Origin of the sequence: Maritimibacter sp. HL-12 (assembly GCF_900177545.1) — a bacterium.
Lineage (GTDB): Bacteria > Pseudomonadota > Alphaproteobacteria > Rhodobacterales > Rhodobacteraceae > Sinisalibacter.
Window position 1 is genome coordinate 610,226 of sequence record NZ_FXBQ01000001.1, and the last position, 107,292, is coordinate 717,517.

Annotated in this window: 124 protein-coding genes (2 of these 124 only partly in view); 30 read left to right on the top strand and 94 right to left on the bottom strand. The window is 65.7% G+C overall.

From position 1 onward, the window contains the following. Positions 1-172, top strand: the 3' portion of a protein-coding gene (locus B9Y97_RS03090; protein ID WP_085525380.1) for an ion transporter. Its footprint begins 698 nt before the window's first position; only the last 172 of its 870 coding nucleotides appear in the window; its start codon lies off the left edge, out of view; its stop codon occupies positions 170-172. Positions 173-238: 66 nt separating this feature from the next. Here the strand turns inward: B9Y97_RS03090 and B9Y97_RS03095 are convergent, their stop codons facing one another. Then, entirely contained in the window at positions 239-466 is a 228-nt protein-coding gene (locus B9Y97_RS03095; RefSeq protein ID WP_085525381.1) for a DUF1150 family protein, read from the bottom strand. Between the two features lie 41 nt (positions 467-507). Next, entirely contained in the window at positions 508-921 is a 414-nt protein-coding gene (locus B9Y97_RS03100; protein WP_085525382.1) for an Hsp20 family protein, read from the bottom strand. A gap of 166 nt (positions 922-1,087) precedes the next feature. On the opposite strand from B9Y97_RS03100, the gene B9Y97_RS03105 reads away from it, so the two are divergent. The 3 genes from B9Y97_RS03105 to B9Y97_RS03115 are packed head-to-tail and all read left to right on the top strand — an operon-like array spanning position 1,088 to position 2,930. Next, entirely contained in the window at positions 1,088-1,306 is a 219-nt protein-coding gene (locus tag B9Y97_RS03105) for a YdcH family protein (protein ID WP_085525383.1), read from the top strand. A 57-nt stretch (positions 1,307-1,363) separates the two neighbouring features. After that, positions 1,364-1,852, top strand: a complete 489-nt coding sequence (gene purE / locus B9Y97_RS03110) for a 5-(carboxyamino)imidazole ribonucleotide mutase (protein WP_085525384.1) — start codon at positions 1,364-1,366, stop codon at positions 1,850-1,852. Next, on the top strand, positions 1,845-2,930 hold the full coding sequence (locus B9Y97_RS03115) for a 5-(carboxyamino)imidazole ribonucleotide synthase (RefSeq protein ID WP_085525385.1): 1,086 nt from the start codon (positions 1,845-1,847) through the stop codon (positions 2,928-2,930). The genes purE and B9Y97_RS03115 overlap by 8 nt, the downstream gene beginning before the upstream one ends. Here the strand turns inward: B9Y97_RS03115 and B9Y97_RS03120 are convergent. The 52 genes from B9Y97_RS03120 to B9Y97_RS03375 all read right to left on the bottom strand — a co-directional run bounded on the left by B9Y97_RS03120 (position 2,921) and on the right by B9Y97_RS03375 (position 40,051). Next, a complete protein-coding gene (locus B9Y97_RS03120) occupies positions 2,921-3,694 on the bottom strand; it encodes a lipase family protein (protein ID WP_085525386.1) in 774 nt (257 codons plus the stop codon). The genes B9Y97_RS03115 and B9Y97_RS03120 overlap by 10 nt on opposite strands. Positions 3,695-3,765: 71 nt before the next feature. Beyond that, on the bottom strand, positions 3,766-4,896 hold the full coding sequence (locus B9Y97_RS03125; protein ID WP_085525387.1) for a DUF8173 domain-containing protein: 1,131 nt from the start codon (positions 4,894-4,896) through the stop codon (positions 3,766-3,768). 179 nt (positions 4,897-5,075) lie between these two features. Further along, the gene (gene groL / locus B9Y97_RS03130) at positions 5,076-6,719 is read right to left on the bottom strand and encodes a chaperonin GroEL (RefSeq protein ID WP_085525388.1); all 1,644 of its coding nucleotides are present in this window, start codon (positions 6,717-6,719) and stop codon (positions 5,076-5,078) included. A gap of 45 nt (positions 6,720-6,764) precedes the next feature. Continuing rightward, positions 6,765-7,052, bottom strand: coding sequence for a co-chaperone GroES (locus B9Y97_RS03135; protein ID WP_085525389.1), 288 nt, complete (start codon positions 7,050-7,052; stop codon positions 6,765-6,767). A 210-nt stretch (positions 7,053-7,262) separates the two neighbouring features. Then, positions 7,263-8,393: a three-Cys-motif partner protein TcmP gene (gene tcmP / locus B9Y97_RS03140; RefSeq protein ID WP_085525390.1), complete on the bottom strand. Its 1,131-nt coding sequence runs from the start codon at positions 8,391-8,393 to the stop codon at positions 7,263-7,265. Positions 8,394-8,466: 73 nt separating this feature from the next. Continuing rightward, positions 8,467-9,225 carry a DUF5131 family protein gene (locus tag B9Y97_RS03145; protein ID WP_085525391.1) on the bottom strand — a complete coding sequence of 253 codons (759 nt, stop codon included), beginning with the start codon at positions 9,223-9,225 and terminating at the stop codon, positions 8,467-8,469. A 13-nt stretch (positions 9,226-9,238) separates the two neighbouring features. Continuing rightward, positions 9,239-10,072, bottom strand: coding sequence for a DNA adenine methylase (locus B9Y97_RS03150; RefSeq protein ID WP_085525392.1), 834 nt, complete (start codon positions 10,070-10,072; stop codon positions 9,239-9,241). A gap of 133 nt (positions 10,073-10,205) precedes the next feature. Continuing rightward, entirely contained in the window at positions 10,206-10,694 is a 489-nt protein-coding gene (locus B9Y97_RS03155) for a hypothetical protein (RefSeq protein WP_085525393.1), read from the bottom strand. Next, on the bottom strand, positions 10,691-11,656 hold the full coding sequence (locus B9Y97_RS03160) for a phage late control D family protein (RefSeq protein ID WP_085525394.1): 966 nt from the start codon (positions 11,654-11,656) through the stop codon (positions 10,691-10,693). The genes B9Y97_RS03155 and B9Y97_RS03160 overlap by 4 nt, the downstream gene beginning before the upstream one ends. Beyond that, positions 11,656-11,865, bottom strand: a complete 210-nt coding sequence (locus tag B9Y97_RS03165; protein ID WP_085525395.1) for a tail protein X — start codon at positions 11,863-11,865, stop codon at positions 11,656-11,658. Before B9Y97_RS03165 ends, B9Y97_RS03160 begins: the two co-directional genes overlap by 1 nt. Beyond that, the gene (locus B9Y97_RS03170) at positions 11,862-12,260 is read right to left on the bottom strand and encodes a phage tail protein (protein WP_085525396.1); all 399 of its coding nucleotides are present in this window, start codon (positions 12,258-12,260) and stop codon (positions 11,862-11,864) included. The genes B9Y97_RS03165 and B9Y97_RS03170 overlap by 4 nt, the downstream gene beginning before the upstream one ends. Next, positions 12,250-14,409, bottom strand: a complete 2,160-nt coding sequence (locus tag B9Y97_RS03175; RefSeq protein WP_085525397.1) for a tape measure protein — start codon at positions 14,407-14,409, stop codon at positions 12,250-12,252. The genes B9Y97_RS03170 and B9Y97_RS03175 overlap by 11 nt, the downstream gene beginning before the upstream one ends. Beyond that, positions 14,402-14,530, bottom strand: coding sequence for a GpE family phage tail protein (locus tag B9Y97_RS03180; RefSeq protein ID WP_085525398.1), 129 nt, complete (start codon positions 14,528-14,530; stop codon positions 14,402-14,404). The genes B9Y97_RS03175 and B9Y97_RS03180 overlap by 8 nt, the downstream gene beginning before the upstream one ends. 20 nt (positions 14,531-14,550) lie before the next feature. After that, complete coding sequence (locus tag B9Y97_RS03185) at positions 14,551-14,856, bottom strand: phage tail assembly protein (protein ID WP_085525399.1); 306 nt, start codon at positions 14,854-14,856, stop codon at positions 14,551-14,553. A gap of 12 nt (positions 14,857-14,868) precedes the next feature. Beyond that, positions 14,869-15,369, bottom strand: a complete 501-nt coding sequence (locus B9Y97_RS03190) for a phage major tail tube protein (protein ID WP_085525400.1) — start codon at positions 15,367-15,369, stop codon at positions 14,869-14,871. Between the two features lie 14 nt (positions 15,370-15,383). Further along, entirely contained in the window at positions 15,384-16,568 is a 1,185-nt protein-coding gene (locus B9Y97_RS03195; RefSeq protein ID WP_085525401.1) for a phage tail sheath C-terminal domain-containing protein, read from the bottom strand. 49 nt (positions 16,569-16,617) lie between these two features. Beyond that, positions 16,618-17,004, bottom strand: coding sequence for a hypothetical protein (locus tag B9Y97_RS03200; protein WP_139828211.1), 387 nt, complete (start codon positions 17,002-17,004; stop codon positions 16,618-16,620). Positions 17,005-17,060: 56 nt separating this feature from the next. Then, positions 17,061-17,861: a hypothetical protein gene (locus tag B9Y97_RS03205; protein WP_085525403.1), complete on the bottom strand. Its 801-nt coding sequence runs from the start codon at positions 17,859-17,861 to the stop codon at positions 17,061-17,063. Beyond that, positions 17,854-18,549, bottom strand: coding sequence for a phage tail protein I (locus B9Y97_RS03210; RefSeq protein ID WP_176224278.1), 696 nt, complete (start codon positions 18,547-18,549; stop codon positions 17,854-17,856). The genes B9Y97_RS03205 and B9Y97_RS03210 overlap by 8 nt, the downstream gene beginning before the upstream one ends. A gap of 2 nt (positions 18,550-18,551) precedes the next feature. After that, a complete protein-coding gene (locus B9Y97_RS03215) occupies positions 18,552-19,400 on the bottom strand; it encodes a baseplate assembly protein (protein WP_085525405.1) in 849 nt (282 codons plus the stop codon). Then, a complete protein-coding gene (locus B9Y97_RS03220) occupies positions 19,397-19,729 on the bottom strand; it encodes a GPW/gp25 family protein (RefSeq protein WP_085528072.1) in 333 nt (110 codons plus the stop codon). Before B9Y97_RS03220 ends, B9Y97_RS03215 begins: the two co-directional genes overlap by 4 nt. A 5-nt stretch (positions 19,730-19,734) precedes the next feature. Beyond that, positions 19,735-19,956 carry a hypothetical protein gene (locus tag B9Y97_RS03225; protein WP_085525406.1) on the bottom strand — a complete coding sequence of 74 codons (222 nt, stop codon included), beginning with the start codon at positions 19,954-19,956 and terminating at the stop codon, positions 19,735-19,737. Further along, positions 19,956-20,384, bottom strand: coding sequence for a phage baseplate assembly protein V (locus B9Y97_RS03230; RefSeq protein ID WP_085525407.1), 429 nt, complete (start codon positions 20,382-20,384; stop codon positions 19,956-19,958). Before B9Y97_RS03230 ends, B9Y97_RS03225 begins: the two co-directional genes overlap by 1 nt. Continuing rightward, entirely contained in the window at positions 20,381-20,899 is a 519-nt protein-coding gene (locus tag B9Y97_RS03235; protein WP_085525408.1) for a hypothetical protein, read from the bottom strand. The genes B9Y97_RS03230 and B9Y97_RS03235 overlap by 4 nt, the downstream gene beginning before the upstream one ends. Next, positions 20,896-21,339, bottom strand: a complete 444-nt coding sequence (locus tag B9Y97_RS03240; protein WP_085525409.1) for a phage virion morphogenesis protein — start codon at positions 21,337-21,339, stop codon at positions 20,896-20,898. Before B9Y97_RS03240 ends, B9Y97_RS03235 begins: the two co-directional genes overlap by 4 nt. Further along, positions 21,339-21,779, bottom strand: coding sequence for a gp436 family protein (locus tag B9Y97_RS03245; protein ID WP_085525410.1), 441 nt, complete (start codon positions 21,777-21,779; stop codon positions 21,339-21,341). Before B9Y97_RS03245 ends, B9Y97_RS03240 begins: the two co-directional genes overlap by 1 nt. 186 nt (positions 21,780-21,965) lie before the next feature. After that, positions 21,966-22,349, bottom strand: a complete 384-nt coding sequence (locus B9Y97_RS03250) for a hypothetical protein (protein WP_085525411.1) — start codon at positions 22,347-22,349, stop codon at positions 21,966-21,968. Next, positions 22,349-23,263 (bottom strand): Mu-like prophage major head subunit gpT family protein, encoded by a 915-nt coding sequence (locus B9Y97_RS03255; protein ID WP_085525412.1) that lies wholly within the window; start codon positions 23,261-23,263, stop codon positions 22,349-22,351. The genes B9Y97_RS03250 and B9Y97_RS03255 overlap by 1 nt, the downstream gene beginning before the upstream one ends. Then, positions 23,260-24,228 carry a phage protease gene (locus tag B9Y97_RS03260; RefSeq protein WP_085525413.1) on the bottom strand — a complete coding sequence of 323 codons (969 nt, stop codon included), beginning with the start codon at positions 24,226-24,228 and terminating at the stop codon, positions 23,260-23,262. Before B9Y97_RS03260 ends, B9Y97_RS03255 begins: the two co-directional genes overlap by 4 nt. A gap of 331 nt (positions 24,229-24,559) precedes the next feature. Then, a complete protein-coding gene (locus B9Y97_RS03265; protein ID WP_217809431.1) occupies positions 24,560-25,756 on the bottom strand; it encodes a phage head morphogenesis protein in 1,197 nt (398 codons plus the stop codon). Between the two features lie 181 nt (positions 25,757-25,937). Then, entirely contained in the window at positions 25,938-27,482 is a 1,545-nt protein-coding gene (locus B9Y97_RS03270; RefSeq protein ID WP_139828212.1) for a DUF935 domain-containing protein, read from the bottom strand. After that, positions 27,482-28,924, bottom strand: coding sequence for a terminase large subunit domain-containing protein (locus B9Y97_RS03275; protein ID WP_085525415.1), 1,443 nt, complete (start codon positions 28,922-28,924; stop codon positions 27,482-27,484). Before B9Y97_RS03275 ends, B9Y97_RS03270 begins: the two co-directional genes overlap by 1 nt. After that, positions 28,924-29,121: a hypothetical protein gene (locus tag B9Y97_RS03280; protein WP_085525416.1), complete on the bottom strand. Its 198-nt coding sequence runs from the start codon at positions 29,119-29,121 to the stop codon at positions 28,924-28,926. The genes B9Y97_RS03275 and B9Y97_RS03280 overlap by 1 nt, the downstream gene beginning before the upstream one ends. After that, positions 29,118-29,693, bottom strand: coding sequence for a phage protein Gp27 family protein (locus tag B9Y97_RS03285; protein ID WP_085525417.1), 576 nt, complete (start codon positions 29,691-29,693; stop codon positions 29,118-29,120). The genes B9Y97_RS03280 and B9Y97_RS03285 overlap by 4 nt, the downstream gene beginning before the upstream one ends. Positions 29,694-29,695: 2 nt before the next feature. Then, the gene (locus B9Y97_RS03290) at positions 29,696-29,995 is read right to left on the bottom strand and encodes a VpaChn25_0724 family phage protein (RefSeq protein ID WP_085525418.1); all 300 of its coding nucleotides are present in this window, start codon (positions 29,993-29,995) and stop codon (positions 29,696-29,698) included. After that, positions 29,992-30,459 (bottom strand): DUF2730 family protein, encoded by a 468-nt coding sequence (locus B9Y97_RS03295; RefSeq protein WP_254900837.1) that lies wholly within the window; start codon positions 30,457-30,459, stop codon positions 29,992-29,994. The genes B9Y97_RS03290 and B9Y97_RS03295 overlap by 4 nt, the downstream gene beginning before the upstream one ends. After that, positions 30,456-30,968: a hypothetical protein gene (locus tag B9Y97_RS03300; RefSeq protein ID WP_085525419.1), complete on the bottom strand. Its 513-nt coding sequence runs from the start codon at positions 30,966-30,968 to the stop codon at positions 30,456-30,458. The genes B9Y97_RS03295 and B9Y97_RS03300 overlap by 4 nt, the downstream gene beginning before the upstream one ends. Further along, positions 30,969-31,883: a glycoside hydrolase family protein gene (locus B9Y97_RS03305; protein WP_085525420.1), complete on the bottom strand. Its 915-nt coding sequence runs from the start codon at positions 31,881-31,883 to the stop codon at positions 30,969-30,971. 127 nt (positions 31,884-32,010) lie between these two features. Continuing rightward, a complete protein-coding gene (locus B9Y97_RS03310; protein WP_085525421.1) occupies positions 32,011-32,394 on the bottom strand; it encodes a hypothetical protein in 384 nt (127 codons plus the stop codon). Beyond that, complete coding sequence (locus tag B9Y97_RS03315; protein WP_085525422.1) at positions 32,387-32,647, bottom strand: hypothetical protein; 261 nt, start codon at positions 32,645-32,647, stop codon at positions 32,387-32,389. The genes B9Y97_RS03310 and B9Y97_RS03315 overlap by 8 nt, the downstream gene beginning before the upstream one ends. Continuing rightward, entirely contained in the window at positions 32,644-33,075 is a 432-nt protein-coding gene (locus B9Y97_RS03320; RefSeq protein WP_085525423.1) for a regulatory protein GemA, read from the bottom strand. The genes B9Y97_RS03315 and B9Y97_RS03320 overlap by 4 nt, the downstream gene beginning before the upstream one ends. Beyond that, entirely contained in the window at positions 33,072-33,572 is a 501-nt protein-coding gene (locus B9Y97_RS03325) for a helix-turn-helix domain-containing protein (protein WP_085525424.1), read from the bottom strand. Before B9Y97_RS03325 ends, B9Y97_RS03320 begins: the two co-directional genes overlap by 4 nt. 9 nt (positions 33,573-33,581) lie before the next feature. Further along, the gene (locus tag B9Y97_RS03330) at positions 33,582-34,232 is read right to left on the bottom strand and encodes a DUF3164 family protein (RefSeq protein WP_085525425.1); all 651 of its coding nucleotides are present in this window, start codon (positions 34,230-34,232) and stop codon (positions 33,582-33,584) included. Then, positions 34,229-34,513, bottom strand: coding sequence for a hypothetical protein (locus B9Y97_RS03335; protein WP_139828213.1), 285 nt, complete (start codon positions 34,511-34,513; stop codon positions 34,229-34,231). The genes B9Y97_RS03330 and B9Y97_RS03335 overlap by 4 nt, the downstream gene beginning before the upstream one ends. Before the next feature lie 13 nt (positions 34,514-34,526). Further along, positions 34,527-34,775, bottom strand: a complete 249-nt coding sequence (locus B9Y97_RS03340) for a hypothetical protein (protein ID WP_085525427.1) — start codon at positions 34,773-34,775, stop codon at positions 34,527-34,529. Further along, entirely contained in the window at positions 34,772-35,158 is a 387-nt protein-coding gene (locus B9Y97_RS03345; protein WP_085525428.1) for a hypothetical protein, read from the bottom strand. The genes B9Y97_RS03340 and B9Y97_RS03345 overlap by 4 nt, the downstream gene beginning before the upstream one ends. Then, on the bottom strand, positions 35,155-35,730 hold the full coding sequence (locus B9Y97_RS03350) for a helix-turn-helix domain-containing protein (RefSeq protein ID WP_085525429.1): 576 nt from the start codon (positions 35,728-35,730) through the stop codon (positions 35,155-35,157). The genes B9Y97_RS03345 and B9Y97_RS03350 overlap by 4 nt, the downstream gene beginning before the upstream one ends. Further along, positions 35,727-36,476, bottom strand: coding sequence for an AAA family ATPase (locus B9Y97_RS03355; RefSeq protein WP_085525430.1), 750 nt, complete (start codon positions 36,474-36,476; stop codon positions 35,727-35,729). Before B9Y97_RS03355 ends, B9Y97_RS03350 begins: the two co-directional genes overlap by 4 nt. 57 nt (positions 36,477-36,533) lie before the next feature. Next, complete coding sequence (locus B9Y97_RS03360) at positions 36,534-38,663, bottom strand: transposase domain-containing protein (RefSeq protein ID WP_085525431.1); 2,130 nt, start codon at positions 38,661-38,663, stop codon at positions 36,534-36,536. Further along, complete coding sequence (locus tag B9Y97_RS03365; protein WP_217809432.1) at positions 38,660-39,517, bottom strand: ParB N-terminal domain-containing protein; 858 nt, start codon at positions 39,515-39,517, stop codon at positions 38,660-38,662. The genes B9Y97_RS03360 and B9Y97_RS03365 overlap by 4 nt, the downstream gene beginning before the upstream one ends. Beyond that, a complete protein-coding gene (locus tag B9Y97_RS03370; RefSeq protein ID WP_176224280.1) occupies positions 39,510-39,749 on the bottom strand; it encodes a hypothetical protein in 240 nt (79 codons plus the stop codon). Before B9Y97_RS03370 ends, B9Y97_RS03365 begins: the two co-directional genes overlap by 8 nt. Then, entirely contained in the window at positions 39,746-40,051 is a 306-nt protein-coding gene (locus tag B9Y97_RS03375) for a hypothetical protein (RefSeq protein ID WP_085525434.1), read from the bottom strand. The genes B9Y97_RS03370 and B9Y97_RS03375 overlap by 4 nt, the downstream gene beginning before the upstream one ends. 249 nt (positions 40,052-40,300) lie before the next feature. Between B9Y97_RS03375 and B9Y97_RS03380 the strand changes: the two genes are divergently transcribed. Beyond that, positions 40,301-40,555 (top strand): hypothetical protein, encoded by a 255-nt coding sequence (locus B9Y97_RS03380; protein WP_085525435.1) that lies wholly within the window; start codon positions 40,301-40,303, stop codon positions 40,553-40,555. 53 nt (positions 40,556-40,608) lie between these two features. On the opposite strand, the gene B9Y97_RS03385 is transcribed toward B9Y97_RS03380, so the two are convergent. Together B9Y97_RS03385 and B9Y97_RS03390 are read right to left on the bottom strand one after the other, a co-directional pair. Continuing rightward, positions 40,609-41,118, bottom strand: a complete 510-nt coding sequence (locus tag B9Y97_RS03385) for a hypothetical protein (RefSeq protein ID WP_085525436.1) — start codon at positions 41,116-41,118, stop codon at positions 40,609-40,611. Further along, complete coding sequence (locus B9Y97_RS03390) at positions 41,118-41,393, bottom strand: hypothetical protein (protein ID WP_085525437.1); 276 nt, start codon at positions 41,391-41,393, stop codon at positions 41,118-41,120. Before B9Y97_RS03390 ends, B9Y97_RS03385 begins: the two co-directional genes overlap by 1 nt. Positions 41,394-41,429: 36 nt before the next feature. Here B9Y97_RS03390 and B9Y97_RS17875 point away from each other — a divergent pair, with 36 nt between their 5' ends. Together B9Y97_RS17875 and B9Y97_RS03405 are read left to right on the top strand one after the other, a co-directional pair. Next, the gene (locus B9Y97_RS17875; protein WP_176224281.1) at positions 41,430-42,200 is read left to right on the top strand and encodes an XRE family transcriptional regulator; all 771 of its coding nucleotides are present in this window, start codon (positions 41,430-41,432) and stop codon (positions 42,198-42,200) included. Between the two features lie 98 nt (positions 42,201-42,298). Beyond that, positions 42,299-42,742 carry a hypothetical protein gene (locus tag B9Y97_RS03405; RefSeq protein ID WP_139828215.1) on the top strand — a complete coding sequence of 148 codons (444 nt, stop codon included), beginning with the start codon at positions 42,299-42,301 and terminating at the stop codon, positions 42,740-42,742. 452 nt (positions 42,743-43,194) lie between these two features. Here the strand turns inward: B9Y97_RS03405 and B9Y97_RS03410 are convergent, their stop codons facing one another. From B9Y97_RS03410 to B9Y97_RS03420, 3 genes are all read right to left on the bottom strand, one after another. Beyond that, a complete protein-coding gene (locus B9Y97_RS03410; protein WP_085525439.1) occupies positions 43,195-44,322 on the bottom strand; it encodes a cytochrome-c peroxidase in 1,128 nt (375 codons plus the stop codon). 147 nt (positions 44,323-44,469) lie between these two features. Continuing rightward, the gene (locus B9Y97_RS03415) at positions 44,470-44,649 is read right to left on the bottom strand and encodes a hypothetical protein (RefSeq protein ID WP_085525440.1); all 180 of its coding nucleotides are present in this window, start codon (positions 44,647-44,649) and stop codon (positions 44,470-44,472) included. Positions 44,650-44,859: 210 nt separating this feature from the next. After that, positions 44,860-45,510 (bottom strand): DUF2161 domain-containing phosphodiesterase, encoded by a 651-nt coding sequence (locus B9Y97_RS03420; protein ID WP_176224282.1) that lies wholly within the window; start codon positions 45,508-45,510, stop codon positions 44,860-44,862. A 144-nt stretch (positions 45,511-45,654) separates the two neighbouring features. Here B9Y97_RS03420 and B9Y97_RS03425 point away from each other — a divergent pair, with 144 nt between their 5' ends. Continuing rightward, positions 45,655-46,575, top strand: coding sequence for a manganese-dependent inorganic pyrophosphatase (locus B9Y97_RS03425; RefSeq protein WP_085525441.1), 921 nt, complete (start codon positions 45,655-45,657; stop codon positions 46,573-46,575). 69 nt (positions 46,576-46,644) lie between these two features. Here the strand turns inward: B9Y97_RS03425 and B9Y97_RS03430 are convergent, their stop codons facing one another. Together B9Y97_RS03430 and B9Y97_RS03435 are read right to left on the bottom strand one after the other, a co-directional pair. Then, a complete protein-coding gene (locus tag B9Y97_RS03430) occupies positions 46,645-47,010 on the bottom strand; it encodes a rhodanese-like domain-containing protein (protein ID WP_176224283.1) in 366 nt (121 codons plus the stop codon). Between the two features lie 127 nt (positions 47,011-47,137). Next, positions 47,138-47,563 (bottom strand): rhodanese-like domain-containing protein, encoded by a 426-nt coding sequence (locus B9Y97_RS03435; protein ID WP_085525443.1) that lies wholly within the window; start codon positions 47,561-47,563, stop codon positions 47,138-47,140. Positions 47,564-47,701: 138 nt separating this feature from the next. Between B9Y97_RS03435 and B9Y97_RS03440 the strand changes: the two genes are divergently transcribed. The 5 genes from B9Y97_RS03440 to B9Y97_RS03460 all read left to right on the top strand — a co-directional run bounded on the left by B9Y97_RS03440 (position 47,702) and on the right by B9Y97_RS03460 (position 51,736). Further along, on the top strand, positions 47,702-48,574 hold the full coding sequence (locus B9Y97_RS03440; protein ID WP_085525444.1) for a TIGR01459 family HAD-type hydrolase: 873 nt from the start codon (positions 47,702-47,704) through the stop codon (positions 48,572-48,574). Positions 48,575-48,666: 92 nt separating this feature from the next. After that, entirely contained in the window at positions 48,667-49,110 is a 444-nt protein-coding gene (locus B9Y97_RS03445) for a MaoC family dehydratase (RefSeq protein ID WP_085525445.1), read from the top strand. Positions 49,111-49,177: 67 nt separating this feature from the next. Beyond that, on the top strand, positions 49,178-50,116 hold the full coding sequence (locus B9Y97_RS03450) for a bifunctional riboflavin kinase/FAD synthetase (protein WP_085525446.1): 939 nt from the start codon (positions 49,178-49,180) through the stop codon (positions 50,114-50,116). A 122-nt stretch (positions 50,117-50,238) separates the two neighbouring features. Next, positions 50,239-50,688, top strand: a complete 450-nt coding sequence (locus B9Y97_RS03455) for a YcgN family cysteine cluster protein (RefSeq protein ID WP_085525447.1) — start codon at positions 50,239-50,241, stop codon at positions 50,686-50,688. 1 nt (position 50,689) lies between these two features. After that, positions 50,690-51,736, top strand: coding sequence for a threonine aldolase family protein (locus tag B9Y97_RS03460; RefSeq protein ID WP_085525448.1), 1,047 nt, complete (start codon positions 50,690-50,692; stop codon positions 51,734-51,736). On the opposite strand, the gene B9Y97_RS03465 is transcribed toward B9Y97_RS03460, so the two are convergent. Next, positions 51,737-52,552: an alpha/beta fold hydrolase gene (locus B9Y97_RS03465; RefSeq protein ID WP_254900838.1), complete on the bottom strand. Its 816-nt coding sequence runs from the start codon at positions 52,550-52,552 to the stop codon at positions 51,737-51,739. It lies immediately after the preceding gene. Beyond that, complete coding sequence (locus tag B9Y97_RS03470; RefSeq protein ID WP_085525449.1) at positions 52,549-53,148, bottom strand: 2-hydroxychromene-2-carboxylate isomerase; 600 nt, start codon at positions 53,146-53,148, stop codon at positions 52,549-52,551. The genes B9Y97_RS03465 and B9Y97_RS03470 overlap by 4 nt, the downstream gene beginning before the upstream one ends. Positions 53,149-53,263: 115 nt before the next feature. On the opposite strand from B9Y97_RS03470, the gene B9Y97_RS03475 reads away from it, so the two are divergent. Continuing rightward, positions 53,264-54,289, top strand: coding sequence for a ribose-phosphate pyrophosphokinase (locus B9Y97_RS03475; RefSeq protein WP_085525450.1), 1,026 nt, complete (start codon positions 53,264-53,266; stop codon positions 54,287-54,289). A gap of 6 nt (positions 54,290-54,295) precedes the next feature. Here B9Y97_RS03475 and B9Y97_RS03480 read toward each other — a convergent pair whose 3' ends face one another. The 3 genes from B9Y97_RS03480 to B9Y97_RS03490 all read right to left on the bottom strand — a co-directional run bounded on the left by B9Y97_RS03480 (position 54,296) and on the right by B9Y97_RS03490 (position 56,654). Continuing rightward, positions 54,296-54,961, bottom strand: coding sequence for a hypothetical protein (locus B9Y97_RS03480; RefSeq protein WP_085525451.1), 666 nt, complete (start codon positions 54,959-54,961; stop codon positions 54,296-54,298). 102 nt (positions 54,962-55,063) lie between these two features. Further along, positions 55,064-55,531 carry a DsrE family protein gene (locus B9Y97_RS03485; protein WP_085525452.1) on the bottom strand — a complete coding sequence of 156 codons (468 nt, stop codon included), beginning with the start codon at positions 55,529-55,531 and terminating at the stop codon, positions 55,064-55,066. A gap of 136 nt (positions 55,532-55,667) precedes the next feature. Further along, positions 55,668-56,654, bottom strand: a complete 987-nt coding sequence (locus tag B9Y97_RS03490) for a 2-hydroxyacid dehydrogenase (protein ID WP_085525453.1) — start codon at positions 56,652-56,654, stop codon at positions 55,668-55,670. Positions 56,655-56,773: 119 nt separating this feature from the next. Here B9Y97_RS03490 and B9Y97_RS03495 point away from each other — a divergent pair, with 119 nt between their 5' ends. The 3 genes from B9Y97_RS03495 to B9Y97_RS03505 all read left to right on the top strand — a co-directional run bounded on the left by B9Y97_RS03495 (position 56,774) and on the right by B9Y97_RS03505 (position 59,254). Next, positions 56,774-57,283, top strand: a complete 510-nt coding sequence (locus B9Y97_RS03495; protein WP_085528078.1) for an SH3 domain-containing protein — start codon at positions 56,774-56,776, stop codon at positions 57,281-57,283. Beyond that, positions 57,229-58,281, top strand: coding sequence for a capsular polysaccharide export protein, LipB/KpsS family (locus B9Y97_RS03500; protein ID WP_139828216.1), 1,053 nt, complete (start codon positions 57,229-57,231; stop codon positions 58,279-58,281). Before B9Y97_RS03495 ends, B9Y97_RS03500 begins: the two co-directional genes overlap by 55 nt. A gap of 67 nt (positions 58,282-58,348) precedes the next feature. Next, on the top strand, positions 58,349-59,254 hold the full coding sequence (locus B9Y97_RS03505) for a cation diffusion facilitator family transporter (RefSeq protein ID WP_085525455.1): 906 nt from the start codon (positions 58,349-58,351) through the stop codon (positions 59,252-59,254). A 72-nt stretch (positions 59,255-59,326) separates the two neighbouring features. Here B9Y97_RS03505 and B9Y97_RS03510 read toward each other — a convergent pair whose 3' ends face one another. From B9Y97_RS03510 to B9Y97_RS03555, 10 genes are all read right to left on the bottom strand, one after another. After that, positions 59,327-60,919: an acyl-CoA dehydrogenase family protein gene (locus tag B9Y97_RS03510; RefSeq protein WP_085525456.1), complete on the bottom strand. Its 1,593-nt coding sequence runs from the start codon at positions 60,917-60,919 to the stop codon at positions 59,327-59,329. Position 60,920: 1 nt separating this feature from the next. Beyond that, on the bottom strand, positions 60,921-61,796 hold the full coding sequence (locus tag B9Y97_RS03515; RefSeq protein ID WP_085525457.1) for an amidohydrolase family protein: 876 nt from the start codon (positions 61,794-61,796) through the stop codon (positions 60,921-60,923). Next, positions 61,793-62,986, bottom strand: a complete 1,194-nt coding sequence (locus B9Y97_RS03520; protein WP_085525458.1) for a thiolase family protein — start codon at positions 62,984-62,986, stop codon at positions 61,793-61,795. The genes B9Y97_RS03515 and B9Y97_RS03520 overlap by 4 nt, the downstream gene beginning before the upstream one ends. Before the next feature lie 9 nt (positions 62,987-62,995). Then, positions 62,996-64,813, bottom strand: coding sequence for a feruloyl-CoA synthase (locus B9Y97_RS03525; protein WP_085525459.1), 1,818 nt, complete (start codon positions 64,811-64,813; stop codon positions 62,996-62,998). Continuing rightward, positions 64,813-65,295 carry a MarR family winged helix-turn-helix transcriptional regulator gene (locus B9Y97_RS03530; RefSeq protein WP_085525460.1) on the bottom strand — a complete coding sequence of 161 codons (483 nt, stop codon included), beginning with the start codon at positions 65,293-65,295 and terminating at the stop codon, positions 64,813-64,815. Before B9Y97_RS03530 ends, B9Y97_RS03525 begins: the two co-directional genes overlap by 1 nt. An 11-nt stretch (positions 65,296-65,306) precedes the next feature. Further along, positions 65,307-66,077, bottom strand: a complete 771-nt coding sequence (locus B9Y97_RS03535) for a crotonase/enoyl-CoA hydratase family protein (RefSeq protein WP_085525461.1) — start codon at positions 66,075-66,077, stop codon at positions 65,307-65,309. 98 nt (positions 66,078-66,175) lie between these two features. Continuing rightward, positions 66,176-67,672 (bottom strand): TRAP transporter large permease, encoded by a 1,497-nt coding sequence (locus tag B9Y97_RS03540; RefSeq protein WP_085525462.1) that lies wholly within the window; start codon positions 67,670-67,672, stop codon positions 66,176-66,178. Beyond that, positions 67,669-68,247: a TRAP transporter small permease gene (locus B9Y97_RS03545; protein WP_254900839.1), complete on the bottom strand. Its 579-nt coding sequence runs from the start codon at positions 68,245-68,247 to the stop codon at positions 67,669-67,671. The genes B9Y97_RS03540 and B9Y97_RS03545 overlap by 4 nt, the downstream gene beginning before the upstream one ends. Positions 68,248-68,362: 115 nt before the next feature. Then, entirely contained in the window at positions 68,363-69,430 is a 1,068-nt protein-coding gene (locus tag B9Y97_RS03550; protein WP_085525463.1) for a TRAP transporter substrate-binding protein, read from the bottom strand. A gap of 304 nt (positions 69,431-69,734) precedes the next feature. Continuing rightward, positions 69,735-70,115, bottom strand: coding sequence for a PI-PLC domain-containing protein (locus B9Y97_RS03555; RefSeq protein WP_085525464.1), 381 nt, complete (start codon positions 70,113-70,115; stop codon positions 69,735-69,737). A 364-nt stretch (positions 70,116-70,479) separates the two neighbouring features. On the opposite strand from B9Y97_RS03555, the gene B9Y97_RS03560 reads away from it, so the two are divergent. Further along, a complete protein-coding gene (locus B9Y97_RS03560) occupies positions 70,480-71,253 on the top strand; it encodes a polysaccharide deacetylase family protein (protein ID WP_085525465.1) in 774 nt (257 codons plus the stop codon). A gap of 10 nt (positions 71,254-71,263) precedes the next feature. Here the strand turns inward: B9Y97_RS03560 and B9Y97_RS03565 are convergent, their stop codons facing one another. After that, positions 71,264-73,795 carry a DUF3131 domain-containing protein gene (locus B9Y97_RS03565; RefSeq protein WP_139828217.1) on the bottom strand — a complete coding sequence of 844 codons (2,532 nt, stop codon included), beginning with the start codon at positions 73,793-73,795 and terminating at the stop codon, positions 71,264-71,266. 82 nt (positions 73,796-73,877) lie between these two features. Beyond that, positions 73,878-77,132: a glycosyltransferase gene (locus B9Y97_RS03570; RefSeq protein WP_176224284.1), complete on the bottom strand. Its 3,255-nt coding sequence runs from the start codon at positions 77,130-77,132 to the stop codon at positions 73,878-73,880. Positions 77,133-77,885: 753 nt separating this feature from the next. On the opposite strand from B9Y97_RS03570, the gene B9Y97_RS03575 reads away from it, so the two are divergent. Continuing rightward, complete coding sequence (locus B9Y97_RS03575; protein ID WP_139828219.1) at positions 77,886-78,464, top strand: hypothetical protein; 579 nt, start codon at positions 77,886-77,888, stop codon at positions 78,462-78,464. 168 nt (positions 78,465-78,632) lie between these two features. On the opposite strand, the gene B9Y97_RS03580 is transcribed toward B9Y97_RS03575, so the two are convergent. The 3 genes from B9Y97_RS03580 to B9Y97_RS03590 are packed head-to-tail and all read right to left on the bottom strand — an operon-like array spanning position 78,633 to position 83,472. Beyond that, a complete protein-coding gene (locus B9Y97_RS03580; protein ID WP_085525469.1) occupies positions 78,633-81,743 on the bottom strand; it encodes an efflux RND transporter permease subunit in 3,111 nt (1,036 codons plus the stop codon). Next, entirely contained in the window at positions 81,740-82,993 is a 1,254-nt protein-coding gene (locus B9Y97_RS03585; RefSeq protein WP_085525470.1) for an efflux RND transporter periplasmic adaptor subunit, read from the bottom strand. The genes B9Y97_RS03580 and B9Y97_RS03585 overlap by 4 nt, the downstream gene beginning before the upstream one ends. Beyond that, entirely contained in the window at positions 82,990-83,472 is a 483-nt protein-coding gene (locus B9Y97_RS03590) for a GbsR/MarR family transcriptional regulator (protein WP_085528080.1), read from the bottom strand. The genes B9Y97_RS03585 and B9Y97_RS03590 overlap by 4 nt, the downstream gene beginning before the upstream one ends. A gap of 147 nt (positions 83,473-83,619) precedes the next feature. Here B9Y97_RS03590 and selD point away from each other — a divergent pair, with 147 nt between their 5' ends. Further along, positions 83,620-85,809: a selenide, water dikinase SelD gene (selD, locus tag B9Y97_RS03595; protein WP_085525471.1), complete on the top strand. Its 2,190-nt coding sequence runs from the start codon at positions 83,620-83,622 to the stop codon at positions 85,807-85,809. Between the two features lie 72 nt (positions 85,810-85,881). On the opposite strand, the gene B9Y97_RS03600 is transcribed toward selD, so the two are convergent. Further along, positions 85,882-86,520 carry a 50S ribosomal protein L25/general stress protein Ctc gene (locus tag B9Y97_RS03600; RefSeq protein WP_085525472.1) on the bottom strand — a complete coding sequence of 213 codons (639 nt, stop codon included), beginning with the start codon at positions 86,518-86,520 and terminating at the stop codon, positions 85,882-85,884. Positions 86,521-86,715: 195 nt separating this feature from the next. Here B9Y97_RS03600 and B9Y97_RS03605 point away from each other — a divergent pair, with 195 nt between their 5' ends. After that, positions 86,716-87,861, top strand: coding sequence for an MFS transporter (locus tag B9Y97_RS03605; protein ID WP_139828220.1), 1,146 nt, complete (start codon positions 86,716-86,718; stop codon positions 87,859-87,861). Positions 87,862-87,873: 12 nt separating this feature from the next. Here B9Y97_RS03605 and B9Y97_RS03610 read toward each other — a convergent pair whose 3' ends face one another. Then, complete coding sequence (locus B9Y97_RS03610) at positions 87,874-88,494, bottom strand: sulfotransferase family 2 domain-containing protein (RefSeq protein WP_176224285.1); 621 nt, start codon at positions 88,492-88,494, stop codon at positions 87,874-87,876. Between the two features lie 8 nt (positions 88,495-88,502). Further along, positions 88,503-89,666 carry an alpha-hydroxy acid oxidase gene (locus B9Y97_RS03615; RefSeq protein ID WP_085525475.1) on the bottom strand — a complete coding sequence of 388 codons (1,164 nt, stop codon included), beginning with the start codon at positions 89,664-89,666 and terminating at the stop codon, positions 88,503-88,505. A gap of 103 nt (positions 89,667-89,769) precedes the next feature. Here B9Y97_RS03615 and B9Y97_RS03620 point away from each other — a divergent pair, with 103 nt between their 5' ends. Together B9Y97_RS03620 and B9Y97_RS03625 are read left to right on the top strand one after the other, a co-directional pair. Further along, a complete protein-coding gene (locus B9Y97_RS03620; protein ID WP_254900840.1) occupies positions 89,770-90,546 on the top strand; it encodes a ZIP family metal transporter in 777 nt (258 codons plus the stop codon). Further along, complete coding sequence (locus B9Y97_RS03625) at positions 90,543-90,989, top strand: MaoC family dehydratase (RefSeq protein WP_085525476.1); 447 nt, start codon at positions 90,543-90,545, stop codon at positions 90,987-90,989. Before B9Y97_RS03620 ends, B9Y97_RS03625 begins: the two co-directional genes overlap by 4 nt. An 8-nt stretch (positions 90,990-90,997) precedes the next feature. Here the strand turns inward: B9Y97_RS03625 and trpA are convergent, their stop codons facing one another. Continuing rightward, positions 90,998-91,789: a tryptophan synthase subunit alpha gene (gene trpA, locus B9Y97_RS03630; protein WP_085528082.1), complete on the bottom strand. Its 792-nt coding sequence runs from the start codon at positions 91,787-91,789 to the stop codon at positions 90,998-91,000. A gap of 72 nt (positions 91,790-91,861) precedes the next feature. Further along, a complete protein-coding gene (locus tag B9Y97_RS03635; RefSeq protein WP_085525477.1) occupies positions 91,862-92,278 on the bottom strand; it encodes a VOC family protein in 417 nt (138 codons plus the stop codon). A 91-nt stretch (positions 92,279-92,369) separates the two neighbouring features. On the opposite strand from B9Y97_RS03635, the gene ychF reads away from it, so the two are divergent. Next, positions 92,370-93,467: a redox-regulated ATPase YchF gene (ychF, locus tag B9Y97_RS03640; protein WP_085525478.1), complete on the top strand. Its 1,098-nt coding sequence runs from the start codon at positions 92,370-92,372 to the stop codon at positions 93,465-93,467. A gap of 57 nt (positions 93,468-93,524) precedes the next feature. On the opposite strand, the gene B9Y97_RS03645 is transcribed toward ychF, so the two are convergent. Beyond that, on the bottom strand, positions 93,525-94,865 hold the full coding sequence (locus B9Y97_RS03645; RefSeq protein ID WP_176224286.1) for a polysaccharide biosynthesis/export family protein: 1,341 nt from the start codon (positions 94,863-94,865) through the stop codon (positions 93,525-93,527). A gap of 330 nt (positions 94,866-95,195) precedes the next feature. Between B9Y97_RS03645 and B9Y97_RS03650 the strand changes: the two genes are divergently transcribed. Together B9Y97_RS03650 and B9Y97_RS03655 are read left to right on the top strand one after the other, a co-directional pair. Beyond that, positions 95,196-95,855, top strand: a complete 660-nt coding sequence (locus B9Y97_RS03650; protein WP_085525479.1) for a DUF1007 family protein — start codon at positions 95,196-95,198, stop codon at positions 95,853-95,855. Continuing rightward, on the top strand, positions 95,843-96,706 hold the full coding sequence (locus B9Y97_RS03655) for a nickel/cobalt transporter (protein ID WP_085525480.1): 864 nt from the start codon (positions 95,843-95,845) through the stop codon (positions 96,704-96,706). Before B9Y97_RS03650 ends, B9Y97_RS03655 begins: the two co-directional genes overlap by 13 nt. A gap of 67 nt (positions 96,707-96,773) precedes the next feature. Here B9Y97_RS03655 and B9Y97_RS03660 read toward each other — a convergent pair whose 3' ends face one another. After that, a complete protein-coding gene (locus tag B9Y97_RS03660) occupies positions 96,774-97,187 on the bottom strand; it encodes an Hsp20/alpha crystallin family protein (protein ID WP_085525481.1) in 414 nt (137 codons plus the stop codon). A 137-nt stretch (positions 97,188-97,324) separates the two neighbouring features. Between B9Y97_RS03660 and B9Y97_RS03665 the strand changes: the two genes are divergently transcribed. Then, the gene (locus B9Y97_RS03665) at positions 97,325-98,227 is read left to right on the top strand and encodes a carbohydrate kinase family protein (RefSeq protein WP_085525482.1); all 903 of its coding nucleotides are present in this window, start codon (positions 97,325-97,327) and stop codon (positions 98,225-98,227) included. Next, positions 98,224-98,661: a D-aminoacyl-tRNA deacylase gene (gene dtd / locus B9Y97_RS03670; RefSeq protein ID WP_085525483.1), complete on the top strand. Its 438-nt coding sequence runs from the start codon at positions 98,224-98,226 to the stop codon at positions 98,659-98,661. Before B9Y97_RS03665 ends, dtd begins: the two co-directional genes overlap by 4 nt. Positions 98,662-98,774: 113 nt before the next feature. Here the strand turns inward: dtd and hisG are convergent, their stop codons facing one another. The 4 genes from hisG to B9Y97_RS03690 all read right to left on the bottom strand — a co-directional run bounded on the left by hisG (position 98,775) and on the right by B9Y97_RS03690 (position 102,470). Next, entirely contained in the window at positions 98,775-99,473 is a 699-nt protein-coding gene (gene hisG / locus B9Y97_RS03675) for an ATP phosphoribosyltransferase (protein ID WP_085525484.1), read from the bottom strand. Beyond that, a complete protein-coding gene (locus B9Y97_RS03680; RefSeq protein ID WP_085525485.1) occupies positions 99,470-100,558 on the bottom strand; it encodes an ATP phosphoribosyltransferase regulatory subunit in 1,089 nt (362 codons plus the stop codon). The genes hisG and B9Y97_RS03680 overlap by 4 nt, the downstream gene beginning before the upstream one ends. Continuing rightward, positions 100,551-102,098 carry a histidine--tRNA ligase gene (hisS, locus tag B9Y97_RS03685; RefSeq protein WP_085525486.1) on the bottom strand — a complete coding sequence of 516 codons (1,548 nt, stop codon included), beginning with the start codon at positions 102,096-102,098 and terminating at the stop codon, positions 100,551-100,553. Before hisS ends, B9Y97_RS03680 begins: the two co-directional genes overlap by 8 nt. Positions 102,099-102,161: 63 nt before the next feature. Then, positions 102,162-102,470 carry a hypothetical protein gene (locus B9Y97_RS03690; protein ID WP_085525487.1) on the bottom strand — a complete coding sequence of 103 codons (309 nt, stop codon included), beginning with the start codon at positions 102,468-102,470 and terminating at the stop codon, positions 102,162-102,164. A 75-nt stretch (positions 102,471-102,545) separates the two neighbouring features. Between B9Y97_RS03690 and B9Y97_RS03695 the strand changes: the two genes are divergently transcribed. Both B9Y97_RS03695 and B9Y97_RS03700 read left to right on the top strand, forming a co-directional pair. Beyond that, entirely contained in the window at positions 102,546-102,752 is a 207-nt protein-coding gene (locus tag B9Y97_RS03695) for a SlyX family protein (RefSeq protein WP_085525488.1), read from the top strand. 69 nt (positions 102,753-102,821) lie between these two features. Then, positions 102,822-103,247, top strand: a complete 426-nt coding sequence (locus tag B9Y97_RS03700; protein WP_085525489.1) for a hypothetical protein — start codon at positions 102,822-102,824, stop codon at positions 103,245-103,247. A gap of 15 nt (positions 103,248-103,262) precedes the next feature. On the opposite strand, the gene dnaE is transcribed toward B9Y97_RS03700, so the two are convergent. After that, positions 103,263-106,775 carry a DNA polymerase III subunit alpha gene (gene dnaE, locus B9Y97_RS03705; RefSeq protein ID WP_085525490.1) on the bottom strand — a complete coding sequence of 1,171 codons (3,513 nt, stop codon included), beginning with the start codon at positions 106,773-106,775 and terminating at the stop codon, positions 103,263-103,265. Between the two features lie 53 nt (positions 106,776-106,828). Further along, positions 106,829-107,292: the 3' portion of a DUF6544 family protein gene (locus tag B9Y97_RS03710; protein ID WP_085525491.1), read on the bottom strand. It continues 349 nt past the right edge of the window; only the last 464 of its 813 coding nucleotides appear in the window; the start codon falls outside the window, past its right edge; it ends in the stop codon at positions 106,829-106,831.

Genomic DNA, 107,292 nt, shown 5'->3' on the forward strand with positions numbered 1-107,292 from the left:
GCTCAACCTGTTCATCGGGATCGTGGTCGATGCGATGCAGCGCCAGCACGCGGTCGAGGATGCCGAGAATACCCCCGAAGCCGCCTCGGCCGACGCCCAGGCAGAGATCCTTGCGGAACTCGCGGCGCTGCGCCGCGAAATCGGCCAACTCAGGCACGCAAAGGGGGATTGAGACAAGTAGAAAACCGCCCGTGGCCCGGCCCGCGCTCTGCGCCGGGCCAACGTGGCAAGATGATCTTCAGTGCACCGTGACCGGCGCAAAATCGTTCTGGCGTGCCAGCACGAAAGCCATTTCGCGGTCGCGCACCAGCGCCAGCCGCTCGCCTTCGGCCGAATGCACGGCGTAGAGCTTCTTGAGGCCGCCGACTTCGCGACGCACCTCTTCGGGCAGATCCTCAACCGCCACTTCGCGGACGTAGACGATCCGGTCTTCGCTCTCCGGCAAAGCCTTGTATTTCACATCCATAACGCTCTCCTTCCTCACTTGGGCGGGCGTCCCCGATGGGCTCACCCTTTGCGGATCTGGATCGACTTCACGATCTTTTCCGGCTCGGCGCGCTCAAGGTCGATGTGCAGCAAACCGTTCTCGGTCGCGGCCCCCTTGACCTCGACACCATCGGCCAGAACGAAGCTCTTCATGAACTGGCGCGCCGCGATACCACGGTGCAGGAACACGCGGCTCTCATCCGTCTTCGGACTGCGCCCGCGCACCACGAGCTTGCGATCTTCCACCGTGAGCGAGAGATCGTCCTGTGCGAACCCGGCCACCGCGAGGGTGATCCGGTAGGCACGTTCACTCACCTGTTCGATGTTGAAAGGCGGGTAGCCTTCCGTTCCGGATTTTTCGGCCTGTTCGAGCATCCGCTCGAGCTGGTCGAACCCGAGCAGGAACGGGTGTGTGCCCAGCGTCAGTTTCGTCATGTCCACGTCCTTGTCATAAGCGACCTGTCGTGTGCGCCCCGCTTTCGGCGGCCCACACCGAAAATATGGGGAGAGGGCCTTCCGGCTGCAAGGGGCGCAAAAGGCTTGGTGGTTCGAGAGCGCGGCGCTAAGTTATTGCAACTGTGCAGAAAGCGACTCAGGTTCGATGTCCAATGCCGAAGAAATGAAAACCGAGGATGTCTTGCGGGTGGAGCTTGAAGTGCTCAAACGCGAGCATCGCGATCTCGACGAAGCGATCGTCGCATTGCAAGACCGCGCAACCGCCGACCAGCTCACGATCCAGCGCCTGAAAAAGCAGAAACTCGCGCTGAAAGACAAGATCGCCCGGATCGAAGACAAGCTCACCCCCGATATCATTGCGTGACCACGGGTTTGCGCGTAAAACGCCGCTTCCAAGCACCGGCCCGACAGCGAGGCGCCTATGTCAGACGTGAAAGTGGGGATCATCATGGGCAGCCAGTCAGACTGGCCCACGATGAAGGAAGCCGCCGGCATTCTTGACGAGCTTGGCGTTGCCTACGAGGCGCGCATTGTCTCCGCCCATCGCACCCCCGACCGGCTCTGGGACTATGGCAAGACGGCTGCCGGCCGGGGCCTGCATGTCATCATCGCCGGTGCGGGCGGCGCGGCGCATCTGCCCGGCATGATGGCCTCGAAGACCCGCGTTCCGGTGATCGGAGTGCCGGTGCAGACGAAGGCGCTTTCGGGCGTCGACAGTCTTTATTCCATAGTGCAGATGCCCAAGGGCTTCCCGGTCGCCACCATGGCGATCGGCGCGGCGGGTGCAGCCAATGCCGGGCTGATGGCGGCTGGCATCCTTGCGCTTGGCGATCCCGCGCTGGCCGAACGCCTCGACGCGTGGCGCGCGGCGCTCTCGGCCTCGATTCCCAACGAGCCGCAAGATGACTGATCCCCTCGCCCCCGGTGCCACCATCGGCATCCTTGGCGGCGGCCAGCTTGGCCGCATGCTCTCGGTTGCAGCGTCGCGGCTTGGTCTGAAAACCCATATCTTCGAGCCCGGTGCCAACCCGCCGGCGGGCCATGTCGCCGACCGTGTTACCACCGCGCCCTATGATGACGAAGCCGCACTCAGGGCCTTCGGCGAGAGCGTCGATGTCATCACCTACGAGTTTGAGAACATCCCGACCGATGCGCTCGACATCCTTGAAAAACTTGCCCCGATCCGCCCCAACCGCGAGGCGCTGCGGATCAGCCAGGATCGGTTGACCGAGAAAGGTTTCATCGAAAGCTGCGGTCTCACCGTCGCCCCCCATGCGCCGGTCGACAGCGCACCAGATCTGTTGGCGGCCCTCACAGCCATAGGCGCCCCCGCGATCCTGAAAACCCGCAGGCTCGGTTACGACGGCAAGGGCCAGGCCCGGCTCGGCACCGGCGATGATGCCGCCGAGGCGCTGAAAACCATCGGCGAGGCACCCGCGATTCTCGAAGGCTTCATCGACTTCGAGCGCGAGGTGAGCGTGATCGTGGCGCGCGGGCTCGACGGCGCGGTGGCCTGTTTCGATCCCGGCGAGAACGTGCACAAGGGCGGCATCCTCGCGACAACCACGGTGCCGGCCGCGGTCGACGATGCCCGCGCGAAAGCCGCGATGCAGGCAGCGCAAACCATCGCCGAAAAGCTCGATTACGTTGGCGTCATGGGTGTGGAATTCTTTGTCACCGCCGCGGGGCTTGTGGTCAACGAAATCGCACCAAGGGTCCACAATTCGGGCCACTGGACCCAGAACGGCTGCGTGATCGACCAGTTCGAGCAGCACATCCGGGCAGTCGCGGGCTGGCCGCTCGGCGATGGCAGGCGCCATGCGAACGTCGTGATGGAAAACCTGATCGGCGACGACATGGCGCGCGTGCCCGCGCTCGCCGCCGACCCGGCCAATGCCCTGCATCTCTACGGCAAGGCCGAGGCCAAGCCGGGCCGCAAGATGGGCCACGTCAACCGGATCACCGGCCCGGCGCTGGATCACTCGTAACCGGCTTCCTTGCGGATCCTGTCGAGCACGTCGCCGTAGTCGAGATTTTCATCGAAACGCCCGGTTTCGAGAAAGGTCACCACCTGCGCGATCACCAGCGGGCTGACCATGGTGAAGGTATGCGTGACCGGCAGCACGATATGGTCGGCCATGCCGGCAACCTTGGTGCTCTCGACCGAAACCTTGCCATCGTCCTCGCCTTCGATCAGGGCCGAGAACACCGGGTTCATCGACTGGTTTCCCGCGATCACCCCAAGTTCGAAGGCCGGCAGACCGGCGGTGCGCGGAACCGAATCCGGGTCCGTGCCCAGTTCCAGCCCTGCCGGGCCGTTGAGCCACTCAAAGGGCCCGAAATCGCCGAGTTGGTATTCGCTGAAAGCATCGACAAGTTCCGACCCCTGGTTGGGCGGCGCAAGCATCACCACGCGGCCCATGTTGGGCGGGCGAAAATCGCGCAACCAGACACGGGCGAGAATACCCCCCATCGAATGGGTGACGAAATGCGTGGTCTTTCCGCCGCATTTCTGCACTGCGCCGGGCACGGCAAGGTCAACAAGCTCCTCGACCGTCGCTTCCGTCGAAGGGTAGCCCTCGTTCACCACTTCGTAGCCAAGCTGCACCAGTGCCTCTTCCATCACCCGCATCGACGCCGCGGTGCGGGCGAGCCCGTGCAGAAGCACCACGCATTCCCCCTCCCGGGCCTGAGCGGGGAGCGGGGCGAGAACCGGGAGCGCGAGAAGGAGAACGGCAGCGAGGCGGGTCATGCGTGACAGATAGACGTGGTGGCAGGCAAGGGAACGGGCGCGCGCAAAGGGTCGGCGCGCGCCCGCCAAACTCATACCGACGGCTCAACCCCGAAGGCCGGGCGGGTGATCCGCACCACCACAGCCCCGGCACCGACGAGGAAGATCGCCATCACAGCGAGCCAGCCAAGCCACGGGATCAGGCCGATCAGCGCACCGATCGCCGCACCGGAAAAGGCCGCAAGCGCCCGGTCTCCGGTCGATTTCGGCATCGGTCGGCCGGCCACGGCGGTAACCCAGACACCAAGCGAATAGGTGCCGACCACGTAACCGCCGATCCCCAGCAGGACCGCCGCAATCAGTGCGAAGGGGATCACCACGATGCCGATCCCGGTCATGGCGAGGAAGACGACGGAACCGACCAGCGCCGACAGCCCGGCAAAGCCGAGAAGCCCGGTGCGCCATGGACGGTCGAGCACGCGCTCGCGCAGGGCGGCGAGCTGTTTCGGCGCGATCGCCGCGAACAGCGTGCCAAGAAGACCCACCGCGAGAATCCCGCCGAGCCAGCCCCGCAGCCGGGTCAGGAAACCGGGGCGTTCGTCCTGTGCATCGCCGTCGTCCGAATCGAAGGCGCGTGCCGGGTGGAAGGTGACACGATCCGCCGAGGCCACCCGCTCGGGCACCTCGATGCTGTCGGGGTCGTCGGTGTAGACATGCACCTCGCCCGCCACCGTCGCGGCCTCGCCCCAGCTCACATCCGGGGTGGCCAGCGCGAGATCACCCATGATCGAGGCGCTCACGTCCACCGTCTCGCCCGCGATCAGCGCATTGCCGGCCACCGGGGCAGTGAGCCGGACACGCGATCCGGTGGCCCGCAGGTTGCCCGATACCGGCTCGGCAACCGTCAACCGCTGGCCCATGATGGTGACGTTCCCGGCAACCGGGGCCTCGATATCGACTTCCATCCCGGCACCGTAGAAATTCTCGCCAACCCGGCTGGTGAGCGTGACGTAGCGCCCGGCCATGTGGGCCGAGCCTTCGACTTCCGAGCTCGATGTCACCTTGTCGCCCGCCGCGAAAAGATCGCCCACCGCATCACCCGAAAGGGTCACGCTGCGCCCGGCAAGGAAGGCATCGCCGCCGAACCGCCAATCGGCCACATCCTGAGCGAAGACGGGCGTGGCGAGCGCTATGAAAAGAAAGGGAATGATTGCACGCAGCATGGGTCTACCCCCGAATTAATGTTACTCACGTTAACATAGGCGTTTGCCATGTCATTTGTAAGACGGATGGGCAAAAATGTTTTCGCCCGAAAAACAGGGAAAAGGGGCCGCGTGCTGGCGGCCCCTTCCCGGTCTTGCATTTGAGCGAAGGCCCGGCAGGCAAAGCCCGCCGGAGGCGCTTACATCATGCCGCCCATGCCGCCCATGTCGCCCATGCCGCCGCCGGCGCCACCGGCACCTTCCTTGGCGGGAAGGTCGGCAACCATCGCTTCGGTGGTGATCAGCAGACCGGCGATCGAGGCCGCGTCTTCCAGCGCGGTGCGGGTCACCTTGGCCGGGTCGATCACGCCGAACTTGAACATGTCGCCATATTCTTCGGTCTGGGCGTTGAAGCCGAAGCTGAGATCGTCCGACTCGCGGATCTTGCCCGCGACCACGGCACCATCGACACCGGCGTTATCGGCGATCTGGCGCAGCGGGGCTTCCAGAGCGCGGCGCACGATGGCGACCCCGGCGGCCTGGTCGGAGTTGTCGCCCGCCAGACCTTCGAGCTTCTTGGCGGCCTGCACCAGTGCCACGCCACCGCCGACGACGATGCCTTCCTGAACCGCCGCACGGGTTGCGTTGAGCGCGTCGTCAACACGGTCCTTGCGCTCTTTCACCTCGACCTCGGTCATCCCGCCAACACGGATCACGGCGACACCGCCGGCGAGCTTGGCAACCCGCTCCTGCAGCTTTTCCTTGTCGTAATCGGAGGTGGTTTCCTCGATCTGGGTGCGGATCTGGGCGACGCGCGCCTCGATCTCGGCCTTGTCGCCGTGGCCATCGACGATCGTTGTCTCTTCCTTCGAGATGGTGATCGACTTGGCGGTACCGAGCATGTCCATGGTGACGCTCTCGAGCTTCATGCCGAGATCTTCCGAGATCACCTGGCCGCCGGTCAGGATCGCGATGTCCTGCAGCATGGCCTTGCGGCGGTCACCGAAGCCAGGCGCCTTGACGGCAGCGATCTTCAGGCCGCCACGCAGCTTGTTGACCACGAGCGTGGCCAGCGCCTCGCCTTCCACGTCCTCGGCAATGATGAGGAGCGGTTTCTGGCTCTGGATCACCTGTTCGAGCAGCGGCACCATCGGCTGCAGCGACGAGAGTTTCTTCTCGTGCAGCAGGATGTAGCAATCCTCGAGCTCGGCGAGCATCTTGTCGGGGTTGGTCACGAAGTAGGGCGAAAGGTAACCGCGGTCGAACTGCATGCCTTCGACGACTTCGACCTCGGTTTCCATGCCGCGGTTTTCTTCTACGGTGATCACGCCCTCGTTGCCGACTTTCTGCATCGCATCGGCAATGAAGCGGCCGATGTTGGCCTCGCCGTTCGCCGAAATCGTGCCAACCTGCGCAACTTCGTCGGAATCGGTCACGTCACGCGCCGCCGCCTTGATCGCTTCCACGACGCGGCTGGTGGCAAGGTCGATGCCGCGCTTGAGGTCCATCGGGTTCATGCCGGCGGCAACGGCCTTCAGGCCTTCCTTCACGATCGCCTGGGCAAGCACGGTGGCGGTGGTGGTGCCATCGCCGGCTTCGTCGTTGGTGCGGGAAGCGACTTCCTTCACCATCTGGGCGCCCATGTTCTCGAACTTGTCTTCAAGCTCGATTTCCTTGGCAACCGTCACACCGTCCTTGGTGATGCGCGGCGAGCCGAAGGACTTGTCGAGGACCACGTTGCGGCCTTTGGGGCCGAGGGTCACTTTCACCGCATCGGCGAGGACGTTCACGCCGCGCAGCATCTTGGTGCGGGCATCGTTGCCGAACTTGACTTCTTTCGCCATGTTCCTAGCTCCTGTGTTCTATTGGTTTGAAATCCGGTCCGACAATCAGGCGATGATGCCCATGATGTCGGATTCCTTCATGATCAGCATCTCGGTGCCGTCAACGGTCACCTCGGTGCCCGACCACTTGCCGAAAAGGATCTTGTCGCCTTCCTTCACATCCATCGGGATGCGGTCGCCGTCGTCGTCGCGCGCGCCAGCGCCCACGGCCACGATAATGCCCTCGGCGGGCTTTTCCTTGGCAGTGTCGGGGATGATCAGGCCGCCAGCGGTTTTCTCTTCGCCTTCGAGGCGACGAACGAGCACACGATCATGCAGGGGAGTAAATGCCATTTCTGAGGCTCCTCAACTCGGTTATCCTGGGTCTTGGCACTCACCGGAGGCGAGTGCTAACGACGCTTAGCTAGGCAGACGCGCCGGGGCTGTCAACAGCGCAGGCCGGGAAAAATTTCTGGACTGGAGTGTAGCTCGCCAAAAGGTTTTGCAGTGATTGACACGAGAAGTTGCAGCAAGTGATTTTTGGCAATCGACTAGATGGTGCTGTCAACCAGAGCGTCGGCGCATCAGGTCATCATCGATCGGCCGCTTCCCCCCTCGAGTTTTCCACGTTGGCTCAACGAGCCCTTCCGCAGCGAGTGCTATGACTGCGTCGCCAATTTCTTTTCCGCGCAGAAAAAGCTGTTCTTGAATACCAGCCCGCAAGGTTGAGAACTTGAGATTGTGCGACGAATGATCAAGCCGTTCCAGTATCGCCGAGCGAAGACCCTTCAGGTGCTGTCGACGTTCACGCAGATAAGGTCCTTCAACATCGACTAACCCGGCAAGGAAGTCGGGCTGCTGGGGGTCTTGGGCCTTGTTAAAGCGACTCTGGTCGTGTTGGGATAGCGCCTTGAACTCCGCCTGGCGCATCACTTCCATCCCGGCAGGATGATGCGTGCCGTAGAACATCTGAAAATGGATCTGATTGCGATCCGGGTTGTGGATTGGCGAACTGGCAGCAAAACGAAAACCCAAATCTTCCTTCAGAACCCGTGTCAGCTCCTCCTCGATCTCTGTGATCGGGATGCGTTTGCCAGCAAGGCGCTGGGATCTCTCTGCACCTAGCAGTTCCCTGAGACGATCAGCTTGTTCCGGAACCGGCGGGCATAGAAAGCGTTCAACGAAGCTCCGCATGAAGTTGATCATGATTTCGGAGTTTCGCTGACCCGATAGAGCCTTCAGTGCATCCGGGGAAAACCCGCTCCACCCCGTCGGATCAACGAACAAGAGCATGAATTTGTTCGTCGCCAGCCTTTTGATCTTCGCCACATTGTCCTCGAAAACCCCGTTTAGGGTGTGGATTTCAAGGAGGGGATATTTATCCCGTGCCGAATCGATGAACGCCTCCAACCTGGCAAAAGACTGCTTGTTCTTTTCGTTAAAGATACACCGAATGGCCGTCTTTCTGTCGCCCGGCAAGGTCTCAGCCACGCTCTGCAAATTCGATAGAGCGATGGCGATTGATGTATCGCTTAGGCCTTCGGCATCGCGCTCTTCCCAGGGGCCACAAAACGCGTCGACATAGTCAATACTGCCATATGTCCGGACCACCTTGTGTGCGAAGTTTTCGAGGTACCTCCTGAGTAGTGCATGCTTCGCTTCGGTCTGCTCCCGATCCCTGTAAAAATCGCCCATCTACCTCCCCCGCGACTGAATTAGAGGCAAGTAGAACAACCGGTCGTTGATTCGGCAATCCTCGGTACAGAGTTCAAGAGCGGAGGGCATCGAGGATCGGTTCGGGAACAATATGCGTCGGGAACCCGTTCCACTCCTCACCGTCGAGCAGGCGCCCGCCCGATTTCGGCCGTGCCCCCCCCCACTGTTTGAAGAAAAAGGCGACGTCATCGCGCTGGCATATGTCGCGGATCTCAGTAGCCCACGATGGGTGCATCGGGCGCGCCCGCGGTCCGCTCTCGCCCCCAACAATTGCCCAAGCCACCCCAGCCAGGTCAACGTCGCCGATCGGCCCGAGGAGTGGCTCAAAGGAGATGAAACGTGCCCGGGAGTTGATGCGGCGCAGGTGCTCGATACGACTGCGGTGGGCTCGATCTTCAACCGAAACCCCAAGCCAAATATGGTCGGGCACCCCTCCACCCGCGTAGCGTTTTTCGACATAGTCGAGCATGAGAGAGCTTCGCTTCGTAAGCACTTGGTAGACATGCCAGTCAGCGCTCTCCATCACGGCAAAAACCCGATCAATATAGCTCCGGTCAATCTCTTTGTGAAATAGATCGCTCATCGAATTTACGAAGATCATCCGCGGCTTTTTCCACTGAGCGGGTTGAGCAAGACGGTTTGGCCAAAGGGTCAGATCAAACCCTTGTTCGTAGGGGTGGCCGGGAACGCCGCGCCAACGTTCGGCAAACCTCTCGGCGTAGCAATTGTCACAGCCAGGACCGATCTTGGTGCAACCCGTGACCGGGTTCCAGGTCGCATCGGTCCATTCAATCGTAGAATTTTGGGCCATATCGAACTCCCCTTCAACGGGTCATTGAATCAGATATCGAAGGGCTTGTCACCAACAGCTCCCCCACCTTCCCCCGGCTCCCGCTCTTTCCGCTCACCGTGTAGCTCGTCTGCACCTCGGCCAGCTCGAACCGGCCGAACAGCTCACGCACCTCCGGGAGGTCGTTGATCGACATGAGGAACCGCCCTTCGATCGCGGCGAGCTGCTGGGCGAGGCGTGCGAAATCCTCCCTTCCGAACATGTCCTTGCCGTAGTCGTTCTCGTTCCCCCAATAGGGCGGATCGAGGTAGAACAGCGTTCCCGGGCCGTCATAGCGGGCAATGAATTCGGCGTAGCCGAGGCACTCGATCACCACGCCGGAGAGGCGCGTGTGCAGGTCTTCGAGGTCAGGCTCCAGCGTGGTGAGGTTGAACCGCGCGGGGCGGTCTTTCGAAACACCGAAGTTCCGCCCGGAAACCTTTCCGCCGAAGGCCGTCCGCTGGAGGTAGAGGAACCGGGCGGCGCGCTCCAGATCGGTCAGCGTGTCCGGGTTGGTGTCGACCAGTCGGTTGAACTCCGTTCGGGTCGTCAGCTGAAAACGAAGCGTGTCGAGGAACTGCGGGTAGTGGCGCTGCAGGATGCGAAACAGGTTTGCCACGTCGCGGCTGTAGTCGTTGATGACTTCGGAACGCGGACGCGATGTCCGCCGCAGAAACACACCGCCCATTCCGAGGAACGGCTCGGCGTAGACCTGGTGGGGAATGCCATCGAGGATCTTCACGATCCTCTTGGCCAGGTTGCGTTTGCCGCCGAGCCAGGGCGCGACGGGTTTCACCGGGGTGACCGGGGTCAGGGGGGAGCTTTCCATAATGCTCGAATCGCCTCAATCTGCCCCTCCCTCGCGAGGGAGGGAGCGGCCTTGAAGCACTGTGGGTCGGCGGGGTCGTGGGTGGAACTTCGGCCCCGTGTCGGGGGGTGTTGGTGCACCCCCTGGCCTCCCGTTAACCGGAGGCTTGAAGGCCCCGTTTAAAGGCCATGTTCAATTCGGAGGCCCGCAAGGCGAGATCGCCAGGGGCGAGGGTGTAAGGCGCGGCGAGACCAAGCGCGTGGGCGCAAAGCTCGGAGCAGAACCACCGATCGGGGATCTGGCGGCGGGCTCTGAATACCTGGCTGAACACGATACCCGGCAGATCGTATCCTGCGCCCAGTTCGGCCCGCGCAATCGAGAAGGCAGCGGGCGGATACCAAGGAGAAAGCGGCATCATGGCCCATCGGTTCGAGTGAAAAATAATCCGCTTTTCGCGCACGCCGCCATCGCGCCAGGAGGCCGAGATCGCCCTTCCCTGCCGGTGAAGCCCGCAATCGGATTTCTCGATCGTTCCCCAGTCCACCAGCTCGACATGGCTGTAGGGCGACCGCGTCGAACTGCGAACCAGCCGGTCCGTCAACTTTCCGGTGCCGCAATAGAAGGCTAGGCCCACGCGGCTCATGCCGGCACCCCCTTCTTGAGCTCAAGTTCGGTCACCAGCGGTGGCATGCGGTGGGTGACGCGCTTGATGTACCACTCGCCCTCGAACCCGGGCTTGAGGCGGGCGATGATGGCCGTCCCCCCGGCGAAAGCGGCGGGATTGAAGTAGGCCAGCGTCACGTTGAGCGTCACCGCCTCGCGCTGTGCGCGCTTCAGCTCGGCCTCGGCCGCCCTCGCCGCCTCGGCCTCGGTGGCATAGACGTGGCGAAGCCGTTTCACCGGCTTCTCGTCACCAGCGGTGACCTTGCGGGTCTCTCCCGCCTCGATGTCGCGCCACTCTGCCTCCACGGTGCCGTAGTTGCCCCGTTCCTCGAGCTGCCAGGTCCAGTCCGAAATCCCTACCGGGACCACACGGATCGGCACAATCGGCTCGCCCTCGGCATTGATCCCTTCGTTCTTGGGCACCACTACCAGCTTCTGCGCAGCGGGTTTGACAATGGCGTCAAGTTCCGCCGCGAGGCGGGTCAGGAAATGAAGATCGCTCTCGGCGGTCTGCGCGAGAAACGGGTAGAAGGTCGCGCCGATCCCGGCTTCAACCGTCGGAGACAGCCCGGCCTCGCTCGCGATCTGGCCAACGATGTCGGACAGGGTTTTCTCCTCCCACGCGCGCGACTTCGGCGCGCGCAGCGGACCGGCCATATCGGCGGCGGTGCCGGTAATCGTCATCGTGCGCACCGGGCCTTCGCCGCTCACCCCGTCGAGCGCAAAACTGCCCAGCCAGGTGAGCCCGGTTTCGCGGTAGCCGAGCGAGACGTCGATCATTGCGCCGCGTTCGGGGATCTCCAGCACACCGCCTGCATCGTCGAGCGTGATCTCCACGCGGTCGGCCCCGTCGCCGTCGTCGTCCGTCACCTCTACCATCAGGAGCCGCGCGGCGGCGGCAAAGGCGTTGCCGTCGATCGTGATCTTGTGTTTGGGATGCATCAGCCGCGCCCCCAGAGCCGCAAGACGCCGGTGTCAACCGGTTCCTCCACCTCCGGCAGGACGATAATCTGCCCGGGCTCGTAGATCGGCCCCAGAGCCGCAAGACCAGGGTTTGCAGCGAGCACGGCGGGAACATGGTGCTGCGAACCAAGTTCGGCCTTGCAGATTGCATCCAGCATGTCGCCCTGGCGTGTGCGGTAGGTCTTCATCCGTGATAGGCCCTAAGCGTGATGGTGAACTCGATCTTTCGCGGCGCGCCGTCGGCCATGAGGAAGCTCTTGGTCTCCTCGATGTTCTGGATCACCCACAGGCCCCAGACCCAGCCCCCGCCGTCGACCAGCATCATCGGTGTCGGCACTGCAGCTCCGGCCATGGCCCGCATCCGGTCGACCTGCCGCAGACCACCGGAAAAATGCGGGTAGATGACCCCTTCGAGGGTGATGATATCCTCACCGGGGCCGAGGTACTGCAGGCCCTCGGGCACCCCCAGGCGTGGCACCGGTTCCCAGCGCCATGACGAGCTCCGCCGCGCAATCTGATGGCTCGGGGCCGATGCCCCGAACCGAAACAGCCCGAGCGCCATCATCACCAGATCACCGAGCATAGGCCCCTCCGTCGTGCAGCGCGAAACCTGCGGCGCGGGCCTTCTTCTCGATCCGCCGCATCACCGAGCGCGCGATCTCTTCGGCCGACTGGCCCGGAGTAGCGTGGATGTGGATGTCGCCGATGCTGAAGCTGCCCCCGCCCGCCGCGCCGCCCGCCCGCAAGGTGCGGGCCGATACCACCCGTCCGTCGGTCGCGGGCTCGAAAAACTCCTGGCCCTCCTCGTTGATCGCATAGAGGAACCCGGCCCGCACGGGGCCACCAAGCGCGCGCTGCCCGCCCGGCGTGATCGGCTCGCCTGCATAATGGGGGCTGTAGGGATAGTCGGTGGCCTGGCGGCTCATCCCGGCCGTCATGGCGGCACTCTGTGCGGGCGACATCCCGACCGGATCGAAGGTGGCCGCCGTCTTGAGGGCGGCAACCACCGGCGCGACAATCCCGCCAAGCCGCGAGAACATCGCACCGATGGCGTCGAGGATCGGCCCGAGCGCCGCGCGCGCAACTTCCCAGGCGGCGGCGATCGGGTTGGTTGCGATCAGCAGGTCGATCACCGGTTTGATCGAGGTGTCCCAGTTGTCGGAAAAGAAACCCCCGATCGCCGAGAGCACGGTGTCGAACGTGTTCTTCAACGCCTCCCATCCCCGCTCGATCGCGTCGGTGACCCCGAGCTTGTCCATCACCGGCTTGATCACACCCTCCCAGACCAGCCGGAGCGGAAACGAGATCAGCCCGTAGTACTTGAGCATGGCATTCTTCAGCCCGCCCCAGCTGCGCTTCACGCCTTCAACGGCAAGGTCGCTGTCGCGCTGAAACACGCCGGTGAGGAACGTGCCAAAGCCACCGAAGGTGTCCTCGACATCGGCCCAGAGATCGCGAAACCAGGCGGTGATGCCATCCCAGTTCGAATAGATCAGCCAGGCCCCCCCGGCGATGGCGGCGATGGTCAATCCGATCGGGGTGAAAAGCGCCGCGCGGCCGAGCCAGAGGAGTGCGCGGCCCACCATCCTCAGCGCGAACGCGCTGAGGCGCGCGGCACCAGTCAGTTTGAAAAGGCCTTTGCCAACGAGCAAGAGGCCGAGGCCCAGCTTTGCAAAGCCAAGCACGAGCCCGAGCACCACCTTCCCCATCAGCAGCGCCGCCGCGAACCAGGCGAGGTTCTCCCACCCGCCGAGCAGCGCCGCCGTTGCCTCCAGCCAGGGATAGAGCTCCTGCCACACCTCCCATGCCCCGACACCGAACGCCTTGATGCCGCGAAGCACCGCCAGGATGTGATCGCCGACCACCTCGGCCATCGCCTGCAGCCGCCCGTCGGCCGCCATCTCGTCGAGCAGATCGAGGAGCGCGCGCAGCTCGCCCTTGAGAAACTCGAACGCGCCGCTCGCCATGATCATCCGCTGGAACTTGGCCCAGTGGTCGGCAACGTTGGAGAGCATGCCGTCGAAGGTGTTCGACAGGTTCTCCATGGAGCCTGCGAACTTCGCGTCGAAGATTTCCGTGAGCGTTGCCTCGATCGCCGCCCGGTCGCTCGCCAGGGCGCGCATGGTTTTCGACTGTCCGTCGAGCGTGTAGGCGTATTCGATGTAATCGCCCACCTTCGCTGCCTTGATCCCGAACTCCTTGAGCCGCTCGTTCTCCCCGGTCACCGCGTCGGCCACCGCCTCCACCGCCTGGATCAGCGGCTTTCCCATCGCCGCAGAGGTGTCGCCGAGGGTCTGAAGGAGCCCGTTGGTCGGATCCAGCCCGTAGGCGCGCAGCTTCACGAAGGCGTCCATGACCCCATCGAGCTCGTAGGGCGTCTTGACCGCGAACTCCTCGACCCAGCCCATCGCGGCCTTCGCCGCCTCGGCGGAGCCCTCGGTGGTCGTGAGGATCGTCTGGAATTTCTCGAACTGTCGTGACGGCCCGAGCAGGGCAAGGCCCAGCGCGGTGACCGCGCCGGTATAGGCCACCATCATCGTGCTGCCCCGCCTCGCCGCGGTACCGACATCCCCGAGACCGGACTTCATCATCCGCGCGCCACGGGTGACGGTCTGGGCATGCCGCATCATGCCCTGCCCCCCGATACGCTCGATCGCCTGCATCGCCTTGCGCGCCGGGGCCGTCGCCTTGTCGACGAGCTTCAGGATCAGTTCGATGTTCAGATCACTCATCGGGTCCGTCCGTTTTCGGCGCGCGGTCAAGTGCCAGTTCGTGCCAGCGGCTCAGCTCTTCGAGGCTCATGTCGACCATCTCCGAAGGCGGCCAGTGGAAGACGACGGCGATGTTCGCCATCGCCTCCTCCACATCCTCGACTAGTTGAGGCGCAGCTCCGCCTCCGCCTCGGCCTTCGCTTCCGGGGTCATAAAAAAACCGACCACCCGCGCCGCGAGGGTCATGAAGTCGGCCGGGTCCAGCCCGGCGACCTCGTCCGGCAGCAGAGCGGGTTGGGAAATACGCGGCAGAAGGACGCTCAGCGCGTTCACGTCCATCTGCAACACGTTGGTGAGCTTCAACCCGCGAAGCGCCCCCACGGACGGAATTCGGATCGCCACTTCGCGGATCTCCTCATCGCCCCGCTTGATTGGCTGAAGCAGCCGCACAGTGCCTTCATCGTGCATTTCAAGCCCTCCTTAAATGCCCATTGCGCGGCGGATCTCGGCGAGTTGGTCAACACCGCCGACCTTGCGGATCCCGGCGGCAAGATCGATCTCCCAGATCTCATCGCCGTTGATCTCCAGCCGGTAATAGCGGACGTCCATAGCGAGCTTGAGGTTGGATCCCTCACCCGGCTTGAGCGTACCGACTTCCGGCGCGGTGATCAGACCGCTCACAGTCGCGATGATGGTATCGGCGTCGCCGCCGCCTTCGGCCGAGGCGGCGGCGGGCCGGAACACGAAGCGCTGGACGGTACCGAGCATCTTCATCACATCGACCGGCCACTCGGCGAAGGTCAGATCGGCGGTCATGCCCTCGGTGCCCATGTCGATGCCGACAGGACCGTCCTGGCCTGCACCACGGTGCGCCTCGGTCTGGATCTTGACCTGCGGAAGAGTGCCCTCGGTGAGCCGACCAAAGTAGCTCACGCCATCGACGAAGGCGTTGAAGTTTCGGATCTTGCGGGGGTAGGCCATCTGTCAGGTCCTCCTTAGGCGGTTGCCACGACCTCCGCGACCAGTTCCTCGTAGTAGGAACCCTCGCGGTGGGCGCGGAAGGTGAGGTGTTCGAGCGGAGCGGGCGGCTCGATGTCGAAGTCGATGGTGAGCTTGCCGGCCTTCAGATCGGCTTCGGTGTTGAGCTCGGGGTCGATCCAGACCTTGCCGCCCAGGAGGGCACCGCGGGCAACGAGCTGGTTGATGTAGGCCTGCACGCTGTCGCGGATATCGAGGAGCAGCTGCACCGAGAACGGCCGGTCCATCGCCCAGCGGTGGGCGCTCTCGACACTCTCATAGACCATGTCGGCCGTGCGCCGGACGGCGTAGAACGCCCAGAGGGGATCGTCCGAGGTGGACCGGTTGCCCCAGGCGCGGAACCCCTCGTCGCGTACGAAGGTGATGATGCCGTGCTCGGTGAGGCGATTGGCCTCGGTGTTCGGATCGCTGAGCTTGTAGCCGATCGGACGCGACGTGCCTGCGATACCCTTTGCAAGCTGGTTAGACGCGCCCCACCAGAACCCCCGCTCGCCATCGACGCGCGACTGGATCCCGGCAACCACGGCAGACCCGGGACGGCTGACATAATCGGCCAGAGTGGTGTCGTAGACGAGCACATGGGGGTCGACGATCGCGAGCCGCTGGCTGCCGAAAAGCCCCTCGTAGGCGATCGCGTCGGCTTCGTTGGTGTTCGGGCTCTCGATGTAACCAAAGGCCATGAGCTGATCGACGATGCTCGTCAACGCCACCGCCACGGGGTTCTTCACCGCCGGGTCGGTCGGTTTCGTATGCCCGGGCGCGGCCAGCAGCTTCGGCGTCTGGCCGGTGAGAGCCTGCGCGGTCAGCAGCGCCCAGCAGCCGGTTTGCAGCGTTTCGTCGCCGACCACGTTGGCTTCGGTCGCAGCGGCGTCTAGGCCTTCCTCGACGCGGATGACGATCACTGCCGCAGCCTGTTCGCGATAGGCGGCAGTATAGGCGTCTTTCAGGGTGCCGCCGGCGCCCAGCGAGGCGGCCATGCGCGGGCCGGTAATCAGAACCGGCGTGTCCGCAGGGAACACGGCCTCATCGGCGTCCGGGGCCGTGCCTACGAACCCGATGATCGAGGACTTCACCGTGCGGATCGGGCGCAGGCCGTCATCGACCTCCGTGACCTCGCAGCCGTGCAGGAAATAGTCAGGCATTGGAGCCTCCTTGGTTGAAGATGGTCGATAGCAACATCAGCGTTCTCCTTCAGAACATCGCCGCCACGGCAGCGGCCTCGGGGGGCACCGGGGGCCAGGACGCATCGGCGGTGATATCGGCGTCGGGGTTTTCGGCGAGCGCGGCGGCGGTGGCCCGCATCGCCGCGACCCATTCGAGCGCGGCGGTGACGCCCGCGAGCAGGGACACCTGGTCCGGGCTGCGGTCGGGCTCGGGCACGCCGGACGCAATCGCCGCCGCCGTCGCCATGTTCATTTGCGCCTCGGCGGATGCATGCGCGTAGATGCGCGCGCGGCATTCGGCTTTGGCCGCGCTCAGGCGCAGATCATCACTTTTGGGTAATACCTGATCGAGTTCGTCGGCGCTCAAAATCCGATCACTTGTCACCAGCTTGATTGAGCCGTCGGCAAGGATCACACTGTCCTCTCCGAAGGTGGCCCGAACCACGTCGTGCACATTTTGGAAATGGTCCATCACAGATCCCTTACTTTGAAGCCGTAAGCAGTTATTGTTCGCAATTCCGCGATGCCAGCGGAGTCGTTTCGAGCGGTCTGTAAATTCACGTCGTGCCCGTCGATGATCATAGACCCGGTTTGGGAGAGGCTGGGCGAGAAGACTTCGTATCCCGCGGAGGCAGATACATTGCTGGCGCCGTCCGACCGCGATAGTCGCGCCTGAGCGGCAACAGTCCCGGTAACACCGGCCGAGACAGTCACGATCCATAGTCCGCTAGACAGGCCATCAAAGGTCTGGGCGGTCGCCCAACTGTTGCTCGAGTGTGACGCCGAGTTGACCACTCCTGTAAAGCTATCCCCCGCGCTCATGGGGGCAATGTCCGGGGTGATCTTGGTCCATTCCGTCCAAGTTGGCACCGCGTCCGTGCGCAACCGCGAATAAACCCAACCATCATCCGACACGCAGAGCTGGCGCGCCTTGCCGCCCGTGCCCTCGGTGTGGACCAGCGCGCCTGCGTAACCCGGTGCCGGGTTGCCGGTGGCCGCCGAGGTGATCTCGACCATGCCAGTCGCATCCAGCGCGTCGATATCCGCCGAAGAATTCGCGGTGCCACCGAGGCCGCCGAGCTGGAAGCGCAGCCATTCGGTGCGCTGCCCGAGTTGCAGGGCCTGCCAGTTTTGAAGCCCGCCATCGTTTTCCGGCTCGACGGGGCCACCTGTCGGCCACCATCCGTCCTCCTGCATCACGATGCCGTCGGGCCAGATAGCCTGATCGCCCGTCTCGATCGGCAGATTGTTGACCGTCGCCACGTTAACCATTTGCAATGTCCTCGTAGATATATGACCCGCCGAGCGGGATGTTCTGACCGAGAGCCCACACACCGGCACCCAGCTCGTGCCGCACGCCGGCGAACACGATAGCGCTCAAACGGCAGCGCGCGGGCGCCACCTTGGCCAGGCGGGACGCAAGCGCGTCCGCATCAGCCTTGGAGATCACCTGGTAAACGCGGACGAGATACTCGGCCCAATGGCCGGGCTTTCCCAACCGCCACGCCCGCCCCAATGGCCGGGCGCGCTCCCGCGTCGCGCGGGGTGCCGGCCCCAGCGCCATTCCCGCGTCGCCCAGCCGCCACAACCGCCCGAGCGGATACCTGGCGCCGGTGACGGACGGCCCGCCGAGCTGCGGATAGTCACTCGCCTCCACGATCTCGGCGCTGCCATAGCCCATCGCGGTCATTGCGGCGCGCACCCCGGCCGGCGTGCCCTTCTTCCGATGCACATCCACCGACGCCGCTATCACCGCGCGCTTGGTGGCCTCCGGCCATTCCTCATCCCAATCTTCGACGGAAAGAGCCCAGGCGAGGTGGCGCAGGTGCGAGGCCGGGCAGGTTTCCGGATCCCAGAGAGTGGCCACCGGCACCGGCACGCCCTCGATGCGGGCGGCGACGGCGAGATCGAGCGCCTCCTCGGCGTCGGTGCGGTTGGGTGGCAGGATGGTTTGCATCATGCTCATGCGGCCACCGTGAGCGTGATGGCGGTACAATACGGCGCTTCGCGCGGCCCGGCGGTGATGGTTGCCACCGGTGCGGTGAGGTCTACGAGGTCAACGCCGGGTCGATGCAGCGCGGCATACAGACCGGAGAGGCTGACCTGCGCGCCCAGCGCGTGCTGGGCCGCAACATAGGCTTCCACCGCCGCCTCGGCGGTCGCGAGCACATCGGCCTCGTTTGTGGCGGGCGCCAGATCCATCTCGGCGGTGACCTGGTAGGAGGTCACGGTCGCCGCCTCGACCTCGACGGTATCGCACAGCGGGCGGACGTCATCGGCGTTGAGCGCGGCCGCAACCGCGTCGAGCACCTCTTGTCCTGGCACGCCGTCACCGTCGCGTGACAGCACCGTCACCCGCACTTCGCCGGGCGTCGGGCTGTCAACGGCCACGTCCTTCACATCCGCATGCGCCGCAAGCGCGTGGTAGGCGTAGGCCCCCACCGGTCCAGCCGTCGAGAAACCCTCAAGCGAGAGCTGGATCCGCCCGCGCAGATCGTCGTCGGTCTCGCCAGCCAGGCGCACGACGCCCAGGAGCGCGGCGAGATTTTCCAGCCCCGCCCCCGTGGCCGTGGCCAGCATCACAGCGCGAGCGGCATCGTTCACGCGGCCACGCAAGAGCAGCTCGCGGTAGGCGGCGGCCTCGAGGATCTTGATGATCGGCTCGCTCTCAAGATCAAGCGCGGCGGCCACCTCGGGCGCGCGGGCGGCGACATCCGCCTTGAGCGCGGCGATGATCGCTTCCGCATCCAGCTGCTCGATCACCTCCGGCGTGGGCAGCGTGGCCAGGTCGATGGCGGAAAAGCCGGTCATGCGACACCTCGCATGGTGAGGTTCAAGGTGGTTTCAACGCCCTCATCAACGCTGCCCAAGAGCGCCAGATCGACCTGACCGGATCCGGCGCCCGCGATCTGGACCCGGCTCAATCTGAACCTCGGCTCCCACTTCTCGATCGCTTCGGCGGAGGCAAGATACAGGTCAATCACGGTCTCGCCGTTGATCGGGGCATCGATCAGGCGCGGCAGGTTGGACCCGTAGTCGCGCCGCAGCACGCGGCTGCCGATCGGCGTCGACAGGATGTCGCCGATCGACTGCGTCAGGTGCGCGTCACCGTCGAGCGAAAGCCCCCTATGCCGATCCATCCCGATCACGACTTGTCGCTCTCCTTGGCCGGTTCAGATTTTGCAGCCGATACCTTCCGGGCGGAGGCCGGTTTGACGTTCTCGTATTTCGCCTGAGCGGCGGTCATCTCGACCAGATCGCCCTTCTTGACCCGGCGCCCGGCCATCCATCCGTCGCTCTGCACTTCGAACCAGGTCTTCTGCTCGGCTTTCTTGTCAGCTTTCTTGTCAGCTTTCTTGTCCGCCATCACTGCGGTCCTCCTGTATTGCCGCCACCCGGCATGACGCCGCCGTGGACATGGGTTGAAAGCGCGATCCCGTTGGCGGTGACCTCGCCGTTGACTTCGATGTCGCCATTGACAACGAGCTTGCCGCCGCCGAGCTCGATCATCGGCGTTGCCGGATCGGACGAGGGAGCGTTGCCGGCATAGATCCCGGCCAGGATCACGCCGCGCGCTGCCTCACCGGAGGGCACGACGACCACCACCTGCTCACCCACCGCGGGCATCCACCAGAAGCTCAGCGCACCAGCACGCATATGCGCCACGGCGAACCAGCCTTCGATTTCGCCGGCCTTCACCCGCGCCCGCGAGGTCGCGGCATCCACATCGGTAACCGTTCCGATCTGAACCACATTGGCCACGCGACGGTCCCCTTCGGCTGCAGCCATGCTCATGCCTGCCCCCCTTCGATATGCGGGTTGACGTAGAGATCGATTGGCAAGGGCTCCGCGGCTGGCACCTCGGTGAGCGCAACCGGCTGCACCCAGCTCACAGCGGCAAGGTGAACATTGAGCTTTTCGCTCGCGGTGCTCACCAAGGTCAGCGCACGCACCTTCTCGGCCTCCCCCACATCCTCGAACCCCCAACGATTGTTCGGCACCAACTGAAGCAGCGCCTGGACGATGTTCGCGGCGGCGCGATCGCGGGAGAGCCCGAGGCTGTCGCGGGTGACGACGAACGCCGCCATGTCGAAAGCAAAGGTGATGAACGGTCCGCCCAACTGCTGATCGATCCGCCCGTCAAGGCGCGAGATCATGACCGCAGGCGCCATGATGCCACTGGCCTGAAGCCGGGCAAGATCGAACCGCCCTGCCATCGCCCGGCAATTCTTCAGGTCGGGGAGTACGACACCGACGCGCTCGGCAATGGCTTCGGGCAGATCGGCCAGGAGGGTTTCGGGTACGCTCATTGCAGGAGGTCCTCGATCTCTCCGATCACCAGCGCCCGGATCTCCTCCTGGTCATCGTCCGAGAGCCCCAGCCAGGGCCGCGCCGGGATGTTCGATCCCACCTCGGCCCCACCGAAATGATGGATCGCGGCGTAGACGAGCGGAGAGCCGACGTGGATCTCGGTGCCATCGGTATAGTTCTGGACGGAGGTCAGCAGATCGTTGTTGCCCACCAGGAGCGAGTGCCCGCCGTGGCGCGTCGCGGCGTAGGCCCCAGACCAGTCCGGCCATGCCCCGCCTTTCGGGCCTTCCTTTTCGGTCGCGATCCGCTCGCGGGTCGAGTTCTCCAGAAGCTGCCCGATATCGAAGGCAAGATCGGGCAACCGCTCGTGCAGCCCCTCGAACCGGCCCGCGACGGCGGCGATCTTCTGGATCTCGACGGCGTAGAGTAGGCCGGCCATCACAGATCCCTCGTCTTGTCGCGGGTCCAGAGCTTCTCCGGGCCACCGGCCACAATCGGCTGCGGCCCGTCGGGCAATGGTTCCTCCCCCTCGACGAGCGGCTCGGCGGGCAGGACCAGCATGGCCTCGCCTTTCGCGATCCGCTTGAGATGGGCGATCGTGTCTTCATAGCGGCGACGGTGCTCTTCAGAGAGAACGTCGGCCGAGAGCGCGAGGCGGTAGAGCGCGATATCGACGCAGGCCTGGCCGACGATCTCCGGAACATGGGTGAGCGGCACGGAGTAGCGCACGCCCAGGAAGCTGTCGATCTCGCCGGAGGCCAACTGAAGCGCGCGGGTCACCGCCGCAACATCGGCCACGCCGTCGCCATCGCGGTCGGCAACGTAGAGCGCGTTTGCGCCGTAGAGCTCCTCGATGTCGGTCTGCGTTGCGTAGGCCATTGGCTCCGGTCCTGGTTCAGGTTGCCCGAGGCGGCGCTGCCACCTCGCCTCGGGCTTCGACCGGCCACTGGCCACCTGGGGGGATGTCTGCTCGCCCGCGTCCGGTCATTCGAAATCGCTGGGGGGGCTCACACTCGGCTTGTCCGCCGTCGGCCGCCGCCCCCCCCGGAACGGCCCCTCTGGGGTTTATTCCTCAGCCGGGGCGGTGAACCCGCCCTCGACCTCTTCCTTGAAAACCTCGTCGCGGAGCGCCGCGTTGATCTTCGTGCCCTCGGGCAGAAGCTCCTTGAGCGCTTCGATCCTCGGCTTGCCATCCTTCTGGAAGTCCTCGGCACCGAGCTGGTGGATCGCCTCGGCGATGACACGCCGAAGCGCCTCGTCGTCGCCGTTCTCCACCAGGTCGGCTTCACTCGCCGGTTCAACAACGAGCCGGGGCTCCTCCATGATGCGCTTCCACTCGTCGTCGGTGAGATCGTCGACGGGCACGATGGTTCCCGCTTTCGTCCACTGCCGGCCGCAGCGCCAGAAGCTCTCGACACCAGCGACGGTCTTGACCAGGCGCGCGCTCATCACGCCACCCAATCCGTGTCGAGCACTTCGACCGCGTTGTAGTTCGCGTTCGAGGCACCGCCATCGCCGAGCATCACCTTCACGGTCTTGTTGGCCGCCGAGCGGAGCTCCGGCCCGACGACGAGCAGGTTGGGCTTGATGCCAAGCGGACGACCATTCACGTCGCGCAAGCCGCGCATCTGTGCAATCGCGGCGTCGAGCGCGTCGCCGTCGAGATCCGCGCTGGAGGCATAGGCCATCTGCCAGAAACCGAAGCCCGCGTTCGAGCGCGCATCGACGCCGTAGAGGAAGGTCTTCGAGTTGAAGACACTGTCCGAGGTCTTCGGGTCGGTCTTCGACACGAACTCCGGCGCCTTGCGCTCCTGGAAGATCAGCGGCTTCAGCGGGCGGGTCGTGTCGAGCAGGTACCAGTACGGGTTGCTTGTGGCGTCGCCCGAGGTGTCGACGTTCGAGACGGTGATCACGTCCCCGGCCTCGTCGAAGCTCGGGTGGTCGGTATCGAAGAAGTTCTGGCCATCGAAGCACAAGGTGGTCTTGCCGGCCTTGAGCAGTGAGAACACGAGGTCGTCGGGCTGCTGGGCGGCAGAGTGACCCATCTCGGCGAAGAGCGGCGTGTAGACCCCGAGGTTGTCGTCCTCGATATCGTTGCGGTCGACCCCGACGGTGGCTTCGAAATCCTTGTTGACGATGGTGTAGCCAAAGGCCTCCATGTCCTTGATCACGCGATCACCGACCCATTCCCGCATCTTCGGGAACTTGCCGAGCCAGCCGTAGGTTTCCGACTTCGAGGTGGATCGGATGACGGTCGCGACCCTCTGGTAGTCGCTCGCGGGGCGGGTCGCGTTGAATGCGTCCTGGAAGGCTTTCTTGTAGCCGATCTGGAGCGCGGCGACCGAGGCGGCGGTGACGATCATTGGGCGTTCTCCTGTTTCGCCGTGGCGTAGTCTTCATGGCTCAGGCCCAGGGCGTCGGCCGCAGCCTTCTCCTCGGCATTGAGTGCGGTGGCTGTCTTGTCGTGCTTCTTGCCGTCAAGGCCGGAGGTGTCGGCAATGACCGGCGCCGTGCCCACGAACGCCTGGAACCGTTCCAGCCCGTCCTCGGTGGCTCGGCAGGTGGCCAGGTGATAGTCGCGCGAGGCCGGGGCGATCTTGCCCGCCTCGATTGCGGCGTCGACCGCCTGCTCGATCCCGGTTTCACGGCGAGCCTTCTCGCCCTCTTCGAACGTGGCGATCCGGTTGAGCGCCAGGTCGTGATCCGCACGTGGCACGAACTGACCCGGATCGGGGTGCTGCGCGGAGTTGAGGGCAGTCGCCTTCTCCTCCTTGAGCTTGGTGATCGCCACGACCGCATCGGCGGCGGTGGCATCGGCGTTGAGGCCGAGCGCCTCAAGGATCGCCTTGTCCATGATGTTCTCCTCTTCGGAGCCCTCGGCATTGAGGGCGGCGAGCTGAAGGTTGGGATTGTTGGTGAGACCGGCCGAGACCATTTTCAGGATCGCCCCGGAACCCGGTTCAAAGCGGAAGGCAGGTGAGAGGTAGCGATAGGCACGGTCGGCGATCAACGCGCGACCGGACTGGTTCCATTCGACCTTGCCCCAGAGCACCCCCTCGCGCACCTCCATGTCCTCGATCCAGCCCACGGCCGGGGCCGGGTCGCCATTCGGCGCCTTGAGCTGCGAGGCATGCTCGATGTCGATCTGGGGGCGCTTCTGGTCTTCGCGGAACCGGACGACGACATCCTCCGGGTTCGGCAGCGACCACGCGCGCCCATCCCGCCCCGAGATCTTCGGGCCAGCAGGCAGAAGCTGCACCCACTCCGGAACGCTGCCGTCCAGGAAGTTGAGCGCAAGAGGGGTGGTGGTGGCGAGCGACTTGATCATGAGCCGACAATGGCCGGGGCAGCAGGGCAAAACACCCCTGACAGGTGTCAGGGTGTCGGAGCCTTCGGAGTGTGGAAACCCGACGAGGCGCTGAGCGGGCCGCAGAGCCGCCTCGTCGGCCTCAGCGTAGGCGGAGGCGGATTAATCCGCAAGGCCGCTCCTGCCCCGTTAAATGACCGTTTAACGGCGCGATCTGTCGCAGAGGTTCGGTCGCACCGGCGCACGGCATTGCAATTCCGGGTCAAAAGGGCCAAGTATCGGGTGCGCCCGAGCCAAGTATCCCGTCTAGCCGGCCAAGGGTCGCGAGGGATGTGACGTCCCTCCGGGCGCGTCACTCTCTCACCACCTCCCCACGCTCCAGAAGCCGGCGCAGGTAGCGGGCGGAATGCAGTTTGTAGAACGTGGTCAGGTAGAGTTCGTCTCCCGCGACCGTCCGCTTGATTACGGCGATCCACGGCAGGTCGATTGTCCGCTCCAGGAATGCCAGGTTTCGCTCGTCGACCCGGATCACCCTGCCGCCCTCGATCAACTCGACCAGACGCACGTAGTCCTTGGGCGAAATCTCCGGATGCTTCGACACCTGCTTCAGGGCGGTCTGTTCCGATATCCGAACAATGGCCGTATCAGACCCGATGATCCCCCGCAGGGTTTCGTCCAGCATCGCAACCGGCACCGTTCCCGGCGCCTCGCCTGCCAGGACCCTGCGTGCGCGCCAACTGCTCGCCATGTCTCGCATGGCAGAACGGGCAACCTGCGGATCCGCATCGCGGAGTTTGCCCTCCGTCAGGCGCTCTAGAGCGTCAAGGCGCTGCTGGCCTGGATTGCGCTCCCAGCCCGGGTCGATGCCGACAGGGACATCCTTAACTTCACCGGTACGTTTGTTGACAACACGCCGAAGCGGCGTGTCGGGGTCGGCGCTGATCCCCTTCGCCTCGGCCTGGCGCTGGGTGAGCTGCTTGACCCAGCATTTGCAGCCCCAGCCGTTGGGCGGCATCCACTCCTGCCAGAACGGGTGATCGGCCGGCAGCACCAGCCCCTCCTTGTCGGCATGGTGTTCGCGGTGCACCTCGCTTGGACCGAGCCGGTATTCGAGGTAGGGCAGCGCGTCCTTGCTGCGCTGGATGCGCTCCCATTGCCCGGCCGACCGTGCCGACGCGAGGTTCGCCCTGTAGATCGTGCGCAACCGACGGGGTGACCCGAGCTGCGCCTTGACCAGCTCGCCCGTGAGTGGGTCGATCACCTCGGACTTGCCCCACCAGCCGAGTTCCTGAAGGCGCGGGCGCAACTGCTTCTGGAAGGTGGCGAAGGGCAGACCCTCGTCGACCGCCTTTTGCAGTTCCTCCCGGATCGCGGTCAGCACGTCCAGCTCCATCGCCTTGGCGACCGTGAAGGCAACCGCGTGCTCCTCGGGCTCGACATCCTCCCAGGAGAAGGACGGTGTCATCCCCTTGTTGCGCAGGAACCGCGAGGCCTCCGGCGGCGGACCGGGGGTGAAGCTGTAGCCGGGTTGGTCGGTGAAATCGGGCAACGCGCCCTCCTACCATTTCGGTTTCGGAGGTGGCGGCGCGGAGGGGCATGAAGGGTGCGGGCATACCGCGCCCCGACCGGCTTCATCGTCGGCAGCTCCGATCGGGTCGACCCAGGGCCAATAGATCAGGGTTGCAATAACCCCGACGATTACACCGGCCAAGAATGCCAGCATGAAGATCTCAGCCATCCTTCACGTCTCCCATTACCCGGGCCTTGAACATCCCCTTCACCAGCGCCCCGATCACCGGCGCGGTCGCGATGTTCGGCAGGACCTCGGCAAGCCGCTCCATCGCATCCTCGTAGCTCGTGGCCTCGGCGATCAGGTCTTCGATCGGGCCGAGGATCGGTTCCATGACATCTTCCCAGTCAGCCTGCATCTCGGCCTCGATCTCGTCGATCTCGTCAGATGGCACGGTCTCGCGGTTGAGGGCGGTGTTGGTGGCAGGCAGCGCCGCTGCCGGACGACCGGCGATCACCTCGTCTTCCTTCTCGGGTTCCGATAGCTTGAGCCGCCCGCGCAACTCGGATTGTTTCACCCGGAGACCGAGCGGCACGAGCTTTGCTACCCCATTCACGAGCGCGGTGATGTCTTCGGGCTCCTCGATATCGATCGCGAGGTGCGGATACCTGGCCTGCTTGCCGAAGTTGAGATCGACGAAGGGGCGGACCAGATCGCGGTTGAGCGTTCCGGTCACGCCACGGGCATCGGCCTGGGCGAGATCAAGGCGCACATCGTTGTGCACCTGCGCCTGGGAGTTCGACGAACCGTTGTCGGCGGTCATCGTCTGCCCTAGCACCGCCTTCGATATCTGTTCGTCGAGAAAGCGCGCAAGGCTTTCGAAGATCCGCTCGCCGACCGAGCCGGCCGAGACCTGCTCGAAATCGATTTCCATGGATCTGGGCAGCACCGCCGCCGCGTCGGTGCCGATGTTGGCCACTGCCGTGAAGAGCGTCTGCACATCCTTCGCCGTCGCCTCCGGACCATAGCGTCCGAGCCGGAGCGGCAAGCCATAGGTTTCGACGAAGGCCATCCAGTCCTTCAGATCGTAGGCCTTGCACATCCAGCTGAAGGCGACGACACGGGCGAGGCCGCCACGCATGGCGAGGCCCGACTTCATCTTTGCGCGATGGACGATCCACTTGAACGGATCGAGCGCGAGCCCGTCGACAGGCGCGCTCACATCGCGCAGGCGCAGCTCCTCGCCGGTGTCGCGGTCGAAGGTGAAGAAATGTCCGGGGCGGTAACGGAAGCGGTCGGGCCACCACAGACGTGCCGATCTCCCCCAGACGATCTCGATTGCCGAAAACCCTTTGCCCAGGGCATCAAGCGCGTCCTCAACGAGGTCGGAGAACCCATCGTGCTCGGCAATGTGTTCGCGCACTGCTTTTGCGATCTTCTCATCCTGCGGATCCTCGGAGGCCGCCTTGACAGTCGGGGTCACTCCGGAGATCGCGCGCTTTCGCATTCCCAGAACCGAAGCATAGTGCGGATCGCGCTCCTCCATCTCCTCGGCCAGCACGAGGAACTCATAGGTTTCGCCGTCGTCACATGCGCGCAAAATCCCGGCGAGTTTCTGAGGCGTGAGCCCCGACGCGACGGTGGGAGCAAAGGCCTGGCGAACAGAGGTGATGCCGGGCTCCGCCACCTCGCGGGTCAGCACCTTGCGCACCACCGGGCGGCCATCGGGGCCGAGCAGCTGCGACGCGACTTCAATCTCTGCCATCACCATACTCCTTTTGCTGCGCCGAATCCGGCAGTCAGCCGGATCGGGCGGTCGTCGTCGCCCCTCGGGTCGGCACTCACCGGCTGGTAGGCGTAAGGTTGGTAGTCGGTCTGCGCGGCCGCCGCTGCAAGCGCGCCCGCCCAGAACCGGTCGCCGTGACCGTCGGTGTCGCCGTCGACGACCAGGCGACGGATGCCGGTCGCACCGACCCGGCTCTTGATCGCGTGAAGATCTGCGCGCAGGAGCGGGTCTCCAGCCGGGATGAGCTTGGTGCGGTCCTGCATCCGTTCCTTCAGCACCGTGGCCATCTCGAGCTTTCGGGCGGCCGAAAACAGCACGCCATCTACCCGGCTCTCACCGTAGCGGCGCTTGGCGTCCTCCACGGGCTTCTCGCCCATGCCGGTCTGGTCCATTGCCGCCCGAACCACCCGGTACCGATCGAACACATCATCGAGAAGGCGATCCTGCTCGGCGAAGGTGACACGCTTCTTCGCGATAATCTCCCTCGTGACGAGCCGATCGCGCACAAGCTCGTCGACCCAGATCACGAACAGGTCGTTGCGCGCGGCGATGTCGACCCCGACAAAAACCTGCCCGCCCTCGTAGAGCCCAGGCTGCCCGGCCCAGTCCCGCTCGCATTCAGAGATCAGGTCGTAGTCGAGCCACGACGACGCCTCGTCGAGCCACTTGAGCTCGAACTCCTGCGCCCAGGCGTCCTCGTCGGCCATACCGGCGCGCAGCTCGTCGATGTTCACGTCGAGGCCCTGGCGCACGGCCTCGTAGATGTCGACCACGTGTTTCGACCACACGTTGTTTTCGGCCGTCATCAGTTCGTAGAACTTGTTGCCCTTGCCGTTCGGCGTCGAGATCACCCGGATCTTGTGCCCGCCCCGTGCCGCAACCGGATAGGCCGAGGCCCAGATCGCACGGCTGTCGGCATGGAAGGCGAACTCGTCGAGCAGCAGGTTGCCGCCGAAGCCGCGCGCCGCATCGGGGCTGGCCGAGAGCGCGATCACCCGGCTTCCACCAGGGTAATGGACCTCGTGGGTCTTGTAGGTTGCCTCGGGCACGTCGACCTTGAACACCCTGTCACCCTGGCGCACTTCACGGTAATGCGCCGGAACGTGGAAGGCATCCTCGACGAAGGTCGGCTCGCCCCGCTTTGCCAGCTCGCTATAGGCCGCGTAAAAGGCCCGGGTGAGCGGCTTCAACGCATCGTTCAACGCCTCCTTGGCCGTGTTCTCCGAGCGGCTCAGGATGGTCCACCGCACCTTGCGCCCGTCGATCTCGGCCAAAGTGCAATCGTCAACGATCTCGCCGGATGAGCCGAAGGTCTTGCCGCCGCGTCGGGTGAACATCCCGATCTTGAAGCGGCTCTGGTCCTTGATCCAAGCGCGCTGATAGGGGAGCCAGGAGACCGCGCGTTCCAAGGGGGCGGTCATTAGCCCGCCTCGCGGATGGCGGTATGATACCATCGGCCACGCCACCGCTGCAGGCGATGGATGTAGCCAAGGTGTTCAATCTCCCGTCTCTCGCCGAATACCCGCACCAACAGCAGGATCCCGAACCTGGCCCGCCGCGTTTCGGCAATCGCCAGGGTGACCGCAAGTCCCTTCTTCATATCGGGCTTCAGCATCATTCGAACCCCATGATCTCGCGCGCCTTGCGCGCGGCATCGGCCATGGACCCGCCCTCGGCCTCAGCCTCATCGAGGCGGTCGGTAACCTCCGCCATCGCTGCCGCGCGCGCCTCCTCGGCGATCCGCTTGCGCTCCTCTTCCACCAGCTTTTCCCGGATCCCGGACGATGCCATCACGTCCTTCAACATCCGGCCGAGGAAGTGCAGTTCTTTCGGATCGATCTCGTCGGCACTCTTGTTCTGCATTCCCATCATCACCTTGAAAGCCAGCGTGGTGATCATTTGGAAAAGCACGTTGTGGCGCTTTGCCTCTTCTTCGAGCCCATTGCCCTGCATCCAGTCAGCGGCCCAGCGCGAGGCCTCTTCCTGATACTTGACGAACTCGCGGTGCTCCTGACCAAAGGAATGCAGAGCCGACTTGCCGATCCTGAGCTCAAGCCCGCGACCTTCCAGCATTGCGTTTAGATCATCGGCGAGATCTTCGTAGCCCGCAAACCCGCGCTCCTGGAGCGCGTCCTTCAGCCAGGCCCTTAGCTCGTCGGGCAGGAGATCGACCTTGCGCGGCGGGGGCATGTTCAGTCCCTCGGCCGCGGACGCTGGATCTCCGGGTGGCGGGCGACGCCGGTTGCGATCTCGAGACCGGCCCGTGTCGCCTCGACCACGATGAAATCGGAACGATCATCGTAGATCACCAAGCCGTTCTCCCGCAGCCATGCCAGTTCGCCCAGCACCTGTGAGCGCGTGGAGGGGATGCCGACACCGTCGAGCACATCCCCGAGGATCGAAGCATTTGACGTGTACTCGGCGCAGCTCTCAAGGTGGCGCAGGATCGCCAGTCGGCGGTGCTTGCGCAGGGTCTCCGCATAATCGCTCATCGCTTGCCTCCGTCGAGCAGGTGTTCTTCGTGGCGGGTCACAACCTGTTCTAGCCGGGCCATGATCGCGCCGTTGCCCTCCATCACCGCCCGGATTTCCTTCATGTTGCCGCCCATCTCGGCCATCAGCATCTCGACCCGATGCAGGTCTTCGCGGCCCGGCATGTTGTGGACCGATTGCTCAAGCGACTGAAGTCTCAGATCGTGACGATCCATCCGCTTCGAGCCTTCTGCAAACCGGTCTTCGACCTGCTCAAACTTCGCGTCGATCCCCGATTTCACCACCGTGAACTGATCTTCGACCGCCTTCCGGCGCGTGCGGAAAAAGGTGAAGATGATATTGCCGAGCGCAAGGAGCAGCCCGAGGCTCACGGTCCAGTCGAAAACCAGCGCACCCATAGCTGCCTGAGCGAAGGCCGGGGTGGCGGCGAGGATCGCCGCCGCCGTGAGCGCAAGATACCTCATGTCTTGCCCCACTTCCTGGCGGCGACGTCCTTGACCGTGTGCCCGCCCATGTAGAGGCCGAGATAGACGGCTGTGAGCTGGAACAGAACCGCGACGTCGATGGGCGGCAGGGCAATCTTGAAGATTGCGTTGAGCGAATGCAGGACTACGACATTCCAGAGCCAGAGGAACCCGAGCAGATACATCCCGCCCGGCCGCCAGGCCCGCATCCAGAGCGGCCCGTCGGTATCGACCTGAAGCGCGGACATCTGGTACTCCAGTCCCTTGGTGTAGAGCGAGATCAGCGCGGGTGACATTGCCTCGGTAGCGGAAATGGCGTCGCGGATGAGGTCGGGATCGGACTGCGCCAGCCCCTCGACCGCGTCGGGTGTCACCCCGGCAAACTGGGCAATACTCTCGATCACCGACGTGACCAGCTCGGAGTTTTCGGCCCCGATCTTGCGAGCGATGATCTTGGATACGAGGGGCGCGCCAACCGAAACGGCCAGCCCGATCAGGGCGGATGACATCTAGAACCTCCGAAGGGTGCGGGCGAGACCCGGTGCGATGTTTTGGACCTTGGCCGCGATCACGTCGCGGTAGGACCAGGCGAGGCGGAGCGCGATGAGAGCAACCAAACCGGCCACGACCCAGAGCGCCCAGTCGGGCACGGCGAGACCGGCGGCGTCGGCGCCCTCGGTGCCTGCAGCGCCCGTGGCTGCGCCAGTGGTGGCGGTGGCGGCCTTGCGGGTCGCGTCGAGGCGTCGCTGCAGCGTCGAGAGCGTGGCGCGCCCGATGATACCGTCGACGTTGAGATCGTGCTCACGCTGGAACCGGGTGACGGCGTCGCGATGAACGCCGCCACCGTCATTGCCCGGGGCGTAGCCGAGCTTCGCGAAGGCGGCGCGGATGCGCGCGATCTCGTCGCGGTCGACTGGCAGCGCCCATTTGGCGACGTCGCTGTCGGCGGAACTGGCCTTCGGGACTTCACCGAGCAGGCCGTAATCGCCGTAGCGCATGATCTTGAACTCGCGGGCGCGGCGGCGGGTGAGGCCCGGCAGTACCTTGCCGCCACCCTTGTTCCACAGCACGATCTTCGCCGAGACCCGATCCCAGTCGCGCGTGCGCCAAGCCTTCACCCAGCTTGCCCGCCCGATCGCGCCGGTGTTGAAGTGGAACAGCACGCCGCCGTCGAACTCGTGCGCTTTCGCAGATGGCATCGCCTTGGCCACCGCAGGCTCGTAGTTGCGCCGCAGCGCCTGGCGGAGAAGATCCGAGGACTGGCCCGCCGTGATCACCATGCCGGGCTTCGGATCGATCACGCCGGACGCGGCGGTCAGGCCGACGCCGATGGTCATCTTGCCAGCCGGGCAACGGTAGGCCTTGAGCACCTCGCCCTCCTCCTGCTTCAGCACCGCAATGCCTTTGCTCGACGTCGTCGCCATAAGCTGCCCCCTGGGGTTGTTCCCTCGGACAGTCGCAAATCATGTGGGCAGAATATCCCCTGACACCTGTCATGGGGGCGGGCGGATCGATGCCTCGGCGCACTCTGGCAGAGCGGCCTGTGGCTTGTCAAAGGGGCAGCCGACCTTGCCGCGCGTCAGCGTCTGCGGCATCGAGATCGGCCTTGATCCGGGCCACGGTGCGCTGATGCATGTCGCAGGCAAGCGCCACTTCCCTGACTGATTTTCCAGCCCTCAGCATCTCCCGGGCGTCGTGGCGACGCGCGCCCTGGCCGCGCATGAAGGCGCACGGAAGAGTGATCCTGCCCCTACCCAAATCACGGATGAGCGCGTCGGTCGCTTTCACGCCGATGATCCCTGCGAGCTTCGAGCCATCGGCGCGGGCGGGGATCTCGATATCGGTGCCGCCGCGCGCCTTGAGGAGCTTGACGGTCAGATCCAGCCCGATCAGCGCCTCGATTTCGGCGGCGACCCCTGGAAGCTCATTACTCATCGCGCTCCCCCCGCCGCGCCACCTGGCGCTGGCCCGTTTCGGGTTGCGACGCGAGCAGCACGGTGGTGACAACCCCATCGCGGATCTTGTAGACGAACCCGCCGATCTGGACCCCGCACGCCCCGAGATCCGCGCCACGGTCCACCTTCCGGCCGATCTCACGGCGGATGGTCTCCACGTCCATGCCGGGCACCCGCTCAAGGTAGCGGATCACGGCATGGTCGCTGACCTGGACGCGGGGCTTCTTGATCATCGCTCCAGCTCGATCCCTTCGCGCACACACCACGCCTTCAGCGCCTCGACCACATCGTTGATCTGGTCCGCGTCACGCATCGCGTCGATGTCGATGGGCAGGTGGCCCCACTTGGCCTCGAACCGAGCACGGATGAAGGCGTTGAGCCCCTTCGCGCCGGGCACCTTCACGACCCCGGCCTCGTTGAGCAGCCGCCAGAGCACGTGGGCAAAGCGCAAATCGCCCCGCGGCGCGCGCTTGCGAGGGCCGCGGGAAAGACGAAAACCCATCCGCTTCATCTCGCTGACCACCAGCCGCAGTTCGCGGGCATCCATGTCGGAAAGGCTGGTCTTGCCCGTCACCCGCAGTTGCAGATCGTGGCGGGCGTCGCCATCAAGGCCGAGCTCGCGGCAGGCGGCAAAGATGGTGCGGCGCAGTGTAGCGCTCATGGGCGGGCCTCCACGGTGGCAAGCAGCTGGTCCACATAGGCCTCCGCCAGCGCGCGCGCCTCCGCCCCCGAGACGCGCAGCTCGCCGCGCGGGGTGCGCATGATCCGGCGCGCCACCGCCAATGCGTCATGCATCGGTCGTGCGTCGTCCTCGATCAGATCGAACCGGCGATACTCGCCGATCACCTGGGCAGACCGGCTGCGCAGTCGGTCGAGTTCATTTTCATAGAGCGGATCAGCCTTGATCCGGGTATCGGCTTGCGCGACGTATTCGCTCACGGTTTTGGCATCGTAGCCACCGAGCTGGCGACCGATCTCGTTCAGCGACAGATCGAGCACCGCGCGCATGAGCCAGGCGCACTTGCGCCGCATCTCCACGACGCCGCGCTGGCGGTTCTCGCCAAGCACCACGCGTGGGGCGACATCATGCGCCTCAGCCACCACCGCGACGATGGCGAAGGCTTCCCGGTCGAAGTCGAGGTGGGCGAAAGCGGTCATCGTCTCACCTCACGCCTTCGCCAGATCAATGGTGATCGCCTGCCAGGGGGCGTCCTGGGCGGCGCGGCGGTAGCACCGCACGTAGGTCTTCGATCCGACCACCCGCATGGCATCGCGGATCGCCTGCATCGCCTGCGCCCAGCGCGCGTCGTCGATCTCCAGCCTCAGCAGCATGAAGATCTCGGAGCGGTTGATCTGGCCCGCCTTGTCGGTATTGAAGGCGCGGGTGACGATGGTGCGGATCTCCGGGCGGCTGTCGGCAGACCACTCGTTGAGGCACTCATCGACCAGCCCCTTGGCGATCTGCAGCTCGGGGCCGAAGTCGATGTAATCGGCCACCTGCACCTGCACCTTGAAGAGCCCGTCGAAGCTCATGAAGGTCTTGTTGCCGCGCGCGCCGCCCTTGGTGAGCCCGTAGTCCTGCGCCAGCAGCGCCTCGAAATCGCCGAGATCCTCGAAGGTGTGCGCCTTGAACCGGGCAACCTGGTCGGAAAGCGCGTCCGCGTAGCCGATCACCTTGCGCACCATCTCGTCCTCGAGCTGGTGCTGCGGCTTGATCAACTCCACCGGCACGAGGTTGCCCTTGGCGTCGGTCATGTAGGGCTTGCCGTCGATCTCACGACGGCCGTCGGGGATGGGATGGGGGGTGAACTCGGTCATACTTCGGTCTCCTCTGAGTTGGCGTCGAGAAGCGCCGCAGCGGCATCGAGAGACAGTTTCTCGGCGGCGTTCTGGATGCTCTCGTAAAAACCGTCTATTCCGTCGGGGCGGATGTGGATTTCATCCAGGTGTCGCGAGATATCGGTGGCGACAAACTCCGCGAACTCGTAGTTGTCGCCGACCTCAATCCGCAGCGCCTCCAGCAAGTCCGCGAGGCCGATATCTCCGCGCACGATCGCCTCGGCAATCTCACTTTCGGAAATGCTGACATACATGCTCATGGTCGTCTCCTTCTCACACGTCGGAAATTGCCACCGGCGCTGGCTTCGGCGTGGCGGCGGGTTTCGATACAGGCGCGGCGTTCTGCAGGAACCTGTCGGCGAACCAGGCGAGCGCGATGATCTTCACCGGGCTCAACCGCTCCCAGCCGCGCGGCCCGGCCTGCACCTCGGTCTTGGCCTCGGCCGCGAGCCGGGTAAGCTCGGCGGCGCTGATCCGCACAGGCCCGCCGAGGGGCGTGAGGTTGTATATGATCTCGGTCATTTCCTCTCGGCCTCCTTGAAGATCGGGCAGCGGGTGCAGGCGCGGTACATCCGCACCCGCATCGCGTTGGTCGACATGAAGTGGCGGGCCTTGCTGCGCCAATCGCGGCACTCAGCGAGCGGCAGCTCCCCGAGCGACGGGCAGCTCACCAGCTCGGCCATGATCTTGGCGCGCACAAGCTCTTCGACGACGACCATCGAGCCGGTGTAGCGGCGATGGAGCACCTGGCTGACCAGGGCGCCCGAGCGTCCGATCCGGGCAGCGGCCTTGGCCTGCGAGGTCTGCGCCGCCTCATCGGCCAGCGCGACGATCCAATCCGGCGCGTCGTCCCCCCAGGCCTCGCGTATGGTGGCGAGCGGGTTTGTATCCTTGAGGATCGTCATTGCCCGCTCCCCGGGACATGCACGAGCCGTTCCTCGTTGGCGTCGTAGATCGCGCGCACCCGTTTCTCGACTGGCGGGCGCGGCCCGGTGTCGTTGATCAAGCGGTAGATCGCCTCGTTGACGCCGGATTTGGCTTTGCGCACCACGCGCACGTAGCCGCCGCGCAGGAGGATCGCGCAGAAGGCCCGCGCAGCTTGAAGGTCCACCTCGGCACCGGGCACCGACGCCCAGGCGGTGAGGTCCACCGGAGTGAACTCCCGCATCCGGCGCGCCGTGCGCCACATGTTCGTCTGGGCATCCCCTTTGAGCTGGCCAAATGTGCTCAGCTCACCCTCAGCGCCGCGCTTGCCTGCCTCCGTCAGGGCAAGCAGCTTCGACCGGCGTGGATCAAGGCCAACCTCTTCGATCCAGCCATCATCGCGGAGGCGATTGAGCACCTCGCGCAGCTGCCCCTCCTGGGCGTCGAGAGCGACGCGGAGCGCGCCCTTGGTGAAGGCGGCTCCGCCGCGTAGCCGGCTCAGTAGGCGGAGGCGGAGCGACACGCTCGTGTGCTTCTGGATCGGCCCCCTCATGCGATGTTCCTCCGCGCAACCGGGGCCTCGCCGGTGAAGAGCGCGCGCTTGCCCCAGTCCTCGGCCGTCACCCGGTCAAGCCCCTGCGTGCGGGCGTGTTCCGCGACACGCGAGAGGTTCACGCAGATGCGCCGCACCGAGGCGTGCGAGGCGCGCAGGATCGCGGCCCGCAGGTCTTCGGAGATATCCACGCCAGCGGCGTAGATCGGCGCCAACATCGCCACGTCCGCCATGCTGCCGGGCTGGGCACCGACCCAGTCGAGCATCCGTCCGTGAACCCGCTCCCACTGCTTGAGCTTTTGCGGCATCTCCTCCTCGCCGATCAGGATGACCGGCGCTCCCGAGCCCTCGTGGATGTCGCGCACGATCTCGATGGTGCGCTTCTTCACCAGGTGGTCGGCTTCGTCGATCAAGAGCGGCGTGCCTGAATAGGCGAGTTGCTCGGATATCCGTTCCACCATGTGTCCGATCGTTTCGCTGCGCTTCAGGCTGGCCCCGGTCTCACGCAGGATCGCCTCGCACAGCATCTTGGGCGACCAGGCGCTCTTGACCTGGACGAGGACCGCCTGGAACCGGTTGGCCGCATAGATGCCCGCCGTGCTCTTGCCGTCGCCCGACCGACCGAAGAAGCAGGCCATGCCCGGCAGCCCGTGCGGCCGGTTCTGCACCCGGTCGACGAGCTCCGTCAGCGCCTGGACATTCGCCAAGGGCGCGACGTTGTTGTAAAGTCTCTGCTCTCCTGCCATTATTCAGCCTCCACTCTGTTGATCCGCCCGCCGAGCCTGGCCGCTCGCGGGCGGCTTTCATTTGGCGAACATCGCCTCTCCGAATTCCGCGTACATCTCGCGCTGCGACCGGTATTCCGGCAGCGTCGCGTAGCCTTCGAACCACTTCATCTCGGCCGTGCCGACGGGCGCGCCACGATCCAGCCGCGCCTCGATATCCAGCGCGCGCTTCAGCCGGTCGAGCTTGGTTTCCGTCTCGCGCTCCGGCTTTGCCGGGGCCTTGAACTCGGCCACGAAGCTCTCGCGCCGGGCCTCGGCCTCCGGGTCGGTCTGCGCTTGAGGCACGGGGCGCTCGACAAGCGGACCATTGCCCCGACCGGCTCCGAACTCAGGGCGTACAACCTTGGCCTCCACCGATGCCGCCGGTGCCGGGGCGAGCGCGTCGAGTTCGGCGGCGAGGTCTTTGGGTCCGAGCGCGCGCTCCTGCTTGAGCAATGCCCGATGCGCCCGTTTGAACGATGCCAGCTGACGTGCTTCGGCCTTGGCGTGCGCCGCATCGAAGAAACCGATCTTCTGCTGGCATTCGGCGTAGCCAAGGAACGCCCCGTCGAGCCCGTAGACATAGGCACCGGCATGAAGGTCTTCCGGATCGAACCGCACCGTCACCCTCTGCCCGACGACCTCTGCCATCCAGGGTGACCAATAGAAGTTGTCAAACAGCTTGAACCGGCCCGATTTGCCGTCGAGCTTCTTGACGTCCTGGCCCATCAGCCAGAGGCGGCGCTGCTCATCGGTCGCCTTGCGGATCGGCGCGCTCGCATAGCTCTCGGCGAAGGTCTCATCGAAGCTCCGCCCCTGGCATGTGGGCGAGAGACGCCCTGGCCGTGCGTTGAGCTCGTCGATCCGCTCATCCAGCACGCGCAGGAAGGTCTCGATCGGCACCGCGTGGCTGCCGTAATTCTCCGGCTTGGCGTCGGGCCGGTTGCCGGTATAGGCCCCGGCGAACCGGATATCCTTGGCGATGATCTCGGCAAAGTCCCGGAAACCCCGCTCGATCGGCTTGGCCTGACCATGGCCGGGCTGCGCCCAGTGAACCTTGATGCCCATCATCGGCAGCACGCCGAGCGGATCGTCGTCGCGCACCTTGAAGCGAAAGCGCGTGGGCGTCCCGCCAGTGAGCCACTTGTTGGCGAACTCGCGACCGTTGTCGAACAGGCAATGGCGCGGGATGCCGTAGCCCTCGATCATATCGCCGAACGCCGCCATAACCGCCACCTTGTTGGGGCTGTGGTCGACCCGCCACGAGAGCAGCTTGCCGGAATAGAGATCCTGGAACACCACGATCTGCGGGCGGTTGATCGTGCCATCCTCCCATTCGACGAAGACATCGATCTTGTGGGCGTCGGCGTTCACGCCTTCCAGCGCCGCCATCTGGGTGCGGTCACGAACCTGCGGCGGGAAGCAGCGGGCAAGCCCCTGTTCGCCCTCGCGGGCAAAGACCTGCACCACGCGCGGCACCAGCTCGTCGAGCCGACGGCGCGCCGTGCGCTCCGGCAGGATCTCCCAGCCCTGATCCGAAGCCAGTCGGGCCGCATCACGGTAGGCCTGCCGGAAGGCCGGTCCGCCAAGTCGCAGATAAAGCGCCTTCAGCCGCTCCCAGAATTCGGGTGAGCCGATGCCCTTGTCGCCGCCGATCGGCCGCGCGGAGCGATACTGATCGGCGAGATATGGCAACCGGTCCTCGGGGGCGATCCCCTCGATCAGACCGCGCCAATTCCAGATCGTGCGCGCGCTCACACCTTCCAGCCTCGCCACCTCGGTGACCGCAAGATTGCGGGTCGTGCCGCCGCGTTCCAGGGCATCGACCTTCTCGATCACCGCGAGACGGTGCCGCGCCTTGTCCTTGTCCTTTTGCGGCAGCCCGTCGAACCACGCCCAGGCCTCGCCGCGCTCCATGCGCGCAGGCGCGTCATCCTGCGTCCCGGCCTCCGCGAGCAGTTTGCGCCGTGCGGTGAGCGGGAACAGCTCCCAAGAGTATTCCCAGCCGCCGCCGCGCCCCAACCGCCGCCGCGCCCGCATCGGGTCGGACTGCCAGCCCTCGCGCGCGGCCATCGCATTCACGCGGCGCTTCGTCGTCGGCATGCCGGGCAGGCCCGAGGCGGCGATTTCGGCAGCGGTCCACCAGGTCTGGCGCGGAGTGACGGTCACCGATCCCTCCGCTCGTGCTCGTCGGAAACGAGGTCCGCGACAGCGTCGAACTGTTCGGCGACGAAGGCACGCCTGACCTCCAGCGGAGCGCGCTCCCAGGCCTCGACCAGCCGTTGAAGGGCCTGTTCACGGGGCGATTTAACGGCTGGTTTCTCGCCCCTCTCGGCGGCCAGAGCGCGCCGCGCGGCGGCGGCGTTCTTCGCCTTGCCGTTGGTCAGCGCGATGCACACCTGCTTGCGCTCGTGCTCATCACCGATCTTCGAGAGGGCTTCGAGGTCCTTGCCTGTCGGCTGTTTCGGCGCTTCGCGCAGCCAGCGGATTTCGTCACTTGAGAGCGCGAGACCCGCCCGAAGCAACTTGTAGACCGTGCTCTCACTACAGGCCATTGCCTCTGCCGACGAAGCTGCGAAGCTGCTAACTGTCATGTTTACAGTTAGCTGACCGTGGCGCGCTTTTCCGCCTGCAAAACCCCGCCTCGCCTCCGGGTGCACCTTCTCGTAGACCTTCTTGCGCTCCGCCAAGAAAACCGCCGTATCGAGCGGGGTCAGATCGGCACCGGCAAGGTTGTCGTCGATCTCGCACATCAGCGCCCAGTCGGCGGTGCAATCCCAAAGCTTGTAGGGCACCTCGATCCCGAGGCGGCGTGCGGCCTCCAGGCGATGAGCGCCCGCGATCAGCCGTGGCGCACCCTCTTTCATCTTGCGCAGGTCGATCGGGTCCTTGATCACACCGATCTCTTCGTAGGACGTCAGAACCGATTGAACACCGGCTTCACTCACTGGCCGCAGGCGCTTGCCGACTTCGATGTCGTCGGGCCGAATGGTGCCGGTGCCGATGACCTTGCCTTCACGCATCATCCGGCCCTTTCGTCATCGTGTAATAGAACCGCCGCCCGCTGCCCTTCACCCGAACCACCTCGCAGGCGATCTCCGCCCCATGCGCGCGCAGCTCGGCAATGCAGGAGTTCACCGCGCAAACATTGGCCCGGCGCACGATCTGTCGCGTCGTGTGGGGCTTGCCGTCCTTGAGCACGGCGAGCACACGCTGCAGGCGGGCGGATGTGAGCGGGGCGGCATGCATCGTCACTTCCCCATCATCGAGCGGTAAGACGGGCTCTCCTGGTCGGGCATTTCCGCGCTGGCCGCCGAGCGGTGCTTTGCACACAGCCGCTGGTGCACACCCTCGCTGAGAAAACGTTCCCCGCAGGAGAGGCAGCACCGCCATGCCCGGCCCGCGCGCGCCGCGATGCGGCGTTTTTCGGCGAGGATCGGTCTGAGCTTCTCGGGGTTGCGGCTTGCGGGCGAAACCTGGCGGCCTTTGTGAAATACCGCCACCATCGCGCTGCCCTCGGCGATGAAGTCGATGCTGAACTCGTCGCGCGCGGTCATGGCCGAAGCACCTCCAAAAAAAACAGCCCGCCGATCAGGATGACAAAGATCGAGATCGCGCCGATCGTGTCGGTGATCCACGGCCACACCAGCCGCCAGCCCCGCGCCAGGGAGGAGGAGGGGCGCGAGGCTGGCAGCCCCCGGACAGGCCGGGGTTCCGGAGTGGAGGAGAAGGTGGCGGCCGGCTCTTGACCGAACCGGGCCGCCGTCCTCTCATCGTCGGTGCCAACAAAACGACGGAGGAATGGGATGAGCGAGATCGAAGAGCGGCTGACAGCCCTGGAGCGCAAGAACGCTGCGCTCCAGGAGCGCTTTGACCTGTACATGGGGTTTTTCATGGGCGTGCTCACGTCACACCTCGAAGAACGCGACATACAGGCGCTCCGCGAGCACATCGAGCGCCGCATCATCGTCGCTCGGAAGTCCATGCAGCTGGGCCTCCTGCAAGATCTTCAAGACATTCTTCACACCCTGGACGCGGCGCGCGCGGCGCCCAGCCCGTAGCGCCGCCATCTCCTCGGGCGGAAAGAACGGTTCAATCGGTCTGCGGTTGCTCATCACGCGGCTCCTTCGTGTCCAAAAACCCTGTCCAGACGCTGCCAGTAGAGGTGGATGGCCGACTTCTTCGGGCAGCGATCCCCGAACTTTTCCGCACCGATCTTCTCGGCGCGAAGCAACGACATTTGCCGGTGAGCCTGGGTCAGGAATGTCCGAACCGGCACGTCGTGCCACCAGGCTGGCCGACGCCCGTTGGGCCAGATCGGCGCATTTGTAACTTCGGCGATTACCTCGGCGTCATAGTCGACCAGATAGGCCGCGGCCGGGCGCCCGGAGGGGCGTGGCATGGCGCAGGCCCAATCGAGATCGGATGGCCAGACCGCATCGAACCAGTCGAGCACCCGCTCGGCCGTCGCAGTCCGGCAATCGCTGCCCGCTTCGAGTTTCGCGAAGAACCTGCCTTTGCCCATGGCGCGACCGGAAATCGCCTCGACCGAAACCCCTTCATGGCGCGCCAACGCCGCCGCAAGGCTGACAAGGGCTGTCGTTTGTCGGGAAGCGAACGTCATCACTTGCCTCCCTTGAACTGGGCCGCGTGCTCAAGAAGGCGGCGGGCGTAGGCCTGTTCCACGAATTCGCGCCCGGCGGCATCGATCATCTTTTCCAGCGCCGCGCGCCCGACCGGCCCGCGCGATTGCCCAAAAGTGGCATTGCGCGCCACCTCGACCTTGATCCCGTTGCGCTTGCACCAGGCGTTGAGATTGTCGCCGTTAGCGCGAAACGCCCCCACGAGCGTCTCATGCAGGATCGCGCCCGGCTGGAATTTCGCTTTCGCGTCTGTCATTGTGCTACCCGTGTCGCTTGCCTTGGTAGCATCATAATGGATATTTTCCACTGTTACATCAAGTGGAAAATATCCATTCCCTCGTTGGAGTGGAAAATGTCCACTATCGCCCTAAAAATAAAGCAACTTCGCGCCAAATCAGGCCTCACACAGGATGGCTTTGCTGAAGCTCTCGGGGAGAAGCCCTCCAAAATCCGAGATATCGAATCGGGTCGGCAACGGGTGAACGACCAGTTTGTTGCCAAGTTAGTGGAAATCTTCCCTGTCGATCTAAACTGGTTGTTCTCTCTCAACGATGAAGGCGAAACCCAACCCCCGATTGGCCCCGCTGATGGAAACAAACCGTTATCAGGTGATGTTCAGATTTTTGGGCAGGACTATAACGCGATAAAGGTCTACGAGATCGAAGCTTCAGCCGGGAATGGTATCGTGCCCGCTGCCGAGGAGGCCGCGCACCAGGTGGCTTTCACCCGTAGCTGGCTCATTCGTCACGGGATAGCGGCCGACCTCGCGGGGCTTGTCCGCGTGAAGGGTGACAGCATGGCTCCTACCATCCCCGATGGGGCTTGGGTGCTGGTCGATTTTCGCGCCCATGGCGACTGGTCCTCGCCGGGCATCTACATCGTCCGCCACGAGGGCGCGATCCTGATAAAGCGCCTTCAGCGTCCGAACGGAAAGCAGCATCTCGAAGGCTGGGTGGTGATGATTTCGGATAACCTCGCTTACCCCCCTTTGGTCGTGCACACAGCTACGGCTGACGATTTCCAACCTATTGCGCGGGTCAGAATGGTGCTCGCGCCATTATAGACCGGGCAATGAGGTCATTGGCGAAGTCGTCTGGTCGGGGCATACTTGGAGGTGAAGAGGCCAACTAACACTATGTTCAGAATTTGGGAGTGTACGATTTGAGCAAAGATGCATCCGCCGAGGACTACGTGAGGGGTGTCGTGGCCCTCGGTCTGATCGGGTTGTTTGCCTGGTTCTATTTCACCAAGGACGACACCGCGAACGACAAGACAGAAACTGTGGCGCCGATCATCGAAGTCGACCCCGAGGAAGCGGCTCGCAAGGCTGCCGAGGAGGCCGAGGAGAAACGTTACGGGCAGCACTGCCTGAGCCCGTGGGACGGGAGCCAGACCGAGTTCGTTCGCAGGGTCAAGAATCGCCTGAACGATCCGAAGAGTTTCGATCATGTCGAGACCAGGACATGGCCTGTCGACCCGGAAGGCCGTAACCGCCTCCTGATGACGTTTCGCGCCCAGAACGCCTTTGGCGGCGTGGTCCTCTCCAAGGCTATCGGCACGTTCGACAACGAGACCTGCGATGCCACCGTCGAAGCGATAGAGTAGCGAAAACCGCGTCCCAGTTCGCAAACCGGAACCTGACACCGCTGACAGGTCAAGCCGCTGTTTTCACGCTTCTTTTCGCTTTCTGGGACGCGCGCCGCTTTCTGGGACGCCAACGTCCCGGTTCCGCACGCCGGTTCGGCCCTGATCTTCGCGGTTGCCGTTGGCTTACGAGGGCATTTAAGCCTTGTTTGAAAGGCCATGCAGCAGCTCACCCCGCGCATCGCGCCAGCGCCCCGCCTCGAAGCCCCTCCGCCGCGAAATGCCCCATTTCCGGTGTCACTGCATGACAAGCCCGCGGCGTCGCCCATCGTGCACGCCACCCACTTTCGCCCCTTATTTCCAAGCCCCTACCGTCATTGCCCGTCCACAGACGGCCTCTTCCGGCTTCACTGCAGCACCCGGTGTCAACGCACATGGAGCAGAAAGCCGAAACCCTTCACCGGCGGCGCGCGTCAGTCGTCAAGGAGATGTTCATACCGGGCGTCGGTCAGCGTCTCCATGAAGGCCACCAGCGCGTCCACGCGGCGGTCATCGAGCGCGGGGCCGTGGGTGAGCTCATCCATCGAAAGCGTGCCCGGCACCTCCGGGTCGCGGAACGGCGCGCCGGTCTCCGGGTTGATCAGCCGCTCCGGATCGCGGGTGTTGAACATGTTGTAGAACAGCACGACGGTGCGCAGGTCCTCGAACACCCCGTTGTGCATGTAGGGGCCGGTGACCGCGACGTTGCGCAAGGTTGGCACCCTGAATTGTCCATCTGTCTCCGGCTCGTCGACCGCAGGGTTGGCGAGAAGGCCGTGGTCGATCCCGTCAAAGCCGGTCATCGAGCGCACCCTGTCGTTCACCGGAACGCCGATGTTGTGATACTCGTAGTTCGAAAAGGTCTCGTCTGGCGCGATCAGCGAGGGGCGCAACTGGTGGCAAAGGTTGCAATTGGTAAACTGCTCCGAGAAAAACAGGATCCGGCCAAGTTCCTCTTCCGGGGTCAGGTCCACCTCGCCGCGCAGAAACCTGTCATACTTGCTGTCGAACGGCGCAAACAGATCGGTGCGCTCGAAAGCGGCGATCGCCTCGGTCATGGCGCGATAGGCGGCGTCGGTATCGTCCCAGACATCGCGGCCGAAATGCGCCGAGAACGCCTCGACATAATCGGGGTTCTCGGCCAGCCGCGCCACCACGCTCTGCTTGTCGGGCATCCCCATCTCGATCGGGTTGAGTGGCGGCCCCCCCGCCTGCCCTTCGAGATCGGCTTCGCGCCCGTCGAGAAACTGCCCGCCGCGATAGACGCCGGGATCGAGCTTCTCGAAGCGCGGCGAGAACATCGCGTAAGCCGCGGTCGGGGTGTTGCGGTCGCCGAGGCTCTCGCCGTCGTCGCCAAGCGAAACCATCCGCCCCAGTTCGGTTTCGCGCGGATCGGTGAAGCCGAAGGCAGGGTCGTGGCAGGTGGCGCAGGATTGCGTGCGGTTCCACGAAAGGTTCACGTCGAAAAACAGCGCTTCGCCGAGTGCGTCGAGTCGCATCGGCTCGGCCATTGCCGCCAGCGGCAAAAGGGCAGAAGCGGCGAGAAACAGGGTGTTTTTCATATGTCGGCCTCCGGGCAATGCCGCCGTATTGCCTCGGTTTGAGGCAAGGCACCTTGATCCTGATCAAAAAACTCAGGATCAGCAAGCGCCACAAGCGCCACAAACGCCATTGGGGCGCGGGCGAACCCGCGCCCCTGCGGGACGAGCCTAGCGGCCCCGGTGCTTGCCGGTCAGCGGAATCGGCTTCACCTTCTTGTCAAAGCCGCCCTTGGCCGGCTGGCCATGGTGATGCGCGGGAGCGCGATCGGGTTTCGGGGCGCGGTGGTTCTTGTCGGCTTGCACCGCTGCCTTGCCCGCCGAAGCGGGGGACCTGGGTTTGTCGGTCATGGAGACCTCCTGTTCGGATAAGTGTCAGAACGCCCGAAGGCGCAGAAGTTCAATCAGCCACGAGGCCTTCTGGTGCAGAAAAAACTGTCGCGAAAACCTGGCCGACGCGTGGAGCGCGTCAGCGGATGCGGCGGGCGAAAAAGCCAAGCGAGATCATCGTCAGGGCACTCCTCTCAGGTCAGGGAATTCTGACACCGCGCCGGGATCGAGTCAATCGCCCGCGAGGCGTCGGCCCTGGTCGCTCAATTGGTAAACCCCGGTCGAGACACGCTCGAACCAGCCATAATGGTTCGCGCGCATCATCTCGGTCGCCCGCGCCACCCCGGTCGCCCGCGCCACCTCCGCCCCCCGGCTCGCGCCCCGTTCGGCGAGGTAGGCGGCAATGCGTTCGGCCTCCTGCCGGTAGGCGGTCATCACCTTGCCCCGGGTGCCGCCGGTGTTGGGGTCGCCGTCGCGCCGGGCGAACTCGCCCAGAAGCCGCGCCTTGCGTTTGGGCGACTTGCGGGGGCGGAACGGCACCGGCTCGGCATGGACCTGCACGAACCCGTCGTCGAGGCGCACCGAAAGCACGCCCAGCCCAAGCCGTCTGCACAGACCGATATTGCCCTTGAACGCCTTCCACCCGGCCCGACCCTGCCAGCGCGGCACCGCGACATAAACCGCATCGGTGATCGCCTGCCGGGCCACCGCCTGCTGCAGGAGCGTCAGCGAGAACCCGGCCTTGAGCTCGACCACCAGCACATCGTCGCCCGCCACGGCGATCACATCGGCCGGCCCCACCTCGGCCTTGACGGTATAACCGGCGGCTTCGAGATGGGCCTTCACCGGAGGGTAGAGATCGGTTTCACGCAGTCGGGCCATGGCCGCCATCTAACCCCGTTGTGCCCGGGCGCGAAAGGCCGTGGCGCGCCCGCCGCGATGCCGCGTCTGCGAACGGCCCCGTGACAAGCTTCCGCCCCCGTCCTATAACGCCCGCAACTTCCTCACGACGAACGGACACATGCCATGACCACCCTCGTTTTCGGCCACAAATCCCCCGACACCGATTCCACCGGCTCGCCCATCATCTGGGCCTGGTATCTCAACGAGGTGCGCGGCACAGAGGCCGAGGCGGTGCTGCTGGGGGAGCCCAACACCGAGGCCGCCTTCATGCTCAAGCGGTGGGACGTGCCCAAGCCCCGGATCATCGCCGATGTCGAGGCCGACCAGCCTTGCGTGATCGTCGACACCAACAACCCTGCCGAACTGCCCGCCAACATCAACGCCGCCGACGTGCGCCAGATCGTCGATCACCACAAGCTCGCCGGCGGGCTGGAGACGAAAGGGCCGATCGACATCACCATCCGCCCGCTCGCCTGCACCGCGACGATCCTTTACGACCTGATGGGCGACGACACCGCCAAGATGCCCGACTGGGTGCGCGCGCTGGCGCTGTCCTGTATCCTCTCGGACACGCTCGAATTCCGCTCGCCCACGACCACGCCGCACGACCGCGAAGTGGCCGAAGACCTCGCCCATGAACTGGGCGTTTCCATCCCCGACTATGCCGCCGAATTGTTTGCCGCCAAGTCCGACGTGTCGGCCTTCACCGACGCCGAGCTTCTGCGGATGGACTCGAAGGAATACACCGTGGGCGGCAAGAAATTCCGCGTTTCGGTGCTGGAGACGACCGCGCCCGAAATCCCGCTCGATCGCAAGGCAAGCCTGATGGAGGCGATGAAAATCGTGGCCGAGGAAGATGGCGTCGACCAGGTGCTGCTCTTCGTCGTCGACATCCTCAACGAGGAATCGACCCTGCTGGTGCCCAACGATCTGGTGAAAACGCTGGCGGAAAAGAGTTTCGCCGCCACCGTGACGGGCGACACCGTGGTGCTCCCCGGCATCATGAGCCGCAAGAAGCAGATCATCCCGAACCTCGCGCTCTGAGCATCGGGAAAGGCAAAAGGAAAGGGGCACCCGTGCGGTGCCCCTTTTTTCTTGCCGCGGGCTGTCGTGTCAGGGTTGCGGCGCAACCGGCTGGTAGCCTTGGCGACCGGCGATCTCGATCATGCCTCCCGCCGCCGAGATCACGTTGTTCTCGACCATCTGGGCGAGATACATCCCCGCCGCCTGCGTGCGGCTGCCCGAGCGGCAGACCAGCACGATATCGCGCCCGTCGCCGATCTCGTCCTTGATCGCATCGAGAAAGCTCTGAGGCTCCTGGAAGGTCACCAGCCTGGCACCCTCGATCACGCCGGTCTGATACCATTCCGGCGGGGTGCGGATATCGACGATGAGGGCCCCTGCGGCCTTCATCTCGTCCACACTCATCACCTTGTGTTCAAACCCCTCGATCTTGGGGGCCGCGCCGAAACCGAACATCGCTTGTCTCCTTCTGGGGCCATCGGGCCACATTCATATTCAAGTTGACAAATATGTTGCCCCGGCCCGCGTTCAAAACCATTCCAGCGCGTCACAGGGCCGCAGGTCAACCCCGAAGGTGGGGCGCTCAACTCGGCGGCACGGTTTTGTAGCCGTCGCCGATCACCTTGCGCATGCCACCGTCGACCGAAACGATACGGTTCGGGATGACACCTTCCAGCGCGCGGGCTGCGGCCGCGGTGCGGTTGCCCGAGCGGCAGATCAGCACGAGATCGCGCCCATCGGCAATGGCCGGGCCAACCTGGGCAAGAAAGCTCTCAGGGTCGTTGAAGGTGACGAGCCGCGCGCCGTCGATCACCCCGGTCTCGACCCATTCGGGCGGGGTGCGGATATCGACGATCAAGCCGCCGGTGGCCTGCATCTCCTCGACACTCATGAACCGGTGCTCGAAACCGGCCGCGCTGGTATTGGTCATCGCGTAGCCGATGCCGACGGCACCCGCGAGCGCGCCGATGCCGATGCCAAGAAAGCTGCGTTTGCTGATATTGCTCATCTGGTGGTCTCACATGTCATATTCATTTTGCCATATATGTGCATGGTGATCCGGAATGCCAAGCCACGAGGCCGTGAGCGCAGCCTCTTTCCTTTTGCCCGTCGCGCGGGCACAAGAGCGCCGAAAGGAGCCCCGCCCATGACCCGCATCATCGAGCGCCTCGACGAGATCGCCGCGCCTTACGACGTTCTGCTTTGTGACCTCTGGGGCTGCGTGCACGATGGCGTGCGGCCCCTCCCCGACGCGGTGGCGGCCCTGCAGGGGTTCCGCGCGACCGGCGGCACGGTGATTCTCGTCACCAACGCCCCGCGCCAGCGCAGCGCGGTGCAGGCGCACCTCGAGGAAATGGGCCTGCCGGGCGATGCCTGGGACGATATCGCCTCCTCCGGCGATGCCGCCCGCGCGGCGATGTATCGCGGCGCGGCGGGAAACAAGGTCTGGTTCATGGGCGAGCCGCATGACGAGGTGTTCTTCGAGCCGATGGCGCTGGTTGAAAACCCGGTGGAGATTGCCCGCGTGCCGCTCGAAGAGGCCGAGGGCATCGTCTGCACCGGCCCGTTCGACCCGCTGGCCGACCCGGCCGATCTGCGCCCGCACCTGCTCTATGCCAAGCAAAAAGGCCTCAAACTGCTTTGCGCCAACCCCGATATCGTCGTCGATCGGGGCGATGTGCGCGAATGGTGCGCCGGTGCCGTGGCGGCGCTTTATACCGAGATGGGCGGCGAAAGCCTCTTTTTCGGAAAACCCCACCCGGCGATCTACGATCTTGCCCGCGCCCGGCTTGCCGCGCTCGGCAAGTCGCCCGACAACGCCCGCACCCTCGCCATTGGCGACGGCATCCACACCGATATTCAGGGCGCACAGGGCGAAGACATCGATTCCCTTTTCATCACCGGCGGACTGGCGGCCAGGGAGACCAACACCGTCCGCCAGCCCGACGCGGCGGCGCTTGCCGCCTACGTCGAAAGGGCAATGGTCACCCCCACCTTCGCCATGGGCTTTCTGCGTTAGCGCAAAAACCGGGGCTTGATTTTCTGCGCTTGCAAAGTAATCTTGTTGCCGACATCGCCCGTCAGGCGTGAGATTATTACCCGGAGGACCGGATGTTGGACAACCTGCCCCGCGGCACGATCTGCATCGAGGATCTCGAGATCGGCATGAAGCGCCATCTCACCAAGCAGGTCACCGACCGCGACATCGAGCTTTTTGCGGAAGTCTCGACCGACCGCAACCCGGTCCACCTCGACGACGATTATGCACAGGATACCATCTTCGAGGGCCGCATCGCCCATGGCATGCTCACCGCCGGGCTGATCTCGGCGGTGATCGGCGAGCAGCTTCCGGGCCATGGCACGGTCTATCTCGGCCAGAACCTGCGCTTCATCGCCCCGGTGCGCCCCGGCGACACGGTGCGCGCGGAGGTCACGGTGATGGAGATCGACTATTCGAGGCGCCGGGTGCAGCTGAAAACCGAGTGCCACGTCGGCCACCAGTTGGTGCTCAAGGGTGAGGCCACGGTTCTGGCGCCTTCCGCGAAGTTCGACTGAGGCGCACACCTTCGCGGCGCGGCAAAGGTATCTTGCACAGCCAGCGTCAGCGAGCTAACTCCCGGCCATGCGGATCGTAAGAGACTGGCAATTTGTCGAGGATCAGGACCGGGGTGCCTCGGCGGCCATCGGCAATTTCGACGGTGTCCACCGTGGCCACCAATACGTGATCGGCATCGCCCGCGAGCGGGCCGCCGAGATTGGCGCGCCGCTCGGGGTGATGACCTTCGAGCCGCATCCGCGCGAATACTTCGCCCCCAAGGCACCGCCGTTCCGGCTGATGAATGCCGAGGCGCGCGCGCACCGGCTCGGCTGGCTCGGCATCGACAAGCTCTACGAGCTTTCGTTCAACGACACGTTATCCGCGCTGAGCCCGGAAGACTTCGCCGCCCGGGTCATCGTCGAAGGCTTGGGCCTGCGTCACCTCGTGGTCGGTGACGATTTTCACTTCGGCAAGGGCCGGGCGGGCAATGCCGCCGATCTTGCGGAGTTCGGCCGCGCCATGGGGTTCGGCGTGACCGTCGCGCCGCTGATGCATGACACCGGCGAGGAAATCAGCTCCACCGCGATCCGCCAGGCGCTCACCGACGGCCGGCCGGGCGATGCTGCGCGCATGCTCGGCCACTGGCACCGGATCGACGGCAAGGTGATCCGGGGCGACCAGCGCGGGCGCGATCTGGGCTATCCCACCGCCAACATGTCGATCGCCGGGCTGCACCCGCCGCGCTTCGGCGTCTACGCGGTGAAGGTGGATGTGCTCACCGGGCCGCACGCGGGCAGCTATGGCGGCGCGGCGAGCCTCGGGGTGCGGCCAATGTTTGGCGAAAACCTGCCCAACCTCGAAAGCTACCTGTTCGACTTCAAGGGCGATCTCTACGACGCCCATCTCTCGGTCGCGCTGATCGAATACCTGCGGCCCGAGGAAAAATTCGCCTCGCTCGAAGCGCTGATCGCGCAGATGGATGCCGATTGCGCGCGGGCGCGGTCCATTCTCGCGGCGATTTGAGGCCATCCCCGGGCCCGCCTGTCGTGCCTGCCCCGCCCCCCGGACCTGTTCACGGGTGGTATTACGGGCGACGGCAACGCGGCGGGGTTTTCTTTCCCCCGGCCTTGAGCGAGGGTGCCGCGATGACGACTCGCCTGCGCAAACGCTTCTGGGAGCTGCCGCTCGACAGCCTCACGCCACCCGAATGGGAGGCGCTTTGCGACGGCTGCGGCAAGTGCTGCCTGAACAAGCTCGAAGACGAAGACAGTGGCGAGGTGGTGTTCACGCGCATCGCCTGCCGTTTGTTCGACGACAAGACCTGCCGCTGCGGGCAATACGACATCCGGCTGCAATTCGTGCCCGAATGCATCGTGCTCAGCCCCGAGACGATGGACAAGGTGGGCTATTTCATGCCCAGAAGCTGCGCCTACCGGCTGCGCCACGAAGGCAAGCCACTGCCCGACTGGCACCCGTTGTTGACGGGCGATCCGGAAAGCGTGCACCGGGGCCATTCGATGCGCGGGCAAACCCTGCCCGAGTTCGAGGTGCCGGAAGAAGACTGGGAAGACCACGTGATCGACGAGGAAATTTGACATGCATTTCGCTTCCGACAATTCCGGCCCGGTGCATCCGAAGGTGATGCAGGCGATGGTCGCGGCAAACGAAGGCTACGCGATGCCATACGGTGCCGACGCGCTGATGACGGAGGTGCGGGCCCGGATCCGCGAGATCTTCGAGGCCCCCGAGGCCGCGGTCTATCTCGTCGCCACCGGCACGGCGGCAAACGCGCTGGCGCTGGCGACGCTGTGCCAGCCGTTCCAGACGGTGTTCTGCTCGCCGGTCGCGCATATCCATGAAGACGAATGCAACGCGCCCGAGTTCTACAGCGGCGGTGCCAAGCTCACCCTCGTGGGCGACGGCGACAAGATGACCCCGGAGGTGCTCGCAGCCGCGATCGCGATCGAGGAGAGCCGGGGCGTGCACGGTCCGCAGCGCGGGCCGGTCTCGATCACCAATGTCACCGAGCGTGGCACCGTCTACAGCGCGGCCGAGGTGGCGGCGCTGGCGTCGGTGGCGAAGGGCTACGGCCTGCCGGTGCATCTCGACGGCGCGCGCTTTGCCAATGCGCTGGTGGCGACCGGGGCGAGCCCGGCAGAAATGACGTGGAAGGCGGGCGTCGATGCGGTGAGCTTTGGCGGCACCAAGAACGGCCTCATGGGCGTGGAGGCGGTGATCCTGTTCGATCCGGCCAAGGCCTGGGAATTCGAGCTTCGGCGCAAGCGCGGGGCACACCTGTTTTCCAAGCACAGGTTCCTTTCGGCGCAGATGCTCGCCTATCTCGAAGACGGGCTCTGGCTGGAGACCGCGCGCGCCGCCAATGCCGCGCAGGCCCGGCTTTCGGAAGGGCTCCGCGCCGTGCCCGGCGTCGCCTATCTCTACCCGCCGCAAGCCAACATGGCCTTTGCAGCATGGTCGCGCAGGGCGCATCGCCGGCTGCACGAGGCCGGCGCGCAGTACTACCTTTGGGAAAGCGAGCTCGAGGGCGACGACCCCGAGGAAATGCTGGCCGCGCGGATGGTCACCGACTGGGCGGTGAGCGACGCGGATATCGACCGCTTCGTCGCCCTGGTGGCCGGCTGATCAGACCTTCAGGAACGCCGCGATCTCGCCCGCCACGCCTTCAGGGTGCGTGAGCGGCGACATGTGGCCCGCCCCCGCGACCATCACCCGCCGTGCCTGCGGCAGCCGGGCCGCGAGCGCCTCGTGCACCGCGTGCACGATCGGCGGCGAGGCGCTGCCTTCGATCAGCAGCACCGGCAGGCTGAGCGCCTCGATCCGATCAGGCATGGTCAGGCCGGGCGCGTCATCCATGGTGACGCCGCGTTCTTCGGCGATCCGTTCGATCTGATCTGCAAGACGGGTGCGGGCGCGGTCGGAAAGGCTTGACCACGGCGCATCGGGGTTCATCGCCGTCTGGAAAACGCGCGCCGCAGCCTCCCGGTCACCCGCCGCCAGCGCGGCACCGAAACCGGCCATCGCCGACATGTGCGCTTCGTGGGCCGCCGTGCCCGCGGCGAGGGCAAACAGCGGTGGCTCGATCAGGGTGACACTACGCACCATCCCCGGCCGTTCCATGGCCAGCCGCAGGGCCACGGTGGCACCGTAGCTGTGGCCGATCACGTCGGCGCGCTTGTCGATCAGCGCCGCCGCGATCCGGGTGGTAAGATCATGCAGCCCGAGGGCCCCGCCCTCGCCCGACCACCCGGCGCTCTTGCCATGGCCGGGACGATCGAAGGCGGTCATCGCGAGCTTTTCGAGCAGCGCCGCCTGCACCCGGGTCCAGGTGCCGGTGTGGCCGAGCGTGCAATGGATGAACAGCGCGCGCCGCACGCCGCACCCGACATGAACCACATGGGTCGGAAACCCGCAGACCTCGCGGGTTATGGCGGTGCTCACGTCGCGGCCGATAGATGCACGTCGAGATCGTCGAGCCGGTCCTGCCCCCAGAACAGCGCGCCGTCCTGCGCCACCCACGAGGGTGCGCCGAAAACCCCGGCCTGAACCGCTTCTTCGAGGTTGCGCCCGTAGGTCTCCGCGCCTTCGAACAAGCCGCTGTCGGCGAGCGCGGGATCAAACCCGGCGGCTTCGAGCGCCGCCTTGATCACGCTGTCCTCGGCAATGTTTTCATCAGCCGCCCAGCAGGCGGTGAGAATGCCTTGCACCAGCGCGAACATGTCACCGCCGCCCGCCCTCTGCGCCGCGATGATGGCATAGGACGCAGGTGCCGGGTTGGTCGGGAAAAAGGCAGGCTCGACGTTGATCGCAAGCCGGTGCCGCTTGGCCTGGCGGGCAAGATCGGCCAACCGGTAGGCTTGCCGCGACGGGTGGCGTTCGCCCGGCAAGGTGCCGCCGGTGCGACCGTAGAGCGCCACGATGTCGACAGGCTTCCACATCACATCCAGTTCGTGGCGGGCGGCGAGCGCGGCGAAGCGCGGCCCTGCGAGGTAGGTGTAGGGGGAAATGGTGCTGAAATAATAATCTACACGTTGCATTTTGTGCCTCCCGGGCCCCTTGCGGTGGCCTTGAGCCTAGCCCGGTGCTAAGCGGTGTCAACGTCGCGGTTTCGCGATTCTGTTACCAAGCTTGATCACGCCGGGGACCCTACGCATGGCTGCCATCAACGAACCCAAGCTCATCTCGGGCAACGCCAACCGCAAACTTGCCGAGGCGGTGGCCCGGCGGATGTCGATCCACCGGGGCGCAAAGGTCGACCTCGTGAGCGCGCGGGTCGAACGGTTCAACGACCAGGAGATCTTCGTCGAGATCCACGAGAACGTGCGCGGCGAGGACATGTTCATCATCCAGCCGACCTCGAACCCGGCGAACGACAACCTGATGGAACTGCTCATCATCGCCGACACCCTGCGCCGCTCGTCCGCGGCGCGCATCACCGCCGTGATCCCCTATTTCGGCTATGCCAGGCAGGATCGCCGCTCGCGGGCGCGCACGCCGATCAGCGCCAAGCTGGTGGCCAACATGATCACCCAATCGGGCATCGAACGGGTGCTGACGATGGATCTGCATGCAGCGCAGATCCAGGGCTTCTTCGATATCCCGGTCGACAACCTCTATGCCTCGCCGATCTTCGCGCTCGATATCAGGCACCATTTCCGCGACTGCCTCGACGAGGTGATGGTGGTGAGCCCCGACGTCGGTGGCGTGGCGCGGGCGCGTGAACTGGCCAAGCGAATCAACGCCCCGCTCGCCATCGTCGACAAGCGGCGCGAAAAGCCCGGCGAGGTGGCCGACATGACCGTGATCGGCGACGTGTCGGGCAAGCGCTGCATCATCGTCGACGATATCTGCGACACGGCGGGCACATTGGTGAAGGCGGCGGAGCTATTGAGCGAAAGCGGGGCCAAGGAGGTCCATGCCTATATCAGCCACGGCGTGATGTCGGGCCCGGCGGTGGAACGGGTGACAAGCTCCGCGATGAAAAGCCTCGTGATCACCGACTCGATCCAGCCCACGCCACAGGTTCTGGCGGCGGAAAACATCCGCGTCGTGGCCACCGCGCCGCTCTTCGCACAGGCGATTCTCAACATCTGGGGCGGCACCAGCGTGTCGTCGCTGTTCGACGATCCCACGTTGGAGCCGCTCTACGAGACCCATTACGCAGGCACACTGCTCTGACCCGACTCAGCGGCCGGGCAGAAGGGTCAGGAAATCGTCCACCGGGAGCACCGGACGCAGGATCGACGCCAGTTCCTCGACCTTGGGGTTGTTACTGTCGAACATCGCGTAGCAGACGAAATCCTGCACCATGGCGCCCTGCTGCTCGTAGCCGAGGCTGAAGAACTCCGCGGTGCGATCCACGTTGAACCAGTAGGGGTCGATATTCGCCACGGTTTCGCCCGCGGCGCGGGTCGGGGTGTAGCCGGTGTGGGCGCGGTTTTGCCATTGCCAGACATGCACCAGCTCGTGCGCCATGATCACCGAGGCCGGATAGGGCGCGCTTCGGGGGAACCCCCGGAAGGCATCGTGCGGGTAGAAATCGTAAGAAAAGAAAACCTCGTTCTGCAACACGAAGGCGGCAGGCCAGCGCCAGACCCGGCGGGTGCCCTGTTTGCGGTCGCACAGGCCCGGCGGCGGCTTGATCGCGGCGGGTGCCTCGGCGTCGGGGTCCGGTTTCGGTTCGCGCGGCAGCGGCAGCAGGCCCACCCCTGCCCGCACGGTGACCGTCTCGGCATCGAGCGTGTCGCCGAACAGCGCCTCTGCCGCCCGGGTTTCGTTCGGCGTCAGCGGTCGGGCACAGGCTGCAAGCAGGGCCAGCATGGCAAGGGCAGCGTGGCGGGCGAGCGGCATTGTGCAGTCCTCAAGGCGCGTTGGCGCGCAAACGGGCGACCGCAAGGCCGCCCGTCACTTGCCGGTTTCAGCCGCGATGGTGCGCGGCACAATCCGGTCGCGTCAAGGTTTGACGTAAGTGAAGCCTTGTTGCTGGAGATAGGAAAGCTCGGCCACGCCGGAGGGCACGATATCTTCTTCCCAGACGTCGAAAAGGTCCTCGTCGGGATCAATGTCCCAGCCGACGATGGTGTTGTTGCAGACCGCGAAGGCGACGTTCTGCCCCTTGAGTTCCACCACCCGCGCCTGAAGCGTTTCGTTGGTAAGCGCGTTTGCGAGCAGGTTCAGCCCGTTGCCGTGCAGCACGACGCGCATCTCGATGTTCTCCGCCCCCACCGCGTTGAGGTGGTTCTGGATATTGCGCAATGCACCGATGTAATAGGCATCGCCCTCGCCGCCGTTGACGTTGATATGATAGACGGCCTTCTGGGTGCCGTAGCGATCCGAAGCCGCTTCGGCAACGCCGCAGCCTGCGGTCAGCGCGACGACGGCAAGCGCAAGGGCAGCGAATACTCTGTTCAGGTAATTCATGGTTCCTCCCGGTCGTTATCTTGTTTTTTGGTGGCCCGGCGACAGGCACCAGGAAGCGCGGCGGGGCAGGTCGAACCCCCTCCACACCTGCGACACTTTGACCCAAGACCGGGATCAAGGCAAACCTTCTGTGAGGTCAGAGCATCGCCGGAACAACCAGGTCGGGCGGGCGGTGGCCGTCGGCGAAGGTCTTGATATTGACCAGAACCTTCTCGCCCATCTCGACCCTGCCCTCGCGGGTTGCCGAGCCCATGTGCGGCAGCAGCACCACGTTGGGCAGCGCCCGCAGGCGCGGGTTGACCTCGGCCCCATGCTCGAACACGTCAAGCCCGGCCCCGGCGATCTCGCCGGCGCGCAGCATCCGCGTCAAGGCATTCTCGTCGATCACCTCGCCGCGCGACGTGTTCACGATCACCGCGTCGGGCTTCATCAGCTTGAGGCGGCGCGCGTTCATCAAGTGGAAGGTCGAGGGGGTGTGCGGGCAGTTGATCGAGAGGATATCGACCCGGCTCACCATCTGGTCGAGACTGTCCCAGTAGGTCGCATCGTGCTCGGCCTCGATATCGGGGTGCAACCGGCGGCGGTTGTGATAATGCACCTCCATCCCGAAGCAGCGCGCCCGCCGCGCCACCGCCTGCCCCACCCGGCCCATGCCGAGAATGCCCAGGCGCCGCCCGGCGATACGCCCGCCGAGCATCGCCATCGGCGACCAGCCTTCCCACGAGCCGGCCTGCATCACCGCCATCCCCTCGGGAATGCGGCGGGTGATCGCGAGGATCAGCGCCATCGTCATGTCGGCGGTATCCTCCGACACCACGCCGGGCGTATTGCTCACCAGAACGCCGCGCTGGCGCGCGGTGGCGACGTCGATGTGATCGACCCCGGCACCGTAATTGGCGATCAGTTTGAGTTTGTCGCCGGCCTGCGCGATCAATCCCTGGTCGATCCGGTCGGTCAGCGTCGGCACCAGAACGTCGGCGGCGCGCATCGCCGCGGCCAGCGCCTCGCGGCTCATCGGCGCATCGCTTTCGTTGAGCGTCACGTCGAACAACTCGCAAAGCCGCGACTCGACCGGCTCGGGCAACCGTCGCGTCACGACAACACTCAGCCGTTCTGTGGCCATTCACCGCCTCCCAAATCTTGCCTCAGGGGTCTCCCGGTGGCATGGTGGCAGCGAACGCGATGAGGCACAAGCGCCGCAAGGCGAAAGACAACGAAAACAACGCGTCAGGTGGGCAGGACATGAACAGCACGGGACAGGTGCGGCTGGCGTCGATCGTCTTGGGCGTGGCGCTTGCGCTTGCAGGATCGGCCCTTGCGCTCGACCGTGGCCCGGTGACCAACCTCCCCCTGCCCCGCTTCGTCTCGCTCAAGACCGGCGAAGGCAACGTCCGGCGCGGTCCCTCGCTCACCCACCGGGTCGACTGGATATTCACCCGTCGGGGCATGCCTCTCGAAGTCATCGGCGAATATGGCCACTGGCGGCGGGTGCGCGATCGCGACGGGATGGGCGGTTGGGTGCATTACTCGCTCTTGTCCGGCAGCCGGAGCGGGTTGGTCGAAGCCGATCTCGTGCCGCTCCATGCCCGCGCCGACGCCGGTGCGCCGGTCAATGCCCGGCTCGAAGCAGGAGTTATCGTCGCGATCGACAGGTGCACGCTCGACTGGTGCAGGGTTCGTGTGGAAGGGGTCAAAGGATGGATGGTGAAGCAGGGTTTGTGGGGCGTGCGGGCGCAAGAGGTTTTCGACTAGGCGTCGACGAGGTCTCCTCCCCGGCAGCGGCAAAAAGCCTGAACCGCTCGGGGCGGCGCACGGTGGTCATTCACGCCGACGCTGGGTGGAGCGGGGCGGTTCGCGCCGGGTCCGACGGGTTCTGGCCCAAGCTGGTCGGAGAACTCGCCCATCAGGGTGTCGAAACCCGCCTGGTGAAAGCCCGCTCGAAACCAGCCGAAATCCTGCGCGAACCCGGCGCGGAACATGTGCACGTGATGATGGGCGACATGCCCGGCTACGGCCCCGATACCTTGCACGTCGATCAGGGCTACATCACCGGCTTCTGGTATCTCGATGAAATCGGGGTGTTCTGGAACTCGTCGCTGCGTCTCACCCAGTTCTGCCCCGAGCGGGTGCATCGCGGGCACGCGGAGTATTTCTTCAACGGCGTAACCGGCTGGATGCTGCGCGAGAATGTCTCCAAGGCACCGCAGCCCGAGCGCATGCCCGACATGCTCGAACCCGCACACGCGGTGGTGTTCACGCAAGAGATCGAGGGCTTGCGCAACCGCGCGCATCACCTCAGCAACGAGCAGATGATCCGCACCACCGCGGAATTCGACCGGCGCAGGCTGGTCTACGTCAAACTGCACCCGAGGCAATCGAAAGCGGCCCGACGCGACCTGATGGCGGTGGCGCAGGATTACCAGAACGTGCGGGTATCGGAGGCCTCGTTGCACGATCTGATCGCGGCCGCGCAGGTTGTGGTCACGCAGAACTCCAGCGCCGGTTTCGAGGCGTTGATGCAGAAGAAGACGGTGGTGACCTGCGCCAAGTCCGATTACCGCCACGCCACGCTCACCGCCAAATCCGCGGGCGACCTGCGCGACGCGCTCGATTACGGGCCAGACGCGATGGAGGGCTTTCCATACGAAAAGTTCTTCTACTGGTTCCTCCATCGCAACCTTCTGGAAGAAGCGAAAGACAATTTTGCCGAGCGGGCCGTGGCGCGGATTCGGGAAAAAGCCTACCTCTGATCCCGACACGCTTGCCCTCGCACCCTCCCCGGCGCTATCAGCAGCCCCGAACCTGGGGGCGAGGCAGATGCGCGAGAAGACCACGATGAATCTCTCGGCCGGGCTCGCCTCGGTCACCGTGGCCACCTTGCTCGTGGCCCTGAAGCTCTGGGCACTCGGCGAAACCCATGCGCTCTCGATCGCCGCCTCGCTCGCCGACAGCGCGATGGACCTGATGGTGTCGCTCGGCGGTCTGGCCGCGATTGCCTATGCCGCCCGTCCGGCCGATGCCGACCACACTTATGGCCACACCTCCGCCGAAGACCTCGCGGCCCTCGCCCAGTCGGTCTTCATCCTCGTCTCCGCGGGGGTGATCGGCTGGGCGGCGGTGGAACGGTTGCTGGCCGACGCGCCCGAACCGCTGATGCAGCAGGGCCGGGGCATGGTGGTGATGGCAATCTCCATCGGCCTGACCCTCGGCCTCGTGTTCTGGCAACGCCATGTCGCCCGGCGCACCGGCTCGCGCGTGGTGAAGGCCGACAGCCTGCATTATCTTGGCGACCTGCTGCCCAATATCGGCGCAATCCTGTCGCTCTGGGCCTCCGCAGCCCTCGGGCTGAACCAGATCGACAGCGTGGTCGCCCTGGGTGCCGGGGCGATGCTCGCGGTCGGCGCGCTGCGGATATTCCGGGGGGCATGGGATGCGCTGATGGATCGTGCCGCCCCCGAAGAGGTGGTGGCGGGGATCAAGGCGGTGATCGGCGGTTTTCCCGGTGTGGAAGGGTTTCACGACCTCAAGACGCGCACCGCCGGCTCGAAGCTTTTCGTCACCGTTCACATCGAGCTTGATGGCGAGAAATCGTTGAACGAAACCCACGCCACCGCCGCCGCGTTGCGCCGCGCGATCCTGTTTGCCTATCCCGACAGCGACGTGATGATCCACCAGGATCCGGTCGGCGTGCCCCCCCACCCCGACGATCCGTCGCGAAGCTGATGCTGCCCCGACTTGCCGAAGACACGCCTCCGGCGTGACGCTCCCCCGAGGCCTTTCCCGACCCGGGAAGGATCAGGCCGCGGTGATCTCGGCGAGATCGGCTTCGGCGCGGGCGGCCTGCCGGGCGACGACGGCGGCGGCACGGGTAAGGCGCGCCGGGTCGGGGTGGTGCTCCGCCGCGGCGGCGATGCGCGCCCAGACCGCCTGTTCGAGCACCCGCGCGGTGAGCCGCAAAAAGGGCGTGGCCACCGGCCCCGGATCGGGCATGGTTTCGAGCCGGGCGCGGGCAGCCTGCCACGCCGCGTAAGCGCGCGTGAGTCCCGCGGTTGGCTCGGTCGCCTCGATCAGCCGGGCAAAGGCGTCGAATGCGGCGCCGTTTTCGAGCCGGAGCAACCGCCCGGCAAGCGCCATCGCGTGGATGCCGTTCGCACCCTCGTAGATCGCGGCGATGCGCACATCGCGGTAGATCTGGCTCAGGCGGTATTCTTCGAGGTAGCCATAGCCGCCGAGCACCTGCATCGCGGTTTCCGCCGCGCGCATGCCCGCTTCGGAGCAATGCGCCTTGACCACCGGGGTGAGGAACTCGACGAGCCAGGGATCGTCGCCCGCCTCCATGGTCACCAGCGCGAGATGCGCCATCGCCCGCCCGCCCAGCGCGGCGGCGTCGATCTCGGCGAGCATGCGGGCGACGTCGCCGTGCCGGTCGATGCTGACGGGGCCGGAATCATCGCGGCCCTGCACCCGTTCGGCGGCGTAAGCGGCGGCGATATCGTAGGCGCGGGCGGCATGGGCGATGCCCTGAAGGCCTACGTCGATCCGGGCGTGGTTCATCAGGGTGAACATCGCCTTCAGCCCCTCGCCCTCGCGGCCCACAAGCTCGGCCTCGGCCCCGTCGAAGGCAAGCTGGCATGTGGGCTGGGCGTGCAGGCCCATTTTCTCCTCGATCCGGGTGACGCGCACCGCGTTGCGGCTGCCATCGGCGTGCTCCGAGAGGCAGGCGAAGAGCGAAAGCCCCTTGACCCCCTCCTCCGCGGCCCCCGTGCGGGCGAGCACGAGGTGGAAGATGCCTTCCGATATGTCCTGATCGCCGCCGGAGATGAAGATCTTCTCGCCGGTGATCCGCCAACCCGCGCCATCATGCTCGGCCCTTGTGCGCACGCGGCCAAGATCGGACCCGGCACCCGGCTCGGTCAGGCACATCGTGCCAAGCCAGCGCCCCCCGGCCATCGGCGGGATGAAGCGGGCCTTTTGGTCGTCGCTGCCGAAGGCCATGATCGTGCGGATCGAGCCGGGCACGAGGTTGACCAGCATGTTGAAGGCCTGTGAGGCGCCGGTTTCAATCTCGGAGACGATCGCGCCGATCACCCCGCCAAGCCCCTGCCCGCCGTAGGCTTCCGGCGCGGTCAGGCTCGTCCAGCCCTGCTCCACGAAGGCGTCGTAGGCGGTCTTGTAGCCCTCGGGCAGACGCACCCGCCCGCCCTCCAGCCGCGCACCCTCGCGGTCGCCCGGCTCGTCGATCGGGGCGATCACCCCTTCGGCAAAGGCGGCGAAATGCGCGGCGATCTCGCCCGCGAGTTCGGCGTCGTAGTCGGCGAGCCGCGGTGCGCCGACCACGTGGTTGAGGGTGAAGAGGATATCGTCGACGGGGGCGGAAAACGGTTTCATGTCAGTCCATCAGCCCGAGCAGGCGGGCGGCGTTGTTCTTGAGGATGTCGGGGCGCAACTCGTCCTTGATGTCGATGGTCTCGAAGGCGGCGAGCCATTTCTCGGGTGAGATCATCGGCCAGTCGGAGCCGAACAGCACCTTCTTCTTCAGGATCGAGTTGGCGTATTTGACAAGGATCGGCGGGAAATACTTCGGGCTCCAGCCCGAAAGGTCGATATAGACGTTGGGCTTGTGCTGGGCCACGCTCAGCGCCTCCTCCTGCCAGGGAAAGCTCGGGTGCGCGGCGATGATCTTGAGGTCGGGGAAGTCCACCGCCACGTCATCGAGATGCATCGGGTTGGAGTATTTCAGCCGCATTCCGTTGCCGCCGGGCATGCCCGACCCAACGCCGGTTTGCCCGGTGTGGAACAGCGCGATGGCACCCTCGTCCTCGATCGCTTCGTAGAGCGCATAGGCCATGCGATCATTGGGGTAAAAGCCCTGCATCGTGGGGTGAAACTTGAAGCCCTTGATGCCGAAATCCCGCACCAGCCGCCGCGCCTCGCGCACCCCGATCTTGCCCTTCCACGGGTCGATCGAGGCGAAGGGGATGAGCACGTCATCGTTCTGCGCCGCCAGCTCGGCCACCTCCTCGTTGCGGTAACGCCGGTAGCCGGTTTCGCGCTCGGCATCGACCGGGAAGATCACCGCGGCGATGTTCTGCGCGCGGTAATGCGCGGCGGTTTCCTGCACCGTGGGCGGATGCTCCCAAGGCGCGCCGAAATACGTCGCCATGGTGCTTTGCAGCTCGTCATAGCCATCGTCGGTGTGGCAACCGCAGGGCTCCTCGGCGTGGGTGTGAATGTCGATCGCGCGGATCTTGTCGAGGTCGATCATGATACCCTCATCAATACGGCCATGGCGGAATCGCCGGCGGCGCAGCCCTGGAACAACCCGATGCCGCCGCCGCGGATTTCCAGCTCCTCGATCATCTCGATCATGCCGCGCAACCCGGTGGGGCCTTGCGGGTGACCCCAAACGAGGGAGGAGCCGTAGTTGTTCATTGTGCGCCAGTCGAGGCCGAAGGCGCGGGCGAAGGCGATATCGTTCACCGCGAAGGGGTTGTGCGACTTGATCGTGGTGACATCGGACATCGAAAGCCCGGCGCGCTCCAGAACGCGGCGCGTGGCGAGGATCGGTGCCGCGGGCATGAAGCCCTTGTCTTCGCGCGCCTGTGCCACCGCGAGCACCTCGATGGAGGGGCCGCTGCCCGCGATCTCGGCGGCGCGGCCCGCGCTGTCGGTGACGATCATCCCGGCATTGCCGTCGGCGGGGTGGGTCTGGCCGGCGAAGGTGACGCTGCCGCCCTCGCGAACCGGGGCGAGGGCCGCCATCTTTTCCGGGTCGACCGGGTGCACGCCCTGGTCGCCCTCGATGCTGGCCACGGTCTTGCGAAAGCGCGCATCCGGCACGTCGAAGCTGGCTTGCATATAGCGGCGCTGGAAGGCGCGGCCATCGGCCAGCGCGTCGTGGTATTGCGCGTGGCGGTGCAGCACCACCTCGTGCTGCTCGGCGGTGGTGATCCCCTCGCGCCGCGCCACGTTCTCGGCGGTGTCGACCATCGCGCCCTTGGCCCAGGGGTCGTGGTTGAAACTGCCCAGCACCCAGTCTTCCGACTGCCCGGTGCCGCCCGGTCCGGAAGGTGCGGGATAATAGACATGCGCGCCGTTCGAGGTGCGGTCGCCCGAGGCGATCAGCGCGGTTCCGGCGTTGCCCAGCGCGATCTCGCCCAGCACCGCGGACAGCAGGCGCGGGCCGGTGGCGCAGGCCTGGTTCATGGTGGGGCCCGGCAGGCCTTCGGCCCCGATCATCGCGGTGAACCAGGGCGTGGCGTAGAAGGCACCGGGCTGGATCACGGTGAGACCATAGGCGCAATGGTCGATCTGGTCGGGCGCGATCCCGCGTTCGGCCATCGCCTTCTTGGTCACGTGGGCTGCGAACTCGATCGAGTTGAGATGCGCGAAGGCGCTCTGCCAGCGCACGAAGGGCGTGGACCAATAGGCCCCGTAGGGAATGAAACCGGGCATGGCGCGTCCTCAGATCGTGATCGTGGCCGGGTCGGCATCGTCGTAGAGCCGGTCGAGCAGGTTCTTGCGGTGATCGAGCACGCGGCGATAGTTGAGATTGCCCTTGGCGGTCATCTCGCCCGCGCCCATGTCGGGCGGATCGGCCAGCACGAGGGCACGGGCAACATGGGTGGATGAGCCCCGCACCTCCTGCGCACGTTCCGCGAGGCGGCGGCGAATCTCGCTCTTGAGCATCTTGTCGGTGAGCGCTCCCTTGTCGGATTCGAACTTGAACCCCTCATTTTTCATCTCGGCAACGTTGGGGAATATCAAGATTCCGATTTCGCCCCGGTCAGCGCCCGTCACCACGATATCCTGCGCCAGCGGCCCGATGCAGGCGAGCATGTCGAGTCGAAGCTGGGCGGCGCGCACCCATGTGCCGGTGAGCAGCTTGAAGTCTTCCGAGATCCGCCCATCGAACCTCAGCCCCATGTCGGGCACGCCCGGCTCCACGAAGCGCATCGCGTCGCCGGTGAGGAAGAAGCCCTCCTCGTCGAAGGCCTCGGCGGTTTTCTCCGGGTTGTCGAGATAGCCGGTGAAGATGTTCGGCCCCTTCACCCGCACCTCGAAGCGGTCGGGCTCGGTCGCATCCGGGATGAGCTTGACCTCGACCCCGGTCATTGGCACGCCGACGATGCCGGACCGATCGGGTGGCTGGTGCTGGATGATCGCCGCCGGCGCGGTTTCGGTCAGGCCCCAGGACGAGGTGATCAGCGGGATCTCGCCGCGCTCGGCGCGGGCGAGCCTTTCGTATCCGGCCCAGACCTCCTGCGGCAGCGAAGCCCCGGCGTAGAAGATCATGTCGAGTTCCGAGAAGTAGCGGCGGCGCAGCTCGGCGTCGGCTTCGAGCGCCTTCAGCACCCCCGCGAAGCCCACCGGCACGTTGAAGCTCACGGTCGGGGCCACCATCGAGAGGTTCTCGATCGTGCGCCCGATCAGTGCGGGCACCGGCTTGCCATCGTCGATGTAGAGCGTGCCGCCGTTGGCGAGGATCATGTTGAAGTTGTGCGAGCCGCCAAAAACGTGGTTCCACGGCAGCCAGTCGACAATCACCGGCGGGCAGGCCCCGATGAAGGGCAGCGCGTCGCGCAGCTGGGTCTGGTTGGCGCACATCATCCGGTGCGTCGTCGGCACGCCCTTGGGCGCGGAGGTCGAGCCGGAGGTGAGCAGGATCTTCACCACGCTGTCAGGTCCGATCGAGGCGTGCGCGGCATCGACATCCACCGTGACATCGCCCTTCAGGAGTGCCGAGAACGGGGTGACACCGGCGTGAGAACCGGGTCGCGAGGCGATGATCTCGACCCCGTCGAGCGCATCGAGTGCCAGCGCCTCAGCGTAGTGATCGGCATCGACCACGTAGGCCATTTTCGGCTTCACCAACTCGATGGCGTGGCGCAACCGGCCGTGGGCCCCGTGGATCAGCGCGTATTGTTCGGCCACCGGCACCACCGGCACGCCGACGTATTGCCCGGCAAGCGCCAGCAGCCCGTGATCGACGCCGTTGCCCGACATCACCAGGATCGGCGTGTGTTCGTTCAGCCCGCGGGCGACCAGCGTCTCGCCGATTGCCCGCACCTGCTCCAGCGCCTGACCATAGCTCACTTCGTGCCAGCCGGCCCCGTAGCGCTCGGCGAGAAAAGTGCGCAGCGGCGTTTCGGCAGCCCACTTGTGAAGCCAGTCGCCGGTGGTGTTGGCAACCGGGCTCATCTCGTAACCCGACGTGTATATCAGGCTGCCATCGCGGCGTTCTTCCAGCCGCGTTGCGTGAGGGCGATACTTCGCGTTCATCAGTTCCTCCCGGTCTCGGATGCTTCGATCCTGTTCAGACAGGCGATCAGCGTGGTCTCCTCGCTTGCGCCGATCCCTTTCATCATCCGCGCCTCGTGGCCGCGCACCGCTTCCGTCGCGCGGGCGAGAAGCCGTGCCCCCTCGGCGGTAAGGCGCAGCGCATAGGTGCGCCTGTCGGTCGGCACGCGGTCGCGGCTCACCAGATCGCGCCCCTCCAGCTCATCGACGATCACCACGAGGTTGGGGCGCTCGATCGCCAGCGCGGCGGCAAGTTGGGTCTGGCTCAGGCCCGGATTGTCGCCGACGATGGCAAGCGCGGAATAGGTGACCATGCGCAGTCCGAACGGTTCCAGTGTTCGGGTCACATCGGCCTGGATCACCATGAAGGCGCGCTTCATGTTGTAGCCGGTGAATTCGCGCAAGGTCGCGTCGGAGATCGTGGGCGCGGGCGGGGCCGGTTTCAGGGCTGCGTCACGGGCCATGGCTACTCCTCTCATCGAAAACTTGGATCACGCTTCTGAAGGAAGGCTTGCAACCCTTCGAGCGCGTCGGGGCTGGTTTGCGTCAGCGCCGCACAGAGGCTTTCGGTAAACAGCCCGTCGGCCTTCGACATGTCTTCAACCCGGGCGATGGCCTGGATCATGATGTAGTTCGACAGCGGCGCGTTGGAAGCGATCCGGCGGGCGATGTCCTCGGCCATCGCCAGCGCCTCGCCCTCGCCCACGCTGTAATGCGCAAGGCCCAGCGCGAGGCCTTCGGCGGCGTCGTATTTCCGGCCCGTGAGCATCATCTCGATCATCCGGTCGGCCCCGAGGATGCGCCCGACCCGCACGCTCGCGCCGCCGCCGACGAAGATCCCCCGCCGTCCCTCGGGAAGCTGGAAGATCGTCGAGGGTTCGGCAATGCGCACATGGGTGGCGGTGGCCAGTTCCAGCCCGCCGCCGATCACCGCGCCAAACATCGCCGACACCACCGGCAGCCCGCCGAACTGGATCCGGTCCATGCTGGCGTGCCAGCCGCGCGAATGGCGCATCGTGCCTTCGGCATCACGCGCGACGTGCTCGGAAAGATCGAGACCGGAGCAAAAGTGCCCCGCCGTGCCGGTAAGCACCACCGCCTTCACGCCCGCAGGCGGCGCGGAGAAGAACCCGTCGAGCGCCGCCAGCAAGTCGTCGGACATGGCGTTGCGCTTGTCGGGCCGGTTCATCGTCAGCGTCGCGATGCCGTCATCGGAAAGCGCAATCTTGAGGATTCCGTCTGCCATCTGTGGTGTCGCTCCGCTTTCCGAGATCATTTTAAGTAACTATAATTATAACTCATATCTATTTGGCGTGCCAACGCTACCCGGCCCCTCCTGCACGGTCAGTACAGGAGGAACAGGGTGATCGCGGGGAACAGGATCAGAATGGCGACGCGGATGATGTCGGAGGTGATGAAATAGAGCACCCCCTTGTAGGTTTCGATGATCGGCGTCGACCGGTCCATCGCGTTGATAATGAACAGGATCATCCCCACCGGCGGGGTGATCAGGCCAACCTCGACGACAATCAGCACGATTATGCCAAACCACAGCGCGGTGTATTCCACGCCGATCGCGTTGGCCCGCGCCTCGGTGAACCGCACCCCAATTTCGGCCGCAAGTTGACGCGGCACCTCAACCCCTTGGGCAAGCAATGCCTTGATCTCGTCCAGGACCTCCGGCGCGACGCCCTCGCCCGCGCCAGCCTTGATCGCCTCACGGATCATGTCGTGCTGCATCGACACGAAATCCACCAGCCCGAAATCGAGCACCGAAATGATCGGGTAGAAGATCGGGATGGTCAGAAGGATCATTGACAGGCTGTCCATCAAGCAGCCGAGCAGGAGATAGAACACGAGGATGATGATGAGCACGGTCCAGGGGCTGAAGCCCTGCTCCACCACCCATCCCGCCGCCGTTTGCGGCACTTGCGTGACCGCGAGAAAGCCGTTGTAGAAGGCCGCGCCGAGCACGATGAAGAAGATCATCGCCGTCGAGCGCGCGGTGGCGGTGAAGGAGCCGAGCAATTCCTTGAAGTTGAGCCCCTTGTTGGCGAAGGCGATCAGCCCGGTGCCGAGCGCCCCCACGGCGGCGCCCTCGGTGGGCGTGAACAGCCCGCCGTAGATGCCGCCCACCACGAGAGCGAAGACCAGCAGAACCGGCCAGACGTTCAGCAGGGCGACGAAACGCTCGCTGTAGGGCACCGGCGGGCGGACGCCCGCGCTATCGGGATTGAGACGGACATAGATCGAGATGGTGAGGATGTAGCCCAGCGCCGCCAGCAGGCCGGGGATGATCGCCACGAGGAAGAGCTTGGCGATGTTCTGCTCGGCGAGGATGGCATAGATCACCAGCACCACCGAGGGCGGGATGAGGATGCCCAGCGTGCCGCCGGCGGCGAGCGTGGCGGTGGAGAACCCGCCCGAGTAGCCGTATTTGCGCAGTTCGGGCAGCGCGGTGCGGCCCATGGTGGCCGCCGTCGCCAGCGAGGAGCCGCAGATCGCCCCGAAGCCCGCGCAGGCACCGATCGCGGCCATGGCCACACCGCCCTTGCGGTGCCCGAGCCAGCCCTCGGCCGCCCGGAACAGCGCCTGGCTCATGCCGCCGATGGTGGCGAAATGGCCCATCAGCAGGAACAGCGGCACGATCGAGAGCGAATAGGACGCGAAGGTGGTGTAGGGTTCGGTTTTCAGTTTGGCGAGGGCGGTGGAGAAGCCATCGTTGACAACGCCAAGGCCGAGAAAGCCCGCGAGGAACATGGCCAGCCCGATCGGCACCCGCAGGAAGATCGCCAGCATCAGGAGCGGGAAAGACCACAGTCCGATTTCGATATTACTCAATGTTCCGCTCCCTCACCGACAGGCGCGATCTTGCGGCCGGTCGCCAGTTCGGCAATGCGCGCGAGCGCGAGATAAATGGATACCACCGCCGCAAGTGCGGCGCCGACAAGGCTGGCGGCATAGCCCCACCAGATCGGCACTTGCAGAAGGAAGGTGGTCTGGCCACGGTTGAACTTGTCCTGCGTGCCCTCCCAAAGCTGCATCGCGATGAAGATCAACACGATGGCAAAGACGGTGTCGATCACGGCCGTGAGCACACGGTCACCGCGCTCGGGCAGCCAGGAGGTGAAAATATCGACGGTGGCATGCGCCCCGGTGATCTGGGCGAGGGGCAGGAAGGAGAAGATCGCGAAGGCGATGCCAGCCTCGACAAGCTCGTAATCGCCGTTGACCGGGCCGAGCTTGATCGGACCCCAGAGGCCCGGCACCTGAACGCCCAGCATCCAATCGGCGAAGCCTTTGGCGAAGCCTTGAAAGAAGTCATTGTGCAGCAGGGCGTTGAGTTCACGCCCGAGGATCGAAATCACAACGATCCCCACGAGGGCGCTCAGCACGAAACCCCCGGCGATGGCCATGTATCTCGACACTCCGAGAAAGAAGCGATGCATGATCTGCCCCCCGGCGGTCACCCCGCCATCCTTGACATTGGAGTGCGCGCGGCGGAGCTTCTGCCCGCCGCGCGCCCGACGCTTATTTTGCGCCGTAGGTGTCGATGCTGGCCATGTCGGCAGCACATTCGGCCATCAGCGACCGGGCCTGGTCAATCAGGGCCTGGCCGTCCTTGCCAAGCGCGTCCATCTCCTCGACCCACTCGGCGTAGATCGGGTTGACGATCGCATCCCACACCTTGGCTTCTTCCTCCGAGACGGTGATGATGTTGTTGCCAAGATCAACGGCAACCTGGCGCGCCGGGCCATCCGCATCGGCCTGCGTGCCACCGGCAAAAACCGAGAACTCGAGGCCGGAGTTGGCGTCGATCACAGCCTTGTTCTCATCCGAGAGGTTCTCGTACACGTCCTTGTTCATCGCCAGAACGAAGGTGAGGTTGTAGAGCGCGGGGCCCTCGAACTCGGTGTGGTTGGTCACCAGCTCCGGAACCTTCAGCGAGTAGGTGACTTCCCACGGAATGGTGGTGCCGTCGATCACGCCCTTCGACAGGCCCTCGGACACCGCCGGAACCGGCATCCCCACCGGGGTGGCACCGACGCGCTCGAGCAGCTTGTTCACCGAGGTCGAGCCGCCGCGGATCTTCATGCCCTGGAGGTCTTCGGGTTTGGTCACCGGCTCGTTGGTATGGAACAGGCCAGGGCCGTGCACCCAGGTGCCGACGATTTTCAGATCGGAGAATTCGCCGTCCTTCATGTGCTCGTCGAACATCTTGTTGTAGGCGCAGGACGCCGCGCGGGCATCTTCCACCATGAAGGGCAGTTCGAACACCTCGGTGGTGCGGAAGCGGCCCGGGGTGTAGCCGTTCACGGTCCAGACCACGTCGGCGATCCCGTCGATCGCCTGGTCCATCAGCTCGGGCGGCGTGCCGCCCAGCGCCATCGCGGCGTAACGCTCGACCTTGATGCGGCCTTCGGAGTCTTTCTCGACGTTGTCGGCCCAGACATCGAGCACCAGCTTCGGCACATTGGCCTGCGCGGGCAGGAACTGGTGCAGCTTGAGTGTCACCTCCTGCGCCATGGCCGAACCGGCGGTCAGCGCCGACAGCGCCACACCAGCGGCGAGTCCGAGAATCGTTTTGCGTTTGGTCATTGGTTTTCCTCCCTGGTAACCAAGCTTATTGGCATTATAGTGCGCTATTTGCCATATATTGCCGCTTTCTTCCACCGGAATCTCCCCATTCCAGCAAAAATCTGCGGCGCAACGACGCAACTATCTGGATGGTATTGTTATTCCGCATAACAGTTCTTTGCAATACCTAATGGTGCGGGGGGATCGGCTTTCACAGGCGCGTTGGCGTTCAGCGCATCCTTACTCCGCCACGGAATGCCGCTCGGATCAAGACTTTTCTCGACTCTGCGGTCGGTTTTGTAGATTCACGCCCGGCCCCGCCGGGTCAGCCCGGATCGTTCGGAGCCAATCCGTCGGTCATGACCTCGCCGATACCACGTGCCTTGAGGCCACGAACAACCTGCGGATCGTTGTTCGTATGCGGCCAGCTCAAAACGCCGGTCTCTTCCAAGGCCCGGAGCGCGAGCCCACCGCGCGCGTCCGGCTCGGGCGGGGAAAGACCGTTGAGGTCCATGTGACGCAGCCACAACAGAACATCGTCGTCATCGCCAGCGTAGCGGTACAGCGCCCAGATCACCTCGTCGAAACCGAGCGCGCGGGCCAGAGGATAATCCTCCGGCTGGTAAATCTGAACCACAAAGCGGTCGACAAGGTCGGGATAACGGGCAGCGATCACCTTCAGGGCCGTCGGCGTATCTCCCTTCACATCGGGAACGACCCGTTTGCCCGGTGTCTGCCTGGGCCAGTCGGCGAGGCTTTCGAGCGTGCAGTTGCGAAAACGCGCGGTCTCGCGACATGGGCCTCGAGGGCCTCAAGGCTCATCGCGCTGGCGATCATGCCAGTTTCGTCCCGGGAGACCGCCGCGCCCTCCCCGTCTGCACCGCGCGTGCATTGATCCGCCCGCCTGCCCGTGGACCCCTCATGACCTTTCCCCTCCCCCCACCAAAGATGCGAATGGACAGGGGCGCGCGCACTGCCCGATCGTCGCAGCACCGGCTTTTTCGATTGCCTCGCGCCTTGACAGGCGTAAGACTCGTTCCAAGGTTCAGCCACCGAAGGAACGTCTGCGGATGAATGGCCTTGAAAGATTTTTCGCTTGTCTCCTGCTCGCCGTCAGCCTGCCCTTGGCGGCGTCGGCTCAGGAAGCCCCGCGCGGGCTCCTGTCGATCACCTTCGACGACGCCAGCCGCTCGCAATACAAGCACGGGCTGCGGATCGCCAAGGATTACGACATCGTCGGCACGCTCTTCGTGATCACCAGCGAGGCCGACGGAAGCCAGCGCGATCCGAATTCCTGGTTCATGAACTGGCGCGAGGTTCGCGCCTTTCGCGCTGCCGGCTGGGAAATCGGCTCGCACAGCGATACCCACCCCCACCTCACGCAATTGCCGACCGCCGATATCATTCGCGAACTGGACGTTTCCCGCGAAGCCATCGAGGCTTATGTTGGCGTTCGGCCCGTCTCCTTCGCCTCGCCCTATGGCGACCACGACGCCAGAACGGTCGGCCTTGTCACCGAGCGTTTCAGCAATCACCTGCTTGCCTGGGGCGGCACGGAAGGCCGCAACCACCCGGCAACCACCGATCGGGCGATGATCTCGCGCATGAACGTGAATTGGAACACGCCACCGGAACACTACTGCGCCGAGATCCGCGCCGCCGCCGCGAACGGTATCTGGCTGGTGCTGATGTTCCATCAGATCGTTGAATCTGATCCCGAGCCCTACACGCTGGCCCTCAACGATTTCGAGGAAATCATGAGCTGCGCCGCCGAGGCGCGCGATGCAGGCGCGATCAGGATCGAAACGGTGCGCGACGCCATGGCGCTGATCTCCCGGCGCTGAGCGGGCGCGGTCATCCACGGTTGCGCAGCTGGTGCGCGATGGCGCTCAGGATCACCCCGTTGGTGTTGATGTCGGTATAGCCCGGCATGGCCTCGCCGCTGCCGGTGAAAACGCCGATCGAGAACCCCAATCCCTCGATACGGGCCTTCTCGCGGATGAGATCCACCAGCCGCCGGGTGTAGGGATGCGGGTAATGCGCGGCCCAGAGATAGGCCGCCTTGGCGCTGATCACCTCGACCTTCGCGCGGAAGCCATCGGTGTCATAGGCCGGGTCGGGGTTGGCCGCCATGATCACCCAGCCCTGTTCTCCCGGCAAATCGATGCGCAGCCCCTGGTAGGTGAACCAAGGTGCCTCGTGCAGCGAAATCTCGGAAACGCACTTGAGCCGGCCGGTCGTCTCGAACGAGGTAAGCTGGGCGTCGAACAGCAACTCGCTCAGGCAATGCGAGGCTTCGGAATGGCCCAACTCGGTCGCTTCGAGCAGCAGCGGTTCGGTCGTGTAATGGCCGATGAACGCCACGCTGTGCAGAAGGCTCATGCAAAAATCGGGGCCGTCACCGCTGTCGGGTTCCGGATAGGGCGAGGCAACCTCGATCCCCCAACCGGCAAGGCCCCGGCGCACATAGGGCGTGCAATGGCTCTGGAAGGCTTCGACCCAACCGCCGCCCTTGTGATCGAAAGGGCGGTCGTCGCGGAGCGTCGCGGCGATGTCCCAGCTTTCGAAGAGCTTGCTGGCATAGGCCTCCGAAACAAGCCCGGCGTCACGGGCCGAGGCCAGCGCGATGAGCATCCGCGCCGTGTCGCAGAGATCGAAGCCCCGGCGCAATGCCTCGCCGCTGTCGGTCGAAAGGAACAATGGCGGCAGCCGCAGCCCGTCGATTGTCTGCACCGGGACATGGTCGAAGATCGCTTCGATCTGCGCGCCGGCCTCAACGGTATCGACCAGCCCGATCTCGCGGGCCGCGATGATGCCCTGCACCTGGCTGCCCAGATCCCAGAGCGTTGCCTGTTGAAAGGCGATCAGGCCGGAATCGGATTTCTGGACGGTGCCCGCGCCCATGCCGGTCTTTTCGTTGGAATGCCGCGCGAAATAGCGCCAGGCCAGCGCGGCATCATCTTGCAGCTTTTCGCGCTCCACCGCCGCCAGCCGTCCGGTTTGCGGCGGATCGCTGTGCCGGCGCAGGCGCGCGGACTGGAAACGCGCGAGGATTGGGGTTGGTGCCACGAGGTGTTCGGCAAGGTCGACGACCGGGAAGAACCGCACCGTCCCCCCGTCGCGCAGGCGGGCAAGAGCAAGCGCCAAAGCAGCGCGATCAAGTTCGGTGGGGACGTCCCCGGCGGTCACCAGAAGCGCGTGATCGGACGACGCAACAGGCGCATCGGGGCCGAGGCGCGCAAGGTCGCTTCCGCGCAGGAGCGGGATCCAGAGCCGGGCGTCTGACCCGAGATAGGGGCCCGTCGCAGCGCCCTCCTCGAAGAGAACGATACGCGCCGGGTCCGCCTCGGAGACGCCGGCCCCGTTCATCTCCACGACGCAGGGAGGGATGACCGCGTCCGCCGCGAGCGCCGTTCCGTCGGCAACGCAATGGGCCGATGCCGACGCGCCTGCACCCTGCGTATCGTCGCGCAGGAGCGTATAGGGCAACCCGTTGCGATCCAGCTCGCCGATCAGGCCGGCGATCACCCCGCCGGTTTGCAGATCGCTCTCGCTCTCGGGCTTGAGCACGATCGCGAGGCCGGCCGGGGGCTGCGCACTGAGTCTCAGCACCAGATCGATCGGCCGCGTGCAGCGCCGGACCCCGCGATCCATCGCGACCCGCAGCCGCGAGGCGACGCCTTCAAATCCTGCCAGCAGTTCGGCATCCGGCCCTGCCCCGATCGGCACGCGCAAGGCGAGAAGTCCGCCCCCGGCGGCCTGCAGCAGGGTCTCGACACGGGTGATCGCCGTCGCGACACCGGATTGCAGGTCCAACTCGATCCCGCCGGAATAGACGATCTGCTGCCGCCCGATGCTCGACAGCCGGGCGGCCTCGCCCTCGCCATCGCCCCCGAGCGCCAGCAGCGCATGGAAGCCGGCCGAGCGGAAAGCCGGGAAATCCACCCCGTCGCCGGTGCCACGGACAAAGACCGAGGGCACCACCAAGGGGTCCCCCTCCGGTGCGCCGACCTCGGCCAGGTCGCTCAGACGCCGGCGCAAGGTGCCCGCCGCCAGCATCTGGAAATAGCGCGCGCTCGCCGCCCCGGGCGCGTATCCCGCCACCAGTTCGACAAGGCCCGGCTCTCGCCGCGCCAGATCGGCGGCGGTCTCCATCGCGGGCGACAGCGGGGCGTCACCCTCCAGCACGAGGCACAACGGGATCGCGTTTGAAATGAAGACCTCGGCCACCGCCGCGAGGCTCTCCGGCGCGGTCTTCGGCCCGATGCCGGTCAGGCAGAGCACGAGATTATCGGGCGCCCCCTGAGCGAAGGCGAAGCGGAGAGTCGCGGCCCCCAGCGGCACGGCAGCCAGACCGGCTCGCAGAAGGTTTCGGCGTGTAGGCATGATGCGGCACGTCCTTGCAGTGCGGGAGAAGCCCGCCCCTGTTTCAATACCTAGCAACCCGGAACCAGCCAACCAAGCGGCCCTACGCCGCCGGAACTTCCTTGATGGCAACCTTCACGCGCTCTTGATGCACGTGGACCGCACCCGTCCGCCTGAGCTTGTTCCAGCCATAGAGTCTTCCGGTCACAGCGCGCGCCAGCGCCCGCAGCGCGGCAACCATCAAGAGCTGGCGATAGCCGAGGCGGGTAAGCGGCACGAGAGCCACGAGGCGAAGATCGCGGCGACGGTCGAGCAGGAACGCGGCGAGGGCCGTGACCACGTCGACCAGCACGAGACCAAGGATGCTCCCGATCAGGACGAGCTGCATGATGTCGATGCCGGAAAAGCCGTTGGTGGCGAGAAAAAAGCCCGCGCGCACCAGATACAGGGCACCGAGCACGTAGACCAGCGGCGACAGCAGGAAGGTGATGAACCCCACCCAGATCGCGTCAACGATCGAGATCAGGCCGACGCTGCGCCCCTCGGCAAGCGCACCGCGGTGCTTCCAGGAGGTTTGCAGCATGCCGAGCGACCAGCGGATTCTCTGCCGCATCAGCGCGCCCACCCGTTCGGGCGCTTCGGTGTAGGCGAGTGCCTTTTCCTCGAACCGCACGAGATAGCCCGCCCGGTGCACGGCGACGGTCAGATCGGCGTCTTCCGTGATCGTGCTCGGCGAGTAGAGGCCGGCCTGGCGCACCGCCTCGGTCCGCCAGGCCCCGATCGCGCCGGGAACAACGAGGATGCCGTTGAAAACCTCGAAGGCGCGACGCGCGAGACCCTGGCCGACGATGTACTCGAGTGCCTGGAACCGGGTCAGCAGGTTTGAGGGATTGCCAACCTCGACGTATCCCGCCACCGCGCCGACCCGCGGATCCTTGAACTGCTGCACGAGCCACGAGATCGCATCCGGCGCAATCACCGTATCGGCATCGACGCCAATGAAGATCGGCGTCTCGATCGTGGCGATCGCGTAGTTCTCGGCGTGCCACTTGCCCTGGTTTTCTTCCGTCAGCAGCGTTACGCGCGGATCACCGGCCCAGTTCCTCTGAACCATCTCGACGGTGTGATCGGTGGAACCGTCGTCGATGACCACGATGCGCAGATCCGGATAATCGGAAGCGAGCAGGGAGTCCACGCAGCGCACGATCACGCTTTCCTCGTTGAAAGCCGGAACCAGAATGCTGACGAGCGGTGTGAAACCGGGATCGAAGGTCACCTTTCGGCGGCGCAGGAAGGCCAGCGAGATATAGAACGCCGACCGGATCAGGTTGAAGGCGAGCAGGAGAACCAGCAGCAGCGCCACCTTGCCCTGCAGCGATCCGATCACCGCGAAGGCGAAGGTATCGCGCAGGGCTTCGGCACGCTCTGCCGGAAGGGAGTCGAGGCGGTTATCGCCGCCCGCAAGCTCCGACAGGCCGACGAAGCGAAACCCGTCGTCCTGAAGGGCGTCGAGCAGGGCCGGCACCCAGCGCCCGGCGCCAACGTTTTGGTGGCTGTCGAGGTTGATGCTGAGAAGACTCATCCCGGTTTCAATGGTGGCCCGGCGTACCGTGTCGGCCAACTCGCCCGGATCGTCCGCGCGCACGACATCGAGCCCGACATCCACCGCAACGTAGCCATCCGCGAGCGCCTCCCGGAGCAAGGCGAGATCGTGCACCGTCTCCGGCGCGGCAAGGCGGCCCGAGCGTTCGCGGATGAAGGCGCTGCGCTGACCGGTTTCATGGGCGAGTTGCATCTGCATCTGGTTGAGCCCGAAGCGCCGCAGGCCATCGACGAACAGATCGTAGTCGAAAAGCCGCACGACCGTCGTGCCGAAGCCATGCCCTTGCTCGAAAACCCGGCGTGCAGCGTCGGGCCGATCGAGCAACTGGCCGGTCGACACGAAGAATGTCGCCGTGACGTTGCGCGCCTTCAGTGCGTCCAGCAACCCGGGCAGATCATCTTCCGAAGGGAAGCCGTTGAACGTGATCGAGAGATCCCCGAGCTGGCCGGCGCAGTGACGGTCGAGCCGCGTTGGCACCGGCAGCCGGCTATAGGTGACTTGCGTGATCCGGTCGCGGTTTTCGCTCAGGACCAGCGCGCGGCGCCCCGCCCGCGACGGCGTGGCCTCGGTGACGAAAGCACCGTTGCCCAACGCTGCGACCTGATCGGCGAGGCTGACAGGACCATCGAGCGGTGCAGGCCCCGCGGGCGCGCCCCGGCCCTGATCGAGCAGCGCCCAGACCGCCGGGTCCTCATAGCCCAGCGGCCAGATTGCGAACCGGTTCTGCCCGGGCAAGGCCCGCATCGCGTGATAGGTGGCGACCCCATCGGCCAGCCAGATCTGGTTATGGCGCCGGTCGGCATCGATAAAACTCGCCTGCGAATTGCCCGCCGTCTCGGAAAACAGAACCTGAGCGCCATGTTGATCGGCAAGCAACATGGTGTCGGCGTAAGACACCATCGAGGACGCGCGCACCCCGCTGCGCCACAGCAAGCCGAACGACCCCGGGGCCAGAACCAGCTTCTCCCGGGGGATTGCCGCCAGCGCGGACCCCGGACCGGTGTCGAGGCGGGCGAGCGGAGCGGGCGCCGCGGGCTGGCTGGCGATCTCGAAGGTTTGCACGACCGCGTGATCGAGGCCCGCGACCACCTCCCTGTCGCGCCAGAAATCCGCCTCCGGTCCGGCAATCAGGCAGATCTCGTGCCCCGGCACGGCGGCGCGCGCAGACCAGGCCGCCACCAACCGCCGTGCGGCCTGATCGGTCAGGTCCGCGTGAGCGGACAGATCGAGACAGGCGCCATCGGCGCCGATCCCTTCGGCGGCTTCGATGAGCCGCGAGGCCAGCGTATCCGCCCCGTCCGCAACCAAGAGGCGATCGGACAGGCCGGATGCCGTGTTCGCGGGTTCCGGGGTAACAACCGCGAAGCTCGGTGGAAGGTGGTCCACGTCAAGCAGGTTTTTCAGCGTCCCGGCGGATCGCAGGTCGGGCAAAAGGTCGATCGAGCCGTCTTCGCGCAAGGTCATCGCCTCGAACAAGAGCGCGTCGATCGCGTCGCAGCGCACCCGAAACGCGGCTTGGCCCTTGCGATCGTCCGCCTTCAGAAACGCGAATACCTCCGCTCCCGTGCTTTCACCGCGCGGCTTGCCGCAGCGGTCCTCGGCCAGGTGCAGGCTAGGCGCAACGCGGCGCAGGTCATCTGGTCGCGTTGCAGTGTCTTCCGCCGCTTGCGGGGCAGGTTCCCCGACAAGGCCTGCCACGGGTTCGAGAGTCACCACGCGCCACAGGTAATCCAGCGCCAGGAACGTGAGAACCAACGAAAGGAGAGTGGAAACCAGAACGACGAACAACCGCCGATGCCCGGAAGAATCTTCGAATACCCTGTCCTGTCGATCAGGCAACACCCGCTGTATCGGCGGTCCTTCCTGCTCCGGCTGCGTCATGGCCAATACCCGCTCGTCACCGCGGGGCCAGTCTGGACGCGCACGGCCATGGACGGGCGGCGCGCCAAGAACAGGGATTCTCGTGGATCATGCTAAACGCTCTTTCAGGGCGCTGACCAGCCAGTTTCATCACAGGCGATTTTCAATTCCGGAACTCGAACCACCTATGAAATGGTGACGAAACGAACGCGATCAAGCCTGTCGGTTCGATGCGGGCGCGCGGCTTTCCTCTTCGACGGGTCGGATATCCAATCCGTTGCCGCGGCATGGCCGGCACAACGCAACCAAACGGCCGTGATCCGCTGGCGGGAGCCACAACCCCAGGGTGATTCATGAAGACCTGGGATGGTCACGCCGTGTCGGCACGACCGATCGGCAGAAGCGCTCTCGACAATCCCGGATCGCGACTGACGCGCACGCTCAGTTGATCTGGTCCCGTGACGAAATCCGCCGACCGATGCGACATTTTGGCAAGAACCTGCCGAAATACCCGGGATATGGCGTGCCGGGCTGATTTTGCTTTTTTTTGGTCTCGTTCCCGTCAAAGTTATCACCCACTCAGGTCTCGTGACGAAACTTGCGAGGTCCAAGATCAGCAAGAACAAGAACCACTACAGGAAAACACACATGCTAAAAACCATCCTCGCCCGCCTGCTTGGCGGGGCCCGGTCGCATCCTACCCTGATACCCTCGCCCACCGCCGACGCAAGCGCAAAGCGCGCGCCGCGCATGGTCCGCCCGAAGGTTTTCGGCTTTTTGATGGCCGCCGCCCTTCATCTGCTCCCGACCGCGTCGACCGCTCAGGCGACGGTCACCTGCGAGGGCGAGTGGCAGCGCGCGCGCCTCACCAACTACGAGAGCTACCCGGATCCCGGGAGCGAGGAGTGCACCAAGTACAATGGCTGCAAATGGCAGGGTTCGTTCGCAGGGGTCAACGGCAAGAAGTCGGAGAGCTGGGTCGCGCAACGCAACATCGCGGCTGTCCATCAGAAGCACTGGAACCAATTCCGGGGAAAGATGCTTCGGTTGCGCCAAGGCGGCCGTGAAATCGTCGTCCAGGTCCTCGACCTTTGCTCCGACAGCGATTGCAACGGGTGCTGCACGAACAACCTCGGCGGCGACGGCTATCTCATCGATATCGAGAAATACACGATGTCGCGGTTCGGCAGCGGATCAGGCGTGGTGGACTTCCAGGTCTGTGGCTGACCGGCACCGCCCGGCCCGATCGCCCGGCCCGGGTATTGGACCTGCGCAGACCACCGAGCGCAAGGCGGGCGGCGTCTTGATGCCGCCCGCAGGCAGACCGGCGACCGCCCCACCGAGACCTATACAAACCTCAACACCAACGCGGTGATCCTTCAGTCGATTGCCCGGCTACTCGGCCGGTGAGGCATCGTGATCGGGGGGCGCGGGAAACAGCCGCGCCACCCGGCGCCCGAGGCCGTCTGTATAGGTCAGCAGCACCGGCACCACCACCAGCGTGAGCAGCGACGACGAGATCAGCCCACCGATCACCGCGTGGGCCATCGAGGTGTTCTGCCCGGTGCCGCCATGCAGGTTGAGCGCAAGCGGCAGCATGCCGAAGATCATCGCCAGCGTTGTCATCACGATAGGGCGAAACCGGGTGCGCCCGGCGAGCACGAGCGCGTCGTAGAGGTTTTCGCCTTCGCGCACGTGCTGGTTGGCGTTGTCGACCAGCAGGATCGCGTTTTTCGTCACCAGCCCCATCAGCATGATGAAACCGATGATCGAGAAGATGTTCAGCGTCGAGCCGAAGGCGAGCAGGCCCAGCGCAACGCCGATCAGCGCCAGCGGCAGCGACGACATGATCGCGAAGGGTTGCAGGAACGAGCCGAACTGCGAGGCGAGCACGAGGTAGATGAAAATCACCGCCAGCGCCAGCGCCGCCGCGGCGGCCATCATCGAATCGGCAAGCTGCTCGGTCTCGCCGCCGGTGCCGAGGCGGTAGCCGAGCGGCAGATCGAGGCTCGCCTTGGCCTCCTCCAGCGCGGCGTTGACGTCGCCCAGCGCGACGCCATCAAGACTCGCCGTCACCCGCACCGCGCGGTCGCGGTCCTGCCGGTTGATCTCGCCGGGGCCCTGCGAGGGCACGATCTCGGCCACCTGGTCGAGCCGGATCACCCCGCCGCGCGATTGCGCGAGCGGCAGAGCGCCGAGCACGCTGGCGTCGGAGCGAGCGCTTTCGGGCAGCCGCAGCACCACGTCGAGGGTTTCGCCCTGAGGCGATGTCCACTCCGAGACGGTCTGACCGCCGAGCATGGGCTTGAGCGTGTCGCCCACGAGCTGGAGCGAAACGCCGAGATCGGACGCGGCCTCGCGGTCGATCCGGATGCCAAGCGTGGGTTGCGGGTCGTCGAGCGTGGTCGATACGTCGGCCAGCCCCGGGATCGCTTCGAGCCGCGCCTTGAGGTCGGCCGCAAGACGTTCGAGCACCCCGAGATCGCTGCCGTAGATCCGCAGTTCCACCGGCTGGCCCGCGGGCCCCATGCCGTTCGAGGCACCGACGATGAAATCGGCCCCGCCCACGGATTGCAGCACCTCGCGCGCCACCCCGGTCAGAACACCGGGACTGCGGTCGCGCTCGCTTTCAGGCACCAGAATGGCGATGATCGTGGCGTTGTTGTCGCCGCTGGTGGTGCCGGAGTTCACCGTGGCATAGGTGCCTTCGATCTCGGGGATCTCCCGGCGCAGCAGCGCATCGACCTGGGCGATCTTCTCGGCGGTGCGCGAAAGCGAGGTCCCCACCGGCAGCGACAGATCGACCTGGAACTCCCCGGTGTCGGCGGCCGGCACGAACTCGGCCCCCACCTTGGTGAAAATCCCGATCCCGCCCGCGAAGGCGAGGAAAGCGACGAGGATCGTCGTTTTGCGGAACTTCAGCGCCCGCCGCAGCAGCCCGCCATAGCGCTCACCGAGCCAGACGAAGAAATCGTCGAACCGCGCCACCGCCCGCCCGACCGGACCGCGCTTGGCTTTCGGGTCGATCGACGGATCATACCAGACCGACGAGAGCATCGGATCGAGGGTGAAGGAGACAAACAGCGAGATCAGCACGGCCACCGACACGGTGACGCCGAACTGCAGGAAGAAGCGCCCGAGAATCCCCTCCATGAAGGCCACCGGCAGGAAGACGGCGACGATGGAAAGCGTCGTGGCGAGCACCGCGAGACCGATCTCGTTGGTGCCTTCCAGCGCCGCGCGCATGTGGCTCTTGCCCATGTGCAGATGGCGCATGATGTTTTCGCGCACCACGATGGCATCGTCGATCAGGATGCCGATCGCGAGGGAAAGCGCCATCAGGCTCATCATGTTGAGGGTGAAGCCGAGAAAATAGATCGCCGTCATCGTGCCGATGATCGAGATCGGCAGCGTCAGCCCGGTGATGACGGTGGACCGCCACGAGTTCAGGAACAGGAACACGATGAAGGTGGCGAGAACCGCGCCTTCCAAGATCATGTTCTGGACCGAGTGGAAGCTGTCGGTCACCGGCTTGGCGTTGTCGCGCAGGATTTCGATCTTGATATCGGCGAAGGCGTCGTCGGCCTGCATCGCCGCAACCTCTTCAAGCACGGCTTCCGCCACGGCAACGGTGTTGGCACCTTGGGTTTTCACCACGTCGATCGCCAGCGCGTGATCGCCGTTGAGCATCGCAAGCGAGGTGGACTCGGCCAGCCGCTCCTCGATATCGGCGATATCGCCCAGCCGGATCGGCTGGCCGGCGCGGCGGGTGACGATGATATCCCCGAAATCGCGGATCGTGGCGAGCCGTCCCTCGACCTGTACCGAGGTGGTGGCCCCGTCGCCGGTGATCGCGCCTGCGGGCAGATCCTGGTTCTCAGCCGCCACCGCGCCGAGCGCCTCGGCGACGCCGACCGAAAGCGCCGTGAGGCGGTCGGGGTCGATGTCGATCTGCACTTCGGCAGACCGCCCGCCGACAACGGAGGCCCGGCCAACGCCCCGGATGTTGGCAAGCCGCTTGGCAATCACGTCTTCGGTGAGCCGGGTCAGCTCGCCGACGCCGATCTCGTCGGAACTGATTCCTACCGACATCACCGGGAGTTCGCCCGGATCGAAGCGCAGGATCTGAGGGTCGCCCGCGTTGTCGGGCAGCAAACCCTGGATCTGGGCGACCTTGTCGCGCACCTCCTGCGCGGCGTCGGAGGATTTCACCTCGAGATCGAAGATGATCAGCACCAGCGACGAGCCGGTGCGGGCGACGGATTCGATACTGTCGATCCCCGCCAGCGTCGCGACGCTGTCTTCGATCGGCTTGACGATGTCATTCTCCACCGCTTCCGGCGTCGCACCGGGGTAGGAAGTGACGACCGCGACCACCGGAAAATCGACATCGGGCAGTTGCTCGATCGGCAGCCGCATGTAGGAAAAGGCCCCGATCACCACCATGGCGATCATCACCATGGTGGCAAAAACCGGCTGCGCCACCGAGATCCGGGTCAGGATCATTGTCCCGCCCCCAGGAGCTCGACCTTGTCACCGGCCCGTAGCGCGGGCATCGGCTCGCTCACCACCACCTCGCCCGGTGCGAGGCCCGAGACGATCTCGACCAGCGCGCCCGCGTCCCAGGTGCGGCCCGGTTCGACCGCCCGGCGCTCGGCGGTGCCGGTCTCGATCACCAGCACATGCGCGCCCTCGGCGTCGCGTCGCAGCGCCCCCACCGGCAAGCCGATGGCCCCTTCGTGCGCCTCGAGCACGATCTGCCCGGAGGCAAACATGCCACCGCGCAACTCGCCCGAGGTATTCGCGAGCGAGATGTAAACCGGCAGCATCCGACTGCCCTCGATCGCCATCGGACTCAGCCGTTCGACCTGGCCGCGAAACACCCGCTCGCCAAAGCCCTCGACCCTGATATCGACGGCAAGCCCCGCGGTGAGCACCGGCGCGAATGCCACCGGCGCGGTGGCCTCCACCTCGAGCGCGGTGAGATCGACGAGCGTGACCAGCGGCGTGCCCGTGGCGGCGAACTGGCCGGGATCGACGGAGCGCTCCGAGATCACCCCGTCGAAGGGCGCGACAACTGTCGCCCGGTCGCGTCCGCGCTCGGCATTGGCCACCAGCGTTTCCTGCGCCGCCAGCGTGGCGGTGAGCTGATCGAGCGTGGAGCGGGCCCGGTCGAGCGCGTTCTGTGGCTGGAGGCCACGTTCCACCAGGCTCTGCGTGCGCTCGAAATCGGTGCGCGCCTGTTCCAGTTGCACCCGCGTGGCCTCGGCATTGGCCCGGGCCTGGGCAAGCTGGCTGTCGAGCGCCTCGGGATCGAACCTCACCAGCACGTCGCCTTTTGCCACCGCATCGCCTGCCCGCACCATCACCGTCTCGACCCGGGCCGAAACCTCCGACGACAGATGCGCCCGGCGCACCGGCGTGAGCGAACCGGTAATGCGCAAGGATTCGGTGAGCGTGGCGGGGGCAACCTCGGTCACCTCGAAGGGCGCAAGTTGCACGATGGCCGCCCGCGCCGCGCGAGCCTCGGCCTCTGCCAGCACCGCGGCCTCGGCCGCCTCACGGTCTGCCTGCATCTCGGCCAGCGTGCCGCTCTGCACGAACCATCCCGCCCCGCCGGCGATCAGCAGTAGCACCAGCACCAACCATGGCCAGCGACGCCGCCGCTTCGGCGCGAGGCCTTGCGCGATCCGCTCGGCAGCGGCGCGCTCGCGCTGGTTCATCGCCCAGTCGGGCTTGGTGATTTCCTTGTTCATCGGGTGTCTTCCCTGTCGGTTGCGGCGAGGCCGGCGTCCTCGGCCAGCTTTTCGGTCCAGGCATCGATGAAATCGGCGGTCTTGCGGTGAAAGTCGGCGAAACGGCTCACCCGCTCGCGCGCACCGGCATGGCTCTCGGGAAAGCCCGCGCTGATTTCCGTCATCTTGTCGGCATGGTCGCGGAATCGGTCGCCAAGCGCGCGGATCACCGCGAGGTTGGGAAAGTCGAGCGCTTCGTAGGCGTCCTGCCGCTGGCCCACCGGCGAGACCCGGCGCACCGACCCCTTGAGGACGAGCAGCCGCGCATTGGTGCTGGCCGAGGCCTTCGAGATCTTCAGCGCCTCGGTCATCTGCGCCAGCGTGCGCGGCTCGCCCTCGACGATAAGATAGCCGAGGATCTGGCCAGCGATCCGCGGCCCACCTTCGGACTGGGCCATCAGGCCCATCTGTTCAATGAAGTCTTCGGTTGGCGATGTCATGCGCGGCGACATAGGCGATGCGTTCGGGATGTTCAATAAGGACTGAACGATTTGAACAAACTTCCCTCACGTCAGCGTCCGAGAGTCACCTTGGCGCGGGGTCCGGGGCGCGTTATCCCTCCGGGACCGACAAGAAGGCGCGCGCCCATGCAAGCAATGCCCCTGCCCCTCACCCGCGACCTCGTGCTCATCGGCGGTGGCCATGCCCATGCGCTGGTGCTGCGCATGTGGGGCATGAAGCCGCTCGAAGGCACCCGGGTCACGTTGATCAACCCCGGCCCGACCGCGCCCTATTCAGGCATGTTGCCGGGCCATGTCGCGGGGCATTACGGCCGCGAGGCCCTCGATATCGACCTTGTGCAGCTTGCCCGATTCGCCGGTGCGCGGTTGGTGATCGGCACCGCCACGCGGATCGATCCGGCGGCAAAAACCATCACCGTCGAAGGCCACGGCGAAATCGGCTACGATGTTGCCTCGCTCGACGTCGGCATTCACACCGAGATGCCCGATCTGCCCGGCTTCGCCGAGCATGGCACCGCGGCCAAGCCGCTCGACAGCTACGCCGCACGCTGGCGCGCCTTCCTCGCCCGCGCCACTGCCGGCGAGGTCGCACCCGAGGTGGCGGTAATCGGTGGCGGCGTGGCCGGGGTGGAACTGGCGCTGGCGATGGCCCATGCCCTGCGCCGCGACGTGGGCGGCGCGGCGCGGGTGAGCGTGATCGAGGCAGCGCCCGAAATCACCGGGCGCAACCCCGGCACGACGCTGCGCCTGCAAGCCGCGCTCGACGATCTCGGCCTGTCGGTGCACACCGGCGCGCAGGTGGAGCGGGTGGAGGCCGATGGCGTTTATCTGGACGGGGGCGATCACGTGCGGTCGCATTTCACCGTCGGCGTGGCCGGGGCGATGGCGCATCCCTGGGTCGCGCAAAGCCCGCTGCCGGTCACCGATGACGGTTTTGTCCGGGTCGACAGCCACCTGCGGGTGGAAGGCCACCGGGATTTGTTCGCGGTGGGCGATTGCGCCCACATGACCCACGCGCCGCGCCCCAAGGCCGGGGTCTATGCCGTGCGCTCCGGCCCGGTGCTGCTCGACAACCTGCGTGCCGTGCTCTCGGGCGGGAAAACCCGTGCCTATCGCCCGCAGGGCGACTACCTCAAGCTGGTCTCGCTCGGCGGCAAGGTGGCGCTCGCGGAGAAATGGGGGCAGACGATCTCCGGCCCGCTGCTCTGGCGCTGGAAGGACCATATCGACCGCAAATTCATGCGGATGTTCCATGACTTGCCGCGGATGGCACCGCCGCCGCTGCCCCGCCCGGTGACCGAGGGCGTGGCCGGGGAACTCAAGGGCGCGCACAAGCCGCTCTGCGCGGGCTGCGGCTCCAAGGTGGGACCGGGCACGCTCGGCGCGGCGCTCGCGGGCCTGCCCGCGCTCGGGCGGCCCGACGTGCTGACCGGACCCGGCGACGATGCCGCGGTGCTCGCGATCGGCGGCGCGCGGCAGGTCGTCACCACCGACCACCTGCGCGCCTTCACCGCCGACCCGGCGCTGCTCGCCCGGATCGCCGCCATTCACGCGCTGGGCGATATCTGGGCGATGGGCGCGAAACCGCAGGCGGCACTGGCGAGTGTGATCCTGCCGCGCATGTCCGAACCCTTGCAGGCACGCAGCATGGCAGAGATCATGCGCGCCGCGCATGAGGTGTTCATCGCAGAGGGCGCGGAGATCGTCGGCGGGCATTCCACCATGGGCGCGGAGATGACGCTGGGCTTCACCGTCACCGGGCTTCTCGAAGGTGCGCCGATCACCAACGCGGGCGCGCGACCGGGCGATGCGCTGATCCTCACACGTCCACTCGGCAGCGGCACGATCCTTGCCGCCGAGATGCTGGCCGCGGCCAACGGGCGGCACGTCGCCGGGATGCTGAAGGCGATGGCCCGCCCGCAGGGCGACGCGGCCGAGCTCCTCGCCGGGGCGCATGCAATGACCGATGTGACCGGCTTCGGCCTTGCCGGGCACCTGATGGCGATCTGCCGGGCCTCGGGCGTGGCCGCGGAGATCGAGCTCGACGCGCTGCCGCTCTACCCCGGCGCCCTGGAACTGGCTCAGGCCGGGCACCGCTCGTCGATCTGGGAGGCCAACCGCGCCGCCGCGCCGGTGGAAGGCGGTGCCGGGGCGCGCGCGGCGCTGTTGCACGATCCGCAGACCGCGGGCGGGCTGCTGGCCGCCGTCGATGCGGGTGCAGCGGAAGACCTGGTTGAAGCGCTGATCGCAGCGGGCCACCGCGCGGCCCTGATCGGACGCGTGGAAGACGGCGCGCCGACGATTCGCTGCCGCTAGGCCGACACCGCTCCGAAAATGAAAACGCGGGCCCGGGGGCCCGCGTTGATCCTGCCGAAACGATCGCGACGATCACTCTTCGCTTTCGCCGATCACTTCGGTTTCGATCTCTTCGTCGGTCTCTTCGTCCGAGCCGCGCAGACCCGAAGGTGCCGAGATGTTGGCGATCACGAAATCGCGGTCGATCGTCGGTTTCGCGCCCGCCGGCAGGGTGACGTCGGAGATATGGATGACGTCGCCCACATCGCGCCCAGCGAGGTCGACCACGATCTTTTCCGGGATATCGCCCGCGACGACGTTGAGTTCGACTTCCGGGCGCACCACCACGAGAACGCCACCCTTCTTGATGCCGGGGGCGGTCTCTTCGTTCTCGAACTCGACGTGGATGAACAGGTTGATCCGCGTGGTCCGGTGCAGGCGCATGAAATCGACGTGCGTCGGCAGGTCTTTCACAACGTCGCGCTGAACGCTGCGGCAGATCACGCGCACGTCGTCGTGGCCATCGACCTTGAGGTTGAGCAGCGTCGAGAGGAAACGGCCTTCCTTGAGGCGTTTCAACAGGACGTTGAAGGGAATGTCGATCGGGAGCGGATCGCTGCCGCCGCCGTATACGATGCCCGGTACGTTGCCTGTGCGGCGAGAATGACGAGCGGCCCCCTTGCCTGTCCCCGTCCGTACCGTGGCGTGGAAATCAGGGATTTCACGAGCCATGGGTAGTCTCCAGTTTGTAAGTGTCGCGGGTGTTCCTCCAAGGGTGCAACGCCCGCACGAGAGGCGCGCTATAGACCACATCGGCCGGCTTGGGAAGTGCAAAATACCCCGGAACCGGCCTGGCGGGAGCTTGCGGCCGAGCGCCGCGGGGCGTAGCGGTGGCGCCGATGTGACTCGATGAGAAGGAAGCAGGCGATGTCGGTGGTCATGGCCGCACGAACGACTCGCGCGCCGATGCTCACGCTCGCGGCGGTGGGTGTGAACTGGGGCGGGATCGCCGGGCTGATGCCCGATATCAAGGCCGGGATCGGTGCCTCCGACGCCGAACTGGGGGCGGCCCTGATCGCACCCGCCGTCGGCTCGATGATCGCGCTCGCGCTTGCGCCGCGTTTCGGCCGCGCACTCGGCAACCTCGCGCTGCCGCTGGCCGGTCTCGGCATCGCCCTCGCGGTGCTCACCCCGCTCACCGCGTCCTCCCCGGTCACGCTGGCCTTCGCGCTGTTTTTTACCGGTGCCGCGGTGGCGCTGGCCGACATGACCGCCAACGTGCGCATCGCCCAGCTCGAAGCGCGCCGTCGGATGCACCTGCAAAGCGTCAACCACGCCGCCTTTTCGCTTGCCTTCGGCCTCACCGCGCTGGGCGTGGCCTTCGCCCGCAAGGCGGGTTACGGCCCGGCGGAGGTGTTGCCGGTGCTTTCGCTGCTCGCGCTCGGGTCGGTGCTCATCGCCTGGGAGCGGGTCGATTTGCCGCCGCTTGACGACCCCGAAGATGCCGCGCGCGGTGCTGTGCCGCCGCTTGCCGTGATCCTGCTCGGCGGGCTGATCCTGTTTTCAGGCTTCATCGGCGAGAACGCGACCGAAGCCTGGTCGGCCCTGCATATCGAGCGCACGCTCGGCGGTGCCCCCGGCGAAGGCAGTTTCGGCCCCGCCGTGCTCGGGCTGGTGATGTTCGCGGGGCGGCTCGGCGGACAGGTCGCGGCGGCGCGGATCGGTGAACTCAGGCTCATCCTCACCTCGGCGGTGCTCGGCATGATCGGCGCGATCGTCATTGCCGCCGCGCCGACCAAGCTGGTAGTGATCGTCGGGGTCGGCGTGCTCGGACTCGGCATGGCGGTGATCGTGCCGGCCACCAACTCGATCATCGGGCGGATGGTGTCCGACGAGGCCCGCCCGCTGGCGATCTCGCGGGCCTGGATGGCAGGGCTCATGGGCTTTTTCATCGGCCCTTCGATGATGGGCGGGCTTGCGGAACTATGGAACCTGAGGGTTTCCTTCGCGGTGGTGGCCTTGATCGTCGCGTTGATCGTGCCGGCAGTGCTGGTGCTGACCCGCCAGCGCTGACGCGGCCGGGCTTCACGCTTTCGGGGTGTGCAGATATCCGTCGCGCGCCAGCTTGTCCCAGAGCCGCGCCTCGTCGGGGCGTGCCGCGCGCACGGCGTCGCGCACCTCGTCGGGCACCTCGACCGCGCCACCGGTCGATACGTTCACCCGCTCGAAGGCCACCGCGCGGTTGAACCGGGCTTCGAGGAAGGTCGCCAGCAGATCCTGCCGGTCATACTGGAAGATATGCGTCACCAGCGGGCGTTTGCCCTCGCCCATCAGAAACCTGTCCTGCCGTCCGATGCCGGGGAAGCGCGGATCGCCCGAAAGCGCCGCCGAGACGAAATCGGCAAAGGAAACCTCGTGCGTGCTCTCCGGCCCCTCGGGCTGGGTCGGGCGTTGCAGGTAACGATACCAGCTCACCAGCCGGTCGACCGGCTCGCGCATCACCGCGAAGGTTTCGACCTCGCTTCCCCAGACCTGCCGGATGAAGGCGCGCGGCTTGCCGTTGAAAAGCCCCGCGTTCATGTGGCGTTTGCCGGGCGGGCGGCTGATCTGCATCGCCGCCAGATCGCCCAGCGCCGAAACCACGGCCGAGGAGCCGGTTTTCGGCACTTCGAGAAACACCAGCTTCTGGGCGTGGAAGTAGAGCACCGCGTCGCTCAGTCCCAGTCGCCCGAGAAGCCGCGCGGCACGCGCAGGATATCGCGGGTGACTTGCGTGATGTCGCGGTGACCGCAGAAGGCCATCGACTTGTCGAGTTCGGTGTGGATCACTTCGAGCGCCCGGGTCACGCCCGCCTCGCCCATCGCGCCCAGCGCGTAGACATAGGCCCGCCCGATCATCGTGCCTTTCGCGCCCATCGCCACCGCCTTGAGCACGTCCTGCCCCGAGCGGATGCCGCTGTCGAGCCAAACCTCGATCTTGTCGCCGACCGCGTCGAGCACCGGCTCGAGCGCCCGGATCGACGACACCGCGCCGTCAAGCTGGCGCCCGCCATGGTTCGAGACCACGATCGCGTCGGCCCCGATCTTCGCCGCCATCACCGCATCTTCCGGCTCCATGATCCCTTTCAGGATCAGCTTGCCGCCCCACATGTCGCGGATCGCCTCGACCTTGCCCCAGTCGAGGCGCGGATCGAATTGCTCGGCGGTCCAGGCCATCAGGTTGGACGGGTCCGACACCCCCGAAACATGGCCGACGATATTGCCGAACTGCCGGCGCTTGGTGCCCAGCATGCCCAGCCCCCAGCGCCACTTGGTCGAGAGGTTGATCATGTTGGCCAGCGTCGGCTTCGGCGGTGCGGAGAGACCGTTCTTGATGTCGCGGTGACGTTGGCCGAGCATCTGCAGATCGAGCGTCACCACCAGCGCCGAAACGCCCGCATCCTTGGCCCGCTGGATGATCCGGCGCAGGAAATCCTCGTCGCGCATCACGTAGAGCTGGAACCAGAACGGCTTCTCGGTGTGCTCGGCCACGTCCTCGATCGAGCAGATCGACATCGTGGTGAGGGTGAAGGGCACGCCGAACTTCTCCGCCGCGCGGGCGGCCTTGATCTCGCCATCGGCGTGCTGCATGCCGGTCATCCCGACCGGGGCCAACGCCACCGGCATCGCCACCTCCTCGCCGATCATCGTGCTGCGGGTCGACCGGTTCGACATGTCGACCGCAACCCGTTGGCGCAGCCGGATCTGTGCGAAATCGGAGGTGTTTTCGCGGAAGGTCTGCTCGGTCCAGCTTCCCGTCTCGCAATAGTCGTAGAACATCTTCGGCACGCGACGGCGATAAATGCGGTGGAAATCGTCGATATTGGTGATCACGGGCATGGGCGGTCTCCGGAAACGCTGCCTCCCTGTTACCCGCAGCCGCCGCCGCCCGCAATCACGGGATTGCGCTTGCGCCGCAGGGCAATCCGCGCGATCAGATCGCATGAGCATCGTGGCTTGGGGATTGTTGGCCAGCCTCGCGGCGGGCCTGATGACGGCGGTGGGGGCGATCCCGGTGCTGTTCGGGCGGACAATACCCCGCCAGATGAACGACACCTTCCTCGGTTTCGCCGCCGGGGTGATGCTTTCGGCCTCCTATTTCTCGTTGATCCTGCCCGGGATCGACGCCGGCGAAACCCATTACGGCGGCACCGCGATCGCCGCCCTGATCGCGGCGGCAGGGATCGCGCTCGGTGCCATCGCGGTGGCGGCCATGAACGAGGCGCTGCCGCACGAGCATTTCGTCGCCGGCCCCGAAGGCGGCGACCCGGGCGCGCTCGCCCGGATCTGGCTTTTCGTGATCGCGATCACGATCCACAACTTTCCCGAGGGCATGGCCGTCGGGGTCGGTTTCGGCGGCGGCGACGTGGCCAAGGGGGTCTCGCTTGCCACCGGTATCGGCCTGCAGAATGCGCCTGAGGGGTTGGCGGTGGCGCTCGCTCTCCGGGGTCAGGGCTATTCGCGCGGCAAGAGCTTCTGGGTCGCGCTGCTGACCGGGCTGGTCGAGCCGGTCGGGGGCGTGCTCGGTGCCGCGCTGGTATCGGTCTCGGTCTATGCCCTGCCCTGGGGCCTTGCCTTCGCCGCGGGGGCGATGCTCTATATCATCAGCCACGAAATCATCCCCGAAACCCACCGCCACGGTCACCAGAACCGGGCGACGGTCGGGCTGATGGTCGGGGTGATCCTGATGATGTTTCTCGACGTGGTGCTGGCGGGATGACGCAACGATATTTTGAAGACCTGCCCGTGGGCTTTCGATTCACCACGCAGGCCCGCGCGCTCTCGCGCGACGAGGTTGTGGACTTCGCCCGCGACTGGGATCCGCAGGCCTTCCACCTCGACGAGGACGCAGCCCGGGCCAGCCACTTCGGCGCGCTGGTCGCCAGCGGCTGGCAGACGCTGCTGGTGGCTTTCAACTTGTCGATGGCCGCCGGCGTCTGGAATGAAGCCTCGATGGGGGCTTCGGGAATGGACGAGGTGCGCTGGTACAAGCCGGTGTTTCCCGGCGACGCGATCCACGTCGAGGCGGAAGTGGTGAGCGCGCAACCTTCGGCCTCGCGGCCCAACCGGGGGCGGGTGCGCATCCGCCACGACGTCGTCAACCAGCACGGCGAGCGGGTGGCGAGCTACATCGGCAACCACCTGATCAAGGCACGAACGTAAGGTTCGGCTCAGGCCCTGTGCGCGCCGTCTGCGAGACCTTTGACAAACCCGAGCACCTCGGCCGGGGATTTGCCCTTGCCGATCAGATCGACGATGGCCGACCCGACCACCGCGCCGTCGGCGACGCTGGCGATCTGCTCGGCCGCATCCGGCGTCTTGATCCCGAAGCCGACGATCACCGGCAGATCGGTCTGTGCCTTGATCCGCGCCACTTCGGGGCTCACATCGCCCGCCTGCGCTTCCGCCGCGCCGGTGATCCCGGTGATCGAGACGTAGTAGAGAAAGCCCGAGGTATTGGTGAGCACCTTGGGCAGGCGCTTGTCATCGGTCGTGGGCGTGGCGAGGCGGATGAAGTTGAGCCCGGCCTTCTGTGCCGGGATGCAAAGCTCGTCGTCCTCCTCGGGCGGCAGGTCGACCACGATCAGCCCGTCGATACCGGCCGCCTTCGCGTCTTCGAGAAACCGCGCAACACCGCGATTGTAGATCGGGTTGTAATACCCCATCAGCACGATCGGCGTGGTGTCATCGGACTTCCGGAACTCGGTGGCCATGTCGAGCGTCTTTTGAAGCGTTTGCCCGGCTTCCAGCGCGCGCTGCCCGGCAAGCTGGATCGTCGGCCCGTCGGCCATCGGGTCGGTGAAGGGGATGCCAAGCTCGATCACGTCGACACCGGCGGCAGGCAGGCCGCGCAGAACCTCCATCGAGGTGGCGTAATCGGGATCGCCCGCCATGATGTAGGCGACGAAGGCCTTCTTCCCCTCGGCCCTGAGTTGGGCGAACGTGTCGTCGATGCGAGTCATGACTTGGTCCCTTCCGTCGGTCACGCAGGGTTTGCGACAGGGGCGCGGGAAAATCAATGGCCGACGAAGGGGTCAGGGCGCAGGACCGTCGCACATCACCATCCAGCGGATGCCGAACCGGTCGGTGAGGGTGCCGAACAGCGGCGACCAGAATTGCGGCTCCAGGTCCATGCGCACCTCGGCCCCATCGGCGAGCGCGTTCCAGACCCGCTTGGTCTCGGCCTCATCCGGCAGGGTAATGCTGACATTGCAGCCCGACATCACCGGCGGCTCGCCGAAGGGGTCATCGCTCGCGTAGAGCCAGCCATCGCCGATCGGCAGCCCGCAATGCATCACCGCATCTGCAGGCACGCCCGGCATCTGTGCCTGGTCTTCTGCGGGCATGTCGCCGACGGTCATGAACTCGGGGGTTGTGCCGAAAATCTCGCCATAGAACGACATCGCGGCGCGGCACTGATCCTTGAAAAAGATGTAGGGAATCAGTTTCATTTTCACTCTCTCTCAAAAGCCCGATCTTACCACGCTTGCGCGCATTCACCCAAACCAATAGAACGCGCCGAAACCTAGCGAGGAGAGCGAAATGGGCTTCAAGGTCGGGATCGTGGGCTTGCCCAACGTGGGTAAATCCACCCTGTTCAACGCGCTGACCCGCACCGCGGCCGCACAGGCCGCGAACTTCCCGTTCTGCACCATCGAACCCAACGTGGGCGAGGTGGCAATGCCCGACCCGCGGCTCGACAAGCTGGCCGAGATCGCCGGATCGAAGGAGATCATCCCGACGCGGATGACCTTCGTCGATATCGCCGGGCTGGTGAAAGGGGCCTCCAAGGGCGAAGGCCTCGGCAACCAGTTTCTCGCCAACATCCGCGAGACCGACGCCATCGCCCATGTGCTGCGCTGTTTCGAGGACGGCGACGTGACCCATATCGACGGCCGGGTCGATCCGGTGGCCGACGCCGAGGTGATCGAAACCGAGCTGATGATCGCCGACATGGAGAGCATCGAGAAGCGGCTCGCGAACCTCGTGCGCAAGGTGCGCGGCGGCGACAAGGAGGCGATCCAGCAGGAGCGGCTCCTGAAGGCGGCGCTTGCCGCGCTCGAAGCCGGGCGGCCCGCGCGCAGCGTCGAAGTGGCGGCGGACGACCTCAAGACCTGGCGCGCCTTGCAGCTCATCACCACCAAGAAGGTGCTTTTCGTCTGCAACGTCGGCGAGGACGAGGCCGCCACGGGCAACGAACACTCGGCCAGGGTCGAGCGTCTGGCCGCGGAGCAGGGCGCGGGCGTGGTGGTGATCTCGGCCCGGATCGAAGAAGAGATCAGCCAGCTCGATCCCGACGAACAGGCGGTGTTTCTTGAAGAGCTCGGGCTCGCCGAGGCCGGGCTCGATCGGCTGATCAAGGCGGGCTACACGCTTCTCCATCTCGAAACCTTCTTCACCGTCGGCCCGAAGGAAGCCCGGGCCTGGACGATCCGCGAAGGCACGCTGGCCCCGCAGGCGGCGGGTGTGATCCACGGCGATTTCGAGAAAGGTTTCATTCGCGCCGAGACCATCGCCTTTGACGATTTCGTGGCCTGCGGCGGCGAACAGGCCGCCAAGGAAGCGGGCAAGATGCGCGCCGAGGGCAAGAGCTACGTGGTGCAGGACGGCGACGTGATGCATTTCCTGCACTCGAACTGACAGCGCCCGCGCGGGGTTACGCGCGGGCCGCGACCAGATCCTGCAACGTCCGCCCGGTCAGAAGCTGCGCGCAAGTGCGACCGAGGGCGCGAGTTGGCTGATCATCCGGTCGAGCGCCGTCACCGGCTGTTCGGCGACAAAGATGATATCGTTGGGCCGGAGTTCAAAACGCGTCGCAAGCACGAGGTTGGCCGCGTTCAGGGCATCGAGTTTCCAGGCGTCAACGCCATGCCCGTCGGCATTGCCTCGCAACACGTAGAGCTCCGAGACATTGCCGGTCCGGTTGGGCACGCCTTCGGTCTTGTCGAACAGGGCATCGGCCAGGGTGGCCTTGCGCTCGAACGGCAGGACGAAGCGGTTCTGCACCCCGACCTCGCCCGCGATATAGGCATAGTCGCGCTCGACTGCATCGAGATCGACGCGCGCCCGGTAAGCCTCGCGCTGCTCGTCGAGTTCGTTGCGCCGAAGCTCCACCTCGGTCTGAAGCTGGCGCAATGCTGCATCGCGCGCGGTCTGGCGGAACGTCGCAAGCTGGATCTGCTGGGCGAAATATCCCTGTGCCTTCTCCAGATCGAACTCGGTGTCCACGAAGATGGAATCGCCGTCCTTCAGGACGATCTTTTGCAGGTCCGGGTCATCGAGATAGGATCGCAGGGGGATCTGGTAGAGCGCGCCATCGCGAAACAGCCGGATCGAGGCATAGTCGCGATCCTTGACGGTGACACCTCCCACGGCGGCCAGCGCTTCCGCGAGCTTGGTTGGCTTGAGCGTCAAGGGCACGGTCATGGGTGCGCGCACGGCCCCCCCGATCGAGACCCGTTGCGAATTGAACTCGGCAATCTCGATCGAGAAAGTCGGGTCGATCTGGTTGCCGACCAATGCTTCAAACACCTCGGCTTCGGCTTCTTCAAGAGTCAGCCCGGCAAGGCGCACCCGTCCGATCTCGGGGATCGTGATCGCCCCGTCGTCCTGCACGGTATAGCCCTGACGCCGGTTCTGCGCCGCAAGCAGGCCGGTCAGCGCTTCGACCGTGCTGGCGGTCTCGCGGGTCGAGATCAGGAGAACGTCACCGACACCGATCTGGTAGTTCCCCGGCTGGTACGGCGGCGGCAAACGGGTTGCGAGCCGCGTCGGCCGATCCTCCGGCATGAAGGCCGGTTCGGGAATCGCCCCCGCACCGATCGCGCTTCCCGCAGTGCCGGCGCTGCGGGCAAACACCGCGGGCAAGGTGCGCGGCCGGTAATCCGACTGGTTGGCCACGCCGACGCTCCTGGAGTCGATCGCGATGACGCGAACCTCGCCCACCGCGCTTTCCCCGGCCACGACCTTTGGAGAATTGTAAAGCCCGCCACACCCGGAAAGCGCCACGACCATGGTGGCCAAAAGGAGTTTTTTCATCACGCTTCCGTTCACTGCCTCATCTCGCCGTTTTCTCGATGCACGGCGTTTTCAACCGCAAATAGCATCGAAACCGGGCCGAGGGAATCACCTTTCGCCTTTTGGTTGCACCTCTTGCCGCTTTCCCCGGCAGGTGTGGCGGATGCGCAAACCCGGATGCGGAAGGGCCGGTGCCAATCCGGCATGGCTTGCGTCTGGACCGCGGGCCTTCCCCGTCGAGCCGCAACCGAACCGGGCGGCGGGCATGATCTGCGCCCCTCGCGCATTCTTGCCGATCTGCCACATCGGGTGGTCTTGCCACGCGCACCCGAGCGCGTTTAACAACCGGCGATGACACATCGCTCGCTCGCCCTCTCGCTTTCCCTGGCCTTCGCCGCCCTGCCAGCGCCGATCGCCGCGCATCCGCATGTCTTCGTCGATGCCTCGCACGCGTTGATCTTCAACCCCGAAGGCCAACTCATCGCCGTGCGCAGCACATGGACCTATGACCCGCTGTTCACGCTGCTGATGGTGGAAGACGGCGGCTACGACGCCGATGGAGACGGCGACATTTCCGAAAGCGAGCTTGCGTCCATGCAGGAATGGGACGCCAACTGGCCAGAGGATTTCGGCGGCGACGTCGAACTTGAAACCGGCGGCGCGCGCCTCGATCTCGGCCCGCCCACCGACTGGGCCGCCGACTGGCAAGACGGCCAGGCGGTTTCGATGCACACCCGCGCCCTCGCCGAACCGGTCGACATCGGCGCGGGGCTCGTGCTGCGCGCCTTCGACCCTCTGTTCTACGTCGGCTACTCCATCGCCGCGCTGCCCGTCTTCACCGGCCGCGACGATTGCCGCGCGGACCTGGTCTCGCCCGATACCTCGAAGATCAGCCGCCAACTGGCCGAGGAAATCGCCAACCTTCCCCCCGAAACCGATCCGGAAGAAGCCGGGCTGGGCGAGATCGGCCGGCTCTATGCCGAGGAGCTTCGGATCACATGCGGCGACTGATCTTCGCCCTTGCCGTGATCGCGCTCGGGCTGGGCGTGCTCTGGGCACTTGGAGGCCTCGGCGCCGCGCGCGCCGCGATCTTCGACGCCCAGCGCGAATTTCAGGCCACGCTCGCAGAAGCGGTGCGCGCGCTCAAGGCCGGCAAACCGGGCGCGGTCACCGGGCTGATCGGCCTCGGCTTCGTCTACGGCGTGCTGCATGCCGCGGGCCCCGGTCACGGCAAGGCGGTGCTCGGGGCCTGGGCGTTTTCCTCGCGCGCCACGCTATGGCGGGTGAGCGCGATCACCCTCGCGGCAAGCCTCGCGCAGGCAACGTCGGCGGTGGCGCTGGTGCTCGGCGGGGCACTCGTGTTCGATCTCGGCCGCGAGGCGCTGGTGGGCATTGCCGAGGGGCCGGTGACACGGGCGGGCGATCTCGTCATCGCCGCGCTCGGGGCCTGGCTGGTCTGGCGCGGGTTGCGCGGTTTCTGGAAAATGCAGGCAACCGATCACCACCACCATGGCGACGCCTGCGGCTGCGGCCATGACCACGTCCCCGACCCGGACGCTGCGGCCCGGGCGGGCTGGGGCGAGGCGCTCCTGCTGATCGGCGGCGTGGCGCTCAGGCCCTGCACCGGGGCGCTTTTCGTGATGCTGCTCACGGTTCTGATCGGCGCGCCGCTGGTGGGTATCGCGGCGACCTACGCCATCGGCCTCGGCACAGCCCTCCTCACCCTCGCCGTGGCGCTCACCTCGGCCAGTCTGCGCGACGGGATCGCCGGGGTGGGCGCGGGCAGGACGGCGCACTTGCGCGCCTTCGGGCACGGGGCCGAACTGGGGCTCGGAGCCCTGGTGATCGCGCTGGTGATCTGACCGCGCAAAGGAAGGGCGGCCCCGCGTGGAGCCGCCCTCTCTCGCTGCCCGAGGTGCACCTTCCCGGTCAGCTTTTCTTGATCTCGACCTTCTTGGCGGCAGCGGCCTTCGGCTCCGATTTGGGCACCGTGATGGTCAGCACACCATCCTTGAGGCCCGCCGCGACCCCGGTTTCGTCGGCGTCCGGCGGCAGCCGGAACGACCGGCTGAACGCACCATACTGACGCTCGGTGAAATACCAGGTATCGCCCTTTTCCTCCCGCTCGGTCTTCTTCTCGCCGCGCACGCTCACGACACCGTCGTTCACGGTCAACTCGATGTCATCCTCGGAGACCCCGGGAAGCTCCATCGTGATCGTGTAGGTGTCATCCGCGAACCTCGCGTCCGACGCCGGCGACAAAAACTCGGCAAGCTTCTGCCCGAAGGTGCGGAACGGATCATAGAGAGACGGCCATAGGCCGGTTTGCGATTTCTCAACCATTTCAGCCCTCCTTTCGGTACATATATAGGTGTTTTCACCCCGGATTTTGAGGGATCTGCGAAAACCTTTCGCGGGCGGATTGCCTGCGCAGGCGCGGCGCGCTAAGCCGTTTGCGCAAACATCGAAAGGTTCGAGCGATGATCCTGTGCTGCGGTGAAGCCCTGATCGACATGTTGCCGCGGCAGACCGCGGCGGGCGAACCGGCTTTCGCGCCCTACCCCGGCGGTGCGGTGTTCAACACCGCGATCGCGCTCGGGCGGCTCGGCGCGCCGGCCGGGTTCTACTCCGGCCTGTCCACCGATCTGTTCGGCCAGTTGCTCGACGACGCCCTGGCCGCCTCCGGCGTCGATGCAAGCCTCGCCCGGCGCAGCGCCCGGCCCACCACGCTCGCCTTCGTCACCCTCACCGACGGCCACGCGCAATATGCCTTCTACGACGAGAACACCGCCGGGCGGATGCTGTCGCCCGACGATCTGCCCGCGCTGCCCGCGCATGTCGAGGCGCTGTTCTTCGGCGGCATCTCTCTCGTCGGCGAACCTTGCGGTGCAGCCTACGAAGCGCTGATGCTGCGCGAGGCCGGTGCGCGGGTGACGATGATCGACCCCAACATCCGCCCCGGTTTCGTGACCGACGAACCGGGCTACCGGTCCCGCCTCGCGGCCATGCTCGGCGCGGCCGATATCGTGAAGGTCTCCGACGAAGACCTCGTCTGGCTCGGCACCTCGGTCGGCGACCTGCTCGCGGGCGGCGCGCACCTCGTCTGCCTCACCGAGGGCGCGAAGGGCGTGCGCGCCTTCTGGCCGGGGGGCGAAAGCTTCGTGGCGGCCCGCAAGGTCGAGGTGGTCGATACCGTCGGCGCGGGCGACACCTTCAACGCCGGGCTCTTGGCGGGCCTTTCGCGCGCCGGGCTCCTGAACAAGCCGGGCCTCGCGGCGCTCACCGCCGAGGCCCTTGCCCCGGCGCTGGATCTCGGCGTGGCCGCCGCCGCGATCACCGTGAGCCGCGCCGGTGCCAACCCGCCCTGGGCGCGCGAATTGTGAGGGCGCTGATCCAGCGCGTGACCGAAGCCGCCGTGCGGGTGGACGGCGAGACCTTGGGCGAAATCGGCCCGGGACTGCTCGTGCTGGTCTGCGCCATGGCGGACGACGGCGAGGCCAATGCCGACAAGCTCGCGGCAAAGATCGCCCGGCTGCGCATCTTCAAGGACGAGGCTGGCAAGATGAACCGCGCGCTGCTCGATACCGGCGGCGCGGCGCTGGTGGTAAGCCAGTTCACCCTCGCCGCCGATACCTCGCGCGGCAACCGCCCGGGCTTTTCCACCGCCGCCGCCCCGGCCGAGGGCGAAAGGCTCTATCACCACTTCGCGGACCGGCTGCGCGCCGAGGGCATCACGGTGGCGCAGGGCCGGTTCGCCGCCGACATGAAGGTGAGCCTGGTCAACGATGGCCCGGTGACGATCTGGATGGAAGCCTGACCCCTTTTTCTTGGCGAAAATACTCCGGGGAGTGAATTGGCCGCAGGCCAAGAGGGGGGCAGCGCCCCCCTGTCACAAGATCGAGCGCGCCAAGAGCGCACCGCCTGGCTGCCTCAATCGCCAAACCCGAGACGGGCCTTGAGGGCCGCGAGCACCGCCCGGTCGGACTCGCTCCACTGCGCCTTGCGCGACTTGAACAGCGTTGCCTGGCTGCGATGCACCGGGCTGCCCGCCAGCACCTTGAGGTGATTGGCCCGCAAGGTTTCGCCCGTCGAGGTGATATCGGCGATCGCCTCGGCGGTTTCGTTCTTCACCGTGCCCTCGGTCGCGCCCTGGCTGTCGACAAGCTGGTAATCGGCCACGCCGTGCTCGCGCAGGTAATCGCGCACCAGCCGGTGATACTTGGTGGCAATCCGCAACCGGAAGCCATGCGCCGCGCGGAAGGCCGCCGCCGCCGCGTCGAGATCATCGAGCGTGGTGACATCGACCCAGGCTTTCGGCACCGCGATCACCAGATCGGCATGGCCGAAGCCCATGGGTTCAAGTTCGGCCACCTTCTCGTCCCAGGCCCCCAGTTTCTCGCGCACGAGGTCGGACCCGGTGACACCGAGGTGAATGCGCCCGGCGGCCAGTTCGCGCGGGATCTCGCCGGCCGAGAGCAGAACCAGTTCCAGCCCGTCGATACCCTCGACCGCGCCGGAATATTCCCGCTCGGAGCCGCTCAGCGCCAACCGCACGCCGCGGGCACCGAACCAGTCGAAGGTCTTTTCCATCAGCCGGCCCTTCGAGGGCACCCCGAGTTTCACGCTCATGCCCGCCCCTCCGCGACCTGCAACGCCAGTTCGGGCCGGATCACCGCGCCCACCGCCGGGATCTCGCCGCCTTGCCCGAGCACGCGGGTGAGCGCGTCATAGCGCCCGCCGGTGGCGACCGGGGGCAGATCGGGCCGGGTTTCGGCGTAGAAGCCGAAGACAAAGCCGTCGTAATACTCCAGCGAGGTGCGCCCGTAGGAGCCCTCGAAATCGAGCCGGGTGATATCAACGCCATGGGCGGCCAGCGCCTCGGCGCGGGCGGTGAAGCGGGCCACGGCGGGAGCGATCGCGGGCATGTCGACGGCGAGATCCTGGAGATGCTCGGCGATGTTATCGACGGTTTCGCGCAAGGCCATGAGATCGGTGAGCAGGCGCACCTCGTGGGCCGGGATCGGCGGCGCGGCGGCATCCTCGCGCAGCGCCTCGATCCGCTCGGCGATCTCGGCGGCGGAGCGCAGCCCGATGAGCGGCGCGTCGCAGGCCATCGGATCGGCGCGGGCGAGCAGGTCCGCCCGGCCCGCAGGCGCGGGCGCGCGGCCCGAGAAGCGATCGAGCAGGGTCCGGAAGCGGCGCGGACGCCACAGGTGGCGCAGGAGGGCTGCCTTGCGCCGCGCGGTGGTGGTGAGGCCGGAAATCGCCGCGATCAGCAGGCCGATATCGCCGGTCGCGGCGCGCAGGCCGAGCGGTGCCAGCACCTCGGCGATCAGCGCGAAAACCTCGGCATCCGCCGCCGCCGGATCGGCCCGGTCGAACACCTCGTAGCCGACCTGGAGGTATTCCGGCGCGCGGTGGGTGGCTTCCTCCTGTTTGCGAAAGACCTTGCCGGCGTAGGTGTAGCGCGCGGGCTCGGCCCCGTGCGCCATGTGCATCTGCACCACCGGCACGGTGAAATCGGGCCGCAGCATCGCCTCGCCCACCACCGGGTCGGCGGTGACATAGGCGCGCGCACGGATGTCTTCGCCGTAGAGATCGAGCAGGGTTTCGGCCGGTTGCAGCACCGGGGTTTCCACCCGCACCGCGCCCCTTGCCTCGAAAAAGGCCAGCAGCCGGGCCGCCTCGTCGCGGATGGCGGCGGCGTCAGCCATTGTACTTGTCCCAGAGCGACTTGACGAAATCACACATTTCACCCCGGGGCACCTCGGTTTGCGAGGGGCGATCCTTCCACTCTTCCAACGTCGCGTTCTGCGCGATCTCGGCACCCAGCACCAGGTCCTTGACCTGCACCACGCCGCGCGCCTTCTCGTCGCCGCCCTCGATGATGGCGATGGGCGCGCCGCGCCGGTCGGCGTATTTCATCTGGTTGCCGAAGTTCTTGGGGTTGCCGAGGTAAACCTCGGCGCGGATGCCCGCCCGGCGCAACTCGCCCACCATGGCCTGGTAATCCGCCATGCGCTCGCGGTCCATCACCGTCACCACCACAGGGCCGCGTGCACTGCCGCCGATCCGGCCCTTGGCGCGCAGCGCGGCGAGCAGCCGGTCGACACCGATGGACACGCCGGTGGCCGGCACGCTCTGGCCGGTGAAGCGGGCCACGAGATCGTCGTAGCGCCCGCCCCCCGCCACAGAGCCGAACTGGCGCGGGCGGCCCTTCTCGTCGGTGATCTCGAAGGTGAGTTCCGCCTCGAAGACCGGGCCGGTGTAATAGCCGAGGCCGCGCACCACCGAGGGGTCAATCACGATGCGGTCGGGGCCATAGCCCTGGGCGGCGAGGAGGGTGGCGATCTCGCCAAGCTCGGCCACGCCCTCGGTGCCCACCGCGCTCTCGCCCACGGCGGCGCGCAGGTTGGCGAGCGTTGCCTCGTTGTCGGCGCCCTTCGAGGTGAGGAAGGCGATCACCGGCTCGGTTTGCTCAAACGTCAAACCAACGCCTTCAATGAATGCTCCCGAAGAGTCTTCGCGGCCCGCAGTTAGGAGTTCGCGCACTCCTTCCACCCCGACCTTGTCGAATTTATCAATGGTGCGCAGAACATTGGCTTGCCATTCATCTTTGCGCTTGATGATGTCTTCGGCTCCACCTGAACCGTGGGTTCGCGGCCCGAAAGGGTAGTGCTCATTGATGATTTGCTGTGCGATGGATTCAAGCACCCCGTTCAGAACCTTCCGGTTGTTCACCCGCACCACGTAGTCGCCGCGTGGGATGCCGACCTGTTCCAGCGTATCGGCCAGCATCGCGCAGATCTCGGCGTCGGCGGCCATGCTCGCAGACCCAACTGTATCCGCATCGCATTGATAGAACTGCCGAAACCGCCCCGGCCCCGGCTTTTCGTTGCGCCAGACCGGGCCCATGGCGTAGCGCCGGTAAGGCGTGGGCAGATCATTGCGGTGCTGGGCATAGACCCGGGCGAGCGGCGCGGTGAGATCATAGCGCAGCGCCAGCCACTTCTCGTCGTCGTCCTGCCAGGCGAAAACGCCCTCGTTCGGCCGGTCGACATCGGGCAGGAACTTGCCCAGCGCCTCGACGGTTTCCACGGCGGAAGATTCGAGCGCGTCGAAGCCATAGGCATGGTAGACGGCGGCGATGCGGTCGAGCATCGCCTTGCGCTCGTCCACTTCCGTGCCGAAATAGTCGGCAAACCCCTTGGGGGTTTCGGCCTTGGGCCGGGGCTGCTTCTTGTCTTTGGCCATGGCGTGTCCCGTCGTTACCTCGGGCGCGGTTTAGCCCGGGTGCCCGCGCGGGGCAAGCGCGGCTCAATAGCGGATTTCGCAGATGTAATCGGTGTAGACCCAGCCGCTCGGCCCGGCATAGGACCAATCCTGCATATCCGTCTGCACGATCACCTGCCGCCACTTGCCCCTGGCATAGGGCTCCATGGTGATCAGGAAGGTGCCGGGGCCCAGTTTCATCAGCCGTTGTGAGCCCAGATCGGGCGCGGCCTTGAGCGCAACCCAGTTTTCACCGTTCGGATCGAGATTGCAGGTGACGTATTGCTCGCCGTCATAGGCCAGCGCAGAGGTGGCGATTCCGATCGCGGCGATCGCCAGAGCCAGGCGTTTCATTCTGCCCTCCTTTCGTCGCGGCAAGGCTCGCACCGGCGCGGCACAGGGGCTATGACATGGGTCAAGGAGTGACCCATGACCGACAGACTGACCATGCTGGAAGAAACACTGGCCCATCTCGGGCGCACCGTCGACGAGCTTTCGGAGGTGATTGCCCGGCAGGATGGCGAGATCGCCGCGCTCAACCGCCGCCTTGGGCGGGTGATCGAGCGCGAAGCCGAGCGCCAGGCCGACCAGGGTGCCGAGATGCCCCTCGCCGACCAGAAACCGCCGCATTGGTAGGGATCTTGGCGGTTCCATGCTAGGCTGCGTCCATCGCACACAGGCAAGCACAGGGGGAGCACAGCCGCCATGATCGAGATCCTGAAAATCGTCCACTACCTGTCCCTCGCCGTCGGCATCGGTGGGGGGCTGGCCAACGCGATCATCGGCGCGCGGGCGGCGATATCCGATCCGCCGGTCAAGCCGGTTCTGGGCAGCATTTCCGGAGTGATCGCCAAGACAGCGGGCGTGTCGATCATTCTGCTCTGGCTGACCGGGATCGCGCTGGTCTACCTGATCTTCGATGGCTGGGCGATCCTGCCTTGGGCATTCTGGGTCAAGCTCGCATTCGTCGTCGTGCTGAGCCTGTTGTCGCTGAGAATGAACCTCTACATCCTGCAGGCCGCGCGAACGAAGTCGCCACCCCCGGCGGCGACGATGAAGCTGCTGGGCCGGTTGGCGATCCTGACTTCGATCCTGATCGTGATCTTCGCGGTGATCGCCTTCACCACCTGAGCCGGATGACGAGGCTCAAACCTCTTCCACGCTCATCACCCCGGGCAGGCTCTTGAGCGCGCCCTTGATCTGCGGTGTGAGCGGGAAATCGGTGCCAAGGTCCATGTCGACCTCGCCGGGCAGGCCCGGCCCCATCAAGCAGAGCGAAACGCTGCCGGGCCGGGCACCCCTGGCCATTTCACCCGCCCGTGCCAGCAGGCTCGCCACCGGCGTCACCGCCTCCGGCTTGTCGAGAAACACCCTGAGCGACATGCCGCCGGCATCGGCGACGATGGTATCAACCGGCGCGACCGACCGCGCCAGCAGCTTGAGCTGTTCGCTCTCCATGTTGGCCTCGACGGTCAGCACCACGTTCTGCCCGACCTCGAGGTGATCGCGCGCCGCCTCCAGCGTGTCGGAGAACACCGTCACTTCGAAAAAGCCGGTCGGGTCCGACATTCCGACGAAGGCGAAGCGGTTGCCGCGCGCCGATTTGCGCTCCTGCTTCACCGCAACCGCACCGGCCATCTTGGCCACCAGCGGCGCGCGCTCGGCCTTCGCCGCCACCTCTTCGAGCGTCAGAACCCCCTTGCGCCGGAGCGCGGGCAGGTAGTCGTCGAGCGGGTGGCCGGAGAGATAGAAGCCGATCGCCTTGTGCTCTTCGGTGAGCCGCTCGGCAGGCAGCCAGTCGCCCACCGGGCTGAGCCGTGGCTCGGGCAGATCGTCCCCCGCCTCGCCGAACAGCGAAACCTGGTTCGAGGCGCGCTGCTCGTGGATCGCGGCGGAATAGTTCGTGAGCGCATCGAGACTGTCGAAAACCCGCGCGCGGTTGGGATCGAGCACGTCGAAGGCCCCGGCGCGCGCCAGCATTTCGAGCGAGCGCTTGCCCACGCGCTTGAGATCGACCCGGCGGGCGAGATCGAACAGCGTGACGAAGGATTTCTCGCCGCCCTCGCCCATCCGCGCCTCGACGATCAGCTTCATCGCCTCGACGCCGACATTCTTCAGCGCGCCGAGCGCATAGTGAACCCGGCCCTCTCGCACCGTGAAGGTGGCCCCCGAGCGGTTGACGCAAGGTGGCACGATCTCCAGCCCCAGCCCCCGGCGCACCTCCTCGGCGTAAACCCCGAGCTTGTCGGTGAGGTGGATATCGCAATTCATGACGCCGGCCATGAACTCGACCGGGTGGTTCGCCTTGAGCCAGGCAGTCTGGTAGCTCACCACCGCGTAGGCCGCGGCGTGGCTCTTGTTGAAGCCGTAATTGGCGAATTTTTCGAGCAGGTCGAACACCTCGGAGGCCTTGGCCTCGTCGACCCCGTTGGCCTTCGCGCCGGAGACGAACTTGGGCCGCTCCTTGGCCATTTCCTCGGCGATCTTCTTGCCCATGGCGCGGCGCAGCAGGTCGGCACCGCCCAAGCTATAGCCCGCCATCTCCTGCGCGATCTGCATCACCTGTTCCTGGTAGACGATGATGCCTTGGGTCTCTTCGAGGATATGGTCGATCAGCGGGTGGATCGAGGCGCGGTCCTTCACGCCGTTCTTCACCTCGCAATAGGTGGGGATGTTCTCCATCGGGCCGGGGCGGTAGAGCGCCACGAGCGCCACGATATCCTCGATACAGGTGGGCTTCATGCGCCGCAGCGCATCCATCATCCCCGAACTTTCCACCTGGAACACCGCCACGGTGCGGGCACTGGCGTAAAGCTCGTAGGTGCGCGCATCGTCGAGCGGGATCGCCCCGATATCGTTCTCGGCTCCCTCGGGCGGGTCGTAGAGCCGCGTGCCATCCGGGGCGGTATGCAGATCGCGGCCCTGCGCGTGGATCAGGTCGATCGCGTTCTGGATCACGGTGAGCGTTTTCAGCCCGAGGAAGTCGAACTTCACCAGCCCCGCCTGTTCCACCCATTTCATGTTGAACTGGGTGGCGGGCATGTCGGAGCGCGGGTCTTGGTAGAGCGGCACCAACTCGTCGAGCGGGCGGTCGCCGATCACCACGCCGGCGGCGTGGGTGGAGGCGTTCCTGAGCAACCCCTCGACTCGCTGGGCATAATCCAGCAGCCGCCCCACGACCTCCTCGCGCCGGGCCTCGTCGCGCAGGCGCGGCTCGTCTTTCAGCGCCTTTTCGATCGAAACCGGCTTCACCCCCTCGATCGGGATCATCTTCGAGAGCCGGTCAACCTGCCCGTAGGGCATCTGCAGCACCCGGCCGATATCGCGGACCGCCGCCTTCGACAGAAGCGCGCCGAAGGTGATGATCTGCGCCACCTTCTCGCGGCCGTATTTCTCCTGCACGTAAGCGATCACCTCCTCGCGGCGATCCATGCAGAAGTCGATATCGAAGTCGGGCATGCTCACCCGCTCCGGGTTGAGAAAGCGCTCGAACAGGAGCGAGTAGCGCAAGGGATCAATATCGGTGATGGTGAGGGCATAGGCGACGAGGCTGCCTGCACCCGAACCCCGACCCGGGCCCACCGGGATATCGTTCTCCTTGGCCCACTTGATGAAGTCGGCCACGATCAGGAAATAGCCCGGGAAACCCATCGATTCGATGATGCCAAGCTCGAAATCCAGCCGCTTTTCGTAGTCTTCGACCGGGGCGGCGTGGGGGATCACGGCAAGCCGCGCGGCCAGCCCTGCCTGCGCCTGCCGGCGCAACTCCTCGACCTCGTCATCGGCGAAGCGCGGCAGGATCGGCTTGCGCCGCTCGGCCATGAAGGCGCAGCGCCGGGCGATCTCGACGGTGTTTTCCAGCGCCTCGGGCAGGTCGGCGAAGAGCGTGGCCATCTCGGCGGGGGTCTTGAAGTAATGCTGCGGCGTGAGCCGGCGACGCGGCTCCTGCTGGTCGACGTAAGCGCCATCGGCGATGCAGATCAGCGCGTCATGCGCCTCGTAGAGGTCGCTTTTCGGAAAATACACATCGTTGGTGGCGACCAGCGGCAGACCCATCGCATAGGCGATCTCGATGAAACCGCGCTCGGTCAGCCGCTCGGCCTCCGGCAGCCCGCCCCCCTCGCCCGGATGGCGTTGCAGCTCGACATAGAGCCGGTTCGGACAGGCCCGCGCGAGCCGCGCCATCAAGGCTTCCGCCTCGGCCCGGTGGCCGGTCTGCAAGAGCTGGCCAACCGGCCCTTCCGCGCCGCCGGTGAGGCAGATCAGCCCCTCGGCATGGGCCTCGAGCTCCTCCAGCGTCACCTGCGGCAGGCCATCGTGCTTGCCGACATAGAGGCAGGAATTGAGCTTCATGAGGTGGCGGTAGCCCGCCGCGTTCTGCGCCAGCAAAACGACCGGTGCCGCCGCGCGGGGCTTGGCCCCCGGCGCGGGCACATCCCAGGCCACGGTGATCTGGCAACCGATGATCGGCTGCACCCCCGCGCCCGAGGCCAACACCGAAAATTCCAGCGCGGCGAACATGTTATCGGTGTCGGTCACCGCCACCGCGGGCATGCCGGCCGCCTCGCAGAGCCCGGCCAGCTTCTTCACCGGCACCGCGCCTTCGAGGAGCGAATACTCGGTGTGCAGGCGCAGGTGGATGAATCGGGGAGCTGGCATGGAGGCGAGTTTAGAGCCACCCGCGTCAGGAGCAAGCCGCGATCGGCCCCACCCTACTCCACCGCGACCAAAGCCTTGATCCGCCCCCGGAAATAGGCCTCGTACCCGTCGGGATAATCATACCCGACCTCGGCACTGGTGGGGACGCGCCGCCCGCCGATCTCGACATAGTCGGAAAACCGACCGTGCCAGTCGAGCGGGGCCGGGGTGCCATCGGCCAGCACGGCAGGGCGGGCGCGCGCGAGCACCGACACGATGTCGCCGCCCGCATCGAGCGTGAAGGTCACCTCCGCCGGCCCGCCCGCGGTCTCGATCCGGGCGATGATGCCCGCGTCGGTCTGTGCCCATGCGATCTGGCGGTTCACCAGGATCGCGTCGGGTGCCCAGGGCAGTTCGGCGAGATAGCGCAAACCCTCGCCCAGCGCCGTTTCCGGGTCGGAGCGTGCATCGAGGCGGAGCGCGCCGAGGAGGCGAACCTCCAGAAGCCCCTCGCCGTTCTCGAAGCTGTCGAGCACCC

What these genes read in the sequence shown, in the direction of transcription:
- B9Y97_RS03185 (WP_085525399.1), bottom strand. Translation starts at nt 14,856, where the DNA reads ATGCACGATGAAGGCACTGTGCGGCTGCTTCAGCCAATCAAGCGGGGC.
- B9Y97_RS03340 (WP_085525427.1), bottom strand. Translation starts at nt 34,775, where the DNA reads ATGACCGAGATCATATACAACCTCACGCCCCTCGGCGGGCCTGTGCGG.
- B9Y97_RS03175 (WP_085525397.1), bottom strand. Translation starts at nt 14,409, where the DNA reads ATGAGTGATCTGAACATCGAACTGATCCTGAAGCTCGTCGACAAGGCG.
- B9Y97_RS03250 (WP_085525411.1), bottom strand. Translation starts at nt 22,349, where the DNA reads ATGAGCGCGCGCCTGGTCAAGACCGTCGCTGGTGTCGAGAGCTTCTGG.
- B9Y97_RS03190 (WP_085525400.1), bottom strand. Translation starts at nt 15,369, where the DNA reads ATGGCCTACCCCCGCAAGATCCGAAACTTCAACGCCTTCGTCGATGGC.
- B9Y97_RS03215 (WP_085525405.1), bottom strand. Translation starts at nt 19,400, where the DNA reads ATGACCGGCTTTTCCGCCATCGACCTGGCCACGCTGCCCACGCCGGAG.
- B9Y97_RS03410 (WP_085525439.1), bottom strand. Translation starts at nt 44,322, where the DNA reads ATGAAAAACACCCTGTTTCTCGCCGCTTCTGCCCTTTTGCCGCTGGCG.
- B9Y97_RS03125 (WP_085525387.1), bottom strand. Translation starts at nt 4,896, where the DNA reads ATGCTGCGTGCAATCATTCCCTTTCTTTTCATAGCGCTCGCCACGCCC.
- B9Y97_RS03530 (WP_085525460.1), bottom strand. Translation starts at nt 65,295, where the DNA reads ATGGCCCGTGACGCAGCCCTGAAACCGGCCCCGCCCGCGCCCACGATC.
- B9Y97_RS03260 (WP_085525413.1), bottom strand. Translation starts at nt 24,228, where the DNA reads ATGATCAAGTCGCTCGCCACCACCACCCCTCTTGCGCTCAACTTCCTG.
- B9Y97_RS03295 (WP_254900837.1), bottom strand. Translation starts at nt 30,459, where the DNA reads ATGAGGTATCTTGCGCTCACGGCGGCGGCGATCCTCGCCGCCACCCCG.
- B9Y97_RS03290 (WP_085525418.1), bottom strand. Translation starts at nt 29,995, where the DNA reads ATGAGCGATTATGCGGAGACCCTGCGCAAGCACCGCCGACTGGCGATC.
- B9Y97_RS03205 (WP_085525403.1), bottom strand. Translation starts at nt 17,861, where the DNA reads ATGGTTAACGTGGCGACGGTCAACAATCTGCCGATCGAGACGGGCGAT.
- B9Y97_RS03515 (WP_085525457.1), bottom strand. Translation starts at nt 61,796, where the DNA reads ATGATCGACCTCGACAAGATCCGCGCGATCGACATTCACACCCACGCC.
- B9Y97_RS03680 (WP_085525485.1), bottom strand. Translation starts at nt 100,558, where the DNA reads ATGGCTGACGCCGCCGCCATCCGCGACGAGGCGGCCCGGCTGCTGGCC.
- B9Y97_RS03385 (WP_085525436.1), bottom strand. Translation starts at nt 41,118, where the DNA reads ATGACGTTCGCTTCCCGACAAACGACAGCCCTTGTCAGCCTTGCGGCG.
- B9Y97_RS03180 (WP_085525398.1), bottom strand. Translation starts at nt 14,530, where the DNA reads ATGGCGAACATCGCCGTCGTCTTCCACTGGCCGCCTTCGGAGATGGTC.
- B9Y97_RS03345 (WP_085525428.1), bottom strand. Translation starts at nt 35,158, where the DNA reads ATGACGATCCTCAAGGATACAAACCCGCTCGCCACCATACGCGAGGCC.
- B9Y97_RS03305 (WP_085525420.1), bottom strand. Translation starts at nt 31,883, where the DNA reads ATGGCGACGACGTCGAGCAAAGGCATTGCGGTGCTGAAGCAGGAGGAG.
- B9Y97_RS03455 (WP_085525447.1), top strand. Translation starts at nt 50,239, where the DNA reads ATGACGACTCGCCTGCGCAAACGCTTCTGGGAGCTGCCGCTCGACAGC.
- B9Y97_RS03310 (WP_085525421.1), bottom strand. Translation starts at nt 32,394, where the DNA reads ATGAGTAATGAGCTTCCAGGGGTCGCCGCCGAAATCGAGGCGCTGATC.
- B9Y97_RS03280 (WP_085525416.1), bottom strand. Translation starts at nt 29,121, where the DNA reads ATGATGCTGAAGCCCGATATGAAGAAGGGACTTGCGGTCACCCTGGCG.
- B9Y97_RS03495 (WP_085528078.1), top strand. Translation starts at nt 56,774, where the DNA reads ATGAACAGCACGGGACAGGTGCGGCTGGCGTCGATCGTCTTGGGCGTG.
- B9Y97_RS03245 (WP_085525410.1), bottom strand. Translation starts at nt 21,779, where the DNA reads ATGGCCTACGCAACGCAGACCGACATCGAGGAGCTCTACGGCGCAAAC.
- B9Y97_RS03490 (WP_085525453.1), bottom strand. Translation starts at nt 56,654, where the DNA reads ATGGCCACAGAACGGCTGAGTGTTGTCGTGACGCGACGGTTGCCCGAG.
- B9Y97_RS03325 (WP_085525424.1), bottom strand. Translation starts at nt 33,572, where the DNA reads ATGACCGCTTTCGCCCACCTCGACTTCGACCGGGAAGCCTTCGCCATC.
- B9Y97_RS03095 (WP_085525381.1), bottom strand. Translation starts at nt 466, where the DNA reads ATGGATGTGAAATACAAGGCTTTGCCGGAGAGCGAAGACCGGATCGTC.
- B9Y97_RS03155 (WP_085525393.1), bottom strand. Translation starts at nt 10,694, where the DNA reads ATGAGCCGCGTGGGCCTAGCCTTCTATTGCGGCACCGGAAAGTTGACG.
- B9Y97_RS03120 (WP_085525386.1), bottom strand. Translation starts at nt 3,694, where the DNA reads ATGACCCGCCTCGCTGCCGTTCTCCTTCTCGCGCTCCCGGTTCTCGCC.
- B9Y97_RS03415 (WP_085525440.1), bottom strand. Translation starts at nt 44,649, where the DNA reads ATGACCGACAAACCCAGGTCCCCCGCTTCGGCGGGCAAGGCAGCGGTG.
- B9Y97_RS03665 (WP_085525482.1), top strand. Translation starts at nt 97,325, where the DNA reads ATGATCCTGTGCTGCGGTGAAGCCCTGATCGACATGTTGCCGCGGCAG.
- tcmP (WP_085525390.1), bottom strand. Translation starts at nt 8,393, where the DNA reads ATGGGCGATTTTTACAGGGATCGGGAGCAGACCGAAGCGAAGCATGCA.
- B9Y97_RS03505 (WP_085525455.1), top strand. Translation starts at nt 58,349, where the DNA reads ATGCGCGAGAAGACCACGATGAATCTCTCGGCCGGGCTCGCCTCGGTC.
- hisG (WP_085525484.1), bottom strand. Translation starts at nt 99,473, where the DNA reads ATGAGCGTGAAACTCGGGGTGCCCTCGAAGGGCCGGCTGATGGAAAAG.
- B9Y97_RS03365 (WP_217809432.1), bottom strand. Translation starts at nt 39,517, where the DNA reads ATGCGTGAAGGCAAGGTCATCGGCACCGGCACCATTCGGCCCGACGAC.
- B9Y97_RS03330 (WP_085525425.1), bottom strand. Translation starts at nt 34,232, where the DNA reads ATGACCGAGTTCACCCCCCATCCCATCCCCGACGGCCGTCGTGAGATC.
- B9Y97_RS03575 (WP_139828219.1), top strand. Translation starts at nt 77,886, where the DNA reads ATGCTAAAAACCATCCTCGCCCGCCTGCTTGGCGGGGCCCGGTCGCAT.
- B9Y97_RS03470 (WP_085525449.1), bottom strand. Translation starts at nt 53,148, where the DNA reads ATGCAACGTGTAGATTATTATTTCAGCACCATTTCCCCCTACACCTAC.
- B9Y97_RS03390 (WP_085525437.1), bottom strand. Translation starts at nt 41,393, where the DNA reads ATGACAGACGCGAAAGCGAAATTCCAGCCGGGCGCGATCCTGCATGAG.
- B9Y97_RS03220 (WP_085528072.1), bottom strand. Translation starts at nt 19,729, where the DNA reads ATGGATCGGCATAGGGGGCTTTCGCTCGACGGTGACGCGCACCTGACG.
- B9Y97_RS03425 (WP_085525441.1), top strand. Translation starts at nt 45,655, where the DNA reads ATGACCACCCTCGTTTTCGGCCACAAATCCCCCGACACCGATTCCACC.
- B9Y97_RS03500 (WP_139828216.1), top strand. Translation starts at nt 57,229, where the DNA reads ATGGATGGTGAAGCAGGGTTTGTGGGGCGTGCGGGCGCAAGAGGTTTT.
- B9Y97_RS03100 (WP_085525382.1), bottom strand. Translation starts at nt 921, where the DNA reads ATGACGAAACTGACGCTGGGCACACACCCGTTCCTGCTCGGGTTCGAC.
- B9Y97_RS03375 (WP_085525434.1), bottom strand. Translation starts at nt 40,051, where the DNA reads ATGACCGCGCGCGACGAGTTCAGCATCGACTTCATCGCCGAGGGCAGC.
- B9Y97_RS03590 (WP_085528080.1), bottom strand. Translation starts at nt 83,472, where the DNA reads ATGACATCGCCAACCGAAGACTTCATTGAACAGATGGGCCTGATGGCC.
- B9Y97_RS03660 (WP_085525481.1), bottom strand. Translation starts at nt 97,187, where the DNA reads ATGGTTGAGAAATCGCAAACCGGCCTATGGCCGTCTCTCTATGATCCG.
- B9Y97_RS17875 (WP_176224281.1), top strand. Translation starts at nt 41,430, where the DNA reads ATGGATATTTTCCACTGTTACATCAAGTGGAAAATATCCATTCCCTCG.
- selD (WP_085525471.1), top strand. Translation starts at nt 83,620, where the DNA reads ATGCAAGCAATGCCCCTGCCCCTCACCCGCGACCTCGTGCTCATCGGC.
- B9Y97_RS03615 (WP_085525475.1), bottom strand. Translation starts at nt 89,666, where the DNA reads ATGCCCGTGATCACCAATATCGACGATTTCCACCGCATTTATCGCCGT.
- B9Y97_RS03170 (WP_085525396.1), bottom strand. Translation starts at nt 12,260, where the DNA reads ATGCTCGGTGATCTGGTGATGATGGCGCTCGGGCTGTTTCGGTTCGGG.
- B9Y97_RS03450 (WP_085525446.1), top strand. Translation starts at nt 49,178, where the DNA reads ATGCGGATCGTAAGAGACTGGCAATTTGTCGAGGATCAGGACCGGGGT.
- B9Y97_RS03430 (WP_176224283.1), bottom strand. Translation starts at nt 47,010, where the DNA reads ATGTTCGGTTTCGGCGCGGCCCCCAAGATCGAGGGGTTTGAACACAAG.
- B9Y97_RS03335 (WP_139828213.1), bottom strand. Translation starts at nt 34,513, where the DNA reads ATGAGCATGTATGTCAGCATTTCCGAAAGTGAGATTGCCGAGGCGATC.
- B9Y97_RS03165 (WP_085525395.1), bottom strand. Translation starts at nt 11,865, where the DNA reads ATGAAGACCTACCGCACACGCCAGGGCGACATGCTGGATGCAATCTGC.
- B9Y97_RS03240 (WP_085525409.1), bottom strand. Translation starts at nt 21,339, where the DNA reads ATGGCCGGCCTACTCTACGCCGTCGAGATCCAGAAGATCGCCGCCGTC.
- B9Y97_RS03210 (WP_176224278.1), bottom strand. Translation starts at nt 18,549, where the DNA reads ATGATGCAAACCATCCTGCCACCCAACCGCACCGACGCCGAGGAGGCG.
- B9Y97_RS03195 (WP_085525401.1), bottom strand. Translation starts at nt 16,568, where the DNA reads ATGCCTGACTATTTCCTGCACGGCTGCGAGGTCACGGAGGTCGATGAC.
- B9Y97_RS03650 (WP_085525479.1), top strand. Translation starts at nt 95,196, where the DNA reads ATGACACATCGCTCGCTCGCCCTCTCGCTTTCCCTGGCCTTCGCCGCC.
- B9Y97_RS03550 (WP_085525463.1), bottom strand. Translation starts at nt 69,430, where the DNA reads ATGACCAAACGCAAAACGATTCTCGGACTCGCCGCTGGTGTGGCGCTG.
- B9Y97_RS03700 (WP_085525489.1), top strand. Translation starts at nt 102,822, where the DNA reads ATGATCGAGATCCTGAAAATCGTCCACTACCTGTCCCTCGCCGTCGGC.
- B9Y97_RS03445 (WP_085525445.1), top strand. Translation starts at nt 48,667, where the DNA reads ATGTTGGACAACCTGCCCCGCGGCACGATCTGCATCGAGGATCTCGAG.
- B9Y97_RS03485 (WP_085525452.1), bottom strand. Translation starts at nt 55,531, where the DNA reads ATGAATTACCTGAACAGAGTATTCGCTGCCCTTGCGCTTGCCGTCGTC.
- dnaE (WP_085525490.1), bottom strand. Translation starts at nt 106,775, where the DNA reads ATGCCAGCTCCCCGATTCATCCACCTGCGCCTGCACACCGAGTATTCG.
- B9Y97_RS03625 (WP_085525476.1), top strand. Translation starts at nt 90,543, where the DNA reads ATGACGCAACGATATTTTGAAGACCTGCCCGTGGGCTTTCGATTCACC.
- B9Y97_RS03585 (WP_085525470.1), bottom strand. Translation starts at nt 82,993, where the DNA reads ATGAACAAGGAAATCACCAAGCCCGACTGGGCGATGAACCAGCGCGAG.
- B9Y97_RS03600 (WP_085525472.1), bottom strand. Translation starts at nt 86,520, where the DNA reads ATGGCTCGTGAAATCCCTGATTTCCACGCCACGGTACGGACGGGGACA.
- groL (WP_085525388.1), bottom strand. Translation starts at nt 6,719, where the DNA reads ATGGCGAAAGAAGTCAAGTTCGGCAACGATGCCCGCACCAAGATGCTG.
- B9Y97_RS03480 (WP_085525451.1), bottom strand. Translation starts at nt 54,961, where the DNA reads ATGCCGCTCGCCCGCCACGCTGCCCTTGCCATGCTGGCCCTGCTTGCA.
- B9Y97_RS03285 (WP_085525417.1), bottom strand. Translation starts at nt 29,693, where the DNA reads ATGCCCCCGCCGCGCAAGGTCGATCTCCTGCCCGACGAGCTAAGGGCC.
- B9Y97_RS03105 (WP_085525383.1), top strand. Translation starts at nt 1,088, where the DNA reads ATGTCCAATGCCGAAGAAATGAAAACCGAGGATGTCTTGCGGGTGGAG.
- ychF (WP_085525478.1), top strand. Translation starts at nt 92,370, where the DNA reads ATGGGCTTCAAGGTCGGGATCGTGGGCTTGCCCAACGTGGGTAAATCC.
- B9Y97_RS03380 (WP_085525435.1), top strand. Translation starts at nt 40,301, where the DNA reads ATGAGCGAGATCGAAGAGCGGCTGACAGCCCTGGAGCGCAAGAACGCT.
- B9Y97_RS03440 (WP_085525444.1), top strand. Translation starts at nt 47,702, where the DNA reads ATGACCCGCATCATCGAGCGCCTCGACGAGATCGCCGCGCCTTACGAC.
- B9Y97_RS03545 (WP_254900839.1), bottom strand. Translation starts at nt 68,247, where the DNA reads ATGGCCATCGCCGGGGGTTTCGTGCTGAGCGCCCTCGTGGGGATCGTT.
- B9Y97_RS03235 (WP_085525408.1), bottom strand. Translation starts at nt 20,899, where the DNA reads ATGAGCGTACCCGAAACCCTCCTGGCCGATCTGCCCGAAGCCATTGCC.
- B9Y97_RS03645 (WP_176224286.1), bottom strand. Translation starts at nt 94,865, where the DNA reads ATGAAAAAACTCCTTTTGGCCACCATGGTCGTGGCGCTTTCCGGGTGT.
- B9Y97_RS03460 (WP_085525448.1), top strand. Translation starts at nt 50,690, where the DNA reads ATGCATTTCGCTTCCGACAATTCCGGCCCGGTGCATCCGAAGGTGATG.
- purE (WP_085525384.1), top strand. Translation starts at nt 1,364, where the DNA reads ATGTCAGACGTGAAAGTGGGGATCATCATGGGCAGCCAGTCAGACTGG.
- B9Y97_RS03270 (WP_139828212.1), bottom strand. Translation starts at nt 27,482, where the DNA reads ATGGCAGAGATTGAAGTCGCGTCGCAGCTGCTCGGCCCCGATGGCCGC.
- B9Y97_RS03635 (WP_085525477.1), bottom strand. Translation starts at nt 92,278, where the DNA reads ATGAAACTGATTCCCTACATCTTTTTCAAGGATCAGTGCCGCGCCGCG.
- B9Y97_RS03115 (WP_085525385.1), top strand. Translation starts at nt 1,845, where the DNA reads ATGACTGATCCCCTCGCCCCCGGTGCCACCATCGGCATCCTTGGCGGC.
- B9Y97_RS03275 (WP_085525415.1), bottom strand. Translation starts at nt 28,924, where the DNA reads ATGACCGCCCCCTTGGAACGCGCGGTCTCCTGGCTCCCCTATCAGCGC.
- B9Y97_RS03355 (WP_085525430.1), bottom strand. Translation starts at nt 36,476, where the DNA reads ATGGCAGGAGAGCAGAGACTTTACAACAACGTCGCGCCCTTGGCGAAT.
- B9Y97_RS03520 (WP_085525458.1), bottom strand. Translation starts at nt 62,986, where the DNA reads ATGCCCGGTTTCATTCCCTACGGGGCCTATTGGTCCACGCCCTTCGTG.
- B9Y97_RS03255 (WP_085525412.1), bottom strand. Translation starts at nt 23,263, where the DNA reads ATGATCGTCACCGCCGCCTCGGTCGCCGCGCTCCAGATCGGCTACAAG.
- B9Y97_RS03320 (WP_085525423.1), bottom strand. Translation starts at nt 33,075, where the DNA reads ATGAGCGCTACACTGCGCCGCACCATCTTTGCCGCCTGCCGCGAGCTC.
- trpA (WP_085528082.1), bottom strand. Translation starts at nt 91,789, where the DNA reads ATGACTCGCATCGACGACACGTTCGCCCAACTCAGGGCCGAGGGGAAG.
- B9Y97_RS03690 (WP_085525487.1), bottom strand. Translation starts at nt 102,470, where the DNA reads ATGAAACGCCTGGCTCTGGCGATCGCCGCGATCGGAATCGCCACCTCT.
- B9Y97_RS03510 (WP_085525456.1), bottom strand. Translation starts at nt 60,919, where the DNA reads ATGAAACCGTTTTCCGCCCCCGTCGACGATATCCTCTTCACCCTCAAC.
- B9Y97_RS03525 (WP_085525459.1), bottom strand. Translation starts at nt 64,813, where the DNA reads ATGAACGCGAAGTATCGCCCTCACGCAACGCGGCTGGAAGAACGCCGC.
- B9Y97_RS03605 (WP_139828220.1), top strand. Translation starts at nt 86,716, where the DNA reads ATGTCGGTGGTCATGGCCGCACGAACGACTCGCGCGCCGATGCTCACG.
- B9Y97_RS03580 (WP_085525469.1), bottom strand. Translation starts at nt 81,743, where the DNA reads ATGATCCTGACCCGGATCTCGGTGGCGCAGCCGGTTTTTGCCACCATG.
- B9Y97_RS03145 (WP_085525391.1), bottom strand. Translation starts at nt 9,225, where the DNA reads ATGGCCCAAAATTCTACGATTGAATGGACCGATGCGACCTGGAACCCG.
- B9Y97_RS03655 (WP_085525480.1), top strand. Translation starts at nt 95,843, where the DNA reads ATGCGGCGACTGATCTTCGCCCTTGCCGTGATCGCGCTCGGGCTGGGC.
- B9Y97_RS03620 (WP_254900840.1), top strand. Translation starts at nt 89,770, where the DNA reads ATGAGCATCGTGGCTTGGGGATTGTTGGCCAGCCTCGCGGCGGGCCTG.
- B9Y97_RS03135 (WP_085525389.1), bottom strand. Translation starts at nt 7,052, where the DNA reads ATGGCATTTACTCCCCTGCATGATCGTGTGCTCGTTCGTCGCCTCGAA.
- hisS (WP_085525486.1), bottom strand. Translation starts at nt 102,098, where the DNA reads ATGGCCAAAGACAAGAAGCAGCCCCGGCCCAAGGCCGAAACCCCCAAG.
- B9Y97_RS03695 (WP_085525488.1), top strand. Translation starts at nt 102,546, where the DNA reads ATGACCGACAGACTGACCATGCTGGAAGAAACACTGGCCCATCTCGGG.
- B9Y97_RS03160 (WP_085525394.1), bottom strand. Translation starts at nt 11,656, where the DNA reads ATGCATCCCAAACACAAGATCACGATCGACGGCAACGCCTTTGCCGCC.
- B9Y97_RS03230 (WP_085525407.1), bottom strand. Translation starts at nt 20,384, where the DNA reads ATGAGCATGGCTGCAGCCGAAGGGGACCGTCGCGTGGCCAATGTGGTT.
- B9Y97_RS03350 (WP_085525429.1), bottom strand. Translation starts at nt 35,730, where the DNA reads ATGAGGGGGCCGATCCAGAAGCACACGAGCGTGTCGCTCCGCCTCCGC.
- B9Y97_RS03300 (WP_085525419.1), bottom strand. Translation starts at nt 30,968, where the DNA reads ATGTCATCCGCCCTGATCGGGCTGGCCGTTTCGGTTGGCGCGCCCCTC.
- B9Y97_RS03565 (WP_139828217.1), bottom strand. Translation starts at nt 73,795, where the DNA reads ATGCCTACACGCCGAAACCTTCTGCGAGCCGGTCTGGCTGCCGTGCCG.
- B9Y97_RS03475 (WP_085525450.1), top strand. Translation starts at nt 53,264, where the DNA reads ATGGCTGCCATCAACGAACCCAAGCTCATCTCGGGCAACGCCAACCGC.
- B9Y97_RS03420 (WP_176224282.1), bottom strand. Translation starts at nt 45,510, where the DNA reads ATGGCCCGACTGCGTGAAACCGATCTCTACCCTCCGGTGAAGGCCCAT.
- B9Y97_RS03315 (WP_085525422.1), bottom strand. Translation starts at nt 32,647, where the DNA reads ATGATCAAGAAGCCCCGCGTCCAGGTCAGCGACCATGCCGTGATCCGC.
- B9Y97_RS03225 (WP_085525406.1), bottom strand. Translation starts at nt 19,956, where the DNA reads ATGGCGGACAAGAAAGCTGACAAGAAAGCTGACAAGAAAGCCGAGCAG.
- B9Y97_RS03560 (WP_085525465.1), top strand. Translation starts at nt 70,480, where the DNA reads ATGAATGGCCTTGAAAGATTTTTCGCTTGTCTCCTGCTCGCCGTCAGC.
- B9Y97_RS03150 (WP_085525392.1), bottom strand. Translation starts at nt 10,072, where the DNA reads ATGGAAAGCTCCCCCCTGACCCCGGTCACCCCGGTGAAACCCGTCGCG.
- B9Y97_RS03435 (WP_085525443.1), bottom strand. Translation starts at nt 47,563, where the DNA reads ATGAGCAATATCAGCAAACGCAGCTTTCTTGGCATCGGCATCGGCGCG.
- B9Y97_RS03535 (WP_085525461.1), bottom strand. Translation starts at nt 66,077, where the DNA reads ATGGCAGACGGAATCCTCAAGATTGCGCTTTCCGATGACGGCATCGCG.